The organism is Kaistella pullorum, assembly GCF_014837035.1.
Taxonomy (GTDB): Bacteria; Bacteroidota; Bacteroidia; order Flavobacteriales; family Weeksellaceae; genus Kaistella; species Kaistella rhinocerotis.
Genome location: NZ_JACSPS010000003.1, coordinates 57,445 through 172,787, shown reverse-complemented (window position 1 = coordinate 172,787; position 115,343 = coordinate 57,445). Strand labels below are relative to the sequence as shown.

Here is a 115,343-nt window from a genome sequence, read left to right as displayed (position 1 = left end):
CTGGAATGGATGCGTCGCCAGCCAAAAGCGCGTACCACCAAGTCGAAATCGCGTATCGGAGATTTCTATGAGACAGAAAAAGTAGCGAAACAAGACACCCGCAAGCAAAGTCTGGAACTGGATTTTGAGATGAAGCGTCTCGGAAAAAAAATCCTGGAGCTTAAGCATATCGATAAAAGTTTTGGTTCAAAGGTTTTGCTTAAAGATTTCAGCTACCAGTTTCAGCGCGGCGAGAAAGTGGGCATCATCGGCCAGAACGGTACCGGAAAATCTACACTTTTAAATATCATCCAAGGGCTTGAACCCTACGATAATGGCGAAATAGAAACCGGAGAAACCATTAAATTCGGTTATTTCTCGCAGAAAGGCCTTACGTATAAAGAAGATGAGCGTGTGATTGATTTCATTAAAGAAATCGGTGAGAATTTCCCGCTGGCGAACGGACGCACAATTTCGGCGTCGCAGTTTTTGCGCTTGTTTTTATTTGATGACCAAACACAATATTCGCCGATCTCGAAACTTTCCGGTGGCGAAAAGCGGCGTTTGCATCTGATGTACGTGCTGTATCAGAATCCGAATTTCCTCATTTTCGATGAACCGACAAACGACCTCGATCTTCCGACGCTCACAGTACTCGAGAATTTCCTGCTGCAGTTTCAGGGCTCGCTGATCATCGTATCGCATGACCGTTATTTTATGGACAGAATTGTGGATCACGTCCTGGCATTTGAGGGTGAAGGAAAAGTCCGCGGTTTCGTAGGCAATTTCTCCGAATATCGCGAAGTACGAAGTCAGGAACTCAGCAAAAAAAGTCCGGCGGTGGAAGCTAAACCGAAAGTTGAGACACCAACGCCAAAAACGGAAGTCGAAAAACCACCGCAGCGGAAATTGAGTTTCAAAGAGCAGCGTGAACTTGAAATGATCGATAAGGAAATGCCAAACCTCGAAAAACTTCGGGCAGAAATCCTTGAAAAACTGAATAACGAAACCGATTACGACAAAATTTCCACGCTGTCTGCAGAACTTCAGAAGTTGGGAGACGAGCTTGAAAATCTCGAACTTCGCTGGCTTGAACTTCAGGAATAACGCATCGTTATATTCTTAAAATGTAATTCAAATTTTATGGAGAAAAACCAGCAGCTCGAGGCCAAATACGGCCTGTTCACCGCAATTTCGATGGTGATCGGCCAGGTCATTGGTTCAGGAATATTCTTTAAAGTTGACGATGTTTTGGTCGCTACACAGGGCAATGTCCTCGCGGGACTGTTAGGTTTTGTAATTGTCGGGATCAGTGTGGTTTTCGGTGCCATTTCGATGTCGAATTATGCCGAAGTGTTGCCGAAAGATGGTGGCGTGCTCAATTATGTAAATTTCCGCTTCGGTGAGACAGCGAGCTATTTCGTCGGCTGGATGTACATGAGTCTGTTCTATCCGTTGCTCACTGCGGTTCTCTTTACCGTTTCGGGCATCTATATTGCGTATTTCTGCGCTGAATTCATGAGTTTTTCGCCGGGAAATCTTCATTTTTTGCTGATTGGCTTAGTAAATGTTTTGATTTTTTTTGTCTTTAATATTTTCCGGCCCAGAAGCAGTGGGATTTTCCAGCAGTTCACAATGGTGCTGAAGATTCTTCCGCTTATTCTGATTGCTTCCATCGGTATTTTAAGTTTGATGAAGGGCGACGTGGAGGAAACCAATACTTTTGCTTTTGCAGTGAAAAATACCAGCAGTTCACCGTCATTTATTCTTTTAGTAGCGGCGAGTTTTGTTCCGATTTCGTTTGCGTTCGACGGATGGTACATCGCGACACAGATTTCCGGTGAGATAAAAAATTCCCGAAAAAACCTACCGAAAGCTTTGATCATTGGGACAATTGCGGTGATGGTAATTTACGTTTCTTATTATTCGGGAATCGTACTGCGGATGAGTGGTGACGAAATCATTGCTTTGAAAGACACCTATATCACGGAGTTTTCGCGCAAGGTTGCTTCAAACACAGGCGCGCTGGTGATGCAGCTTTTCATCATTATCTCTGTATTGGGCGCTGCAAACGGTCTTTTACTGGCAACCATCCGTGTACCGTTTCAGTTTTCAAATTTGCCTAAAGCAAAGAAGTTTCTGAATATCGATGTTATCGATCCCAAGACGAAAATGCCCGTGAACAGTGCATTGCTGGGTCTTGCGATCATTATTATGTATATGCTCATCTATTTTGTGAGCAACACAGCGCCGGTATTCACAGAGAGAGGATTCGATATTTCGGCAATCCCGATTGTCTTCATATATATGGTAAACGGCGCGCTCTTCATCGGTCTTTTCCGTCTTTTCCGCAAAGATGTCTTTACCGGAAATAAAATTTTAAAAAAAATCATGGCGGTGACAGCCATATTTGGAATCGTAGTCGTGCTGCTTGGAACTGCCACGGCACCCAACGGAATCACGTATATGCTCATCAGTTTGGTCTTTTTAGTCTTCGGATTTTTGTTGAAAAAGTCCTAAACTGACATTTATCATATTTATAAATTACTTCATCATCAGCCCGTTAGCTTTCAAGAGGGAATTTTATTTAGAATTATTACAAATAAGTTTGGTCCAAAGGCTTTGCTTTTTTACATTTGCATCGTTATTTTAAATCATTCTAAATAAAAACTATTAATGAAAAAGCAGATTGTTGCCGTAGGATTACTTTTTATAAGCGTTTCGGCTACCGCGCAGATGAGTTTCAACCCAGAAAACGACACGTTGCGCGTACAGCAGATTGAAGATATCAACCTTCACAAAACCGGAAACCCGAATACTGCAAAAACGTTCACCACGAAATCTAATCTCACGGTGATGGAGAATCCGCAGCCTATCGCTATCGTGACGCACGAGATCATCGAGCAACAGCAGGCAAAACAGTTGAGTGACGTCTTACAGAATGTGAATGGACTTTATATCACATCATCCCGCGGAAATTCGCAGGACAGCTTTGGTGGACGTGGCTTCAATTTCGGAAATGACAATATTTTTAAGAATGGTTCGCGGGTAAACAGCGGTGTTTTTCCTGAAACTTCGGGTCTGGAGCGGGTAGAAGTGCTGAAGGGAGGCAACGCAATGCTTTATGGTAACGTGGCTGCAGGCGGCGTGGTGAATCTTGTAACCAAGAAACCCAGGTTTAATTTCGGTGGAAGCGCCGGTCTGAATGTCGGAAGCTGGAACACTTACAAGCCTACTGTTGATTTTTATGGACCGCTGAGCAAGAAAGTTGCATTTCGTGTGAACGGTACCTATGAAACCGCTGAAAGTTTCCGTGATGTGGTAGAATCTCAAAAATATTATTTCAATCCTTCTTTGCTTTTCAATATCGGTGAAAAATCTCAGCTGATCGTTGAGGCTGATTATCTTAGAAATGATTTCACGCCTGATTTCGGAATTGGTGCCATAGAGAACCGTGACAAATCTTATTCACTCAACACTTTTCTGCCACGTAACTCCTTTTTGGGAGCTGACTGGCAATATCAGAATACGCAGCAAGCCACGGCTGGAATCACATTTAATCATCAGTTCAATGATTTGTGGACACTTAATACCGTTGCTTCTTACCAAAATTACACGAAAGATTATTTCTCAACTGAAAGGGTTACCTGGACCTACGATAATGCAGACCGCCTGAAATGGAACCGTCCGGTGAACAAGACGTATAACGAGCAGAATTATACTTCTTTACAACTAAATTTAAACGGTGAATTCAACACCGGGAAATTAAATCACAAGATCCTCATCGGAACAGATGGTGATTACGGCACCGCGGATGCGTACGCTTTTGATCTGTCGCAAACAGTTTATGGAACGGGCGGCAACGCGACCAACGGTTTAGTATATCTTGACGACCCTTCTTCCTGGGCCAGCGGTGCAATGCCCACTTCAACCAAAAGAGACAGAACGCGGATCCCAACGCAGCGTTTTGGAATTTATGCACAGGATTTCATCAGTATTACCGAACAGTTTAAAGTATTGGCTGGCTTGAGATGGTCTTATATTGAAAATAAAGATACTGAGAAGAAGTCTTTCGCTTCCAACCAGACAGGACTGACCGCAGGAACTGTGGACAGGGCCTTTTCACCCAAAGCAGGTTTGGTGTATATGCCGAATGACAATCTTTCTGTTTTTGCCACGTATACCAATTCGTTTTCTGCAAATACCGGTCGCGATATCTACGAAAACTCACTCACACCTTCCATCATCGATCAGTTCGAGTTGGGTATGAAAAAGAATTTCTGGAACAATACGGTAGCTTTGAACCTTTCGCTTTACCAGATTGAAAACCGAAACTTTTACCAAATGGCGGAATTTAATGCTCAGGGTCAGGTTAATAACGATTCCACCATTAAAGAATTTGCCGGAAAGATGCGCAGCCGCGGTGTAGAACTCGATATTACCGGTAATCCGTTGCCAAACCTTTCGATAATTGCGGGTGCATCTTACAACCATTCAGTTTACCTTGATACGCCAGTGGATTTTGGTTATGTGGAAAATCAGCGACTTGTGCGAACGCCGGCTACTACTGCGAACGCATCTGTTTTTTACACATTTACCCAATATGTTGAAGGTTTGAGACTTGGTGCCAGCGTTTATTTTGTGGGTGACAGAATCGCGGGTTGGAATGATACCAAAGAAACCATCGATACGCGAAACGGCGTTTCAAGACTGTTGCCGATTGATGATTATGCCACTGTTGCATTGTCGGCAGGGTACGACTGGAAGAAATTTGGCGTGATGGCCAAAGTAGGAAACCTGTTCGACACGGTGAATTACAACTATCACGAAAACTATTCGGTGAACCCGATCACGCCGAGGAATTTTTATCTCACATTTACTTACAAGCTTTAAGAAAAAACAAATATCAAATTAAATTCAGCGATAAATAGTGGAAATTCAGGTTTCCACTTTTATCATTAAAAGTCAAATTAAACATTAAAAAACTATGGAATCTAAAAAGAAAAAACAGAATGTGAAGGCTACGATGCGCATCCTGCACCGTTATTTAGGCTATTTTACGGCCGGGATCATGGCGGTTTACGCGATCAGCGGTGTTTTACTCATTTACCGCGACACCAATTTCCTTAAAAAAGAGAACAAGTATGAAGTGGTTCTGAGACCAAGCCTTACCGAAAAGGAACTCGCAAAGGAAATCAAAATGCGAAACGTAGAATTCAAAGGCAGTGAAGGCGATCTAAGAAAATTTGAGCAGGGAACATACAACGTAAAGACCGGCGAGGCAAAATATTCTAAAATGCAGCTTCCGTACGTGCTCGAAAAGTTCAATGAACTGCACAAATCCACCTCCAAACACCGCTATGCCTCACTCAATACGCTTTTCGGGCTGGTGCTGTTCTTTTTCGTGATTTCATCCTTTTGGATGTTTAATTTCAAATCAAAAGCGTTCCGCCGTGGGATGATCTATGCGGGCATCGGCTTTGTGCTGTCGCTCATCATGGTGTTCTTCCAGTAGGCTGCGGCTGTGTGATTCAGTTTAATTTAAATAAAAATCAGCGCTGCCGGTTCCGATAAATTAATTATCTTTGCACACTTAATAATAAAACAGGGACGAGTTCCCACAAAATCAAACATTTATGTCAGTAAAAATCAGATTACAAAGACACGGTAAAAAAGGAAAACCTTTTTTCCACATCGTAGTTGCAGATGCAAGAGCAAAAAGAGATGGTAAATTCATCGAGAAATTGGGTACTTACAACCCAGTTACAAACCCTGCAATCATCGAGCTGAACGTAGACTCAGCAGTAAAATGGCTTAACAACGGTGCACAGCCTACCGATACTGCAAGAGCGATTCTTTCTTACAAAGGCGTACTTTACAAAAAACACCTTTTAGGTGGTGTTGCTAAAGGTGCATTTGACGAAGCTGAAGCAGAAAAGAGATTCAACACATGGTTGGAAGGCAAGGAGCAGCAGGTTCTTGGTAAAAAAGACGGACTGAAGAAGGCTAAAGAAGATGCTAAAAAAGCAGCTTTTGAAGCTGAAGCTAAAGTAAACCAGGCAAGACTTGACGCAGCAGCGAAAATCGAAGCTGACGCAAAAGCTGAGGCTGACGCAAAATTAGCTGAAGAGAAAGCCGCGGCAGACGCTAAAGCAGCAGAAGAAGTAGCAGCTAACGCACCTGCAGAAGAAACCGCTACCGAAGAGAAATCAGTAGTAGATACAGTTGCTGAAGCAGTTGGTAACGCAGCAGCTGCAGTAGAAGGAGTAGTAGACGCAGTGAAAGAAACAGTAGCAGATGTTACTGAAAAAATTGCTGACGCTGTAGCGCCTAAAACTGAAGGTGACGACGAAGCAAAAGCTTAGTAATTTCTTTCAAAATACATTCAGAGACGCCTTTTGCAGGCGTCTTTGTTATTTTAAAACCATTTATATTTGCAACTGCTGAGAGGTTTCTTACTCCTTCAGTTTTTTAGATTAAATAAGAATATGAAAAAAGAAGACTGCTATTTTTTAGGCAAAATCACCCGCCGACATGGCCTGCAGGGAAACGTCTTTCTGAAACTTGATACAGACCAGCCCGAAATGTACAGCAAACTCGATTCGGTTTTCGTAGACATCAACGGCATGCTGGTGCCATTTTTCGTGGCAAAACAGTCTTGGGGAAAAGCCGATACGCTGATCATTTCGTTCAAGAATTCTACGGAGGCGCTTGTGGACCAGTCACTTGGTAAAGATGTCTATCTACCGCTTTCTACGCTGCCGAACCTTACCGGCAACAAGTTTTACTATCATGAGGTAATCGGTTATGAAATCCGGGAAGAAGACGGCAAAAGCTGCGGAACCATCGTATCGGTAAACGACCAGACCGCGCAGCATTATTTCATGCTCGATTTTGCGGGCAAGCAAATCATCATTCCGATCATCAAAGACTGGATCCTGGAACTAAACCGTGAAGAAAAATTCCTGAAAATGGCTTTACCGGAAGGTTTGATGGATGTGTTCCTGGTGCCGTCAAAGAAAGACGAGTAGATTTTTCAGGGCGATTTTTCCGCCTTCCACTCCCGCTTTTTTGCTTCGCTGCGCTTCGCAAAAAGAGCTCCGTTCAAGTCGGATCGCGGGTTTGGGAAGCAAAAAAAAACGGGTTGCCAATATTTCGGCACCCGCAAATTCTTCTTTCCTGCATCAAAAATTACGCCGCTTTTCAGTACATTTGTAGGAAACACCGGTGTTGTATTCAGTCGGCCGTTTCAGATAAAAACATTATTGATTTAAACTAATGAGAACCACGATCAACGAACTACTTACAGATTATAAAAAACTTTTACATCACGATATCACTGTGCAGGGCTGGGTGCGCGCTTTCCGCAGCAACCGTTTCATCGCACTGAATGACGGCTCTACGATCAATAACCTTCAGGTTGTGGTAGATTTCGAGAAGTTTGATGAAAATATCATTAAGAATATCAGCACTGCCGCCTCACTTAAGATTGTAGGTGAACTGATTGAAAGTCAGGGTGCGGGCCAAACGATTGAGATCATCGCGAAGAAAATCATCATCCTGGGCGATAATTTCACCGAAGAGCGTGATAAAACCATTCTTCAGCCCAAAAAACATTCGCTTGAGGTTTTGCGCGAGCAGGCGCATCTGCGGTTTCGAACCAATCTTTTCGGTTCAGTTTTCCGTGTAAGAAGCGCGGTAAGCTTTGCCATCCATCAGTTCTTCAACAAAAATCAGTTTTTCTATATGCACACGCCTGTGATCACGGGTGCAGATGCGGAAGGTGCGGGTGAAATGTTCAGTGTAACGAATTTTGACCTCGATCAAATTCCGAGGGATGAAAACAACGCGATCGATTATAGCCAGGATTTCTTCGGAAAAAAGACAAATCTCACCGTTTCGGGTCAGCTGAATGTGGAAACTGCGATGATGGGACTTGGCCGCGTGTACACCTTCGGGCCGACTTTCCGAGCAGAGAACTCAAATACTACACGCCACCTCGCAGAATTTTGGATGGTGGAGCCGGAAGTGGCCTTCAACAACCTGGAAGACAACATCGATTTAGCCGAAGATTTCCTCAAATATGTCATTGGATATGTGCTTGAAAACTGCAAGGATGACCTCGATTTCCTCGATAAAAGATTCGCGGAAGAACAAAAGCAGAAACCCGAAAAAGACAGAGCTTATGAAGGCCTGATCGAAAAATTGCAGAATGTCATCCAGAAAAGATTCAAGCGCGTTTCGTACACCGAAGCGATTGATATCTTAAAGAATTCAAAAGAAAACAAGAAGGGCAAATTCCAGTTTCCGATAGAAGAGTGGGGCGCAGACCTGCAGAGTGAGCATGAGCGTTACTTGGTTGAAAAACATTTTGAAAGCCCGGTGGTGCTCTTCGATTATCCGAAAGAGATCAAAGCATTCTATATGAAACTGAATGAGGATGGCAAAACCGTAGCAGCCATGGATGTGCTGTTCCCGGGAATTGGAGAGATAATCGGAGGTTCTCAGCGTGAGGAAAAATTGGCTGTACTTCAGGAGAAAATGAAAACCATGAATGTTGACGAACACGAGTTGTGGTGGTATCTGGATACAAGAAAATTCGGGTCGGTTCCGCACGCTGGCTTTGGGCTTGGGCTTGAAAGACTGGTGCTTTTCGTAACGGGAATGACCAATATCCGCGACGTGATACCGTTCCCGCGAACGCCGCACAACGCTGAATTCTAAAAAATTCAGTACTTTTAGCCATATTAAGTGAAATAAGAAAACAGCAATATTGCTATAAAAACGCACAAATCACATTAGTGAGACCAGATAAGGAATGTTAAAACAAAACTTACAAATGCGCCTCGGCCAGAAATTAGCGCCGCAGCAAATACAGCTCATGAAGCTTATCCAGCTACACACGCTCGAGTTCGAGGAAGAGCTGGAGCGCGAACTGGAAGAAAACCCGGCGCTGGAAAAAGTACAGGAAGATGCTTCAACAGAAGAATTCCCGTCCGCCGAAGAGACTTATGAAGAAGAAGGCACAGACAGCATCGATACAGATTTTGATGTGAATGATTATATTTTCGATGATGAACCTGCATACAAAACCGCATCGAGCAATTATTCTGCCGATGACGAGGAATTTGACAGCGGTTCTTTGCTCACCGAGGGACAGTCGCTTTACGATTATCTTTTAGAGCAGATAAGGCTCGCAAACATCGAGGGTGAAGACCTCAAAATCGCCGAATACATCATCGGAAACCTCGATAACGATGGGTATTTGCGTCGTGAGATCAAGCAGCTTGTTGACGATCTTGCATTCGCGCAGGGCATCTATACGACGCAGGAAAACGTAGTGGACGTTCTTGAAAATTACGTACAGAAACTTGATCCGCCCGGTGTTGGCGCCCGAAACCTACAAGAATGTCTGTTGCTTCAGATTGAGAAGAAGGTGAGCGCTGACAAAGCGGTAAGTTTAGCGGCAAGCATCCTTAAAAATCAATTTGATGCGCTTACGAACAAGCATTACAACAAGATCATCCAGAAATACGATATTGAAGAAGAGGACCTGAAAGATGCGCTGGAAGTAATTTCAAGACTTTCACCGCGTGTAGGTGGAAACTTTGATACACAAACCATCACGATCAACCAAGAAATCATCCCCGATTTTGTAATTCAAATAAAAGAAGGTAAGAATGGGCAGACGGACGTTATTCCGTTACTGAACAGCAAAAATGCGCCTACCCTTCGGGTTTCAGACGAATACAAGGAGATCCTTACCACGTATTCTCACGATAAGAAATCGCCGGACCATAAGCAGGCTGCGCTTTTTATCAAGCAAAAGCTGGATGCCGCAAAATGGTATATTGATGCGATCAATCAAAGACAGAATACTTTGCTGCAAACCATTTCAGCAATTGTAAAACTGCAGAAAAACTACTTTATCACGGGTGATGAGAAATCATTGAAGCCAATGATTCTGAAAGATGTCGCAGATATCACCGGTTTTGATATTTCAACGATTTCACGTGTAGTGAAAAGTAAATATGCGGACACGCCGAACGGCATCGTTTATCTGAAAAGCCTTTTCTCGGATTCACTCATCAACGATGACGGTGAAGAAGTATCGACTAAAGAGATCAAAAATCATCTGCAGGAAGTCATCAGCAAAGAAAACAAGCGCAAGCCGCTTACCGATGACGCGCTCGTAGGTCTTTTGAAAGAAAAGGGTTACAATATCGCCCGCCGGACCATTGCGAAATACCGCGAACAGCTTAATATTCCGGTGGCAAGGCTTCGGAAAGAGTTATAAAGATTAAAATTAAAAAGGTCAGCAAGCGCTGACCTTTTTTTATAGTTCCTGGTTGTCGATTCTTTGAAGTTCAGTGAGATTTTTGCCGAGTCTTTTAAGTATGATGCCGTACACAATTCGGTAATAAACCCAAATCAGCAACACGCTGATAAGCGTCATCACCACCAAGCCCACTATAAAGCCGATTAAAGTTGGATGATTCAGGTGGATTGACTGTTGCGCTAAAGCAATGAAACTGAAAACGGTAAGTACCACAGTGAAAGCCAATAGCAACAGAATGTTGATCAAAATGAACAGGTTCACGGTTTTTTTGAACCGGATGATCTGCAGGATCAGCTTTTTCAGGTTAGATTCTACATGAATCTTGCGGTAGTTTTGGTAAAAACGGATGACGAAAAATGCGGTGACCAGCAGGCTGATAATTTTCAGTACAAAATAGAGATGTGCGAAATCTGCCTGCAGTTTCAAGGTGTTGTGCACGCCCAGTTTTTCGAGCATCTTTATGAAAGATCCGGCATCATCGCTTGAAAATGTATAGTAAATATTAAGGCAAAGAATCACTAAAAATTCTGCGATACTTATCCAGAGGATATATTTCACGTAGTTTCGCGATGATTTGTTCAGCATCGCCTCTATTTCGGTGTTGCTGTATTTTGGCTCTACTTTATGCTCCTGCCAGGTTTTTTTTAAATTATCTAAATCAAATTCAGGCATGTTTTTCCATTAGTTGTTTCAGGGTTTTCTTCAGCCGGTTCATCTTCACACGCGCGTTCACTTCGGTGATACCAAGGTTTTCGGCGATATCGCGGTACGGCAAATCATCCAGATACATCATCACGATCGCCCTTTCCACCTGTGGCAGCATTTTCACTACTTTGTAAAGAAGCGAAATCTGCTGCTGCTTTTCGTCATCATCTTCCAGATAGCTGCTGGCGTGAAAATCCATCAGTTCATCGGTCTGCGGCGATTTTGTCTTCTTGCGGAAAAGTGTGATTGCTGTATTCAGGGCCACGCGGTACATCCACGTCGAAATTTTAGATTGGCCTTTGAATGTGTCGTAAGAACGCCAGAGTTGTAACACGATTTCCTGAAAAAGGTCCTGCTCATCCTCCAGTGAGTTTGTGTACAGACGCGAAACTTTAATAATCAAACCCTGATTATCTTTGATGAGTTTCGCAAATTCCTTTTCCTTTACACTCAAAACGCCTAAAAATAATAGCAGCGAATATAAGTTTTTTTAGCCTTGTTTTGTTAAATTTTTTCTAATGGTGCCGTGCGGATTTCAATGATGCCTGATGATTACACTTCCCTTCGCATCACTGCTTACGCGCGCTCGGCATGCTTTTTCTTATATTTGCCGTATGATTCTACGCGGAGAAAATTTAATAAAGGAATACGGACCGAAAAAAGTAGTGAAAGGCGTCTCAGTAGAGGTTTCGCAGGGCGAAATTGTCGGGCTGCTGGGGCCGAACGGTGCCGGGAAAACCACCAGTTTTTATATGATCGTTGGTTTGGTAAAACCTACATCCGGAAAGATTTTCCTTGATGATAAAGAGATTACCAACGATGCGATGTACCGCCGGGCCCAGAAAGGGATTGGCTATCTGGCGCAGGAAGCCTCGGTTTTCCGAAAATTATCTGTGGAAGACAATATCCTCGGCGTTCTGCAACTCACCAAACTTTCGAAGCGTGAACAGCAGATGAAAGTAGATGAACTGATTGAGGAATTTTCACTTCAGCACGTGCGAAAAAACCGTGGGGACCTGCTTTCTGGTGGTGAAAGACGGCGGACGGAAATTGCGCGCTGTTTGGCGACCAACCCCAGTTTTATTCTTTTGGATGAACCATTTGCAGGGGTAGATCCAATCGCGGTAGAAGATATCCAAAAGATTGTAAGAAGTCTTGTCGACAAAAATATCGGCATCCTGATTACGGATCATAACGTACAGCAAACCCTCGCAATCACGCATAAGACCTACATCATGTTCGAAGGCAGAATCCTTAAAGAAGGTTTGCCGCAGGATTTAGCCAATGATCCGATGGTCAGGGAAGCATATCTAGGTGAGAATTTCGTGTATCAGGATATTCTTAATAAACCTAAAAAGAAAACCTATGTCTATAATATTTGGGCCGGAAATTTTGATTCGAAAGCACAGTTACAGGATTTTGTTGAAGAAAATTTCGCCGGAATCGGTGACTTGAGACTGATGTACGGCTTCGAAGATGTAAGTTTTGCGTCTCTGTCTAACTCGGAAATCGAACATATTTTTAATCAGGTGGTTGACAAAAACGCCAATAACTCATTCGTTTTTCAGAAAAAACTCATTGGTGAAGCGCTGTCTAAAGAAGAGGCAGAATCCGCAGCAAAAAAATTAAGTACAGCCGAACTGCACTATCTCACGAGTTTCCCGTTTGAGAACTGATCTATTTAAATAAAATCGCTCATCACCAACACGCTAAGCCAAAATTAGCCAATGCCGAAACCGTTTAACAGGACAATCAACCTTCTACAGATTTACAGGCAGCTCCGCCCGTTCATCAGGCCGTACCGCAAGATGATTATCGGCACGCTGCTCCTCACTTTTGTAGGTGCGTTGCTGGCGCAGGTAAATCCGCTTGTGCTGAAATATACGGTTGACGAAGTGACGCAGCTCACGCAGCTGCCACATCCGATGAGTGAAGGAATCCACGTGCTGGTTGTCATCTCCGCTGTACTTTTAGGCAAGGAACTGCTGAATATCTTTATACAGTTTGGGCAGAAATTCTATGGTGAAAAAATAAGAATAAGCACGAGTTCTGTCCTGGCTCAATCGGTGATTGACAAGATTTTGCTTTACCGTGTCTCTTATTTTAATGATGAAAACCACGAGTCTGGCAAGCTGCAGGTGCGCATAGACCGCGGAATAGAAAGCTTGACCAAGCTCGTCCAGAACTTCTTTATCGATATCTTGCCTTTGTTTTCAAATGCAATCATTGCTTTGGTAATCATGTACATGCAGAATGTATATGTTGGTCTGGTCTCCACCGTAGTTGTTCCCATTTACTTTTACGTGAGTGCGCTTCAGGCCAAAAAACTGGCCGGTGTACGCAGAACTTTGCGGAACCAACGTGAGCGCAAGACTTCAGGGTTGCTGAATCTGATCAACTCAATCATGGTGATTAAAAGTTTCGTGCGCGAGAGATTTGAAGGTGAAAAACAGTATGATCTGCAGATGAAACTGATGGACAGCCAACTCTTTACGCGCCGCACGAACTTTATCTATGATGGCCTGAAGACTTTCATCGAACAGTTTGGTGTAGTACTGATCATTTTGCTTACCGTGTTTTTGGTACTCGACCAGCAGATGACCATTGGTGCGATCATGCTGCACATCCTGCTTTTCAACAATGTTTCCGCACCGATTCGTCAACTGCATCGGATTTATGACGATATGAACGATGCAATGATCTACGCTGAAGGTTTCTTTGACATCCTGGAAGCCGACGACCAGACGGAGCCAAACGGTACTTTTGAAGCACTTGAGCTGCAAGGAAAATTTGAACTGAAAAATGTAAATTTTACTTATCCTAACGGCATGGCGGCGCTGAAAGATGTCTCAATGCTCATCGAAAACGGCAAGACTACGGCGCTGGTCGGACTTAGCGGTGCGGGTAAATCGACGGTCATCAATCTTCTGTGTAAATTTTATCTTCCTACCTCCGGCGAGATTTTGCTTGATGATACGCCGCTAAACGATTTTGAAAATGCCGCATTGCGTGATGACATCGGTTTAGTGTTGCAAAAAAACCATATTTTTCAGGGCAGTATCGAGGACAATATCCGTTACGGAAACATGGACGCCACCTTTGAAGAAATTGTTCAGGCGGCGAAAAAAGCTTATCTGCACGACCAGATTTTAGATCTTCCGGAGCAATACCGCCACGATGCGACCCAGCTATCCGGTGGGCAACAGCAGAGAATCGCGATTGCGCGGCTGTTTCTGAAAGATCCACCAATCATATTTCTGGATGAACCTACAGCAAGCCTCGATGCGATTGCTACGGAACAGATCAAAAACTCGCTTGATGCGATAAAACAGGGCCGAACCGTTGTGATCATTTCGCATTCGCTGTCGCAAATTCTGGATGCAGACCGAATTTACGTGATGAAAAAAGGCGAAGTGGCGGAAAATGGCACTCATGACGAGCTGATGGCGATGAACGGCGTTTACCGCGAGATTTTTGACGCTTCCGCCCGCAGCCTTAACCTGGATAAACTTGTAAGTTCGTTCCGCGAAAATTAAAATATTTAAAAATGAAAAGTTTAGATACAATGAAAATAAACTGGATAGTAGGCCTGATGCTTTTTGGCGTCATCTCCTGCAACAAAATTGAGGAAACGGTCTCGCAAACCGTCACTACTGCGAAAGAAAAAGCGCAGCAGAAAACCAATGAACTCGTGCAGGAAACTATTTCGCAGCAAGTCGGGAGAATGGTGGGCGCCGAAAACATCGCTTTCACTGAAGTTTTTCCGAACAGTACGCTCACCCTTGAAAACGAAGTAGGTAAAAAAATGGCTTTCCCGAACGGAACACCTTTTTATTTATTTAAATATAAAACCCAGGACAAAGATTTACTGCTAAAAACGCTGGTAGAACAACCTACAACGGATGAATCACAATCGAAAACCGAATATGAAAAGGTAGACGGATCGGGAATCATCGAAAAGATCACATTTTTCGAAAAGTTTTTGCCCGCGAACAGCATTGACCTCAGTTTTATAAACGAAATCAAGACAGACCGCGGGATGCAGTATTATAAGATAAAGCGTTTCCCGAACGCCAGCACCTTGATTTACAGTCCGAAAACCAACCAGGTTTACCACTTTGTGGAAGTGAAAAAGTAGGTTTATGGCGCAGCAGCTTATCAGTAAGACATGTGATTTCGTAAAGCACAAACTGGATGGGGCAGAAGCGGGACATGATTGGTTTCATGTAGAACGCGTCTGGAAAATTACAAAGATCATCGCACAGCACGAGGTTTGCGACACTTTGGTGGTAGAGCTTTCAGCATTGCTGCACGATATCGCTGACCCAAAATTCCACGCGGGTGACGAAACATTGGCTTTAAAGATTTCATCTGAATTTTTGGAAAGAGAAGGTGTGGATCCTGCAACAATTGAGAAGGTATTATTTATCATTAAAAATATTTCGTTCAAAAACAGGGGCGAACTCCCGGCGGATCTGCCGATCGAACTGAAAATAGTGCAGGACGCGGACCGTCTTGATGCGATAGGCGCCATAGGTATCGCGCGGACGTTTAATTTTGGAGGCTTTAAAAATAATTTAATGTATCATCCCGATATTCCGCCCAAACTGAATATGTCTAAGGACGAATACAAGAAAAATTCGGGCACGACGATCAATCATTTTTACGAAAAATTGCTTTTGCTAAAGGATTTGATGCACACCGCCAAGGCTAGGGAACTCGCCAGTGAGCGCCATGTTTTCATGGAAAATTTTCTCCAGCAGTTTTACCGCGAATGGCGCGTCGACCAATAAGAATACACAAAAATTTAGATTTATAATTTAATTTTACAGGATGGTTTATCTCTTCCTTCTTTTATTCGTAATGCTTTCTGCGGCGCTGATGTCAACGGTTCTGAAGACCGGAAGGCTGAGATTTTGGGGCCGGATGTTCCGCCTTTTTGTGGTTTTGTTTTCTACGGGCGTTTTTGCTTACTATTTTATCAGCCGTAGTCTTCCGCATTTTCGTGAAGATGCGCTAACGGTGCAAATCATCAATAAATTACCTTTTCCGCTCGACTTTTATGTGGTAAGGGTCGATAGCATTGATGGTTCCAAATCCTTTGAAACACTGCATCCCGGCGACATCCGAAGTGAGTTTTACCGCATTGAGTATCTCGACATGAAGAATTCTGATGAATTTTGGGTGGCAGGTTTTTTGGGTCCGAAGAATATGGTCTATTTCTCGCAGCATCCCATTCCAAATAAAAACGAAGACCAGATCGTTGAAATACAGAATTACACGAACGACAATCCTAGTCTCTCTGCAGCGGCAGCTAAATTGGTAGAGACGCTGAAATTTCAGAACATGAAAACCGCCATTTGGATTACGCTGGACCTGCTTCTGCTTTTCCTTAATTTTACACTTCTGGTACGAAGGTCAAAAAAAAATCCCGAATGAAATCGGGATTTTTTTTATTTGTTTTTCTTTTCTTTCAGTGCTTCCTTGTCTTTGTCCGAAGGGTTCCAGACTTTCACTTCACTGTCTTTCGTAATGCCCGAAAGTATCTGAACATTGATGCCGTCGCTTGCGCCCAGCTTCACTTTCACTTTTTTAAACTTGCCGTCCGGCTGTTTCACTTCTACAAACGGGCTGTCTTTGCCGTTCACTTTTTCGTACTGGATCAGTGATTCATCGAGCAGCAACGCATTCTTCTGTGAACTCAGGATGATTTCGCCGTTGGCCGAAAAACCTGCACGGATGTATTCGTTGGTTTTATTAAAAACATCACCTTCCACAGGGAATTTAATGGTTCCGTTCTCGTCTTTACCTTTTGGCGCGATCATGGTGACGCGGCCCGGGAAAGATTTATTCTGTAGTGCGCCGATCACCACGTTCATTTCCATGCCTTCTTTCAGTTTTCCGGCCTGCGCTTCATCTATTGTCCCCTGAAAGATCAATGAATTAAGATTAGCGATGGAGGCGATGGTGGTTCCGGCATTGAAGGAGTTGGCTTCAATCACCTGGCTCCCCACTTTCACCGGAACTTCAAGTACGGTACCGTTGGCTTTTGAGCGGATTTGGGTGGTGGCGAGGCCTGCCAGTTCAGGTGTAGCACCGGTACGGGCAATCTGAAGGCTTTTCTGCGCGGTCTGCAACTGTTGCTGCGCGTTTCTCAACTGCTGCTGCGTACTTACAAGCTGTTGCTGCGCCGTGATGTATTCCTGTTTTGAAATAACGCCCTGCGCATACAGTTTCTGCTGCATCGCAAATTGCTGCTGCTGGTTATTCACCGTCATGCGTGCATTGCTGATCTGCAGATTGGCATTATTTATTTCCTGTTGTGCGGCATTTACATTCTGCACACTTGGCACAATGCGCAAGGTAGCGATGAGCTGACCGGCGGTTACCTGATCACCTTCGTCGACCAGAATCTTGTCGATGATGCCGGACATGTTTGGTTTGATCTCAATCTCTTCACGCGGCACGATTTCGCCCGTGGCCATTACTTTATCATCCATATCGCGTACTTCCGGCTTCTTCGTAAGGAAAGTTTCGCTTTCCGCAGAATTTGATTTAACCAGATACCCAATTCCGGCAAACAGCGCTACCGCAAGCAGCAGACCTAAGAAGATGTAAATTCCTTTTTTTAAAGTGAATTTCTTTTTCATATCAATAGTTTATTTTTTTTAATATTTAAATATTGTTCAAGATGTTCAATAATAATATAATTGTTCAAATTGTTTAAAGGTTCAAATCGTTCAATTTGTTCAAATTGTTTAAGTGGTTCAATTTGTTCAAGATTTCTATTTTTCCATTTTTGTTTTAATGTTCACCCATAGAAATCTTAAATCAGTACCAACCATTAATCAAAAACTCAAATACTTTCAACTCATCCACTTTACCACTCAAAAACTCTCCAACTCCCAAACTCTACTCAGACCTCAGCGCCTCAATCGGCCGAATCCGCACCGCCCGCTGCGCCGGAATCATTCCGATAATCAAACCGAGCAAAACCATCACCGACATTGCCGCGAAAACCTCACCGTAATTGACGGTCGGGTTATAGAATGGAAACGAATCCTGGTCTTTTGTAAAGAAACTCACGATCATCAGCAGTAATATCCCGAAGATGAATCCGAGCAATCCCGAGGAGAGCGTTATCACGACGCTTTCAAGCAAAATCTGGTTCCGGACTTCTGCCGGCTTCGCGCCCAGTGCACGGCGGATCCCGATTTCCTTCGTCCGTTCTTTTACGGTGATCAAAAGGATGTTTGAAATCGCGATGACACCCGCGAGAATCGTCAAAGTGCCCACGATTATCGTCAAAAGCTGCATTCCGGTCAAAAAACCGGTCAGTTTGCCAAATTCACGTCCCAGGTTGAAACTGCCGTACGCATTCGTGTCTTCAGGTGAAACTCTGTATTTATCTTTTAAGACGTTCTTGGCGCTTTCTTCCACTTTCGCCAAATCTGCATCGGGTTTACTTACGACTGCAAAAAAGCCTACTTTATCACCGTCGTTGTACATTTTGGTAAAAGTAGAAAGCGGAATAAAGACGGTTTTGTCATTGTTCATGCCGCCGCCACCGCCGCTTTGCTTTACACGAAAGACGCCGATGACGTTGAAGAAAATACCTTTGATGTTAAAAGATTTCCCAATCGGGTTCTCGTTTTTCTTCGCATCGAAAAAGTTCTTGTAAATCTCTTCGCCTATCACAGCCACATTTTTATTGGCTGAAACATCAGCATCGTTGATATACCGCCCAAAAATGAGTTTTTTCTCCGAGATTTTATTGCCGATTGGGTAGTCGCCTGTCAGCGTGTAGGAAGCAGTCTTGCCGTTTCGAGACATCTGCTCTGGCGGAGAACCGAAATTTCCGCGGGCATTCTGGGGCGAGATATAATCGATTTCGGGAATTTTCTTTTCAAGTAAGTCAATATCAGAGAGATGCAGATCCGTTTTCCGTCCCTTCGGAAAACCTTCGTACGGGATGCTCGTATTCTGCGCCCACATAAAGATTGAATTCGTCGCAAAACCTGAAAAGAGCTTGTTGAAGCCGTTTTCCATGCCTTTCGCCGCGCCCAGCAAACTTACGAACAGGAACATGCCCCAGCCAACACCGATCATGGTGAGAAAAGTGCGGAGCTTGTTATTCCTCAAAGAATGGTAAATCTCCTGCCAGGTGTCTGCTTTAAAGATGATGTTCATTGGTTCTTAGATTTGCGGTAAATCAGTCCGTTTCTTTTTATCTGAATTTTTCTTTTTTAAATTCTTTTATTCTGCCCTTAATGCTTCGATTGGTTTGATCCTACTCGCACGGTAAGCCGGCACAAAGCCCGCAATCAAACCCGAAAGTACAAGCGAAACAAATGCGGCGAGTATCAGGCCCCAGCCCACATTCGGGTCTTTGATGAAATATTTCTCCAGACTGTCACCGACTAACATTAAGGTCAAAACGCCAAGGCCCACGCCGATAAGGCCTGAAACTACTGTAATAACCATACTTTCCTGCATGATGAGCCCGACTATGCTCTTTGGTTTTGCCCCGATGGCTTTCCGTACTCCAATTTCCTGCGTCCTTTCTTTCACGATGTAAACCATGATATTGCTGATGCCGATGATTCCGGCGAGCAAAGTTCCGAGACCGATAAAACCAACAATCATCGTAATAACGAACAGAAACATAAATGAATCTTTCAGGCCTTCCGCGCGGTTATTTACATACACCGCATTTTCGTCGTCCGGCGACACATTTTTCTGGGCTTTAAGTTCTTTTTTGATCTGATCACCGTATTTAATGGCTTCTTCGGGCGTCAGATTTTCATTATAGGCGATAAAGACGGTGCTCACAGTGTCCGATCCTTTTTTCATCTGCTGAAGTGTGGTGATCGGGATGCTGATCATGCGCTCATCCCAGTCGCCGCCATCGTCAGAAAATACTCCGACCACCTTGAAAAAAGTACCGTTGATAATTAAATCTTTCCCGACAGGGTTGCCGTCTTTAATCAAATCCCTTTGCACCATACGGCCGATCACGGCTACATTTGCTTTTCGGTCTACATCGCCGGGTGAGATGGTTCGGCCATTCAAAATCTTGCGGTTTTCAATCCTTATTTCGTCTTCGTTCGCACCGCTGATCTGGTAATTGCCACTTTCTTTGCCGTATTTCACCATTAGATTGGTGGAATATCTCGGCGTGGAAAACTGTACTTTTTCGGGATCCGAATCGATGATCGCGTCATAATCCTGATTGGTAAGTGTAACCTGACGGTCCGACTGTAGACCGTCATACGCGATCGTGGTTTTTCCGGTTGATATGCTGATTAGGTTCTGGGCATCACGCGTGAAACCTTCAGAAAAAGCATTCTGCAAGCCTTTACCAATTCCGAATAAAACGATGAAAATATATAGGCCAAGCGCTACGGTAAAGCCCGAAAGCACCGTCCGAAGGATGTTACTCCGGATCGAACTGAATATTTCCTGCCAGCGGTCTAGATCAAACATTTTCTATGGGGAACATTGGTTTAGCAGTCCGCAGACTTCTTACCGTTAATTATTATATTTAAAAATATCACTTTTAGGCCAAAACGCGCTGCACGATCATCTCGTCACTTTCTATGATACCGTCTTTCAGGATCACATTTCTTTTTGTCTGTGCGGCAACGTCAGGTTCATGCGTTACCACGATGATGGTTTTGCCTTCGCTGTTTATCTCCTGCAGAAGCTTCATGATGTCATAAGTGGTCTTAGAATCGAGCGCGCCGGTAGGTTCATCTGCCAGGATTACTTTGGGATTCGTGATCAGTGCGCGCGCAATTGCGACACGTTGCTTCTGTCCACCCGAAAGTTCGTTCGGCAGGTGTGTTGCCCATTCGGCAAGACCTACTTTCGCAAGATATTCCAGGGCGAGTTTGTTGCGCTCTTTCCGCGAAACGTTCTGATAATAGAGTGGTAGCGCCACATTTTCAAGGGCGGTCTTGTAGCCAATCAGATTAAAGGACTGAAAGATAAAACCGAGAAACCGACTGCGGTATTCAGCGGCTTTTATTTCGGAAAGGTCCTCGATCGGAATTCCGTCCAGTTCATAAGTTCCCGAATCTTTTTCATCCAGGATACCGATGATGTTCAGCAGCGTAGATTTTCCAGAGCCCGAGCTACCCATGATGGAGACAAATTCACCTTCACCGATGGTCAGGTTGATGCCTTTCAGCACATGCAGTTTACTTTTGCCGGTATCGTATGATTTGTGTAAGTCCTTAATTAGTAACATTCAGCAGAAATCTTTCAAGATTGGTGTATTAAATTTTGTGTTTGTTACAATTTAGCTCAGTTTTATTGAATGGTTATTGAATTCGCGTAGTTGCGCATTACTCAGTGAGATTTCGCACGTCAGGACAGAATTTTTAAAGACTAAATGTAAATTTGAGTGCAGAAATTGTCTTTATAAAATTGCCGCTTTTCACGAACGCCGGAAACGCCGATGGCTAACGGATTCGCAGATTGTGGAAAACTTATATCGCTTACTGTCAATACATTAAATATTGCACCTTTTCTGCTGTGAACCAAATCTCTATTTTTGTGAACTGCCGGAAATGTGTATTTCACATCTGCTCACGTCCGGTCTCCATCACAACAAACCTTTAACTGCCTTTGGCAGCCTAATTTTGTAAAATATATCCGCTTTGCTATGGGAATTTTTGAAAAAAGAGTAAACTACAAACCATTCGAATATCCGGAGGTGCTGCAATTTGTAGAAGCCATCAATAAATCTTTTTGGGTTCATTCCGAGGTAGATTTTACCGCAGATGTGCAGGATTTTCAGTCGCAGCTGGAGCCTCACGAGAAAAATGCAGTGAAAAACGCTCTGCTGGCGATCGCGCAGATTGAAGTTTCGGTGAAAACGTTTTGGGGAAACCTTTACAACCATTTGCCGAAACCGGAACTCAACGGTTTGGGATCTACCTTTGCAGAGTGTGAGTTCCGCCATTCTGAAGCCTATTCGCGTTTGTTGGAAGTCTTGGGTTATAATGATGCGTTCAACCATGTAGTTGAAATTCCCGCGATCAAAAAAAGGATTGATTTCCTTTCAAATGTCCTCAAACACGCCAATTCCACCACGCCGAAAGAATATGTTTCGTCGCTTTTGCTGTTCAGCATTTTGATTGAAAACGTGTCGCTTTTCTCGCAGTTTGCGATCATCCTTTCTTTCACGCGCTTTAAAGGATACATGAAAAATGTGTCGAACATCATCGCCTGGACCTCTGTTGACGAGCAGATCCACGCCAATGCGGGCATTTACCTTATCAATAAGATCCGTGAGGAACAGCCGGAATTGCTCACCGATTCGGATATTGAAGATATTTACACACTTGTTGACCATTCAATTGAGCTCGAAGCTGAAATCCTCGACTGGATTTTCGAGATGGGCGAAATTGACAATGTTTCAAAAGAAAATCTGCTCAACTTCATGAAATACCGTGTGGACGACAGCCTCAAAAAGATCGGGATGGGAACACGTTACAATGTTTCGGCCGACGAGTACCGACCAATGGTATGGTTCGAGGAAGAGGTTTTTGCCAATTCAATGGACGATTTCTTCGCGAAACGACCGGTAGATTATACCAAACACGATAAGAGTATTACGGAGAACGATTTGTTTTAATTAAAATATGACACCAATGCGCACAAATGGATTTATAGAATTGACTTACAAAACAAGTGGAAAGAAGGTTTTAATTAATACAAAACAAATTATTAAAATCAAGACTAATGATTCTGGTAATTCTACACAAATAACTCTGACCACTGCAGAAAATTATATTATTAGCGTCGAAGAAAGTTACGACACAATAAAAGAATTGCTTTTTTCACAGAAATAAACTTACAACCAATTTGAAAGAAGGAGATAAAACTAATCTGCTTCTTAATATATCTCGACATAATTTAACAATTATACTATGGTTAAAATTAAAATCGAGAAATGGGGTGGTTTAAAAGGCCTTTCAATTTCAATTTCACAACAAGTATGTATTTTATTATTTGTTTTGATAGCAGTCATTTTGGGTCTTGCTAAACCATCATTTCTTACTAATTTTTTAACCCATTACCTTAAGTAAAATGGAAGAAAACACAAACATCTGGTGGCTCAACGAGGAGTCTGAGCAAATGCTGAACCGCGGCTACCTGCTGAAAGGCGAAACCGTGAAAGGCGCCATAGAAAGGATTACCACCGCAGCAGCCAAAAGACTCTACAAGCCCGAGCTACAGCCCGCTTTCGAGGAAATGATCACCAAAGGCTGGATCAGTTTTTCATCGCCTGTGTGGGCCAATATGGGTACGCAGCGCGGTTTGCCGATCTCATGTTTCAACGTTCATGTTCCCGATAATATTGAAGGAATCACGCATAAACTGGGTGAAGTGATCATGCAGACCAAGATCGGTGGCGGAACTTCGGGCTATTTCGGCGAGCTGAGAAACCGCGGGACAGCCGTGACCGACAACGGAAAATCATCGGGCGCAGTTTCGTTTATGAAACTTTACGATACCGCGATGGACGTGGTGTCGCAGGGCGGTGTTCGCCGCGGAGCTTTCGCGGCGTATCTGGATATTGATCACGGCGATATTGAGGAATTTCTGTCAATAAAGGATATTGGAAGTCCGATACAGAACCTGTTTACAGGAATCTGCGTGCCTGATTACTGGATGCAGGATATGATTGACGGCGATATTGAAAAACGTAAAATCTGGGCCCGCGTACTTGAAAGCCGCCAGCAGAAAGGTTTGCCATACATTCTGTTTTCCGATAATGTAAATCGTAACAAGCCGCAGGTTTATAAAGACCTGGGTATGACGATCAACGCGAGTAACCTTTGTTCTGAGATTATGCTGCCTTCTTCCGAGCAGGAGTCGTTTATCTGCTGTCTGTCTTCGATGAACCTTGAACTGTACGACGAGTGGAAAGACACCAACGCCGTGAAACTCGCGATTTATTTCCTCGATGCGGTACTTTCAGAATTCATCGAAAAAACGGAAGGAAACTACTATCTGACGGGTGCCAGAAACTTTGCACTGCGCCACCGTGCGCTTGGTCTGGGCGTTTTGGGATATCATTCCTACCTTCAGAAAAATATGATTCCGTTTGAAAGTTTCGAAGCTACACAGTTTAACGCGCGTGCTTTCAGACAGATAAAAGAACAGTCTTTAGCCGCGTCTCAGGAACTCGCTAACATCTACGGTGAACCTGAGTTGCTTAAAGGCTACGGAATGCGCAACACGACCACGATGGCCATTGCACCTACTACTTCCAGTTCGGCCATTTTAGGGCAGACTTCCCCGGGAATTGAACCTTTTGCTTCGAATTATTACAAAGCGGGTCTGGCGAAAGGAAACTTTATGCGCAAGAATAAATATTTGGCAAAACTCCTTCAGGAAAAAGGTATCGATAATGAGGAAACGTGGAGAACGATTATGTTGAACCACGGTTCTGTGCAGCATCTGGCAGAACTTACCGACGAAGAAAAAGCAGTTTTCAAAACCTTCAGAGAGATTTCACCAATGGAAATTATTTCTCAGGCCGCGCAGAGACAGCAGTATATCGATCAGGCACAGTCGCTGAATCTTCAGATTCCGTCTACAATGCCGGTGAAAGATGTGAATTACCTTTACATCGAAGCCTGGAAGAAAGGCGTGAAGACTTTATATTATCAAAGAAGTTCGTCCGTTTCAAAAGAAATGATGGTGAATTTTGTGACCTGTTCGAGTTGTGAAGCGTAGGTCATCACTTTTGATTATCTCAAATAAATTAAGCGTTGTCGGAATTTTCTGACAACGCTTTTTTCTGGCTATGCTTTAACACGCTGTGTAAAAAAAAGAGCAGAAACCTTGCAGTCTCCGCTACGTAATTTTTGAGGAATAAAGTTTTATCATTTACAGAAATTCTGCTTCACTTTTAATTTTTTTTTAAATAAAGTAAAATGTAATCAAATATAGTGGATTCTAATGGTTTTTTGCTAGTGCCTATGGGTGATGATTTTTAAACAGAATATCGTGATTTCACTGTTCACTGGTACGGACCAATTATTAATCAAGGGATTTGTCACTTATGATTTCTAAAGATTAATTTAAACAAATGATTTGGTGATATCCAAAATAGTATTATTTTTGAGTTACAAGCTTCAAAATATTATTATATAAAAAGAAAACGGCACAGCTTGCAAAAAAATCTGATTATGAATAGACAAACCGTTATTGCTGCGCTGTTTCTGGGGACTGCCTTCTTTGGAGTCCATCATGTTCAGGCACAAAGTGTTGAGCAGGCTACCACAACTGTAAACATTGTTTTGGCCGACGTTCTGTCAATTGATGAAGGCAGTGTGGCATCAGGCGGAGCTGTAGATTTTAGTTATTCGAATCCCGGTGATTACAGTTCTGCGAAAAATGTGACCGTTCCAAACAGTTTGGTAATCATTTCGTCGAAAAATTTCGACGTTAAAGTAAAATCCGACGGCGCTAATTTCGTCAGCGGCGCAAACCTTATTCCTGTAGATGTTTTAAAGATAGAAGCAGCGCCCAGCGGCAACCTTTCCGGAACGCTGAAGGAAGTTACGCTATCCGCCATCGATCAGGTTTTGGTAAGTAATGCTTCATTAGGATCAATGCAGTCTTTAAATATCAACTACTCAATCTCCGCAGAAAAAGCTTCACAGATACTATTGGGAAAACCCAAAGGTACATACATCCAGAAAGTAACTTATACCGCGACTGCATTATAGTATAACGCCGAAAAAAAATTAAACCCTCAGCACAGTGATGCTGAGGGTTTTTTTTATTCAGCGGTCCGTGTAGTTTTTTTACTACATCAAGTTCCATTTTGCACTACAAGTAAGCTCTTGGGGCCGCTGTAAATTTGCAGTGTTAAAAGGAAACAAAATAAATAAATAAATAAATAATACAAATAATAATCATTATGAAAAATTCACTGACAATCGCAGCATTAACTTTCGGAGCAATTGTACTAGGAACTTTCACAGCTCAGGCGCAGGAAAAAAACACAGCTACTACAACTGTAAACATCACCCTTAATGACGTAATCTCAATCGATACAGGAAGTACTGCAGGTGGCGGAACAATCGGTTTCAACTATGCTTCTGCCGCAGATTATAATTCTGCACAGACTGTAGCGCAGGCAAGCGCGCTGAAAGTAACATCCACAAAAAACTTTAACGTAAAAGTAAAAGCCGGTGGTTTGAATTTCGTGAACGGTACGAATCTTATTCCTGTTAATGTACTGACGATCAAAGCTGCGGCAGCTTCAGGAACTATGGGTGGTACGAAAAATACCGTTATTTTATCTGCGGAAGATCAAAATTTAGTTACAAATGCTCCACTGGGAAGTGCTTTGGTATTAAACCTTGATTACACCATCCCGGCAGCAAAATCTTCTTCACCTGATATCCTGGGTAAGCCAGCGGGAACGTATACACAGACAGTAACATACACTGCTACTGCTCTTTAAGAAACACATCTTTTATATATATACCCCGCCCTCAGCATTATTGAATGCTGAGGGTTTTTATTTTCTAAATAAGTACGCTGTGAATACTGTAGTTTTTTTACTACATCAACTTCCATTTTGCACTACAGAGAAACCTTTGGTGCCGTGGTAAATTTGCAGTGTTAAAAGACAACAAAATAATTAATAAATAATAAAAATCTTTATGAAAAATTCACTGACAATCGCAGCATTAACTTTCGGAGCAATTGTACTAGGAACTTTTACAGCTCAGGCTCAGGAAAAAACCACAGCTACCACAACTGTTAACATTACGCTTAACGACGTAATCTCAATTGATGCAGGAAGTATTGCTGGTGGTGGAACAATCGGTTTCAACTATTCTTCTGCTGCAGATTACAATTCAACTAAGTCTGTAGCACAGCTCAGCGCGCTGAAAGTTACATCCACAAAAAACTTTAACGTAAAGGTAAAAGCCGGTGGTTTGAATTTTGCGAACGGAACGAATCTTATTCCTGTGAATGTACTTACGATCAAGGCTGCAGCAGATGCAGGAACTATGGGCGGTACAAAAAGCCCCGTTGTTTTATCTGCGGAAGATCAGAATTTAGTTACAAATGCTCCGCTTGGTAGCGCACTTACATTGAACCTTGATTATACAATTCCTGCAAGTGAATCATCTTCTTCAAAAATCCTTGGTAAACCAGCCGGAACTTATACTCAAACAGTAACATACACTGCTACTGCTCTTTAATAAAAACACATCTTAATATACCCAACCCTCAGCATCTGAAAATGTTGAGGGTTTTCTTTTAAACGGGACGTGTAGTTATTTTACTACAAAGACTTCGTTTAAGAACTACACACAAAATGCAGCGTCCGCTGTAAATTTGCAGTGTTAAAAGAGACGGCAAAACAGAAAAAGCCAATTAAAGCGAACTCTGAAACACATTTTACAGAATTTTTATCAGTTTAAAAAGGTTCGTTAGTTTCGTTTTCAGTAGTTTCGGAAATCTTTTATTTTTTTTTAAAATCACATTATGCGCAAGTTTTTTCACATTTTCATTTTTCTCATCCTCACAGGAGCTTCCTCATTGCTGGCACAAAGTATTTCTATGTCGCCTACACGCTTGTTTTTCACAGGTAATCCGGGCGAGAAAGTGACGCAGACTGTAACACTTCACAACAGTTCTGATAAAGATTATGTTTTTAATCTTAATTATAAAGACTGGGTAAGGGAAGACGACGGAAACAAAATTTATTCTGATGCCGGAACTTCTAAAATCTCAAACGCTGCGTCGCTTTCTACACTGGAAAATACGGTAACAGTTCCGGCCAAAAGCACAAAAGAGATTGTAGTTACAATGCAAATTCCGACTAACGCATCAAAATCGGACGTTACGAACAGCATGTTGTTTTTTACGCAACTTCCGCAGCAGGCAGATAAGGCAAACGTTCAGAACGGGATTGGTATCATTACTTTATTCGAGGTGGGTCTTCACGTTTTCTACACACCGCCGGGAAACAATGTGAAAAGTCTTGATATCACCAACATTGCCGAAGTTTCTAATCCTGGAGTACCAGAGCGAAAAGTGGCAATAAGCATCCATAATGACGGCAATACCATCAACGATGCTACCGTAGAATTCGAACTGACGAATACAGACAGCGGAAAAGAGATTAAGCTGCCGGCAGTTTCGGTTTCCATGCTTCCGCAGACCAATCAGGTCGTTCAGTTTACATTGCCTGAAAATATTTCAGGAAACTTCCTCGGCGTGGCTATCGTAAAAATGGCCGGCTCCAATGATTTGCGCGTAGGCGAAAAGAACTTTAAATTTTAATATTCAGTTTGGCAGCACAAAATAGCATATCGATATCCATCCTGCGAAGAACATTACTGCTTTTGGCAGTGGTTTTTCTGCAACTTTCGTTTTCCTATGCGCAGGAGAGCAAGGATATCGCGGTATATTTTGAAAATGAAAGTGTTGCGGTAGAAAAAGGTTCAACTTTTACCAATTTTCTGGTAATTGAAAACAAAGGTTCTGCGGAGATTACCATTCAGAATATCACGCCTCAGGAGAAATATCCGGGGTTACTTTATTATTCTAAAGATGAATTTTCCCTGGGCGCAGGCGCATCCAAAAAACTTCCTGTAAAACTGATCGCTAATCTTGATTTCATGAAACTGAAATCTAACGAGATTAAATTTAATGTTTCTTACACCAGCTCACCTGCTTCAAAAACTGAAAGTGCGTCTTTTTTCGTCAAAAGGGAGGAAAACAATAACATCGCGATTTACACGGCGTCTTATGAGAACTTTATTAATCCTTCCGCGCCTGAATCTTCAATTGTCTTATGGGTAGAAAATCAAGGTTACAATAAAAAAACAGTAAAAATTGATCTGCAGTCGATTCCTGATGGTTTGGAAATGATGCCCAGACAGCAAACCCTCACGCTGGCCGGTTTAGAAAAACAGTCCGTAGAGATCAGAATTCTCGTAAGAAAGCAGAATACGCTTTTCCCCGAATTTAATATAACCGCAAGTGCCACAGATGTATTCAATAATGAAATTGTGGGTAGCAACACGCTTCATCTGGTTATTTTATCGAACAACAGACAGGTTGCACGTGGCTATGAATCGACGACGGAAAGCAATTTTGCTGAACTTGCCTATAACGCAAACAGTTCTGGTTTTAATTTTGCGCAGCTGAGAGGAAACTCCACCTTTCGTGTAAACGAAAATTTAACATCACGCTTCAATCTCGGCGCAGATTATTATCTTGAAGACGGGCGCTACAACATTTATGATACCTGGCTTGAACTGGAAGGAAGAAATACAGCTTTGCGCCTTGGAAATATCAACAGCAGTGATTACGATTATCCGGTTTTCGGAAGAGGCGCGAAAGTTTCGAGACAGTTCGGCGAAAAAAATCAATTTGAAATTCTTGCGTTAGAAAATAATTTTAATCTTTTCGGTACTTATTTTCAGCAGGCTGAAGGTTCCAAACTTATCGGTGCAAAATATGGTTTTGGGAACGGTAAATCTTTCATCGGGAAAGTGTCTTATTTATATGATCACGATCCGCGTTTTAATGTAGACACTCAGGTTGCGAACGCGACATCCTCAATTATCATTAATGAGAAACACACCATAAGCGCAGAAGTTGGCTTTAGCCACGAAAAAGGCCTTGCAAATCTTGACGAAAATGCCGGTGTTTTACTTGCTGCAAATTACGATGGGAAAATCGGGAAATGGCATTTCCAGTCATTGAATTCATTTTCAACCAAAAGTTATGCGGGCATCAAACGTGGGTCTTTTTTTTCAAATCAAAGAATTGGCTATCAGTTTTCGGCAACGCAGCGGGCATTTATTCAGTATCAGAATTCAGAAGTGATTCCGGAATTCCTGAGTTTTCAGAATGCGCCTGCCGAAGCGGGTGCAGCGGATCTTCGTTACTATTTCAACAGTACAGAAGCATTGTCATCAGGTTATCAGTTTTCTGCGAATAAGTGGAATTTCTTTTTTGCACCAAAAGTTGAAAGACAGAAAACTGCAAATTTTTACAACTCGCACGAGCTTTTTTCATACCGTTTCGAAACAAATATCGGTACAACATTGGGTGCGCACGGCTTAAACCTGATGGCTGAATATTCTTATTCAAAAGAAAATAATAAGGAAGAGTGGTTCAACAGTTTGAGGACTACCCTAAGTTACCGGTATAAATCTTTCTCGCTGAACGGCACAGCCCAATGGAATGCCAACAATGTTTTTGATCTGAATTCTTACTACGATGTTGACCGAAATTTTGCCAATTACAATCTTTTTGCTTCGTACAATTTCCAGACTCCCAACAACAGTCTGACGGGGTCATTATCGGCGGGAGCATCCTATTCTGAACTTTATAAAAACCTGAACAGCAATATATCCGGAAATATTGAGTATAAAATTTCACCATCCTGGTCTTCCACGGGTTATTTTAATATTTCAGGTTATAAAACTACTGCAGCATACGCTGCCAGTAGCGGCTATTATCAATTCCGGGTGGGCATTAAAAAATATTTTGCAGCAGCTACCGCGCTTGGGAATCACAAAGTGAGCTTCCAGTTATTTGAAGACAAAAACTCAAACGGACAGCTTGAAACCGGCGAGAAAGTGCTTGCAAATGAAATCGTGAAACTTGACAGCTTCGTTGCGATGACCGACAAAAACGGGAAAGTCGTTTTCCAGAATGTACCCGAAGGCGTGTATACGCTGAAAGTGAGCGAAAGTGCTGGCGCGCGGCTGATGATGGATCCTGTAATTACCGTGAACAGCAATATCAACCGCAAAGTAGGAATGGTAAAAAACATCAGAGTGAGTGGAAAATTAATTGAAATCAAGCAGGCTTACGATGTTTTGGAAACAGATGTGACCGGTATCGTGGTGTACGCAAGAGGCGAAGACGGCAAAATTTATACTGCTGTTGTTAATCAGAGTAATGAGTTTGAATTCTTCCTGAAAGACGGTAGATACACGATTTATATTGAAAACGACAAGTACAGCTACACACAGCCAGGCCAAACCGTTCAGGTAACGAAAGAGGGATATTCAGAAGTTTTAGTTTTTGAATATAAGAAGAAAAACACCACCATAAAGGTGAAAAAGTTTTAAATTTAGAAGTGTGAAAACGATGAGGCTTTTTTTATCAGGGATTTTTGCCGTTTGCGTAGGTTCAGTGACGGTGAAAGCGCAGGATGTATACCTGTCAATTCCTGAGGATAATATTTTTAACAGGTCTGAATTTACTTCATTGCCCACAACGGTAATGTACACCAACAGAACGAACTGGGATTATGCTTTTTTTGGATTAGGTCCCGTAAGTCCTACATTTACCTCCACGTCAGGTGCAAATTTTGTTCAGTCATCTTCCTCATTGACCTTACCCACTACTGTTCTTCTTTGGCAGCTGGAAAGTATGGGCGGGCAAATGCCATCTACCGGATATTTGGGTTATTTACCGGGGTTTCAGTCCTTTAGCACAGGGGCGGTAAGATGGTTTGAGCCGCCTTCATCGGTACTCGGCGGCGGATTTAACCGCGGAAATATTAATTTCACGTTCAAGATTCCTGCAGCTCAGTTTGCTGCGAACGCTTTTCAGGCGGGCAATTACTCCATGAATATCACTCAGAACTATGATTTTACGCCGCGTAATTTCAGAACTGTTTTAGTTGTACCGGCATCCGTCAGGTGGTTAACGACAACTCCTACAAAATATATTGAAATCTCCTCGCTGAATGACTACCGGATTACCGGCACGCGGGTTTTGGGTAATTTGGGTAATGCCGAAATCGGTCATACGGTTGATTTTAATGTATGGGCGAAAGCTGCAGCGAACCATATTCAGTTCATTTCCTCCAAAGGAACCCAGGGAACCAGAAATATAGCCAGCATTAAACTGGGCAGTAACGGATCGGCACTTACAACGAAAGCCTTATCGTCCACTTTTCAGAATTTTTCCGCTGCCAGTTTCGGTGTGATTCCGGGAAACAGAAACAGCTTCATGCCGGAACTTTATGTTTCTGCAGAAGATTTTAAAACTCAATTTTTTGAGGCCGGAACCTATACTTTTGAACTGAACCTTAGTGCAAGAAGTACAGATAATTCAATAAACAGCCTTCAAAATACGGCTGTGCAGTTGAAAGTGCTCCCGCGGTCTGAGATCACCATCCCAAGTTCCGGACAAAATGTAAATTTCAACTTTAATACCGCTGCCCATTACGCCAATGGGCAGTCGCAGACGATTCAAAAACAAATCAAATTGTCCAACAATGAGAGTTTCGAACTCTACGTAAAGTCAGACGAAAATTACTTTAAAAAAGGCGGCGTTCAGACCGCCATTAACTCCAATATTTTACAGATTGGGCTGGAGGGAAGTTCTGCAAACGTGCCCCTATCCAAAACCCCGCAAAAAATACTCACGAACGGAACCCCGGTATTGGACCGCGAACTCAATGTTAGATACACCATTCCACCCGCAGGTGCTCAAACTTTGGTCGGGAAGGAAAGCAGCACTTACTCTGTCAATGTCTACTACAGTTTTACAGCAATTTAAGTACACTTCCTAACAATATCTTCTCCTTATGGACAACCTCAATTCTACTAATCCGGACCAATCCGCGACTGATAAATTACATACGTTCGAGAAAAAATATGCCGATGTTTTTGAGTTTTTGGTTTTTTCGGCCGCTAAAATGACAAACATGGAGCATTGCAGTTTGAGTATTACCATAGAAGAGCAGGTTTATATTCTTGCTTCTACCGAGGCGTCTGTTACCAGAATTTATCCCGTCAATCCTCATTTTGAAATGAATGATGACGATTCTGTTTATCTGCCTGAAAATTCGGATCTTAAATTCCGTAGAAGTTATCCCATTTCGGGTCTTGATGGCCATATGATCGGTCATCTGAATTTATTTGCCAAGCAGGTGAAAGACTTTGATGACGAAGTTCAGCAGATCATTGAAAAGGTTGTGAGGCAGGCTTCAAAATGGTTTTTTTATAAAGAACAGGAACAGCGGCTCAACAGTTATGATGCACTTTTCGAAACCTCAAATGACTTACTAGGTGTTTTTTCTTTGGACGGTAAATTCGTAAAATTAAATCCTACCTTTTCGAAAATGCTTGGATGGAGCGACGATCAGTTTATGAGCAGAGTTTTTATCGAATTTGTTCATCCGGAAGACAGGCAAAGCACCACGCAGGCAATGGAAGTACTGGCACAGGGTAATTCTGTAGTCAATTTCACCAACAGATACATCATAAAATCCGGTGCGGTGAGATGGATAGAATGGACGTGTACTCCTGAACCGCAGTCCGGCCTGGTGTACACCATCGGAAGGGACGTTACAGAATTTACCACCAAACAAAAATTACTCGAAAGAAATGAACAGAAATACCGTGATCCTTTCGAAAAAAACCAGGGAATAATCAGTATACATGATGACGAAGGATATATTCTGGATGTAAATGAAGCCGGTATTAAGGCTTCCGGTTATGTAAAAGAAGAATTGAAGCACCTCAACCTTTACGATCTCGTCATTCCGGAAAAACATCAAAATGTAAAAGCGTACCTGACCCAGATCAAAACTTCGGGCCATGCCTCTGGTGAAATGACGGTACGCAAAAAAAACGGAGAAAAAGCGGTTTGGCACTTTATGAGTGCGATAGACGAAGATGTAGACGGTAAGGTACAGGTCATTGCCAATGCTGTGGATATCACCGAAAGAAAAAAAATGGAGGATGAAATTGTTGCTGCAAAAGAATTAGCCGAAAAAGCCTATCAATTGAAATCTGAGTTTGTGGCCAACATGAGTCATGAGATCAGAACGCCTTTAAATGGAATTATCGGCTTTACAGAACTCCTTCTGGAAACCAATCTGGACGATACACAGAGGCAGTATCTCGACATTATCAACCAGTCCGGCGTGTCGTTGTACAGCATCATCAATGATATTTTGGATTTTTCAAAATTAGAAAAGCAAAAACTTAAGCTCAACCTCGATAAAGTAGAAATAGAAGAACTCGTTTCAGAAGCCTTCAATATTGTTGCCTACAGTAACACTAAAAAACGGCTCGAAATGCTCATCGATATTGACGAAAACATTCCGAGATATGTCTGGACCGATGAAATGCGCCTAAAGCAGGTTTTCGTCAACCTTCTGAGCAATGCGCTAAAATTTACCGAGGAAGGTGAGATTGTATTATATGTGAAAGTACTGGCTGATTTAGCCGAAGGAAAAAAGAAATTCCGCTTCGGAGTGCGCGATACCGGTGTTGGAATAAACAAAGAAAAACAAGCGGTTATCTTCAGCGCCTTTTCACAGGAAGACGGCAGTATTACTAAAAAATATGGCGGAACGGGGCTTGGCCTCACGATTTCGAATCAGATCTTAGAACTTGCCGGCAGTGTTCTGCAGTTAGAAAGCGAGCAGGGGAAAGGCAGCGATTTTTTCTTTGATATTGAGTTCGATACCGTAGAAGAAGAGTATGACCTGAGCTTAACCGATATCAAGCGTGTGCTGATTGTAGACGATAATGATAATAACCGTAAAATCCTCAAGAGGATGCTCGAACGGAAGAACATCGAAGTAGTGGAATGCGACAGCGGCCTGAAAGCCTTGCTTTTAATAATGGATAAGTCCGAATTCGATGTGATTATTATGGATTATCACATGCCGGTTATGGATGGAATTGAAACCATCAGAAAAATGAAGGATATTACGCCTGATCCGTCCCATGTAGCACCGTATATCGTGCTGTACAGTTCGTCTGACGACGGTAATCTGCAGGATGCATGTGACGAGCTGGAGATAGAAAACAGGCTTGTGAAGCCAATCCGGATGAAACAGATGTATCAGGTTCTGTCTACATTAAAGAATTCTGAAAAGAAAAAACCGGAGCAGATAAAAAATGTCGCCAGTGAAGTAAGCAGTAATGAATTAAAAATCCTGATCGCGGAAGATAATGCGATCAATCTTCTTCTGACCAAAACCTATTTAAGCGATATTCTGCCCCACGCTTTAATCATCGATGCAAAAGATGGAAATGAAGCGATCGAGCAGTACCAGAAGGAAAGTCCGGATCTTATTCTGATGGATATCCAAATGCCAAACCTCAATGGAATTGAAGCCACTAAGAAAATCAGAACCATTGAAAAGGATATTGAGATCCCGATTATCGCGCTCACCGCAGGAAGTCTTCCGGGTGAAAAAGAAAAGTGCCTACAGGCCGGAATGTCAGATTTTCTAACCAAGCCCTTACTAAAACAGACACTTTCAGACATGATCAGAAAATATTTTGGCAAAGAAATGGATAAAGGCAAATCATAATTATGCTTTAAATAACATTGAAGTATTTTTGTTTCCTACTTTGTTATGAACGACCTAAACGACCTACAATCCAAGATCGAAAGCCTACAAAACGAAATCAATTTTAAGAACGGACTGATCTCCATTCTGGCGCACGACTCCAAATCACTTTTTGGAAATTTTGTGTGGCTGATAGAAGCCATCGAGCAAAAAACAATATCTGAACAGGATTTTTTCAGGCTGTTGCCCCAGGTGAAAAGCGATGCGCAGAAAAATCTGCAAACCGTGCAGGACAGTACCGCGTGGCTGAAAACGCAGTACGGCGATTACAAGATTAAACCTGAGAAAATCCCGGTGGTGGATCTTTTTCACGATCTGCAGGAAAAATACGTTGCGGATTTAAAACAAAAAAACCTTAACTTTTATTTTAAAGGTGATACCAAGGCTTTTGTTGAGACAGACCGGATACTGCTTCAGTATGTTCTCGACAAAATTGTTAATAACGCCGTGAAATACTCTTTGCCTGGCCAAGATATTTATTTACAGGAAGTTACAGAAGATCATCAGGTTGTAATTTCGGTAGTGGATTCCGGAACTGGCATGGACGAAAAGTTTTTATCGAACATCTACACGTATGAAAATCCGGTATTTCAGGGAACCGCCGGTGAAACAGGGGTAGGATTAAGTTTAAAAATCGTTAAAAATTTCATATCCTTGATGCAGGGAAGTATCAAAATCGTTTCATCTGAAAGTACAGGAACCAATGTTTCCCTTTTTTTACCTAAATTGAAAGAATGAAGGAGCTAAAAGCAAACGTTAGGATTATTGTTGCAGATGATCATGGTATTGTGCGTATGGGTCTTATTCAGACGGTTAAACGCCTGTTACCGGACGCCATCATTACTGAAGTAGAAGATTTTAAATCTTTATACAAAGTAATCTCAAAAGAAGAACTGGATCTGGCTATTATGGACGTAAATATGCCTAATGGCACCGTTCAGGAAGCGATAGATTATATTAAAAACCGTCAGCCCAACCTTAAAATCCTCATTTTTTCTTCTCAGGACGAAGATCTGTACGCCATGCGTTACCTGAAAATGGGTGCCGGCGGTTACCTGAGCAAGCAAAGTTCTTCCAGCGTAATTGAAACTGCTCTTACATCCATGCTCACCACTGGCCGTTATGCCAGTGAAGCCGTGAAGGAAGCGATGTTTTTTGAATCTGTAAGTGGTACCAAAAAAACTTCCCCTGTTGAAGTACTCTCAGACCGCGAATTGCAGATTGCCAACAAATTGGCCGAAGGTCTTCCGCTAAAAGAGATTTCCAATCAGTTGAATCTCCATTCATCCACGATCAGCACGTACAAAAACCGGCTGTTTGAGAAGCTTAAAATAAAGTCAATTCCTGAACTTGTTGAGATTCTCAGGCTGTATAAGCAATAAATATTCGTCGTTCTTACATAGAAATAACGTTCAAAAAATTTCCAGCCATTTCGGCTTGATTTATTTCTTAATATTTTATCCGAAGAATGATTAGTTTTGTTTAATGCGAAAATTCTTCATCTGCACGATCACATTGTTGCTCTGCCTCTCGGTTTCCGGACAGAGCAATTTTTCGCAATTGAAGAAAACCGTCGAAACTGAAGCGCTCTACGCAAATCACCGGGAAGCGTTGCGCCTGATAAATTCAAATCGCGCTAAACTTTCGATGGAGCAACAAACTGAGCTCGATGTCCTTAAACTGGAGTGTCTCAATGCTTTGGGTCTTCATGAGGAGTCATTTGCACTTTCACAAACCATCTTAGTCCGTCCCCGCCTAACACCGGAGCAGGAGGTACGTATCCGTATGCAGCGCGCGTTGGTTTACGAGACGGGCCTGAATCAGCTCAACTGTCGCCGGGAACTTCAGGACGCTGAAGAAATCTTCCTAAAAAATTCTGACCTCAAAACTTCTTTTTTTACGTATTTTCTGATGAGGAAAAGTTCGTACTTCCGGACTTTTGGCGATGATAAACTTGCGCTTAAGCTCGATATGCAGGCCGAACAATATGCTGAAAGCGTGACCGACCGAAAAAACGGTGCGGCACTTAACATGTTCCTGGGTTTTGAAAACTACAGCGACCCCGATACAGCTTTGCCTTATTTCCTGAAGGCGGTGCGGCTTTACAAATCTTACCGTCATCACAACGGTGTGGCGAATATGTATAATAAGCTAAGCAATTTTTATCTGAAAAGCGGCGAGATTTCCACCGCAAAGCAATACAATGACTCCGCTGTTGCACTGGGTTCTAAAGTGGAATCCTTTGATACCATGTCAGAAATATACCGTCTGAAAAGCCGCATAGAAGAGAAGCAGAAAAAGTACGGCGAATCGCTTCAAAGCTACAAGGTCGCTGCACTGTGGACTGACCGGGAAAACGAAGCGCAGCGGCTCACCAAGGTGCAGGAACGCGACCTGATGTACCACTATGAAACCAATCAGTTGCGTGCGCAAAAGCTTACAAGCAGCGTCCGCAATACGAGAAAATGGAACAGCTTTCTGGTTGTAGGAACTTTACTGCTTGTTTTTTCGATGCTTATCCTGCTTTATTTCTTCAAGCTTGTCTCAAAAAGCAAGGAGCGCATCCGGATTCAGAATGAAAGTATTTCGGATAAAAATGCCGCTTTGGAAAAGAACGTGCAGGAAAAGGAATTCCTGGTGCGGGAACTGAATCACCGCGTAAAAAATAATCTTTCGGTCATCCTGAGTTTAATAGATTTTGAGCGGGATGAATGCGAAAGTGAACAGTACAAACGAAAGTTCGAACATCTTCACACGCGCGTAAAAACGATTTCACTCGCGCACCATCTGTTTTCCTATAATATCAATAACTTTGATAATTCAACCATTGAAATCCGCGAATATTCCGGCAAAATCATTGAGCCACACAAAGCGGGCTGCAACTTTCCGCTCATAGTAGAAACAGATATGGATCCGTTTAACCTTCCGGTAGATCAGGCACTTTCATATGGTCTGTTGCTCAACGAATTGCTTACCAACTCCCTGAAACACGCCGTTCCATCCGAAGATCAAATCCTTAAAATTTCGCTCCAGGTAAAGATTCGAAATGGAATAGCGGACGTGGAATATCAGGACAATGGCCGGATATTCGGCAAAAAAGCACCGAATAAATCTTTAGGCCGCTTAATTATAGATGCAATGGTAGAACAGCTCGGTGGCAAGTGTGAGCGCCGGCATTCGCTGTACCGCGTGCAATTCTCAGTTGACGGAAAACCCCTTGGTTAAGTATATCTGAAGTTTAGGCTAAGAATTCTATTTCCTTGTCCTGGAAGTTTCCTTTATCGACAATCTTATTGATGGTTTTAAGCATCTTCCTGCGCAGTTTCGCCAGCTGGCGGATGTTTTTGTCCTCGCTGTAATCGAAAATATTGTCTTCAAAGGAGAAAGTATCGCCTTTTTTGAATGAAATGTTCTGTTCCTTCATTTCCTTTAGAAGCATCAGGTTCGTCATGCTTTCAAGCAGTACATATTCGGTGGAAGCCATTTCCTGTAAAGCTTTTAGTAACTGTTTCTTATATTTTTTCTTTGATTTCATCTTTCTTAAATTTAGCTACACAAACTACGGCTTTTTTAGGCAGAACTGCAATTGTTTTGACCTAAAGTAAGGCCGGGTTTATCAGCTTTAATTAATTGGTTAACTTTGTAAATATGAATGCCACAGACCTTTTGGCGCTGATTGCTCTTGCTAAAAATAAAAATCAGAAATCACAGACTCAGCTCATCAATCTTTTTTGGGTTGATGTTTTCAGTTTCGTGCTGAAAAAAGTGCAGGACGAAAATATTGCAGATGAAATCACGGTTTCCGTTTTTTCGAAAGTGCTGGCAAAACTCGATTTGTACGACCCGAATTTTCAGTTCAAAACCTGGATTCTTACCATCGCGCAAAATACCGTAATCGACTACTGGCGGAAGAAAAGCCGCGAAAATGAAGATACCACAGAGAATTTTGAAGGTTTCAGGAATCATTACGCGCGCTCACCGGAAGAACTTTTGATTTCCGAAGAAGACCAGCGCCAAATTCTTACCACCATTGAAAGTCTTGATACCAACTATCAGGAGATTATCAGACTTCGTTTTTTTGAGGAAAAAAGTATTAAAGAAATCGCAGACGAGCTTAATTTAACGGTAGCAAACACGAAAGTACGGATCATGCGGGCCAAAAAAGTATTGGCCGAACTGCTGAAATCCAACGATTTTTCCGACTGATCTTTATACGCCGCAATTCCCTAAATTTGTCAATTATTCTAGATAAAATGAACGATAGCTCAACAAGCACCCTAATACAAAAGCCAAAATGGATCCGCGTAAAACTTCCGACCGGAAAAAATTACCGTGAACTCCGCACTTTGGTGGATAAATACAAACTGAACACCATCTGCCAAAGCGGTAGTTGCCCGAATATGGGCGAATGCTGGGGCGAAGGCACGGCCACTTTCATGATTTTGGGAAATATCTGCACGCGAAGCTGCGGATTTTGCGGTGTAAAAACTGGTAAACCACTCGCCGTAAACTGGGACGAACCCGAAAAAGTGGCGCGTTCCATTAAATTAATGAAAATCAAACATGCGGTTCTCACTTCCGTAGACCGTGATGATTTAAAGGACATGGGCTCTATCTTGTGGGCTGAAACGGTAAATGCAGTGCGAAGAATATCGCCGGGAACCACGATGGAAACCTTGATCCCCGATTTTCAGGGCATCACAAAACACATCGACAGGCTTATCGAAGTAGCGCCTGAAGTCATTTCACATAACATGGAAACCGTGAAAAGGCTTACGCGTGAAGTTCGGATTCAGGCTAAGTACGAACGCAGCCTCGAAGTTTTGCGCTACATGAAAGAAGCCGGCCAAAACCGCACGAAAACCGGACTTATGCTTGGTTTGGGCGAGACTAAACGCGAGGTATTTCAGACCATCGAAGATATTCGCAAGGCGAATGTAGATGTGATCACCATAGGGCAGTATCTGCAGCCAACGCAGAAACATTTGGCGGTGCAGCGTTTTGTGGATCCGGAAGAGTTTGAGGAGTACAGGCTATTCGCGCAGTCGCTCGGTTTCCGTCATGTTGAAAGCTCGCCATTGGTAAGAAGTTCTTATCATGCAGAAAAACACATTCATTAAAAATATTGAGTTTAAACACCACCCGATGAAAAAATATCCAGTCGTATTAGCTTTCTCACTTTTTCTTACTGCGATTTCGTGCACAGGAAAAGACCAAAAGTCTTCAGACGCGCCAACCGAAAACGTAACTGCGGAAACTGCGGACGGAAAAATTAAAACTGAAGAAATTTCCTACGGGATAAATGGCGTAACTCATCGATCGTACGCGGCGTACAATCCTGATTTGCAGGGTGAACTTCCTGTTGTCTTCGTGCTGCCGGAATGGTGGGGACTTACAGATTACGTGAAAGGCCGCGTGAGGCAGCTTGCGAAACTGGGTTATTATGCGGTCGCCGTAGATTATTACGGTGAAGGCAAAGTCGTGGAAACGCCGGAAGAAGCGCAGAAACTGTCTTCACATTTTTATAATATCCCTATCGATGCAAGGCGCATGTTCGATGCTGTAAAGAATAAAATCATCATCACGCCTAATGCGAATTACAATAAAATGGCAATTATCGGCTATTGCTTCGGCGGCTCACAGGCGCTGAATATGGCAAGGCTTTCAGGCGATTTCAAAGGAGTCGTAAGTTTTCACGGGAATCTGAAAACCGGAATCCGTGCTAAAAATAATAAAGCAAAATACCTTGTTCTGAACGGTGCTGCAGATAAGATGGTTTCTAAGGAAGAGATTGAAGCATTCAAAAAAGAAATGGACAGCGCTAAAATCACTTACAAATTTGTAGATTATCCAAACGCACTTCACGCCTTTACAAATCCGGACGCTACCGAAACGGGTAAAAAATTTAACCTGCCAATTGCATATGACAGGCAGGCTGACGAACAGTCTTTCAATGAGATGAAGAGCTTTTTAGCAGACGTATTCAAATAAACAAAATATCCGGCCATTTTACAGCCGGATATTTTTTTAAGCAGAGCTTTAATATGCGTTTAAACGTTCAGTTTTCCTTCCACGCCATCGCTGTTATCTGTTTTGGTGCCTGAAACTGCGGCCGCCGCAAAACTGATCAGTGAAACCAGTTTTCCGGCTTTCGTGTCCCAGTAATAGGTGTCCTGAGGCGCGACACGGATGATAGAAACATTCGGATCTTCTTTGCCTTCCTCAAACCATGCGTTTGCGAGATTGCTCCATTTGTCCTCGATCGTGGCTCTGTCCTTATAGATAAAAGCCTGCCCGAAAACCGACAGATATTCAGAGTTGCTATTGTTCATGAAAAGTAGCTGTACACGGTTGTCTTCAGCGATCTGGAAATTCTTGTTACTCGCGTCGCTGCTGATAAACCAAAGGTTACCGTCCATGTCTGTTTCCTGTAGACTCATAGGCCGCACCGTGATCGGAATTGAGGTAAGATCTGTGCAGAACATGCAGATCCGCGCTTTTTCAGAGAGTTCTTTAAGTTTTTTTAAGGCTTCCGTATTGTTTAGATTTTCTGTTGACATAATAGTATTTTTTTAGAGAGAAGATTAATGATTATCTGTATTTCCACCCGCACACCAGGCGATGGCCTGTGACAGTTCATCTTTTCCGTATCCGCGGAATTCACCCGGAACCACAGCGCTGAAACCGTCTGTAAATTTCTGCACGGCCGTTTTATCGGTCACTATCGCGGCGCGGTTCCATTTGCTCAGGTTTTTCAACCCCAGGAAAGCATCCTGCATCCATGCACCCACCGTGAATTTATCGAGGTCTGTATCCAATAAAAGAAGGTAATTCAGTTCATCAAAAGTGTTCACTTTAGCCTTCACATGTGGCATCACAACACTTTCAAAATCATCTTTCGTAATCTCACCCGAGGCACGGAAAGCCGCTACATTTTCGGGAACGTCAGGAATCAGTGTGATCATAATAATATTTTTTTTGTTTGGTTTAGGAGCAACGGTTGATGTAACATTCCGGAGACTTTACCGGCTTTCCACTGTATCCCGCCGCGGCGGGGATGCCGTTTCAATCCGGGCTGAAACTTCTGTCGTTGCATTTACAATGTTGTTCTGACGGCAAACAAGAATTAAACCATCCATGGCTTTTTTTCAGAGTGGTAAGAAATTTTACAAAACTTTAAGATTTAGGATGATCGCTCTACATATTCAAATACTAACCACCATCAACCATCAACCGTCAACCACCTTCATCGGCGTAATATTTGTTGATCCCTTCTAAACTTACCTCGTTTGAAACTCATCGAATTCACCAACAAAGGCATTTACTGCATTCCCGGAAAATTTTATCTGGATCCCTGGCGGCCCGTAGATTTGGCTGTTATCTCCCACGGACATGGTGATCATGCTAAATGGGGCATGAAAAAATACCTTTGCCATGATTTCACTAAACCCATTTTGCAACACCGCATTTCGCCGGATATAGAAGTTCAGTCTTTGCCTTACGGTGAACAGATTAGCATCAATGGTGTAAAACTCTCATTTCATCCGGCCGGGCATATCGTAGGTTCAGCTCAGATAAGGTTGGAATACAAAGGTTATGTCAGCGTGTTTTCCGGAGATTATAAAGTGCAGGATGATGGCCTGTCAACGCCATTTGAAATCGTTCGCTGCAACGAATTTGTTACAGAAAGCACCTTCGGACTGCCCATTTACAACTGGCTGGAGCCGGAGCAATACGCGGAGCAAATGAAAAACTGGCACCTGATGAACAAAGAACAGGGCAAAACATCAGTTTTCATCGGCTATTCACTTGGTAAGGCACAGCGGATCATGAAAGCGGTGGAAGGGTGCGGTAAAATTTTTGTTCACAATTCCGTTGCAAAAATTAATGAAGCCATAGAATCCAGTGGTATCCAACTACCGGAATATAAACCGGTCTATTTTAATGAAGATTTAAAAAAAATAAACAACGAAATCGTGATCGTTCCGCCGGCACTCTTAGATTCAAATATGATCCGTAAAATCCCCAACCGCGCTACAGGTTTATGTTCCGGCTGGATGCAGGTTCGCGGTTCACGTCGCTGGCGCTCTGCCGATGCAGGCTTTGCAATTTCAGATCATGCAGACTGGACCGGACTTTTAGATACCGTAAAAGCAACAGGTGCTGAAAAAGTGCACGTTACGCACGGCCAAACTGCCGTTTTTTCTAAATATTTAAATGAATTGGGTATCGAAGCTTACGAAGTGAAAACACATTATGGCGATGAAGAGGAGGAAGAAAAAAATATGCTCGAAGCACCTAAAACCCCCGAAGAAAGTTAAGGCATGAAACATTTCGCAGAACTTATTTCATCGCTTGAAAGTACCAATAAAACCAACGCAAAAGTGGATGCGATGGTACAATATCTGCGTACCGCGCCCGAAAATGACAAACTGTGGTTTCTCGCACTTTTCACCGGAAAAAGACCGAAACGTCCGGTGAATACTAATTTTCTGAGACAATGGGCACTCGAGATCATTCAGCTGCCAGAGTGGCTTTTTCTTGAAAGCTATTCGTCAGTAGGTGACCTCGGAGAAACGATTTCGCTGATCCTTCCGCCACCACAGAACAACATTGAAAAATCACTTTCTCAATGGATGAGCGAGCTAGCCGAACTCGGAACAAAATCTGAAGCTGAAAAGAAAGAATACGTCACCGAATCCTGGAACGGCCTCGATTATACCGAGAGATTTATATTTAATAAACTGATTGGTGGCAGTTTCCGCATCGGCGTTTCGAAAAAACTGCTGATCACAGCGCTTTCCAAATATTCTGAGATAGACTCCAGTCAACTGATGCACAGCATCATGGGCAAATGGGAAATAAGTGAAGCTAATTTTGAAGAATTGATTTCGGGTGTCAACATCAATCCGGATAATTCCAAACCTTATCCGTTTTGTCTTGCCTATCCGCTTGAAAAAGAAACGAATGAACTCGGTGAGCCTGCCGACTGGCAAGCCGAGTATAAATGGGACGGCATTCGTGGACAGCTGATCCACCGTAACGGGGAAGTTTTCATTTGGTCGCGCGGTGAAGAACTCGTGACACCGCAATTTCCGGAAATTGCTGCCGAACTCGAAAAAATGGTTGGAAATTTCGTGATCGACGGTGAAATTCTCGCTGTGGTGGATGGTACAGTTTTAAATTTTAATGAACTTCAGAAACGCCTGAACCGCAAAACCATCACCTCAAAAATGCTGCGCGAAATTCCCGTACAGGTATTTACGTATGATATTCTGGAGCTAAATGACGAAGATCTGCGCGGCAAACCGCTTTCGCACCGGCGCAAAGTACTGGAAGAACTGATCGAAAAAAATTCACCTGAAAATATTTCCATCTCTAAAATCGTACAGTTCAAAGAATGGGATGAATTGATCGATGTCCGCGAAAACTCAAGATCAAACAACAGTGAAGGTCTTATGCTCAAACACCGCGATTCGCTTTATCATTCAGGTCGCAAGAAAGGCGATTGGTGGAAATGGAAAGTAGATCCGCTTACGATAGACGCGGTGCTTATTTATGCGCAGAAAGGTAGTGGCCGCCGCAGTGGTTACTATACAGATTACACATTTGCGGTAAAAAAAGAAGACCAACTCGTGACCGTAGCGAAAGCCTATTCCGGACTTACGGATAAGGAAATTATGGAAGTCAGCCGGTTTGTGACTAAAAACTCGCTGGAGAAATTCGGACCTGTTCGAACCGTTAAACCCGAGCTTGTATTTGAAATCGCATTTGAAGGAATTGGCTTGAGCAACCGGCATAAAAGTGGCGTCGCACTGCGTTTTCCACGAATCCTGCGTTGGCGCCGCGATAAGAAAGTAGACGATATCGATGATATCGAAGAAGTGAAAAAACTGATCAGATAATGGCGAAAAAATTTTTGGAGTCGGAAGGTTACGGCATTGTGCATCGCTGGCTCGGAGCAAAAGGTTTCGAGCCGTTTACTTTTCAGCGTGAGACGTGGGAGAAATTTGGCCGCGGTTACAGCGGAATGGTGGTTGCGCCGACGGGTTTTGGTAAGACGTATTCGGTTTTTCTTGCCGTCATTACCGATTTTTTAAACAATCCGGATCGCTATAATGGTACCTTACATCTCCTTTGGATCACGCCGCTGAGGGCGCTCGCAAAAGATATTGCCAAAGCCATGACCGAAGCGATCGATGAAATTGGTCTTGACTGGAAAGTTTCGGTCCGTAACGGTGATACACCACAGGCCGAACGCGCATCGCAGACTAAAAAAATGCCGGAGATCCTCATCATTACGCCGGAAAGTCTTCAGTTGTTATTGGCCCAAAAAAACAACCAGCGTTTCTTTAAAAATCTGAAATGTGTTGCCATCGATGAATGGCATGAACTTATCGGTTCCAAAAGAGGTGTTCTGGTAGAATTAGCGCTTTCACAGATCCTGAGCTATCGGAAAACAGTTAAAATTTGGGGAATCACGGCAACTATTGGAAACCTCGATGAAGCGATGGAGGTTCTGATTCCGTATGATCTTAAGAAAACCAAAGTTGTTGCGAAAGAAAACAAGAAAATAGACATCATCCCGATCTTTCCTGATGAGGTTGAAGTTCTGCCCTGGGCTGGCCACCTTGGTGCAAAACTGGTCGATAAAGTGGTTCCGGTCATCTTAAAAAGTCAGACCACGATACTTTTCACCAATACACGGAGCCAAGCGGAAATGTGGTATCAGCTTCTGCTTCGCGAATATCCGGACTTTGCCGGTCAAATCGCGATACATCACAGTTCCATTGACCGCGAACTTCGCATCTGGATTGAAGAAAACCTGAGTTCCGGCTATCTAAAAGCCGTCATTTCAACATCATCGCTTGATCTCGGTGTTGATTTCAAGCCGGTAGATACGGTCATTCAGGTAGGCTCGAGTAAAGGCGTCGCGCGCTTCCTGCAGCGCGCGGGTAGAAGCGGACATTCACCGTTTGAAACATCAAAAATATATTTTGTACCGACGCATTCACTAGAACTGATCGAGGTTTCAGCTTTAAAGGAAGCCGTAAAACAGAAAGTGATAGAACCGCGCACGCCGGTCGTGATGTCGTTTGATGTTCTTGTCCAGTTTCTTATGACGCTGGCAGTAGGTGACGGATTCGATGAAAAATCGCTGTACCCGCGGATAAAATCCACACATGCTTTTTCCGAAATCACAGACGCAGAATGGCAGAATCTTCTGCAGTTTATTACTGTCGGCGGCGGTGCGCTGAAAAATTATGAAGAGTATCACAAGGTCGTCATCGAAAATGGTTTGTATAAGGTCACGAGCCGTCGGATCGCGATGCTGCACCGCATGAACATAGGCGTCATCGTAAGCGATGCAATGCTGAAAGTGAAATTTTTAGGCGGCGGATATATCGGGATGATCGAAGAATACTTTATTACAAGACTCAAAAAAGAAGACCGCTTCATCCTTGCCGGCCGTGTGCTGGAGATCTCGCACATCAAAGAAATGACCGTTTTTGTCCGAAACTCAAAGGGAAAAGCGATGATCCCGAGCTATCTCGGCGGCCGACTTCCGCTCACCTCGCATTTAAGTCATTTTTTAAGACTGAAGCTCTCAGATTCACTTCAGGCAAAATCCTCGGAGAAGGAACTGAAGTTTCTGCATCCGCTTTTGGTGAGCCAGCAACGCAATTCTCATATCCCGAAAGATGATGAATTTTTAGTGGAAATGATTGAAACGCGCGATGGGCATCATTTGTTTATGTATCCGTTTGAGGGACGCTTAATCCACGAAGTGATGGCAGCACTTATCGCCTTCAGGATTTCAAAAATAACACCGATCTCATTCTCAATGGCAATGAACGATTATGGTTTTGAGCTTTTAAGTTCGCAGGAAATCCCGATTGATGAGGAAGTTTTAAAGCAGATTTTAAGCAGGGAAAATTTAATTCAGGACGTCCTTAGCAGCGTGAATGCAACCGAAATGGCGCGCAGAAAATTCCGCGATATCGCGGTGATATCCGGTATGGTGGTGCAAAATTATCCGGGTGTTCAGAAAAACAACAAAAGCCTGCAGGCAAGTTCTGGGCTTATTTTTAATGTTTTCGAAGACTACAATCCTGAAAACCTACTGTTCAAGCAGGCTTATGCCGAAGTTTTCAATCAGCAGATCGATGAGTTCCGGCTGATGAAGGCTTTCCAACGAATTGAAAAGTCCAAAATTATCCTCAAATTTGCAAACGCATTTACACCGCTCAGTTTCCCTATAAAAGTTGACAGCCTGCGGCAGAGTCTTACGAGTGAAGACCTGGATTCCCGCATCATGAGACTTCAAAAAGAAGCCATGAGAAAGATGATAGACAGCTAGCCGGCGAATTTGCATTTGTAACATGATTAAGAGTTTAGAAAAAAAAATAAAAGGTGAGACTTTGCTTTTCACCAACCGAAAAGCTGTTTTTTGGACGCGTGAAAAAACTTTGATAATCAGTGATTTGCATGTAGGTAAATCTGCGCATTTCCGTAAAAGTGGAATCGCGGTTTCATCCCAGATTCTGTACGATGACTTGAAAGTTTTAGAACAGTTAGTCCGTGAATTCAACGCAGCGCACATCCTGATCGTGGGTGATCTCTTCCACGCAGGCCACAACAGTGACCTTGATATTTTCTGTGAATGGCGCGAACGTTTTCCGGATCTCAAAATCACTTTGGTAAAAGGTAATCACGACCGAATTCAGAAAAAATTCTACGATGATCACTGCATTGATGTAGTAGAAAATTTACTTGAAATTTCACCGTTCACATTCGTGCACGAGCCGCAGTCGGCCGGCAGTTTTACGATTTCGGGGCACATTCATCCCGGCGTAGTGTTTCAGGGCCGCGCGCGGCAGGCGGTGAAGCTTCCGTGCTATGCGCTCTCTGACGAACAGCTCGTTTTGCCCGCCTTTAGCAAGTTTACCGGTCTTGATCTAAAGTCTTTGGATAAAGGTTTCAAGAAAATCGCGTTTTCAGAGGGCATCATATTTGATTATTAGGTGCAAAAATATTTTTATGAAACTATTAAAAAACGTTGTACTGCCCGTTTCAGCAGGAATTTTAGGATTGTTGATCTTTAATTCGTGCTCAGTTCGGATTCCTGAGGGAGCGACTGCCGTGAAAGATTTTGAGGCGGACAGATATCTTGGAAAATGGTACGAAATTGCCCGCATCGATTTTAAATTTGAGAAAAACCTGAACAACGTAACCGCCGAATATTCGAAAAAAGATAACGGCCATATCAAGGTTGATAACAAGGGGTTCGATTATGTAAAAAACAAATGGAAAGAGAGCATCGGCGAAGCCCGCTTTGTGGAGGATCCAAATACGGCGAGGCTGAAGGTTTCTTTTTTCAAACCTATCTGGTCCGGATACAATGTGATAGATCTCGATGAAAATTACAGATATGCGCTTGTTGCCGGCAGCAGCCTCGATAATTTGTGGATCCTGTCACGTGAAACTACAGTTCCCGAGGACATAAAACGGCGCTTCCTTAATACTGCAAAACGCGCCGGCTACGATACCGGAAGACTCATTTGGGTTGAACACAACAAATAGCAGAAAGCGGTCTTAGGCCGGTTTTGTTTTTTCAAACACAGGAGATTTTGCGTGTCACTTTTCATTAGGCTTTAAAATCATTACTTTTATAGTCTTAAAATTTTTAATGAAAGCAGTACTCATCACCATTGGCGACGAAATTCTGTCGGGGAATACCGTGGATACCAATTCCAACTTCATTGCGCAGCAGCTTAAAAGTATTGGGATTCCGGTGCTTAAAATTCTTACAGTGGCAGATGAGGTACAGACAATCAAGAAATCTCTGGCTGAAGGTTTTGAAATTGCTGATCTGATCATCACCACCGGCGGTCTCGGACCAACAAAAGACGACAGAACCAAGAAAGCTTTCGCTGAATATTTTGGCGATGAACTTAAAACTGATGACGCGACATTTCTGCACCTTAAAAATCTGATGATCAAAAGAAAGCGCGAACATCTGCTGGAGATCAACAAAGATCAGGCGGTTGTGCTTTCGAAAGCGCATGTTTTCCAGAATGAAAACGGTACTGCGCCGTGCCAGATGATTCAGCAGAACGGAAAAACCGCGGTTTGTCTTCCGGGCGTTCCTTACGAAGTGAAACCGCTGGTTAAGGATAAAATTATTCCGTTTCTGCAGCAGAAGTATGCTTTAAGTCACATCATCGCGCGAATTATTTCTGTAGTCGATTTTCCTGAGAGCTTGCTCGCGCTTACCATCGAGCAGTGGGAATTGGACTTACCTCCAAATATTTCGCTGTCCTATCTTCCTGTCGGGAACCGCATTAAACTGCGTCTTACCGCGGTGGGCAGTGATGCGGGAGACCTAAAAATTCAGCTTGATAATGAAGTTGAAAAACTCAGGCCTTTAATCGGCGACAAAGTAATTGCGTGGGATGGAAATGACATTCAGGAAATTCTGAAAGAGCTTTTACTTAAAAATAAACTCACGCTTTCAGTGGCGGAAAGCTGCACCGGAGGCGAACTTGCGCGGCTGATAACGTCGGTTTCCGGAAGTTCAGCGTATTTTACGGGCGGAATTATTCCTTATGATTTCAACCAAAAAATTGCGCTTTTAAATGTATCTGAAAAAACCATCCGGCAAAAAACAGTAGTTTCTGCCGAAGTGGCCGAAGAGATGAGTGTCGGTTGCCAACAGCTGTTCAAGACCGATATTTCGCTTTCTACAACTGGCGTTTCGGGGCCGCGAACGGATGAATTCAATAATACAGTCGGAACCGTATTTTATACCATTCGCATTAAAGATTCGGTGCAGACCAACAGCCTGTTTCTGCCGCATATGGAACGGAATGATTTTGCTGCATTCGTGTCTCAACGCGTTTTGCAGGATTTGGTTTCGATGATTTTAAAAATATTTAAATAAAAATAAAACGATCCTGAAACCGTTTATACAGGAGTTAAAATCAATTATAATGAAGAAAGTATTAGGAAGTTTTCTGTTAGTAGCCGCGCAGTTTGCGTGGGCACAGACTGCCCGAAATGTAGGCGAATTTTCGTCACTTAAGGTGTACGACAAAATTAAAGTAACACTCATCCAGTCTGATAACAGCAGGGTAGAGCTCGAAAATGATAATGCGGATGTGGAAACCGTGAACAAAAACGGTGAGCTTAAAATCCGGATGGCGCCGGCTAAAATCCTGCAGGGAAGCAATACCGTGGTAAAAGTTTATTACGAAAACCTGAACGATATTCAGGCCAGTCAGGGTTCTGCGGTTTCGGCAGAAAACGAGTTGCAGTCGCGAATGCTGACGCTTGTTGCCAACGAAGGTTCAATGATTGAGTTTCCGGTGAAGACATCTAAACTCAATATCAAAACCAATTCCGCGGGCGAAATTAAACTTACAGGCATAGCGGATAATCAGGATGTTGTAGTAAATTCAGGTGGTAAATATTTCGGTGAAACCGTAGAATCTGAGAACACAACCGTCACTGCAAATGCAGGAGGAATGGCCACCGTTACAGCCACCGGATCCGTTAATGCCACCACGCGTGCGGGTGGAATCATCGATATCTATGGTGATCCAGAAGACCGCAAAGTGCGGAATGTAATTGGCGGAAAGATCAGTTTCAAATAAACTTCGGGAACGAAAACGGTTCATATCGGGAAAACAGTTAACTTGGCCAGATGATCAGAAACTGGTTTTTCCTGTATTTTCTCTGCATTTGCCTCAGCGGTTTTGCGCAGAAAGCCGATTCTCTGGTTTTTTCTAATGAGCGTTTAAGTTTTAAACCCAAAAAAATCTATGTTCCGGCGGTTCTGATGACTGCCGGAATTTTATTTGATGCCGAACGTGGTAAAATTTCACCAAATGAAAACGACAAAGGCTCCGATCTTCTTGGGTTTGGAAATCATCTTGATGATTACGCCCAGTTCGCGCCCATGTTTGCGGTTTACGGTTTCGGACTTGCCGGCATGACGGCGAAAACCGACTGGCAGAACAGAACCGCAGTTTTAATCAAAGGTCAGGCGCTGAACCTGGGGCTGGTTTACGTTTTAAAGAAAACTCTTAAAAAACCACGGCCAGACGGCACTGCCTATTCATTTCCGTCCGGTCACACTGCCAATGCCTTCGCGGGCGCGACGATGCTTTCGATTGAATATGGCGAAAACCACCGCTGGGTTCCGTATGTTTCGTACGGACTTGCAACAGGCGTCGGCGTGATGCGGATGGCCAATGACAAACACTATATTTCCGATGTACTTTTCGGTGCCGGGCTTGGAATTCTTTCGATGAAAGTTGCATACTGGACGCATAAGTACCAATGGAATACGACGCGGACTTCAGTGGATCCGTTTACGGATATCTATCAAATGCCAAACTAAACCAAACCGAGAACTTAAAGCTTAAGGCTGCATTAATGAGGGATTTAGAATGCATTTAGGGAATCATTGATTAACTTTTTCTTAACATTTGCCTTTAAAATTCGTATTTTTAAGGCCTTAAATTATTTTAATGAAATTCTCAAAACTACCTTTTTTAGTTCTTGGTTTAGGGAGCTTAGTGTTTGCTCAAAACCAAAAATATACAATGGCCGAATCGGTGAACGGTTTGCGCAGTAATCTCGCGATAAAATCGATTCCGCAATTTTCGTGGACACCTGATGCGAAGGCGTACATCTACGGTACGCGCAATGGCTATCTGGTAACGGAAATGCAGGGAATGAAGCAGGACACGCTTGTTTCTCTGTATCAGATCAATAAGAATCTTGCCGCCGAACAGAGATTAAAAGCGTTGCCACCGGTAAAGTTTACCGACCGCTCAAAAGGATATTTCGTGCAGGATGGTAAGTACTACCGCATCACAAAATCGGGCAATGACTGGAAAACCACGGAGTGGACCAGTTTAAATGAAGGCGCTGCCAATGCAGAAATTTTAGCCGACAACAAATCGATTGTTTATACCGTAAAAAATAATCTTTACCTGAACAGAAACGGTAAAAACATCGCAATTACAACTGATGAAAACGAACATATTGTGAATGGCCAAGCCGTTCACCGCAGTGAGTTCGGGATCCGTGGCGGAATTTTTGCCGCTCCCGATGCCGCGAAGATCGCATTCTACAGAATGGATGAAACGATGGTTACAGATTATCCGGTAATCGACTGGTCTGTAACGCCCGCAAAGAACACCAACATCAAATATCCGATGGCCGGTGGTACTTCTCATCAGGTGACTTTGGGTGTTTATGATATAAATTCCCAGAAGACCACTTTCCTTAAAACTGAAGGTGACAAAGAACAGTATCTTACAGCCGTGACGTGGAGCCCCGATTCGAAATATATTTTCGTAGGTGTGCTGAACCGCGACCAGAATCATTTAAAAATGAATCAGTACGACGCAGTTACAGGTTCATTTATTAAAACTTTGTTCGAAGAACAATCTGACAAATATGTGGAGCCGCAGAATCCGCTTTTATTTTTCCCGAATTCGAATACTGATTTCATTTGGCAAAGCCAACGCACAGGTTACAACCATCTGTTCCACTACCATTTAGAAAAAGGTCTTGTAGCGCAGATTACCAAAGGTGATTGGCTTGTGACCGATGTTTTGGGTTTCAATGAAAAGAAAAAGGAAATTTTTTACACTTCCACACAGGAAAGTCCGCTCGAAAGACATCTGTATAAGATTAACTGGAACAGTTTCCGTACGCAGAAACTCACGTCTGCACCCGGCATGCACACCGGAATTCTGAGCAAAGACGGTTCCCAGCTGTACGATATTTACAGCAATGCAACCACACCACGCAGTGTAAACCTTATCAACACGGCCAACGGACAGTCTAAAAACATTCTTACGTCAGAAAATCCTTTAAAGAACTACAACAGACCTGAGATTAAAAATGTAAACCTCAAAGCCGACGATGGAACTCCGCTTTACGGCAAGATTATCCTGCCAACGGATTTTGACGCTACGAGGAAATATCCTGTGATTGTGTATTTGTACAACGGTCCGCACCTGCAGTTGATCACCAACAGTTTTCCGGCGTCGGGCAACCTTTGGTACGAATACATGGCGCAGAACGGCTACATTGTTTTCACGATGGATGGCCGCGGATCTTCGAACCGTGGGATGAAGTTCGAGCAGGCGGTTTTCAGAAATATGGGTGAAACTGAGATGAATGACCAGCTGAAAGGTGTAGAATATCTTAAATCTTTACCTTACGCTGACACCGATAATATGGGCATTCATGGCTGGAGCTACGGAGGTTTTATGACGACCAGTTTCATGCTGAAACACCCCGAAGTTTTCAAAGCAGGGGTTGCAGGAGGCCCGGTGATCGATTGGAATATGTATGAAATAATGTACACAGAGCGATATATGGATTCACCTCAGAACAATCCGGAAGGCTACGCGAAAGCAAACCTTTTGGATAAAGTACAGAATCTGAAAGGCAAGCTTTTGATGATTCACGGTGCGCAGGATGATGTGGTTGTTTGGCAACATTCGGTGAAGTTTCTTAAAGCGGCCGTAGACAACGGTGTGCAGCTCGATTACTTCGTTTATCCGGGTCATGAGCACAATGTGATGGGCAAAGACCGCGTGCATCTGATGCAAAAGGTCACTGATTATTTTGACGCCCACCTCAAAAAATAGTAAACAGAAAATCCGGAAAATGCTTCCGGATTTTTTTGTTTTGTACTTTTAATAAAAAATTAATCATGAAAAATACATCATCAGACATCGAAGAATATCTTGTGAATGTTCCCGAAGAAAGGAAAGAAGCTTTCAAAAAGCTTATTGAGACCATTTCAGAAAATCTTCCTTCAGGATTTGAGCAGGGCAAGAGTTCCGGGATGATCGCATGGCAGGTGCCTTTGGAGACGTATCCCGACGGTTATCACTGCACGCCGGGCTCGCCGCTGCCTTTTTTGAATTTGGCTTCACAAAAGAACTTCATAGCGCTCTACCACATGGGGATTTACGCTGATCCGGAGCTTCTGGATTGGTTTGTGAGCGAATTCCCAAAACATTCGAGCAGAAAACTCGATATGGGAAAATCATGCATCCGCTTTAAAAAAGTGGACGATATCCCGTATGAACTTATTGGCGAACTTGTGCAAAAAGTGTCGCCGCAACAGTGGATCTCGCTGTACGAGAAACTGTATAAAAAATAAAAAATTACTCTCTCAGCACTTTCACGCGGCCATCCATCCACATGCGGATGACGGATGAACCGGAATATTCTGAGATTTTGTCATGGTTTTCTTCGGCCACGGCATCTACCGAACTAAGGATTTCGCGCGAAATATCCGCGAACTTCATTGGCGACTTTTGTCCGCTGAGATTTGCTGAAGTGGATACCAACGGTTTATTCAGTTTCCCGATCAGTTTTTTCAGATAATCATCTTTAATCAACCTGATGCCGATGCTACCGTCTTCTGCCAACAGTTCCTGCGGCAAACCTTGCGGGTTGTCGTAAATGATTGTCACCGGTTTTTCGGAGAGATCCATGATTTCCCAGGCCATTTCAGGCACTTCCACCAAATCCTGCAGTCTTTTCACCGATTCCACTAAAATAATCATCGATTTTGAAGGCTCGCGTTTTTTGATTTCAAATATTTTCTGAATGGCTTCCACGTTAGTCGCATCACAGCCAATTCCCCAAATAGTATCGGTTGGGTAAAGAATGGTGCCGCCGGATTTTAATGTATCGATGAGGTTTTGCATAATAGTATCGCTGCTTTTTGGCAAAATTAAAACAATTGTCCGAAGAGCGTTTTTATTGTTCTTAAAACTATTGGCTAAATTTACCAAATGGAAGAAAAATCGAAAGATCCCTTGCACGGAAAACGCCTTGACGCAATTTTGGAAGAGCTTCTGGAATATTACGGAGGCTTCGCACAGCTCGGTGAACAAATTAATATCCGATGTTTCACCGATAATCCGAGCGTTAATTCGTCTTTAAAGTTTCTCCGCAAAACAGACTGGGCAAGAACCAAGGTTGAAAGTCTTTATCTCTATGTGCTGCGCCAGAAAAAGAAAGCCCAGAGAAATGAGGATTCAGTCTAAAAATTTACCCGAAACATAATACCACCGCCCGCCGAGCTTTCGGAACAGGGAAAGTTCATGGTGAAATTGCGGTTGTCCGTCTTCATCAGTATAAAAAGCTTGGAATTCCACCTGGTCTTCGCTGGGTTTCTGCACAATCTCCAGTTTTGTCCACGTGTTTATTTCGCCCCATTCCTGAAGATCATCGGTATTGTGGAATTTCCTTTTCTTGGGCAGCGTGGTTTCCATTAAATATTCACCATTCGGTACCGCAAACGCTGAAAACCGCGATCGCATCAGCGCTTCCGCGGTAGGCGCGTGTTTTTCACGGTTGTGATAAGGTTGGCAGCAGTTTAGATAAAGTTCGCCAGAGCAGCACGGACAGTTCATAGGTTTTCGAAATGTGGTAAATAACGTTCTTTCACCACGTTCATGTGATGGATGTTGTGCCCGACAATCAGTTTGCCTAAAGTTTCGACGGAAATTTCGTTGCCGTTTGCGATACCGGTTTGTGCGCGTTGTTCAGCATTCAGAAACTGAAAAAACAGCAGTGAAGATTTCCGTACAGCCATGTATTCTTCTGCGATGCTGGCAACAGGCCGTTCGGACAAATCATAGGTTTTGCCGTACGCTTCTTCATCCCAGCCGGGCAGAACGGTTTTATCTTGCCTGGAAAAACGCAAGGCGCGGTATGCGAAGATTTTTTCGGCATCGATGAGGTGTTGCAACACTTCTTTTAAAGTCCATTTTCCGGGTGCGTACGCGAAATTAGCCTGTTCGGGCATAAGCTGACTGAAAAAGAGATGCGTTTCCTCGCCGCTGTTCACCATTTCTTCAAGCCACTTTCCGGACGGAATGAGATTGAGGTAACGCTCAATATATTTTTGGAAATCTGTCATTGCAGAAAAGTTTAAAAAAGCGGACAAATTAATGTCCGCTTTTATTTTTTTTAATTTTTAAATGCTGCCTCAAGGTCAGCGATAAGGTCGTCTGCATCTTCGATTCCTACACTTAAACGCACCAAATCGTCGGTAATGCCGAGTTCTGCACGTTTGTCTTCGGGTATGGAAGCGTGCGTCATCAAAGTCGGGTGATTTGCGAGCGATTCTACGCCGCCCAAAGATTCCGCAAGAGTGAATACGCGCAGGTTTTCGAGAAATTTCACGGCATCTTCTTTCTTACCGGATTTGAATGTGAATGAAACCATTCCGCCAAATGCAGTCATCTGGCGTTTTGCCAGCTCGTGTTGCGGATGAGATTCCAGTCCGGGATAGATTACGCGTTCCACGCCAGGATGACTTTCAAGGTATCTAGCCACAGCCAACCCGTTTTCAGAGTGACGCTGAACTCTCAATGCAAGTGTTTTAATACCGCGCAGGACAAGATAGGAATCGTGCGGACCTAAAATTCCGCCGCTCGCAAACTGAATGAAATGGAGTTTTTCGCCCAGTTCTTCCGTGTTTGCAACCAAGGCTCCGGCAATGACGTCCGAATGTCCGCCGAGATATTTTGTCGCCGAATGCATCACGATATCTGCACCCAAATCGATAGGACGCTGCAGATAAGGTGTCGCAAAAGTATTATCCACCGCAACCACAATATCTTTTCCTTTTACCAAATCCGTTACGGCCTTGATATCCACCAGTTTCATCAGCGGATTGGTCGGTGTTTCGATCCAGATCAGTTTTGTTTTATCACTGATCAGATCCGCAATATTGGAAGCATCATCAAAATTGACGAAGGTAAATTTAAGCTGATATTTTTCAAAAAGTCGCGTAAACATGCGGTAAGTTCCGCCGTACAGATCATCTACGGCAATCACTTCATCGCCGGGATTCAATAATTTAAGTACGCAGTCGATCGCGGCAAGTCCGGAACCGAATGCGAGACCGCGTGCACCGTTTTCGATACTTGCGAGACTGTCTTCCAGCGCCTGTCTGGTTGGGTTTGCTGCCCGTGAATATTCGTATCCTGAATGGACGCCCGGCGATTTTTGCGCAAATGTGGACGTTAAAAATACCGGAACATTCACAGATCCTGTCGCCGGTTCGTGGTGCTGGCCACCGTGTATTACTTTTGTGTTGAAATTCATGTTTTTATTGCTTTACGCTTTAAGTTTTAGGCGCTGTGCTGCCTTCACTTAAAAGTTAGATATAAAATAGCTTAATGCTTATCGCATACAGCTTATGGCTTTTTACATTTTTATCGCGGATTTCTGCGCAAATTCCTCGGCTATCTGCTCCATCCACGCGGCCACATCTTCTTCGCCCGTCGCGCGATGATAGGTGTTGCCTAAAGATACTAGGGTCTGGTGAAAGAACATTTTCATCTGATCTACGGGCATATCTTTCGTCCAAAGGTCAATTCGCAAAGCTTCCATTGCCTTGTCGTCCCAAACCGAAATCATCGTAGCTTTCGTTTCCTGTGAATCTATGCCGCCGTCCTGTGCGTTCCAAAGCATTCTCTCCGGGATATGGTTTTCATCGAGTTCTACATCGATTGTAATCTGTGTCTTTCTCATATTTTGTAATTGATACTTTTTAGGGAATATTTAAACATAGCTTTAGATTAATTTTTTGGTTTGTAATTGCTTTCGTTAAAGATTGTCTGGCTATCCATTTCCAGGAAATCGGTGAGCTTGGTTTCGGGTTTCGCTTCGAAAAATTTCCGTGCGATCTGCCAACCTGTAAATATTCCGATTTGCGGTGAGGAATCATTATCCACTTCGGTATAAAATTTCGAAAACGGACCGGGATTAATGAACCGTTCGCGGAGTCTGCTGTCATCACTGAAAACCAGATTGTTTTCTACGAAATAATTCCACACGTTCGCTTCGTTGGCGAGAGCCCACTCATACTGTTTCTGGTCATAGTTCATTTTCAGATAATCTGGGAAACCGGGCAGAAAAGCATCCTGCAGCGTCATGATCTTGCCCTGATAAATCAGCTCATCCAAAAATTTTTGATGCTCGAAACTTTCCTTTAGGAAAAAGCCGGCGAAAACGCGTGATACTTTGGGAATAATGTTTTGGGGATTCATCGAGACTTGCCAGTACTGCTCGAGACCTTTATAATTTGGATTATTCTGTCCTAAAAACGCGGAGATATCAATGAAGAGCATATTTTCGGCATCGTGATAGAAAATGGGTTCCATTATTCCCTGCAAAGCCGATGAATAGAGGAATACTTTTGGTTGTTTGAATTCGGGGAAATAATGTTTGATGTGCGAAAACAGGGTTGTAAGTTCATTGTTCAGTTTTTGCGTGCCGATTTTGTCAACGGCTTCTTTATAGATTGCAATCTCGGTTTTATCAAGTCTTCTTTTTCCAAAATCTTCATCGCTTACGGTCCCCTGAAACCACGGATATTTCTGCTGAAACTGGGCCAAAGGAACACCAGCATTATAAAATTCTGCCGAAAGATCCTGAACTTCCACTTTCTGTGCCGGATTTTTAATCTCGATTTGCCAAAGGTTTTCCGGCTTATTATCGCAGGAAACCGGAACGAGTACAAAAGCGGTGGCTAAAAGAAAATAATTAAAAAACTTCATTATTTTTACACAGAATTAAACGCAAAAATAGCGAAAATTTAAGCAATGGCAGCCTTTAACAAAACACCCAACACCTAATGCAAACGCAAAAAATAACAGACAAAATAGTAAACTGGCTGAAAGGTTACGCAGAGAACGCCGGTGCCAAAGGCTACGTTATCGGCATTTCCGGTGGCGTAGACTCCGGTGTGGTTTCTACGCTTTGTGCGATGACAGGCCTGAAACTGCTCGCGATAGAAATGCCGATCCGCCAGAAAGAAGACCAGATCAACCGTGCTCAGGAGCACATCAGGTTCCTAGAAACTAAATTCCCGAACGTGCAGGGCATGACGGTAAACCTCAACGAACCTTTTGAAGCTCTGTACAGCACTTTCGAGGTGGATGAAGCGCATTTTCCCGACCAGAAGCTGGCTTTTGCGAACACGCGTGCGCGCCTCAGAATGCTGACGCTGTATTATTACGGACAGATAAATGGTCTGCTGGTTTGCGGCACCGGAAATAAAGTGGAAGATTTCGGAATCGGATTTTATACCAAATATGGCGATGGCGGCGTGGATGTTTCCCCTATTGCCGATCTTTATAAAACTGAAGTTTACGAACTGGCACGCTCCCTTGATTTGCCGGAATCCATTAAAAATGCCATTCCGACCGACGGCTTGTGGGATGCGGAAAGAACCGATGAACAGCAGATTGGCGCCACGTATCCGGAGCTTGAGAAAATCCAGAAAGAATGGGGAACAAAAACAGAAGCCGATTATTCCGGGCGTGATCTTGAGGTTTTCCGGATTTTTTCAAAGATGAACCGCGCGGCACAGCACAAGATTCAACCTATTCCGGTGTGTGATATTCCTGAAGAGTGGAGATCGTAATATTAAGTCAAAATAATAAATGAAACATAGCATAAAACTGGTTCTGTTTTTCATCATTGGGATGCTGTCGGCGTTTCTGGTGATGTATCTCATCGATAATTATCTCATTGAGAAGAAAGGGAATACAGAAAAGGTTTATACAAACGGAAATTCTACCGGAAATAACAATGAGAAATTTTCCGAAACATTTAGCCCGGAAAAAAATAATTCTGAAAATTCCGCCTCAAAGTCTTCTGGCAACAACTCAGAAATTGACGAATTAACCGCCGAAAAACTCGTGGTTGACTTTGTTCAGACCCATAAAAAACTCCCGGAATATTACCTCACAAAAGGCGAGGCGCGCAACAAAGGTTGGGTGGCTTCAAAAGGTAATTTATGCGATGTTTTGCCGGGCAGGGCGATTGGCGGAGATAAATTCAGCAACAGGGAAAAAACTTTGCCTACAGGCGCGCAATATTTTGAGGCAGACGTGAATTACACTTGTGGTCGCCGAAATGCAGACCGCATCGTTTTCACTGAAAACGGGGATGTGTGGCTGACTCACGATCATTACAAAACTTTCCAAAAGCAATAAGACTTTAAATAAACTATGAAAACCATTTACATCGACTTTACCGAAATCGGGGATTATGAAGATTTTTACACACAACTTAAAGAAAAAACCGCGCTGCCTGAATTTTTTGGTGATAATCTGGATGCGTTAAGTGATTACGTGAGTGGATTTGCGGAATTGCCGCTGCATATCGAGTTCGTAAATATGAGCGTTGACCAGCTTGAAACGTTCGAGGATTTGCTTTTGGCGCTTGAAGACGCAGAAGACGAAATCGAGGAATTTTCTTTTGCTTATTATCTGGAACAATACGAAGACGAAGAATAACTCTTTCTGTTTAAATTAAAAACCACCGCAGCGCGGTGGTTTCTGTTTGATATGAAGAATGAAAATTATTTAAGTTTTGCCAAAAGGTCAACGCCGTTAACCGTAGCCCAGTTTCCGGGTGTAAGCGTTACTTTTTTTACGCCGGCATCACTTGTGAAAGTTTTCGGCACGGCCGGGACGTAGCTGTAACCCCACATGTTCAGATTGCTTGAATTAAGATGGTTTACCGGCTGCACAATGATTTTACCTTTGTTCACCTGCTCAGCTTCGGTAGCAGCGTCCTGAATTAATACAGCGTACGCTTTTTTGCCGTCTGTGTCGTGATAACCGTCAATATATACATCAGTAAAGATGCCGTTTCCGTGTTTCTTGAACTGGATTGCGGAAACTTCAATTGAACCTGCTGTTTCCGGCTTCGTGTTGGCTTCGCGGATCAACGTAATCCCGTTTATTTTCGGCGCTGTGTTGTCAGCGTTTCCGGATGCTTCGATTTCCATTCCGAAGTTTCCAATCGTTGTTTGGTAAGCGTACCAACTGCTGTTGTTTTGTCCGCTCCATGCATCCTGCCAGTCGAAAGAATCGTCGTAGTTACCGTAAGACACGATGTTTTTAGCACTCACGGTTCCACCGAAAAATTCGAAACCATCATCAGTTCCCATATATGCCACAAGGTTTTCAAGCGTGGTTCCGGCACCGACGGAATAAAAAGTAAGCGAATTGGTCTCAGAAGTACCGTCACCGATTTTCTTTCCGCCATATTCAACCCTAACAAATTTTAAACTACCAGAATTATCATTTGGATTGTCGCCGCCATAGTATACGTTGTTTCCGTCTTCAGAAAGTGCTTTTGCTGCGCCGTTTATCGCCTTGATAGGTGCGTTTCCGTAGATCGTCAAACCGCCCCAGTCACCTGATTTCTTATTGTCTGAAGTAAACACGATCGGTTCAGCCGCTGTTCCCTCCGCATAAATTTTTCCGCCTTGGAGCACCACAAGACTACTGCTCACGGAAGTTTTTGCGGTGAAAGTTGCACCTGGCTCGATGGTCAAAGTAATTCCTTCCGGCACTTTTACCACACCCTCCAACGTGTAATTTCCTTTCTTCACGGTAGTGTTCTGTTTTAAAGTCCCCGAAAGTGATCCCGTTCCGCTTAGAACTGCGCCGGTTGCGGGATTCTGTGTGGTTCCGCCGCCATTGATGTCCGCATCTTCGCGGATTTCGACTGTACAAGAAGTCACCGCTAAAACTGCGGCCAGCGCCCAAAGATTTAAGATGTGTTTTTTCATAATATTAAATTAGTTTGATGTTGGTTTAGAATATATAGCCCGCCGAGAAGTTGAAAGTCATACCGCGCTTATAATCAGTATGTATGTTGGTTCTTACATCCAGAGGAATGTACCCTTCGTCACCCTGTTCCAATTTGTATATACTGTTCAGGATGTTCTGAACGCCGAGTTTTATATTCCAGTTTTTAGTCAGTTGTGCGTTGTACACAAAATCGAGTTGATGGAAAGGTCTTTCATAAATGTGATCAAGGCCGGAGGTTCCTACCGTGAATATTTTGGAACCAGAAACGTTATAAATCAATGACAACGTGTGGGGCAAGTTTTTGGCATTTTTAAATTCATACTTTAAATCTGCATTGGCTGTCCACGGTGCGGCACCCTGAAGTTGTCTGTCTTTTAGATTTCCGCTGAAGTTGGCTGGTTTTTCCTGTTCAAGTTCTTCGGCGCTGCGTTCAACCTTTGAATACATGAACGTCGCATTAGCACCAAGGCTCCAGTTTGACATCGATTCGAAAATTCTGGAAAGGTCTAAGATTCCTTCAAGTTCAGCTCCCGCCAGCACGGCGTTTTTAGCATTAAAGAATGTAATCGCCACACCATTTGAATTTCCGGAAGCGGTGTAACTTCTTTCAATTGCGTGATCGATTCTTTTAGCAAAAAGATTTACTGCGAAAAGCTCCTTGCTTGTTGGGAAGACCTCGTATTTAAGGTCAAGGTTGTAGTTTTCGCTGTTTTTCAGATTGATGTTACCGATGATGTTTTCGTTATCCGGATTGATGTACGTAATCGGCATGTACTCGATAAGAATTGGTCTTGTGATCGTCTTGCTTACCGCGAAACGGATGTTTGATTTCGGGTTTAAGGCCTTTTTCAAAGAGAATGAAGGCAGGATGAAATATTGGTTTCTCTGAAGATTATTGTATTCCTTATCGCTTTGTTCTTTGTAGCGGGTGATGTTCAAATTGTTTTCCACACGTCCGCCGACCAGGATATCCCAGGAATCATTAGGTTTGAAATTTAGGTTTACGTAACCAGCATTGATAAACTGGTACAGGTGCGAGCGGTAATCATTCTCATTGGTTTCTTCTTTAAAGTGAAATGCGCCGCGCATGATATAATCGTTGTAAGTCTGCTGCGGATTGTCAATATCTACAATCACGGTTCTAAGCTGTACATTGTCGATGTTCGAGGCGATGAATCGGTATGAATTGCTTCGTCTGTCAAAGAAACCGTTGTATCCAACTGCCACTTGCCACGGATAGCTTCTTCTGTCACCCTTTTCACCCAAGGACACGGAATATTCAGCAAAACCTGATAAATAATCTTTTCCGTTTACATCAAGATATTGCCGGATCAGGTTGTTTCCACCAAAAGTCATTTCCACTTGATTCGGAACGCCGGTTAAGAAACCTTCGGAAATTTTACGGTCCGGCTGCTGGAAATTATTTGTCACCCAGCTACCACCGGCTTTGATCACGTATCTGTCACCGATTTTCTGACTTGCCAACAATTGGATATCAGCAAATTTCGAAAGGTCCATTTGGTCTACGCGGAAAAAACGTCTGCCCGCATCCTGAACTTTTTGGTCTTTATAACCCACGAAATCCGAGATCATATTGGTAGAATTCTGCAGGAAAATCGCGTTTAAAGCGACATCCAGACCGCGGTCTTTATAGCCAAGTCCTAAAAGAGCCGATGATTCCAATTCGTAAGTGTATTCTTTTCGGTGAAGATCATTGTTCATCTTTCCTTCCGTCTGAAGGGAAATGAACTGGTTTTTATCACCTTCAAGCATTTCATATTTACTGCCCTGATTCAAGGAAAGCAAAAGTCCGAGTTTTCCTGAATCACTTATTCTGAAACTTTGCGCCGTCGTAAAGCCGATGCTTGTATTTGGAAGCGCTTTGATGTTATCTGCATTCCAGCCGTCTTTGAATGAGTTTACAGATTCATTTTGGGTGAAATTATAATTCGTCGGCACGTAACCTTTAACCTGAGAAGGCAACTGGCGGTCCTGTGAATTAAAACCTAAGTAACCTGCCGCGGTGTAAGCGTTAGGATTTACCTTAAAGTTTTTAAATGTCGTTTGTGTGTTATAGCCGAAGCCGAATTCAACTTTAGTGAAAGCTTTGTCCATCGTTAAAGTTTCGATATCGAAAGTTGCACCCGCGAAATCCGCGTAAAGGTTCGAATTGAAAGTTTTGTATATATTCAGTTTTCCTACAACGTCCGTCGGAAACTGCTTCAGCGCGATGATTTTCTGGAATGGGTTGTTTGATGGCGAAGCCAGTCCGTTAATCAACAATGTATTGTATCGCTCTTCCAGGCCTCTTACGAAAAGTCCGCGGCCTTCTACAGCGGTGATTCCGGTTACTTTTGTCAATCCCTGTGCCACGTTCGAAATTCCTTTTCTGGTGATTTCTGCAGCACTGATTGCCTGTTTCTGGATGATGGCTTTCTTCTGTTCACCCAGAATTGCCGTTTCCGTCTTTTTGTTTCCTGATGCCTGAATAACGACGCCTTCGATATTTTTCTCTTTTTGAACCGTATCGTTTTTTGCCTGCTGTGCGTAAACGAAAGTAAATGGTGTAGAAAGGAAAACAACTGCAATACTCAGTTTGCTGATCTTCATTTTTAAAAGTTTTATCACGGCAAAGGTCTGTCGTCTGGTGGCGAAACGCGTTGCGGTGATTTTAAATAACTTTTAAATATTTATTAAAAAAATCAGCGTCATATTAATTTATTGTGAAGATTTTTCTGGGCGTTTTATCGCCTCTAAAATTGACTAACTTTGAAAGGTTAAAGTCTTAAAATGAATCAGAAAAAAATACTGTTAATAGATGATGAGCAGGATATTCTCGAAATCCTGTCTTACAATCTCGAAAAAGCGGGATATGATGTTTACACAGCCCAAAACGGCAATGAAGGCATCGGAAAAGCCAAAGAAATCGTCCCCGATATGATCCTGCTTGATGTGATGATGCCTGAAAAAGACGGAATAGAAACCTGCCAGGATTTGCGGAGAATCCCTGAACTTCAGAAGACACTTATCGTATTTCTTTCCGCGCGAAGCGAGGAGTTTTCTCAGCTCGCAGGTTTTCAGGCTGGCGCTAATGATTACATTGTGAAAATCATTAAACCAAAAATTCTTATTTCAAAAGTAAATGCGCTGCTTGAACTTACCTCAAATGTGTATGAAGCCAAACAAACTGTGACCGCCGGCGATCTAAGCATCGATAAAGACAACTTCCGCGTCTCAAAGGCAGGGCAGCAGTTTCTTTTACCGAAGAAAGAGTTTGATCTGCTTTATCTTCTGGCCTCGAACACCAATAAAGTATTTAAACGTGAGGAAATCCTCGAAAAAGTGTGGGGAAATGATGTGATCGTGGGCGAACGCACCATCGACGTGCATATTCGCCGCCTGCGTGAGAAACTTGGCATTGGCACCATTCAGACGCTGAAAGGTATTGGCTATAAATTAGTGGTTTAAAAGTTTTTGATGAAGTTTCACAGACTTACGCTCCTTGCTTCGCTGTATCTTACGGTTGCCATGTCGCTGGTAGCCGTGCTTTTCGATTATTCTCACAGTACGGCGGTCCGCGATCTGCAGGGTTTCTATCTTGCTCTGGCGGCTTGTATTGTGGTTATTTTCGTGCTGAATTATGTGATCCTTGATTTTCTTTTCAATGTATACGGGAAGAAACAGATCCGCGAAATTTCGACAATTTTACCCGAAGATATCGTGCCGGAGAGTGAGAACCTGAATCTGCACGATTTGCAGCAGCGCTTTACCGAGCTAAGCCAAAAGAACGCGACCGAGATCGACACCATGAAGGAGATGGAAACTTACCGGAAAGAATATGTCGGCAATGTTTCCCATGAGCTGAAAACGCCGCTATTTTCCATTCAGGGATATGTGGAGACGCTGGTAGACGGTGGCGTAGAAAATCTGGCCATACGTGACAAATACCTCGAAAGAATACAGAAATCTGTGGAGCGGCTTCTGAACATCGTGCAGGATCTTGAAATGATCAATCAGTATGAATATGGGGAGATTTCGCTGCAGATTTCGCGGTTTGAAATCAACGGACTTATAAAAGAGATCATCGATCTGCTCGACCTTGAAGCCGAGCGCAAAGATGCCCTGGTTCAGTTACAGACGTCAAATGCGCAAATCTTCGTAAATGCCGATAAACAAAAGATCTCCCAGGTTTTGATCAACCTTATTTCAAATGCAATTTATTACGCAAACCGTGACAAAGCGCAAATCATCATCAGCACGCACATCCTGAAGAATAAAGTGCTCGTAAAAGTGGAAGATAACGGTATGGGCATAAAACCCGAAGTCTTGCCGCGAATTTTCGAGCGTTTTTACCGCGTGGAAACCAGCCGTAACCGAAAGGAGGGCGGATCAGGTCTTGGATTGGCAATTGTGAAGCATATTCTGGAGGCGCACGGCGAGAATATTACCGTAGAAAGCGTCTTCCTCGAAGGAACGAAATTTGCCTTCTTTCTTGAACGCAGCGCACAGTAGCGGTGGAAAATTTAAGTAATTTTTTTTTAATAAAAGGTTGGGCAATTTTTTTTGACGGCACCCAATTGTTTTATATTTGCAACCTAACAATTACCCAAATTAAAAGCAAAAATGGTTTATAAAATCCGCATAATTTTAGACACCAAAGACGATATCTTCAGGGATATTGAAATCAAGGATAAACAAACACTCTGGAATTTACATCTCGGCATAAAAAGCGCTTTCACGCTGATGGGCGAAGACCTGTCGCTTTTTAATATTCTGGATGAAGAAGGCATGGTGATGAAGACCGTGCCGCTGGAGGATATGAGTGACGACGGTGACGGCGAGATCATGTCTGATGTGTATGTCAAGGAAGCTTTCGAAAAAGTAGGCGACAAAGTGCACTTCCAGTACGGTTTCATGGATCTGTGGGAGTTTTTTCTGGAACTGGTAGAAATCATTGATGAAAAGCCGGCTGTTAATTATCCTATTACCGTTTTCCGTTTCGGAAATATGCCACTGAAAGCACCAAGTAAATCGGGCGCGAAAAGATCTAAAAACTCGGCCATGCCTTTGATGGATGATGAGTTTGGAAGTTTCGAAGAGGAGTTCGCGGCTACAGGTTTTCCGGATGAGGATGATGACAGTTTCGATGACGACGAAGACGATTTCGATGATGATACATTCGATGATGATGATTCAGATGAGATCTAAAATACAGACCCCGTTTTTTCGGGGTTTTTTTATGCAGGAGCCCACTTTTAATAGCTTCCCGGCACAAACCATTAAGTTTAAAAATGATAAATTTGCCTAAAACCCTTTCAGTAATGAAAAAGATACTTTTCTCCATTTTCCTGGGTGCTGCCCTTATTTCCTGCTCTACACAAAAAACCTCCAACATGACAGATCATCCGAATGAATGGAAACATTCCACCAATATCTATGAAGTAAACGTTCGTCAGTACACACAAGAAGGAACTTTCCGTGCTTTTGAGAAGGAACTTCCACGCCTGAAAGATATGGGAGTGAAGACGCTGTGGTTCATGCCGATTACGCCGATTGCCCAAAAAAACAAGAAAGGCCCGCTCGGCAGCCAGTACGCAGCGCAGGATTATACTTCGATAAATCCTGAATTCGGTACGATGGAAGATTTCAAGCATCTGGTGGATGAAGCGCACAAAATGGGTTTCAAGGTAATAATTGATTGGGTGGCGAACCACACCGGTTGGGATCACGTGTGGACCAAGACAAATCCTGATTTTTATCTAATAGATCCAAAGACGAATGATTTCCAGATCGCTTCCGGCATGGATGATATCATCGAGCTCGATTACAGCAACCCGAAAATGCGTGAAGCCATGATCGATGCGATGAAATTTTGGGTGCGCGAGACCAATATCGATGGTTTCCGGTGCGACCTTGCGGCCTGGGTAGAAGTAGATTTCTGGCAGCAGGCGCGTCCTGAAGCGGAAAAAGTAAAACCGCTTTTCTGGTTAGGCGAATTTGATGAACTCGACAATCCTGATTACGGTAAAGTTTTCGACGCGAGCTATATTTGGAACTGGATGCATAAAACCAAAGATTTCAACGAGGGCAAAACGACTTTCGATGACCTTAAAACATTGCTTTCAAGATATACCGCCATCGGTGATTCATCGATGCGTGCCTGGTTTACCTCAAATCATGACGAAAATACCTGGAACGGAACTGAGTATGAGAAATATGGCGTTTTTGCTCAACCTTTAGCCGTGTTCTCAATCACCTGGAATGGTGTTCCGCTCATTTACAACGGCCAGGAACTGCCTTTAAAAACAAAACGTCTTGAGTTTTTCGAGAAAGACCCGATTCCCTGGAACGGGATTTATGAACTTCACGATTTCTATAAAACAATGTTGAATTTAAAGTCAACAAATACCGCGCTGAGAGGTGGTGATCCTGCTGCGACAAGTACGGTTTTGAAGACATCCGCAGACGATAAAGTGCTGGCTTACGTAAGAAAGAATGGAAATGATGAGGTTTTGGTGGTGCTGAATTTTTCGAAGGAAAATGTTCCGTTCACCATTGATGATTCAAATGTTTCCGGCGTCTTTAAAAACGTATTCAGCGGTCCTGTGAAGGATTTTGCGAAAGACAAAAATTTCTATTTGCCGGTTGGCGGTTATGCCGTGATGCAAAAATAATGGCTGATGAACAAAGCCGAAATCTTAAAATCCGTTCACGATAAACTTTCAGAAAAGGCTGTTTATCTCGAAAAACTGATCGACGAGACCCGTGCCGCGAACAACGAAACCAAAAGTTCGATGGGCGACAAGTACGAAACCTCGCGTGAAATGGTGCAGCAGGAGATCAACAACCTGCAGGTTCAGCTGAATGATGTCTTAAAAAAACTCGAATCGCTGCGTACAATTTCAGATAAACCCTCGCAGAAAGTTGAAAGAGGTGCGTTGATACAGACTGAAAACGGATTTTTTTACATCTCGGTTTCGGCGGGTGAAATAGTGCGCGGTGGTAAAAAGATTTTTATCATTTCACCTGAAAGTCCGCTGGCACAGGCTATGAAAGGCTTAGAGCCGAAACAGAGTTTCGTGTTGAACGGAAAGCAAAATCTTATCGAAAACATTTGGTAATTTAAAGGCCGGATTTAATTTTATTTAAATATATAAATGCAGAACTATCTAGATTTACTCCAACATATTCACCTCAACGGAACTGATAAGACTGACAGGACAGGAACAGGCACGCGCAGTGTTTTCGGTTATCAGCTTCGTTATGATTTGGCTAAAGGTTTCCCGCTCGTGACGACTAAGAAAGTGCATTTGAAATCCATTATCTATGAATTGCTTTGGTTTTTGAAAGGAGACACCAATATCAAATATCTTACGGATAACGGCGTCTCGATCTGGAATGAGTGGGCGGATGAAAATGGTGATCTGGGGCCGGTTTATGGCGCGCAATGGAGAAGTTGGGCTGGCGCTGACGGTAAAATTGTGGATCAGATTTCTGAAGTCATTGACCAGATAAAAAAGAATCCAGATTCCCGCCGGCTGATTGTTTCTGCCTGGAACGTAACGGAAATCCCGAATATGGCTTTGGCGCCTTGCCACGCACTTTTTCAGTTTTATGTAGCTGACGGTAAACTGTCGCTGCAGCTTTATCAGCGCAGTGCTGATGTTTTTCTGGGTGTACCGTTTAACATTGCGAGTTATGCCTTGCTGCTGATGATGGTGGCGCAGGTTTGCGATCTGGAAGTAGGTGAGTACGTACACACTTTCGGTGACGTTCATATTTACAACAACCATTTTGAGCAGGTTCAAAAGCAACTTTCGCGCACGCCGAAACCTTTGCCGCAAATGAAAATCAATCCTGAGATAAAAGACATTTTCGATTTTGATTTTGAAGATTTCCAGTTGGAAAATTACGATTCGTATCCGGGCATCAAGGCGCCTGTGGCGATTTAAAAACCTGTTTATCTGCGCGTAACTAATCGGTTTTTTTTGCTACCCATTAAGCAAAACCGATCATGAAAACCAAATTATTTACAGTTGCACTATCCGGATTGATGAGTCTCTGCTTTGCACAGCAAGGCAACCGCGAAAAACTTTCCGCGTATCTGGATTCACTTGCCGCTCATCACAAAGCAATGGGAAGTTACGCGCTCGCCACAAACGGGAAACCCGATTTTGTAAAAGTTACCGGCTTTGCAGACGCCGAAACCCAGCAGAAAGCGAATATGAAGACCCAATACCGAATCGGCTCGGTATCAAAGATTTTCACCGCTGTGCTCGTGATGCAGGCGGTAGAAAAGAAAAAACTTACACTTCAGACCAAACTTTCAGAATTTTATCCTTCAGTGCCGAACGCTGCGCAAATCACCGTGGAGCAGATGCTGCAGCACCGCACCGGCATCCATAATCTCACCGACGAAAAGGAATATTGGGATTATCACCAAAAGCCGCAGAGTGAAAAGCAAATGGTGGACATCATCGCGAAATACAAAAGCGATTTCGTACCGGGCGAAAAACATGCTTACAGCAATTCGAACTATATTCTGCTTGGATATATTCTTGAAAAAATCTATAAAAAACCTTACGCAGATTTAATACAAGACAAAATTGCAAAACCTTTAAAACTGAATTTAACGCGTGTCGGTGGCAAAATAAACGCTTCCGAAAATCAGGCAAATTCTTATTTCTTTAATAATGGCCAGTTCCAGAAAAATGCCGAAACCGACATGAGCGTTCCTGTGGGCGCCGGAAATCTGATATCAACGCCTACGGAGCTTCTAAAATTTATCATCGCATTGGAAGAAGGTAAACTCATTTCTAAAGCAAGCCTCGCTCAGATGAAGGATTTCCGGGATAATTATGGTTTTGGCTTGGCCAAAATACCTTTTATCAACAAGTATGGTTATGGCCACAGCGGGCGGATAGAGGAGTTCCGCTCTGTGGTGTTTTATTTTCCGGAAGATAAAGCAGGCATCAGTTTCATTACCAATCAGTCGGATTATGATGTGAATCAGATCTCGATCAATATGCTGAAAACCGCGATGAATATGGACTTTGAAATGCCCGATTTTAAAGTAAAAAGTGTGGACTTATCTATTCTGAAAACTTATGATGGCACTTATAAAGCACCAAATTTTCCGCTGGATATTAAAATATTCGTAGAGAATAATAAATTGATGGCTCAGGCAACGGGTCAGGGCGCGTTTGCGCTGGAAGTGATTTCCGATACTGAATTCCAGTTTTTGCCGGCGGGAATTAAAATACAATTCAACCCCGGAAAAAACACGTTTGATTTTAAACAGGGTGCAAACGAGCTCGTATTTACAAAGCAATAGTTGGTTTTATAAACTTTACATTTGATATATTTAAACATCAAAAAGAACAAATCTTAAACAGATATACATGAAGAAACTGATCATTTCCATTAGCCTTTTGGGAATCCTCTTTTCCGGAAACGTCTTTGCACAAACAGAAACCTCCGGAAGAACCGAAATTTACCGCGCTACGCACACTAAATCTACTGAACTCAAGCATACAAAACTGAAAGTAAATTTCGATTATGCGAAAGAGCAGATGAACGGCGAAGCCTGGCTCACCGCAAGTCCGCACTTTTACCCGTCAGATTCTTTGGTGCTCGATGCCAAAGCTATGCTGATCCGCGAAGTGGCTTTAGATAAAAACGGATCGAAAACGCCATTAAAATTTCAGTACAAAGATGATTTCCTGAAAATCAGTCTCGATAAAACCTATAGCCGAAATCAGGATTACACGGTTTACATTAAATATACCGCGCGTCCGAACGAGCTAAAAACCAAAGGCAGTGCCGCGATCACCGATGCTAAAGGGCTTTATTTTGTAAATGCCCAGGGTAAAGACGCCGATAAACCCACACAGATCTGGACGCAGGGTGAAACGGAAGCAAGTTCGGCCTGGTTCCCAACAATCGATAAACCCAACCAGAAAACCACGCAGGAAATCTACATGACGGTGCCCGATAAATACGTGACTTTATCGAACGGTTTGATGAAATCTTCGGTTAAAGAAGCCAACGGATTACGTACCGATCACTGGGTGATGGACAAAAAACACGCGCCATACCTTTTCTTCATGGGTGTGGGCGATTATGCGGTAGTTAAAGACAAATGGCGCAATATTCCGGTAGATTATTATGTAGAAAAAGAATATGAGCCTTATGCAAAACAGATTTTCGGGAACACACCGGAAATGCTTGAATTCTTTTCAAAGAAACTGAACTACGATTATCCGTGGTCCAAATACGCGCAGATCACCGCAAGAGATTACGTTTCGGGCGCGATGGAAAACACCACCGCCGTGCTTCACCAGGAATCAGCGCAGCAGAAACCCGGAGACCTGATTGATGAAAACCGTTGGGAAGACGTTATTTCACACGAACTTTTCCACCACTGGTTTGGCGATTTGGTTACCACCGAAAGCTGGAGTAACCTTACGGTTAACGAATCTTTCGCCAATTATTCGGAATATCTTTGGAATGAGCACAAGTACGGAAAAGATTTCGCAGATTATACTTTAATGAAAGCGGCGGAAGGTTATTTCCGTGATCCGTCAAACGTTACCAAAGATTTGGTGCGTTTCAATTATCACAACAAAGAAGACATGTTCGATGGAGTTTCCTACAACAAAGGAGGTTCTATCCTGCACATGCTCCGAAATTATCTCGGCGACGATGCGTTCTGGGCGGGCATGAACGATTATCTTAAAACCAATGAATACGGTACCGGCGAGGCGCATCAGTTCAGGCTTTCGCTTGAGAAAGTTTCGGGCAAGGATTTAAACTGGTTTTTCAATCAGTGGTTTTTTGGCAGTGGGCACCCAAAGATTTCGTACACCACTACTTTTGAACCGGTAAAGAAGCAGGTGCAGATCACTGTGAATCAAACGCAGTTGGGTGGGAATTTTGAGTTTCCACTGGCACTGGATGTGTATGAAAACGGAAAACCTACGCGCAAAAACGTTTGGGTAAGTGCGAAAGACAAAAACGATTTTTATTTTGCGGTTTCAAAAAATCCGGATTTCATCAACATCAATGCAGACGGTGTTTTGCTGGCAGAAATTACAGAAAATAAAACTCCGGAGCAGTACTTCACGCAGTATTCTACATCCCAAGATTTCCTGAGCCGGTATAAAGCTGTAGAAAACGCCAGCGAAAACGCGGTTAAAAATGCGTCTACTCTTAAAACACTCGTAGCTGCACTTAAAGATTCGAATTTCAGGATCCGTATGAAAGCGCTTAGTGGACTTGATTTGTCTAAGGGTGACCAGGCGAAAGCCGCGATTTCGGAAGTGGAGAAAATGGCCGCAAACGACCCGAAAACTTTGGTTCAGGCTGCGGCAATTTCAGCGCTTGCAAAGACCAAAGACAAAAAATATCTTCCGCTTTTCGAAAAAGGAATCAGCGCGTTGTCAAATTCGGTGAAAGCGAGTTCCCTGGCGGGAATTGCGGCCGCTGATCCGGCACGTGTAGCATCATTTGCCGATAAGATCGATCTTGAGGGTGCCAGTGATGATCTGATTGGTGAATTACTTCCCATCATCGTGAAGAACAAAATGGAAAAACACATGCCTGCTATTGCTTCTACGGTGGCGTTTTATCCATTTTTAAAATTCCAGAACCCAGAATTGGGGACTGTAGCTGAAGAAGGTTACAACTGGATAATGAGTTCAGACAACCTGAAGGCGACGGAAAACATTACCAAAATCCTGACGCAGGTTAAAGGTCAGATTGGTGATAATCCGCAGGCTAAAATGATGATCGTTCAGATCCTTCGCGACGGTCTTGCAAAGAAGATGGCGGTTTTGAAGGCAAATCCGTCGAGTACTACAATCAATCAGCAGGTAGATGCCATTAACAAAGCAATTCAGGCTTACCAGTAATTTTAATTCAAATTAAATTCATTAAAGCTGTTCCTTTTATGGAGCAGCTTTTTTTTATCTGAATTTTAGTGAAATTTTAAGAATTTTCAGAACAGATATGAAATGTTACGGCATCGCTTTTGGTTCAAATGCTGAAAATCAGTACTATGGAACAGAGTAAAGACAACAAGATTATTCCAATGACTTCCGTTGACAGCGGGAAACTCCGCGAGGTAGCGCCCGATGTGGCTTATTACACCAACCAGATCGTCAATCTGGTGATGATTGGAAATCCCGGTGGCGACTGGGTTTTGGTAGATGCGGGCATGCCAAAATCAGGGAAAGAAATCGTTAAGGTTGCAGAATCGCGCTTCGGGGAGAACAATCCGCCAAAAGCAATCATCCTTACGCATGGACATTTCGATCATGTCGGCAGCATCGTGCATCTCGTAGAAGAATGGAATGTACCTGTTTACGCGCATCCGCTGGAATCTACATTTCTGACCGGAATGGAAAGTTACCCAGAGCCGGACACGTCCGTAGAAGGTGGTGTTCTCGCGAAGATCTCATCCGTGTATCCGAACGAACCGGTGAACATCAGTGAGGTTTTGCAGCAATTGTCGGATGATGGAACCGTACCCTTCTTTGATGATTGGAAGTGGATTCATGTTCCGGGACATTCACCAGGCCAAATCGCGCTGTACCGCGAACGTGACGGGATTCTGATCTCAGCTGATGCCCTGATTACCGTTAAACAGGATTCATTGTATAAAGTATTAATTCAAAAAGAAGAAGTTTGCGGCCCGCCGGTATATTTGACCACGAACTGGAGCGAGGCAAAAGCATCGGTTGAAAAGTTGGCGGCACTAGATCCGCAGATTTTAGTGCCCGGCCATGGAACCGCGATGAGTGGAACTGAACTCAAAACAGGCATTGATACTCTGCTTGCAGATTGGGACAATGTAGCAGTTCCCGATCACGGCCGCTGGGTCTGGACTAAGGATATTTGAAAAAACAAGCTGTTCTCCGGAACGGCTTTTTTTAGTTTAAAGAAAAACATCAATAGCATGTGCGAAGCCATTTTACATAATATTTAAATCCTTAGGCTAAATATTTAGGTGTTCATCTTCCGCCAAAAACTTCTCCCCTGTAATACGAGTGACGAACATTGCCGCCACCGTATCACCCGTAGAATTGAGAACTGTAGCCAACGGGTCAACCAGTGTCCCAAGAATCATTACTGCCGGAATTGCTTCTACCGGAAGATTGTAAACTGAAATCATCAGCATTTCGCCGATGTAGCCGCCGTTCGGAATACCACCCGCCACGATGCTCACAAAAACCGTGATGCCGAGGGCTAAAAGCAAATTGATCGGATCAAAAAAATCTTCACCTATTATCAAAAATGCCACGTAGATCTTAATGATGGAAGACATTGAGGAGCCTTGCTTGTGAAGTGTACTGCCAATCGGGATCACAATGTTCGCAATTGCAGCCGGAACACCGATTTTCGCCGCTGCCTGCAGGTTCGCAGGCATAGTCGCAAAACTGCTGCACGTAGAAAGCGCCGTAAGTGATGGGTAAATGTTGTTTCTCCAAAAGGATTTCACACCCGAATTTGATCGGGCAATCCAGGCATAAAGCGAGAAAAATATAACGAAATATACCGCGCCGGCCACATAGTAAAGTCCGAGCGGTTTTGCGTAAAACCCGAAAAGTTCGGGACCCATTGTGGCTACCTGGTATGCGAAGTAGGCTCCCAAACCTACGGGGGCGCCCTTCATCACCATAAGTAAAAGTTCTTTCATCACTTCAAATCCCGAGGCGAGGAACTTTTTAAACACAAGACCCGCCTCTCCGGCCTTTCTTACAGCTGTTCCTGTTAAGAATGCGAAAATAAGCAGGGCAAGCATGTTTTTTCTGGAAAAAAGTTCAGTAAATTCGCCTACAGTAAAGAAACTTACCAAACGGTCATTCCACGATGTTGAATTTCCGCTCTCGGGAATTTCGCCGCCGGTGCTTGGCAAAGCCTCGGTAGGGAAGAGGTAAACCGCGATGATGGTGAAGACTGCTGAAATAATGATGAACAGAAGGAAAGTCGCGATCATCGAAATAACGATCCGCCCAAATTTAGACTGCTGTTCAAGTGAAGCTATAGAATTGGCCACCGCGAAAAAGACGAGTGGCACTACACTTACAAACAGCAGATTAAGGAAGATATCGCCGAGTGGTTTAAGGTAAATAACCGCCTGCGGGGCGAAGATTCCGATAAGGCTTCCCACGAGAATTCCCGCTAAAAGAAGGAATATAGCGGAATAGTTATTGATGAGTTTTTTCATGAAAATTAAGTGTTAGGTATACAAATGTAATTTTTTACACCGAGACAGGGGGCTGTTGATCCGTTGAATATTACTAACTAAAATTAAGCTGATGAGAAAGATCTTATTCTTTTTTTCAGTACTTGTGTCTACTTTTTCCGGCATCTTATTTTCCCAAACCTGCACGCCATTCACGGCAACAGACACTCTGGGCAATGATGAGGTATTAATTGACTGCAGCTACCCGCTAAAAAATTCTCAGTGCCTTTCACTTCAGGCATCCGCGCCTTCAGTGCGCGAGGCCACATCGTATAAAGCTGAGGCAATCGCATACTCGCCATATATTCCTTTCAATGAAGGTACACCGCTAAATGCAAATTATGACGACCTGTATGCAGAAGTAATCGATATCCCCTTTCGGTTCTGTTTTTTTGGAAATAATTATAACAAACTTGTAATCGGGTCGAACGGCCTTGTAAGTTTTGATACCTCATTGCTCGGCAAACTCAGTTATCCTAATATCGAAAAGACCAATCCCGATCCATTGTTACCTCATAATGCTATTTTTGGTGTGTTCCAGGATTTGGTTTTTTCTTCGGCAGACGTTTCGGAGATTTATTATTCCGTAATTCAGAGTGGTGCGTGCAGGAAGTTGGTAATTAATTTTTACCGCGGGCGCGTGGTGGGCTGTCAGGAAAGATCCTCCACCCAAATTGTGTTGACGGAGTTTACGAATGAAATTGAAATATTCATTGAAAATAAAGAACTGCCTTGCCCGACAGCCCGTTTTTCGAACGCGCTTTTAGGAATAATAAACAGCAACGGCACCGTTGGGTATTCGCCCGCTGGCCGCAACACCGGTATTTGGTCAGCACTGGAAGAGGCCTGGCGCTTTTCTCCGGATGGAAACGTAATTACACCTGTCATTTCATGGTTTAATGCGGCAGGTACCGCGCTTGGATCGGGCAGTAGCATTGATGTTTGTCCGTCACAGAACACTTCTTACACGGTGAAAGCTACCTATCAAATGTGTGGTTCTCCATTTGTGCTTACAGATTCCATTGACGTAAAATTTGCGCCAGATTTTCCGCTCGTGCGCAACTACACGAAAGTATTCTGCACTCCTCCAGGTGGCAGTGAATCGATTAACCTTGATGATTTCCAGCAGTTTCTCACGCCGCAGGATCCTGCGCTGTTTACTTTTACTTACCATAACACACTGGCGGACGCTAATGCCAATACGAACAGCGTATCCACATCAGTGAATGTCAATTCCGAACAGGTTATCTACGTCCGGGTACAAAACAAAGCGGATGCAAACTGCTACCGTGTTGCCATGTTGCGGTTTCAGTTTATCAACAGTGTGATACTTTCAAATACGGCTTCGATATGTGATACAAATAATGACGGTACTGAAGCGGCATATAATTTATCGGGATTAAATCCTCAGCTTTTTGCGCCGGAAATTTCGGGTTCAATTTCGTATTTCCTTTCACAGGCCGATGCGCAAAACAATACGAATGCGGTAACTTCGGCCACGCTGACAAACGGAACGCAGCTTTGGATCCGGTTGACTACAGCCCAATGTTCACAGGTAATCGGTCCGGTTACAGTAAATTTCACACCCGGACCTGCAGTAAATTCGCCTTTAGACCTAAACCTTACTATTTGCGATGTTAATGATAATAACACCGAACCTTATGATTTTGCCGCGAATGTTTCATCCTTGGTTACGACCGCCACAGGCGTTATAATTTCCTATTATGAGACTTATCAGCAGGCTTATCAGGGAGTTGGCAGTCAGGTAACGACGGTGAAAGAAGGAGTATATTCTGTTTATGTGCGGGTGGAGGAACCTGGAGGCTGTTTTTCAGTTGCGGAAGTCCGGCTGAATGTTGATTTCAATGAGGTGGTAGCTACAAATGAAGTCGCTCAGCTGTGTTTCGATGGTTCTGAAGATGTCTCGGTGAATTTAGCCACTTTATCGAGTAGCATGCTGCAAAGTCCGCTCACTGGTGTTACCACAACTTTTCACGCCAATGCAGCTGACGCCGAAGAAGGTTTAGATCCCATTTCGCCTACACAGGTGATTACCGATAATGGAAATTCCGTGACGGTTCGATATTTCGTGCGCTTTGAAGAATCGCCTACATGTTACACAGTGCGCACAATCACGGTAGTATTAACGCATCCGGTGGCGGTAAGGAATAATTTTACCGTGTGTGATTTTAATAATGACAATACAGAAACATTTAACCTGAACCAATATACAAGTCAAATTGCCGGTGCGCAGCCTGCCACGATACGGTATTTTGCTTCGGTGCAAGAGGCACAGGACAACTCGAACGCGCTTACAAGTTTTACGTTGACCGGCCCTACCCAGCTTTTTGTGCGGATCGAAGTTAACAGCTGTTCGGAAGTTTATCCAATCAATCTTCAGCTGGTTCCGACACCAGTGGTAACGCCGGAAATTGCGGTAAACCGAAAAAGCTACTGTGACAATAACAATGATGGTGGCGAGGCTTACGACCTTACGCAGCATCAGGCGCAACTTTACACAGGTGGGCCGGCGGTAGATTTCACTTATTATACCGGTTACAACAGTTCCAGTCAAACCTTCAGCGGCCTTATTCCGGATCCGAAAAGATTCGCGGCAATAGGCGAGAACACAGTTTATGTGCGTGTGCGAAACACTTCCACCGGATGTTTTTCTGTGAGCGTGATCAAGCTTAAGATCGATTTTGTAGCGGCGCCGCGAATTAAAGAAGCTACTCTCCGGATCTGTGATGAACAGTTTAATTTCAATGAAAGTTTTAATCTGAATTCGGCGCTTCCGCAAATGTATGATGCTGCTGAAAACGGTGTGCCGCTAAGTGGGATGACGGTTACATACTACCGCACTGCAGCCGACGCAAACGCCGGCATTCCGACTACCGCAATCAGTTCTGCTCAGGTTACAATGCAGTCACTAGTGACGGTTTACGCGCGTTTTGAGTCGAAAACCAGTGGATGCTATTCGGTAAAACCGATTCATCTTCGCACTTATTTTCCGCCAAAAGCCATTAATTCTACAATCAATAACATTTGCGACAGTAATCTTGACGGACTCTATGAACTGAACTTACTGCAATACACTACTCAGGTAATTGACCTTAACGATCCTGACAATACTTTTACCTTCTACCGAACGCTACCCGATGCTCAAAATGGGGTGAATGCTATTGCTGATCCGGAAAATTTCAGAGTAAATCCTTTGCCTGCGCAAATATTTGTAAAAATTGCAAATATTCCGGGATGTGATGATATCTCCGCAATCAACCTAAATCCAGGTACAAAATTACCACTCATCAATTCCGGTCCATTTGCGCTGGCACAGTGCGATACACTGAATGACGGGCAGGAAACCATAGATCTCACGCAGTATCAGAATGAAATATATCCGGGTGCACAGTTCGAATATTATCCTTCTCTTGCCGATATGAACAATGCGGTAAACCAAATTGTGAACCCTCAAACCTTTAGCTTTAATAAAAACAGTCAAAACTCCGCGATTTATGTAAAGGTTTCATTTGCCGGGTTCTGTCCAGTGTATGCGGTGATCAATGTTAATCTGAAGAAAACGCCTCAGTTTACCTTGCCAACCTACTATTTCTGCCCATATAATAATGATTCGGTGGACATCACACCAGATTTTACAGGTCAGGATATTGTTTCGTTTAGCTGGAAGGATCCTGTGGGAACCACCGTTTCTACAAGCAACCAGCTGCGCGGAGTGAATAAGACCGGGACCTATACCTTAGATGTGGTGGCTTCAAACGGATGTACATTCAGCACAAGTTTCGAAGTACGTCATTATGAAGTTCCCGTGATCACACAACTCGTTGCAAACGGAAATAATTACACGGTAATTGCGACCGGCAGCAAAACGATTCTGTATTCCATTGACGGTATGAGCTGGCAAACGGGTAATATTTTCTATAATCTGCCTGTGGGACAGACCACTTTCTATGTGAAATTTTCGGGTGAAGAATGTATCGGTCTGCCTAAAAAAGGCGTGATTTTGAACATTCCAAACGCCTTCACACCGAATGAAGACGGCATTAACGATGTTTGGGAAGTTTCCGGTCTTGACGTTTTTGACGGAGCCAATTCCACCATACAGATTTTTGACCGACAGCAGGTGCTGGTTCATCAGGAAGAAGGCCCGGACAGACTTTCCTGGAATGGCCGCTGGATGGGAAGACCGGTTCCGACAGATACTTATTGGTACGTGCTGAGACTGCCGGACGGACGGATTTTCTACGGCTGGATTTTCCTTAAAAATAGAAATTAAACAGTCCACTGGTCGTTGACGATCGCGACCAGATAATATTTGTTTTCCACTTTTTCAAAAACAAGTCGCAGGGAATTCCAGTCCATAAAGGAATATTGCTCGGTTCCGGGAATATAGTTTTCCGTAAAAACAGCTTGCGGATACACTTTGCTGATGTTGACGAGGGTATTTCCTCTGCCTTTTATTTCATTTTCAAAATATTCGCCTGCGCTGAAATCACGTTTATAGACCCAATCAGAAAGATAATTCTGAAGGGACGTCTGATAAATGTCGCCGCTTCCATCCTTATGTCCCCACGTGAATTTAATCTGGCTATTGATATATTTCAAGAAATCCTCACGCGTAAAAACTTTATCTTCTTTTGGGTCAACATACGAGTACATTGAGAACAGCACACCTTTTTGCGGATGAATGAAATGTGCAAGTGCGCGGTAATTTTTTTGTTTTAATATTTGCAGTATTTCACGATTGATGTCTTTTAGATTTTGTGTTTGAACATCAGAATGTGGCGGTGTAGGGGAAAACGCAACCGCTGTATCCGTATTATTTTCGATCATTGTGGGTAGCTTTTCGTTTTTCGAGCAGCTTAAAATTGCCGCAGCCTGAACAAGAAGAATGATCTTTTTCATCTTATTTGATTTTAAAAGTAATGCCCAGCAGATAGTTGCGCGTTGCTGCCGGATTATAATATCTGTTGCCAAAAGCATTGATGTCATAACCCAAACTGTATAAGGAATTGTAGATGTTTTGCACGCGCGCAGAGACGTGTATATCAAATTTTTCTGCTGCAATGGGCATGCCCAATCCTATATTTCCAACAAGCGCGGCCTCTGAGAATACCGTATTGGCGTCATTGAGCGGCATCTTTGAAGTGTAAAAGTGTGTGATGTCTGCCTTAATGATTTTAAGGATATCAAAACTAACAATACCCTGTACCGACGTCCCAGGAACACCCGTGAGCTCGTTGCCCGAGTAATCTGTTTCGTTTTTCTCATAGTTTTTGAATTTAAAATCGAACAGATTACCTGAAAAATACAATTTCAAACCGTTTAAAACTGAGTTATTCAGATTTAATTTGCCGGTTTCTACGGTAAATTCGATACCTTTTTGTACGGTTTCGCCCGCATTCACGAAAAATTCCTGTGCCGATGCGTTCTCACGCCGCACGATTGCGTTTTTCAACCTAAAATCGAATACATTCAACTCGGTATAAAGAAATTTTCCCCACTGTTTACGTAATCCGACTTCCTTATTCCAACCGCTTTCTGCGAACAGGTCGGTATTGATTTGTTGTGCTGAAGAGCGTATTTCTTCCGTCGTCGGCGCCGAATTTCCTTTACTGAGTTTACCGCGAATGGACAATCCCGGCGAGACCGTATAACTTACACCAAAATTTGGCAGCAGTTCGTTATCAAATTTTTTCACGCCGTTTTCAGCGTTTGGAAAGAGGCTTTCCCATTCATACTTCATCAAATTCAAGCTTAAAGATGCGTCAATAAACAGTTTTTGTTTTAATACAGCTTTTTGGCTTAAGAAAAAGAAGCCACTGCGCGTGAAAATATTGTCAAAGTTTTGAGCACCGGCAGGCTGTCCTGCATTATTATCGAAGTTCCTGATTACAGCGTGGCCGGTTGCGCCTTCAAAGCCAATCCGCGACTGCGAAAAAATATTTTCAAAGTTATTTTCGAAGTTGAAATGCGTGCGCACGCCGGCGCCCACTTCAAAACGCTTTTCATAATTGGTGATAAACGGATTCCGGAAATCGGTATAGCTGCCGTGTACCGCGATGAAATGGCTTAATTTTTCGTCGAACTGCAGGACATTTGAAAGTCCTGCCATCACAGTTTTGTTGTAAATAGCGGCCTGCTGCTCTTTGGCACCTCCCACGGCCTGCGTTTTTGGTCGCGCCTGCCGCGGGTCTTGCATCATCTGATCAAAGGTGAGTCCGCCCGGTGTTTGATAGGCAAGATCGGAATATATCAGCATGCCTTTAACCTCGTTGTTTTCGGAGTAATTTCTGCCCGCATTCAGGAAGAAAAACTTTCGTTCGAGCGCCGACTGTTCACGGTATGAATCCATCATTTGATAGCTGCTGAACATGCGTAAAAATGATTTTTCACCCCTGCCGGAATAATCGACTTTTCCTTTGAAATTATTAAAACTGCCAGCGCTGACGCCAAATTCTGCAATGGACGGCGAGGAAGTTTTCAGTAGTACGGTGCCACCCGTCGCGGAACCGAAATCCCCGCCTTCCGGACCTTTGTAAACTTCGATGCTCCGAAACAGTTCAGGATCGAGAAGATTCAGGTAGCTGTTGCCCGACGCGTCTGAAAGCACGAAATCATCGAGATAAATTTTCACATTGCGGATGCCAAATGGCGAGCGCAGCGTACTGCCACGAATCGAAATGCGGTAGCTGCCGGGCGAGCGTTCTTCCATTTTTACGCCAGAGAGCAAATTTAGGGATTCTACTAACCTGTCCGGAGCGTTTTGGCGAAGTACATGACTTGATGTAACCGCCACGGACTGTGTAGCTGTCATCAGCTTGGCCGGTTTTCGGTAACCATCTATTACAACTTCAGAGATCAGGCTTGTAGAATCAACTGTCTGTGCCGTAATGCAAAAGCCCAAAAACATTAAAAATGTGGAAAATTTTAATTTCATTAAGATAAATATACGGTAAATGCGCCCGATGTGTGCGGCAAAAATGAAGATTCAACTGGTATATTTTAATTGATAATTTTCTTAAATTTGAGTAAAAGGTTGCAATAATGGCATACATAGATTATTATAAGATTTTGGGAATCAGCAAAAACGCAACGACCGACGATGTGAAAAAAGCGTACCGGAAACTTGCGCGAAAATACCATCCTGATGTGAATCCTGGTGATAAGGAGGCAGAGAAAAAATTTAAAGAAATAAATGAGGCGAACGAGGTGCTGAGTAATGCCGAAAATCGTGAGAAGTACGACAAATATGGTGAAAACTGGAAGCATGGCGAAGAATTCGAAAAAGCGCGTCAGCAGCAGCGCCAACAAAGTTCCGCAGGCGGTTTTGGACAGTTCGGCGGCGCAGATTTTGGCGACGGAGATGATTTTTCAGACTTTTTCCAAAGTATGTTTGGCGGTGGCGGCAGTTTCCGGCAAAGAGGCAGCGCTTCAGGGAAATTCAAAGGGCAGGATGTAAACGCCGAACTTACATTAAGCCTCAAAGATGTTGCCGCTACACATCAGCAAACCTTCTCGATAAATGGCAAAAAAGTCCGCATTACCATTCCGGCAGGTATTGCAGACGGCCAGAAAATTAAACTCAGTGGACATGGGAATCCCGGGCACAATGGCGGACCTAATGGTGATTTGTACATCACTTTTAACATTGCTGAGGACAATAAGTTCAGACGTGACGGCAATAACCTGAGTGTTGATGTGGAAATTGACCTTTACACTGCGGTCTTGGGTGGTGAACTAAACATTGAGACGCTTTCAGGCCCGATAAAACTTAAAGTGGCGCCGGAAACCCAAAACGGTACGAAAGTGCGCCTCAGAAACAAAGGTTTGCCAGTCTATAAAAAGGAAAATGAATTTGGCGACCTATACGCAACGTATCGGGTACAAATACCCACAGGCCTAAGTGATAAAGAGAAGGAATTGTTTCAACAGCTTAAAAATCTTACAAAATGAGCAACAGGATATCCCGCGAGGAACTCGTGAAAATATACAAGATCGAAGTGAGTTTTTTTGATTCGCTACAAAATTCGGGACTGCTGAACACGGAAACCGAAGATGAGGTGACTTACCTGCTTTATGAAGAGTTGCCGGCTTTCGAAAAATATGCAACCTGGCACTATGATCTGGAAGTGAATATTCCGGGAATTGAAATCATCAGTCATCTGCTTTCAAAAATGGAGGCGCTGCGATCGGAAAATTTGAAATTAAGGCAAAATCTCAGATAGACCGCAAAAACACGCAGAAAATTCATTAGGAAATTACTAAGATTTGTTTAAAATCGATAAATATTAATGAATAAATTTGAGCTTATTAAAAATAAATGTTTAGTTTTGGCTACGTTTAACAATTTAGCTCTATTTATGAAAAAACTTTTATTATCGTGCTTTTTGGCACTTGGAATTGGTGCCAATGCTCAATTTTCAGAAAATTTTGATAGCGGAACCACTTTACCTGCAGGATGGTCTGTTATCAATGGAGGAGGACCTTCAACATTTATAATTACTGCAGGTGCGCCGGGCTCTGTGATTTCAGCGCCAAATGCTGCGCAAATCAACTATGATGATGTGGCACATGATGACTACCTTGTTACTCCGGCAATTACGGTTACTGCTGGTTTAAATGACAGGATTACCTACTTTGTGAAAAATCAGGATCCCGCGTATGTTGAGGAATATGATGTGAAAATTTCTACTACAACTGCTACAGCAGCTGCTTTTACCACAGTTATCAAGGCAAATGCACCCGCTCCAAGTACTTGGTCGCAGGTGATCTTAGATCTGACGCCATATGTTGGACAGACAATTTATGTGGGCTTTCATGCAACTTCCGCGGACAAATTCAGATTGTTGTTTGACAATATCGTGAATGATACTGCGCCTAGTGTAGCTCCTGACTGCCCAACTCCGGCAACTCCGGCAAACAATACAGTAGATGTGGATGCCACTGATACAACGCTTACTTGGACAGCGCCTACCACCGGTGGTCCTGTGTCTTACTATGAGCTGTACATGGATACAAACCCAAATCCTACTACCAAGATTGGTAATTATACAAACCCTACCGCTACATTCAGCACTGCAACAAGCAATCCTCTGCTATCAGGTACACAATATTACTGGAAAGTTGTTGCTGTAAACTCTGCAGGAAGTGCTGTAAACTGTAATACAGTATATACATTCACCACTAAAACCTTTGTTGCAACAGGTTGTACTACATCGCCGAACGGCCTTTACGGTACACTTACACCATCAAACTGCAACGGAACTACTTCTGTTACCAGAACTACGGCTTGGGCTGGTGAATATTCTGCAGTAAATGTTGTAAGCGGAAATACCTATAGATTCGAAGTTTTACTTAAACCAGGTTACTATATCACCATCGCGACCAATGCCACAACTCCTGTAGTATTGCAGCACGGTGTAGGACCGCTATTGTATAAAGCTACTTCAACGGGTACTGTTAGATTCTACGTTCATACCGATGCTACGTGTACAGGAGCTACAAACTCATCTACCTCGCATACGAGAAGTGTTACATGTCTGGGCGTATTGGCTGCGTCAGAAAACGTGAAAGCAGACCTTTCTGTATATCCAAACCCTTTCACTGACGTTCTTAATATTTCTGATGTGAAAAACGTGAAATCTGTTTCCGTAAGCGACGTTGCCGGAAGACAGGTAAAATCTATGAAAGCTGCAGCTCAAGTTGACCTTTCAGAACTTAAGGCAGGTTTGTATATCATTACGCTGAAAATGGAAGACGGTACATCTAAATCTTTCAAAGCCATTAAAAAGTAATATTAATATTATTCTTTAATAATAGAATCCGCTTCAGCACTGAGGCGGATTTTTTTATCTCTAATGGTTTTACAACAAAAGGAACATAATGGTAAAAGTGTTAATTGGGCACTTCGCAATGGTTTGTTTAAATGTTTATTTTTTTCAAAATATTTTTTGTATTTATCTGATAATAATTTATTAGTTTTGGTAAGATTAACTAAAATACTTTTTTATGAAAAAAATTCTACTCGGGTGCTTTCTTGCACTTGGAATTGGGACCAGCGCACAGTATTCGTACGTTGGTAACTTTGAAGATCCAGGGTACACCACTACAGTTTACAAGCAGTTCGGCGGCGGAACCCGTACCACAGCTGCGGCATGCAATGGTACCTATGGTGGACAGTTGGCAATAAGTGCCAGCGCTACACAGACGGGCTACATGGTAGACCTCAGCACGATTGGTCAAACAGGAAATGGCCAGAAGCTTGATGTTTCGGCAAACTACAAAAAAGCCGCAACTGTTGCGGGTAACATTAGTCTGGCGTATTTTACGCTGGATCCGGTAGCGAACACTTGGTCAATCAACACATTTGGTCCTACGGTTGCGCTTACGGCCACTGCAATCACAACATGTACAGCACTGACGGGCACTATTCCGGCAGGAGCAATACAGCCAGGCCAGACTTATGGTGTGGGTGTATGGTTTGTAAGAAGCGGAACTACTACAGGTAACATCTTTGTAGATGATATTACATTTACTCAGGAAGTGGTTTCAACGCCGCCTGCATGTACTACCATTACTTATCCTACAAGCGGATCTACCATTTCAGCAGGTACGGCCAAACTTACGTGGGATGCTGCACCAACAGCGGTAAACTACAAAGTACAGATCGGTACTACTTCCGGCGGTACAGACGTCTTTAATTCCACAGTTGCCGGAAACAGTCTTAATGTTACACTTCCGAAAAGCACTACATTATATCTGAAAGTAACGCCAACCAACCTTGCGGGCGATGCAACGGGCTGTACAGAAATTAGTTTCACTACAAACAGCACCATAGGTTATTGCGGAGGTATCACGGCTTCGGCACTTGTATATCCGATTTCTTCGGTGACGCTGAATGGAGTGACAAATACCTCAGCTGCAACAACAGGTGCACCGGTATATGAAGACTTTACATCTACGACGATGAATGTCGTACAGGGATTAACATATCCGATCAACGTAGTGGCTACAGGAGCTGGAACCAACAGGTTTGGAATGACAGTATTCATTGACTGGAACCAGGATGGTGATTTCAACGATGTCAGCGAAAGTTATTTTACCACTGCACCATTTTTAGGTAGTGCGGCAGCAACCAACAACCTTAGCGGAAACATCACCGTACCTGAAACTGCACTAAGTGGTACTACCAGAATGAGAATTAAGTACAACTTCAACAGTTCTACTACATCGATAATTTCCGCATTGAGCGACCCATGCGGTAATATGGGTAATGGTCAGGTTGAAGATTATACGATCAGTGTCACTGCACCTACGGCAGCACCTGGTTGTACATCGATCACCGTACCAGTGGCCGGAGCTACAGATTTCCCACTCAACGGTACCATGACATGGGCTGCTGAACCAGCTGCTGCCGGTTACAAAATCTATATCGGTACTACACCTGGTGGTTCAGACGTAGTGAACGGCGCTGTGGTAAACGGAACTTCTTACAAAGTAGCACTTACTGCAAACGTAACGTACTACGCTCGCGTAGTACCGTATAACTCAGTGGGCGACGCGGTAGGATGTACTGAAATTTCATTCACAACCACCGGTCCACTTTATTGCGGTCCGCTGACCTACTCAACCGTTGAACCAACTACACGTGTGGAGTTTGCAGGAATCCAGAATATAAATCAGCCAAGTGGGGTAGGCGCAACTCCGGCACATGAGTTCTTCCTCAATCAAACGGCTCAGGTTACAACGGGTAGCCCATATACCATCACGCTGGATGCTAATACAGACGGCACTACTTTCAGACATTTCTTTGCGGTATTCATTGACTGGAACCAGGATGGAGACTTTGATGACGCGGATGAGAAATTCTTCACCACACCGGAATCATTTATCTTCGTTTTAGGCTCCAACGGCTCAAGCGCAACACCAGCTGTAGGAACTATTAATGTACCTGCAACAGCAAAAGCAGGTGTTACAAGAATGAGAGTAAAATCAGCATTCTATGGTGCTACAGGTCCAAATACAGAACCGAACTTAAGTAACTTTGCCAATGCATGTGTTACTACAGGTTCTTCGTTCGGTCAGGTAGAAGATTATACAGTAAATGTTACACTTGCTACAGCAGGAACGTCAACTGTGGATAAAAACAAGTTGATGGTTTATCCTAATCCGTTCAAAGATGTTGTGAGAATCTCTGATATTTCTAATGTGAAATCCGTTTCAATCAGTGATTTGACTGGTAGATTGGTACGCACCGTGAAAGCTTCGTCAGAGATCAATCTTGGTGACCTTAATGCAGGTATGTACCTGATCATCCTTCACAAAAATGATGGCAGCACGCAAACTGTAAAAGCAATCAAGAAATAAGGATTAACCTTAGTAATTGGCCGGTCTGCAGCAATGCAGACCGGCTTTTTTTGGTTGAATTTTGACCATGATAACATTACGTAAACGATGTTAATGGTGTAAAAAGCATATTCAAAAAGTTTGTGAACAATTAATTTCGCTTAAAACAATTATTTAAACCAAATATTTTAAAATATTTTTTTAGCAGCCGAAGTGTCTTCACCAGGGCGCTTCAAATGATTTAAGATAATAATTACTGAATATTTTTAAAATAAAATTACTACTTTGTATTGCATAATACTAAATTAATTATATATCTTTGCATTGTAAGATTGAAAGTGAATTGTTCATTTTCAAATCTTCAGACTCAGATCACCAATTAAAATCTCAAATAATATGAACACAGAAAACACCAAAGCGCAGATGCGAAAAGGTATTCTGGAATTCTGCATTTTGAGTTTGATCGATCGGCGCGAGATGTATGTTTCAGACCTGATTGACGAACTGAAAAAAGGAAAACTGGATGTGGTGGAAGGCACCCTTTACCCACTACTTACAAGATTGAAAAACGGAGAATTTCTCTCCTACCGCTGGGAAGAATCTACAGGCGGACCACCACGAAAGTACTATCAGATTACTGAAAAAGGAAAACTCTTCCTCGCAGAACTTTCGAACACCTGGGAGGAACTTACAGACTCCGTGAACCAAATTACTAAAGACATTAACCCTGCGAACGCTCCTCAAAATACGTTCGAACCAAATTCTTAAAACTATGAACAAGACACTCTCAATAGGACTTGCAGGTTTCTCTTTCACGATAGAGGAGCACGCATACATAAAACTCAGCGATTACCTCGCGGCCCTGCGCAGTTCGCTGGATGCCAATGAAGCTGATGAAGTGATGCACGACATCGAGATCAGAACGGTAGAAATCTTCAAAGACTCACTCGGGAAACGTGAAGTGATCAATGATTCTGATGTGGAGAAAGTGATTTCACAAATCGGTAAACCAGAATTGATCAACGAGCAGGAAGAAGCCTATTTTTCCGAAAAAGCCAGCCGCAAAGAGGAAAAAACCACCGCTTCGGCGGGGAATAAGCAACTCTTCCGCGATCCGGAAAAACAAAAGATTGCCGGTGTATGTGCAGGTTTGGCGCATTATGTAGGGATGGATGTAAGCGCGATGCGTGCCATATGGCTTGGTATCGCCATCCTGGGTGTTTTCACCGCCGCAATTTCCACTTCACTTATCGTTTTGATTTATGTGATTCTGTGGATCGTATTGCCTCGGGCTGAAACCGCGACTGATTTTCTAAAGATGAAAGGTAAGCCGATGAATTTTGATAACCTTAAGAATGAATCAAACAAACTGGTACAGTTCGCTAATGAATCGAGCCAACGCGTGGGCGAGATCTATACGGAGAACAAACCTTACATCCGCACAGCAGGCAGCGGTATCTGGAACGTAATCCGATATTTCTTAGGCGCAATTTTTGGCCTGATGGCACTTGGCTCAATTATCGGGACTTTTGCGATATTCGGCTTGTTCGGAGGTTCAGATTTCCCACCATTGCAGGAGTTTAATTTCCTCTTCGATGATGACGGAATGAGCACCGTGCTTTATGCGATGATGGTTATCGGTACACTGATTCCCGCGATACTTTTCAGCTTGATCTCCATCAAACTCATCTCGCCAAAAACGCAGCTTCGCAACGTAGGCTATGTAGTGGGCGCGCTTTTCCTGATCCTGTTGGCTTTCGGAACTTATTTCGGTGTGAACATGGCAAAAAAAGAGATGATCTACAAAGGACATAAGGAGGACGTAGAGAATGTAGCGATCAACACTGCCAGCGACAGCCTTTATCTTGATGTGAAGCAAATCACCATTCCACAGAACTTCACTGCTTACGATGATGATATATTCTCGGACAAGAAAATGGTATATGAAGAAGACTATCCGTATATTCAGGTAACCCGTAAAGCAGATGTGCAGGCACCTTACCTGATTATCAAAAAAGATGGGAAAGGCTACAACATCCCTGTTCAGCTTACGGCTCCGGTTGAGATACAGAACAACAGGATATATTTGCCAAATTTTGTGAAATATCCGTATCAGGACCGCTTCCGCGACTATAATGTGACGTATGAGTTGGTCGTTCCAATGGCGACACAAGTCTTCAAAGTAAAAGAAAATGCACTGAACGTGGATGGCGACCTGAACGCAGACGGAATAGATGATGACGAGGATGATGACCGCAGTATTGTAATCAGCAACAACCAGATGAAGATCAATGGTTCTACGATACAGTACAACTCTGACGAGAAAGACAGCGTAATCATCAATGGTACGAAGATGCCAAAAGCGGCTGCAGACAAAATTATGGATTCTATGAAGACCAACCTGAAGAACCTGCAAAATGTGGACATTTCCATAAAAGACGGTAAAAAAGAAATCATCATTAAGACCAAATAATGAGAGTGGACAGGCCGGGGCGGTAACTTTTCACTAAAAAAGTTTCGCTCTACGCTTGTTCCCTATTAAACTTTAATTAAAAATTAACATAGGAAATTGTGAATCTGTCATTTATTTATTAATTTCGTAACGTTAATTTATCAATTCAGTTAACAATAACTAAAAACAACAGCCATGGTACAGTTCGTCTTTCAAATCGCTATTAAAATTGTTGATTTCGTCAGCAGTCTTTTTTAGAATTAATATTCAATATATTTGTAAAAGTGTAACCATATTTATGGTTATGCTTTTTTGTTTTAAAGGAACATCGAAAGAACAACTATGAAGAAACTTATCGGTAAGCTTATACTCAAATTGATCGGCTGGAAGATTGTGCTCGAAGGTGACGTGAAAAACCTCGAACGTTGCGTACTTGTGGTGGCGCCGCACACTTCAAACCAGGAATATCTGCTGGGAAACCTGGCGTATTGGGCATTAGATAAACCATTGAAAATAATCATTAAAGATCAGCACACCAAAGCGTGGTACGGCTCCGTAGTGAAGGCCCTGGGTGGAATCGGGATAGACCGTTCACAAAAAAATGACCTGGTAAAATTCGTTGTAGAACAGTTTGAGAAGGAAAATTTCAGTCTTGTGATCACGCCCGAAGGTACTCGCAGCCGCGTAGCAAAGTGGCGCAAAGGTTTTTACCACATGGCAATCGCCGCAAAAGTCCCGATTGTGGTCGCCGCCGGAGATTTCCGCACAAAACAGATTCACCTCGGCTACGAAATTTCGGTGAAGGACCTTGAAACAAGAAGTTTTGAGAGCATCATGGACGAAATGGAGAATTATTATAAGAAGATCACGCCGAAATATCCGGAAAAGTGGAACCCAAAAATTTACTAAAATAGATATGGAAGACAGTAAACGTTCTGAAATTCTTGCAAAACTTAACAGTTGGGGCGGCGAAAACCTGGCAAAAACCCTTGGGATTTTATTTACCGATGTTTCCGACGAAACCCTCACCGCGACGATGCCGGTAGAACCGAAAGTTCATCAGCCATACGGCATTCTTCATGGGGGTGCAAGCTGTGTCTTGGCGGAAACGCTGGGCTCATGTCTCTCCGTTTTGCATGTAGATATTGAAAAGTATGCGCCTGTAGGCACCAATATCAATTCAAACCATCTTCGCAGCAAGAAAAACGGAATGGTAACCGGAACGGCTAGATTTATCCGCAAAGGCAACACGATGCATGTTTCGGAGATTGAAATCCGGGATGAAAAAGGCGAGCTCATCAATCATACCACGATGACTAACAACATTATACCGCGCTAAGAAATCGGGCTATGCTTTTCTTTAAATTACCTTTTGATGACCAAATCTTCACCTGTGACGCGTCTGCGGATAAGGTGGCAGTCTCATTCCATCCGTTCGCGGAAGGGAAAGAATTGATTTTCAACGGGAATATTAAAAAAGTTTCAAAGGCGGAATTTTTAAATTTAAATATAGATTTAAGTTCACTCTCAGAATTGCCGCTTCAAGCAGATGAGAATGAAGCAGAATACTGCGCGAAAATTTCGGAGGTTATCTCATTTGTCCGCGAAAAAAAGCTGCCGAAACTTGTGGTATCGCGGCGGAAAACAGTTCCGTTCGTCAATCAAAAGATTAGCTTTCCTCAGACATTTCTGAACTTAGCCAAAACATACCCAAACGCGCTGGTTTATTTTTTCATTAAAGATGGCCAGGGCTGGATTGGAGCTTTTTCCGAAATTTTGGGAAGTTTTGACAAGAGTTCATCGGTTTTCAAAACAATGGCTTTGGCCGGCACGCTTCCGAAAGACGAAGAATGGTCTTCAAAAGAGGTTGGTGAACAGAAACCTGTCGCCGATTATATTTGCGATATCTTAGAAAAATATGCAGTAAAGGTCGAAAAAAGCGCTACTACAGATCATATTTCGGGCAATATCAAGCATTTGCGCACAGATTTCAGTTTGACGATTGATGCACACAATCTGGAAAATATTATTTCAGAACTTCATCCTACGCCGGCCGTGTGCGGTATCCCAAAAGAGGTGTGCATACCGGCGATCGAAGTATTTGAAGACCAGCCACGAAACCTTTATGCAGGATATATCGAGCTGAATCTGGAAAATTCGGTGCAGTATTTTGTTAATCTGCGCTGTGCTGAGGTTTTCCGCGGTGGCTTATTGGTCTATGTTGGCGGTGGGATTACCGCAGCCAGTTCGCCGCAAAAAGAATGGCGCGAAACTGAACTGAAGTCGGAAGCGATAATAAAGAATTTACATTTCACTAAATATTAAAAATGAAGCTGTTTTATTTAAATCTGGGCGCAACGCCTGCCGGCCGAAACATCGAACAGCATGATGTCTTTTTCGGCATCGCGGAGTCACTGCGGGATTTGGTGCCACAGATTAAAGACTTTTGGCCCGAAGCCAATGGAGAAATCCATATAGACGCTTGGCAGCAGGTAAATGCCGTGGACGGTTTTACGGTGAATGTCGTTCCAAAAACCGAGATTTCACCAGAGCTGCATTTGTTTTTCCTTAATCTAGGCGGCTACAAACCGGGGCTTTTCGCGGAGCTGCACGAGCAGCACCTGATGGTCGGAACCTCCATGCCAGAAATAATAAAGCGTGTAAAACACACAGAATTCTATAAAACGATGGGTTTCAAAAACGCGGAGAGCCACATCGATGATAAGTACGGCGTTGACATAGACGATATTTTCAGGGTGGAAGATATATTACCGGCGGAGATGAAGGAAAAATATTCACTCGTGCTTGAAAAAACAGACGCAACCCTGAGTGCAAATCCGATGAAAGTGGGTTATTTTAAGCTGAGTAAGCTTTAGGGAATGTCTTCGCGGTTATCGGAAACTTCCTTTTTACCTTCCTCAATCAGTTCTTCCACCTCAGCTTCTTCGCCTTTCTCCAGCGTTTTCACATCTTCGGCCTGGGCGGTATTGTGTGGATTCAAATAAAATTCGCAGAGAATCGGGAAATGATCCGAACCGATATCTTCTAGTGTCTCTAATTTTTCAATGTGAATCTCAGGGCTGTGAAACAGCAGGTCGAGCGGCACGCGGAAGAACCAGTATTTTGCGTGGAATGTTGCTAAAATCCCGCGTCCAACCCTCGCATCGAGCAGTTCACTGGTTTTTCGGAATAAAATAGACGTATCCGACCACGCCACTGTATTGAAATCCCCGATTACGAGTGTGTTTTTATTCTTTTTCTTGATTCTTTTGGCCAGCGCCAGCAGGTCACCATCGCGTTCTTTTGAAGTGCGTTCTTCCGTGGGGCTCGGCGGCGGAGGATGAACGCCATACAGTACAAAATTTCCTTCGCGCGTTTTCAGGTGCACTTCTACACTCGGTACATCTTCCGCCACAAAAAAGTGAAACTGCGCTTTCTCGAATGGAATTTTCGAATACAGATGCATGCCGTAGGTATTCTCCAGCGTCATCTTTTGGGTATGCGGATAATCGCTTTCGAGTATTTGATTGGCTTTTTCCCAGTCTGCATTGCTCTCCATGGTGATGAATATGTCCGGCCTGTACTTCCTGATCAGCTCATGAAACCTCGAATATTCTTTATTAAACTGAAAAACATTAGTAGAAATCACGCGAATGATCTGCTCACTGCCTTTCCGTAACGGATTGCGGTCCTTTCTATAAATAGTGGTGTATCGGATCAGTATGTAAAGATGATAGATAATGAGCGCGAACTGTATTACATTAATCAGCCAAAACCAGCCGTCCTTCGGTAAAAAGGCGATATTCAGGCCCAGAAAAAGTATCTGCAGGAATAATAGCTGAATCTTTATGAATTCGGCTACGCGAAAGATCCAGTGCTGGTTTTTCACGAACGGCAGCAAGCTCAGTACGATAAGAAAAACCGAAATTGAATAGAGTGCGAAAGTCATAGTTTATTATTACAAAGAAACCAAAAAAAAATTCAGTTTGAAGAATTAAGTTAAATATTCATTTGATTTTTCGGAAGGCACCGGATTGCTTTTGTATTTTTGTTATGTTTTAAATTTCTTGAAGTAAAAAAACAATCATCCATAATGAAAATCGGAATACTTGGCGGAGGCCAGCTTGGTAGAATGCTCATTCAGGAAGCACTGAAATATGATGACGAATGGTTTACTCTCGATCCGGCCCCGGACGCACCGTGTGCTAAGATTTCAGATCAAACCTTGGGCGATTTTGCGGATTATGACGCTGTGCTGAATTTTGGCCAAGACAAAGACGTGGTTTCTGTGGAAATTGAGCATGTAAACGTAGCTGCGCTTTATGAACTGCGGAATTCCGGCGTGAAAGTTATTCCTTCACCGGAAATCATTGAAACCATTCAGCAAAAGATTCTGCAGAAGCAGTTTTACCTTCAAAATGATATTCCAAGTCCTGACTTTCAGATTATTCAATCGAAATCCGAAGTTAATTTTCCGCTGCCTTTTGTACAGAAGGCAAACACCGGCGGTTACGACGGAAAAGGTGTGCAGGTGATAAAAACGGATGCTGAACTTGAAAACCTTTGGGATGTTCCTTCGGTGCTTGAAACCTTGGTAGACATAGACAAAGAACTTTCAGTGATCATCGCAATCAATGAAAATGGTGATACGGCGCACTTTCCGGTGACTGAAATGGTGGCGGATACTCAGCTTAACCTCCTTGATTTTAATATCTGTCCGGCACAAATTAACAATTCAACACAACAGCAGATCGAGGTAATTGTACAGAAATTCATCGAAGCTGCGAAGTCGGCGGGTTTGTTTGCCATCGAACTGTTTCTGGACAAAAACGGAAAAGTTTGGGTAAATGAAACCGCGCCGCGACTTCACAATTCCGGTCACCAAAGCCAGGAAGGAAACGCCAATTCACAGTTCGAACAGTTTTACCGTATTTTGAAAAACCTTCCGCTCGCAAATACAGATTCCCGTGGTTTTTCAGGAATGCTCAATCTTGTCGGCGAAGCCGGTTACTCTGGAAAAGTGGTGTATGATGGCCTTGAAGAAGTACTCAAACTGCCGCAGACTTACGTTCACCTTTACGGCAAAACCGAAACAAAACCGGGACGTAAAATGGGTCACATCAATGTTTTGGCGGATACACGCGAAGAACTATTGACAAAACTTGCTCACGTGAAATCTTTGGTGCACGTAATCAACTGATTGACTGATAATAAAGCGCGGAACTTGTCCCGTTTAAGTAAATTTGCGTCTATTCTTAGTATTTAAATTTAAATATAAAAACGATGAGAATTTCAGCACAAGTTTCAAACTCATTCCGGAAAAACAATATTACACTCCGTACAGAAGATGATCAAAAAAGCCTGGTTATACCGCCAAAAGCCGATGGTTACGGACTGTCTGTGAATGGTGGTGAGTTGCTTTTTCTGTCACTGGCAACGTGTTTTTGCAATGATCTTTATCGCGAGGCAAAGCGAAGTAAATTGGAGATTTCTAATGTGCATGTGGAGGTTTTCGGAGATTTTGGTACTGAAGGTGAGCCTGCCCAGAATATCACGTATAAAGTATCGCTCCACGCGCCCAATCTGTCGCAGGAAGAAATAGCAGCCCTTATAAAAAAGGTCGATGAAGTGGCCGAAATTCACAAGACTTTGCGCAACGGAATCGAAATTAATTTGCGCTAAAATACAGTCCTTTAAGATTTTTTTTAATTGAAATCCGGGTTTCGTCTTTGATATTTGTCAGGCCGCGTACGTAAATAAATTCCGTATTTTTGCAGCATGAACAGATCGCTCATCGATAAATACAATATTCCCGGGCCGCGCTACACATCGTACCCTACAGTACCTTTTTGGGACGATGCCGCTTTTACCGCGGAGCAATGGCAACAGTCGGTAGTTACTTCATTTAATGAGTCCAATGATGCCGAGGGAATTTCCATCTATATTCACCTTCCTTTTTGTGAACAACTTTGCACGTTTTGTGCCTGCCATAAGCGGATTACGAAACAACATTCGGTAGAAACACCTTATCTTGAAAGCGTGCTGAAAGAGTGGGACCTTTATCTCGGTTTACTTCAAAGTAACGCATTGAACCCGAATGTGAAGCCCAAGATTAAAGAGCTTCATTTGGGTGGTGGTACACCAACGTTTTTTTCGCCGCAAAATCTCCGCACACTGCTCGAAGGTATTTTTGCCAAAGCAGATATCGCGGACGAACCGGAATTTTCATTCGAAGGCCATCCAAATAATACCACGCGCGAGCATCTTCAAACCCTTTATGATCTGGGTTTTCGCAGATGCAGCTTCGGTGTACAGGATTATGATCCTCAGGTTCAGAAAGCCATCAACCGCATCCAGCCTTTTGAAAACGTACAGAAGGTAACCAATTGGGCCCGCGAGATCGGCTACAAAGGTGTTTCGCATGATCTTGTGTTCGGGCTTCCGTTCCATACGTGGGAAAAAATGGAATTTACAATCCGCAAAACCCTTGAGCTGAAACCAGACAGGCTTGCCTTTTATTCTTACGCACACGTGCCGTGGATTAAAGGTGTTGGCCAGAGAGGTTTTGATGAAAATGACCTGCCAAGTGGTGAGGAAAAACGCAAACTGTATGAAAACGGGAAGCGTCTCCTCGAAGAACTCGGGTACATAGAAGTAGGGATGGACCACTTTGCACTTCCGCATGATGATCTTTATCAATCAATGATTTCAGGAGATATCCACAGAAACTTCATGGGCTATTCTTCAAGCAAAACGCAACTGATGATTGGTCTTGGTATGAGCGCGATCTCGGATTCGTGGTATGCATTCGGGCAAAATGAAAAAACCGTGGAAGGCTATCAGAAAATGGTTGAAGAAGGAAAAATTCCTGTTGTGAAAGGCCATATTTTGAACGCCGAAGACCTTAATATCCGTAAGCATATCCTTAATCTGATGTGCCGTCTTGAAACTTCCTGGGATTGGCAAACAAGTTTCCCGGAACTTCCGGAAGCGCTTGAGTCATTAAAGGAAATGGAACGCGACGGATTGGTAGAACTCACCGATAATTCAATTAAAATTACTGAAGCCGGCCGTGCATTCACTCGGAATGTCGCGATGACATTTGACCTGAGAATGATGCGGAACAAACCCGAAACACGAATTTTCTCGATGACAATTTAATATCCAAGGATTTTCATTAAATATAAAAAGCATCAAAACTTTATCTAAACTGTTTTGATGCTTTTTTTTATTTAAATATTTAAAACTGTAATTAAGCTCGATGGATTTATTTAATGATCAGTTTCTGCGTGTAAGCTTTTACGGAATTATATTTAATGGTTACGAAATAGATACCCGCACTTAATGCAGAGACATCTACACTGCCGTCCGGTTTGTTTTTGGTGTTTAAGACCAGTCGGCCTTCCGCATTCAGGATCTCTACTGAATAGTCATCCGAAGTTGGGCCCTGAACCAAAATTCGGTCTGATGCAGGGTTTGGTACAATCTTAAAGTTGTTTTTATCATTAGCGTCAGCCGCGAGCGTTGTGGTGCTCACTTTGTAAATGGTACCGTTGTTTATGGCTGCTACATACAGTTCTTTATTAAAATCTTCACCAAAAGTCGCAAAATTATTACCCGCAAACGCGGTGCTCCACGAGATAGAACCTTCCGGACTCATCACCCCGATCTGCCGTGAACAGTAATCTGCGAAAATATATTTGCCGAAGAGCGCCGGATAAAGACTTCCGTGATATACATAACCTCCCGTAATGGAGCACTTTCCACCCGCGTGATCATACACTGCAACAGGAAACGTCATGGTGGACACAGCCGCGCAGCCGGTTGTGTTGTATGCGGTATTGCCCTCGTAGCATCGCCATCCGTAGTTGATTCCCGCCTGTGTGATTGGCATTCGGTTGATCTCTTCGTAAACTCCCTGACCTACATCTGCCAACATTACATTGCCGGCCGTGAGATCAAATGAGAATTTCCAGGCATTGCGTATACCGTAAGACCAAATTTCATCAGCACCATCTGTTCCTACGAATGGGTTTCCGGCCGGAATATTATAAGTTCCGGCCGAATTTACATCGATTCTCAGCATCTTGCCAAGCAATGAGTTCTTATTCTGAGCGTTGTTATTCGGGTCGCCGCCGCTGCCTCCGTCTCCGGTTGAGATCCAAAGATACCCGTCGGGTGCGAAATGCATGCTGCCTCCGTTGTGGTTGTCGAACGGTTTCGGGATGCTGAGCAGGATCTTCTCTGTAGAAGCATTTGCCACATCGGGATTCGAGCTTACCGTGTATCTTGCAACCGTGATATTTCCCGCTGTGTTATTATAAAAGACGTAGAAAAAACCATTGGTGGCATAATCAGGATGGAAGGCGAGACCCAGCAGACCGCGTTCGCCGCCAAAAAGTATTTTTGTACTGATATTCAGGAAGTTTGCCGAATTCACGCTTCCGTCCTGCCTCAAAATTTTGATGATTCCGTTTTGCTGTACTACGAACAGCCTGCTGTCTTTAGCGTTCACAATCTCAACGGGAGAAGTGAAGCCTGTGGCGAAACTCGTAAGCACCATATTTTGGGCTTGAAACAGGGGCGCACTCAGCATTGCGAGCGCAAAAAGTAGATTTTTCATAAGTGTGAGTGTTTTGGTATCGTGAAGTTACTTCATTTTCATAAATCGCTGATTTCTAATTATAAATATCTTAGTTCACTCTGCGATTATTGTATTCTCAATGATATTTTTATCCATCGTTACAGGCTTTAAAAAAAATTGTTAAAGATTCTTAATTCTACTGAAAATCATTATATTTGCCGACTATAATTTTAATGCTGTAAACTATTCACAATGCAAGGAAAAGGACTGATTACGCTGGTTGCGGTGATTCTGGGACTTATATGTCTTAATGAATTACTACCCACCTGGTATGCAAGTAAAATCGAAAAACAGGCCACCGAGCTTGCCGGGAACAATCCTGAAAAATATCAGAGAGAAATCGCCAGACTGTCAAAAGACACGCTGAACCTGGGTTTCACTGAGCTGTACTATTCGAAGTCCAAAGAGAAGGAAATGAAATTGGGTCTTGACCTTAAAGGCGGCATCAACGTTCTTCTTGAAATCAACCAACGTGACCTTGTAAACAACCTGACCAACTATTCTACCAATCCGGTTCTTATCGAAGCGCTGGACAGGACAGACCAGATGCAGAAGAACTCTACGAATACTTATATCAAAGATTTCTTCACTCAGTTTGACCTGGTAAATAAGGAGAAGAATGCAAACCTGAAACTTGCTGATCCTGAAATTTTCGGTAACACGAATCTTTCTGAGATCAAATTCAATACGCCGGATGACCAGGTAAAAAGAATTATAGAAAACAGGATCGAACTTTCAACGGGAACTGCGTATGAAGTGATCCGTACACGTATCGATAAGATGGGTGTTACGCAGCCAAATGTGCAGCGCGTACCAAGAACAGGACGTATCTCTGTGGAAATGCCGGGCGTAAAAGATATCGACCGTGTGAAGAAAATGCTTCAGACTTCCGCAAAACTTCAGTTCTGGGAAGTACAGCAAGTACAGGAAGTCCTGCCTTACTTTGAGCAGCTTAGCGCAGTAGTAGCGGCTAAAGGCGACTCATTAGGTGTGGCTAAAAATACCAATTTCACCAACCTTCTGCAGCTTAATACTTTAAAAAGCAACGGTGTAGCGAATGTAAAACTTTCGGATACTGCCGCAGTAAACAAGATTCTGAACAGCAAGATCGCGAAAGACCTAAGACCACAAAATATTAAATATACCCAGTTCATGTGGGGCTACAAGCCTGAAGTGAACGATGCAAATAACCTCGTGCTTTACGCAGTTCGCGGGAATATCAGCCAGAAAGCGCCGGTAGACGGTGCTGTAGAATCTGCGCGGATTAACTATGATGACCTTGGCAGAATCGTGGTAGACATGCAGATGGATTCCAAAGGTTCGAAAGACTGGAAAACACTTACAGGTAAGAACATTAACAAGCCGGTAGCTGTAACTTTAGATAATGTGGTGTATACCGCGCCAAATGTGGTAAACGAAATTCCGAACGGTAGAACGCAGATCTCAGGAAGTTTCTCTCAGGAGGAAGCACAGGATCTTGTAAATGTACTGGGTGCGGGTAAACTTCCGGCAGGTGCGAAGATCGTGCAGGCTGAAGTGGTAGGGCCGTCATTGGGTGCTGAATCTGTAGATGCGGGGATGTATTCATTCATTATCGCCTTTGTGATCATCATCCTTTATATGTTGTTCTATTACGGTGGAGCAGGGATTTACGCAATCATTGCGATTACATTCAACCTGTTCTATCTGATGGGAATCATGGATTCCGTAGATGCTACACTTACGCTTCCAGGTATTGCGGGTATCGTGCTTTCGATGGCGATGTCTATTGATGCGAACGTAATTGTATATGAAAGGACCAAAGAAGAATTATTTGCCGGAAAGAATATCCGTGAAGCATATAACGAAGGTTTCAACTTCTCACTTTCGGCGATTATTGATGGTAACATTACCTCATTACTTACAGCCGTAGTACTTTATATTTTCGGAACCGGGCCTATTCAGGGCTTCGCTGTAACATTGGGTATCGGTATTATCCTTTCGATGTTTACGTGTGTACTTCTTACCAGAGTTCTCATCTTCAGCCGACTAGAAAAAGGCAAAGGCCTGTCTGTTTGGACAAAATTAAGTAAGAACATCTTCAGAAATACATGGATTGATTTCATTGGAAAAAGAAAATATGCTTACATCCTCTCCGGGATTATTACCCTTGTTTGTCTGATTTCTATTGCGACACAAGGCTTTAAATATGGTGTTGACTTCAAAGGTGGCCGCAGCTATGTGGTTCGTTTCGCCGATCCTGTTGTGGCTAATGAGGCCGCGAACAGCCTGGAGAAGCAGTTCATCAACAAAGAAGGACAGCAGAATGCGGTGGATGTGAAAACATTCGGAAGCAGCAACCAGCTGAAAATTACTACAGATTACCGTGTAGATGAAGAAAGCCTTGAAGCTGATCAGGACGTTGAAAGCAAACTATTCGCAGGTCTGAAGCCTTATCTTCCGGCTGATGCGCAATTAAGCAACTTTAAAGATTCCGGCGCCAATAATTATGGTGTGGTAAGTTCTGTGAAAGTAGGACCTACGGTTGCAGACGATATCAAATCCGGCGGTTTCATTGCGATGATCGTGGCACTTGCAGGTATCTTCCTTTATATCCTGATCCGTTTCAAAAGATGGCAGTTCTCTACAGGCGCTATTGCATCGCTTGTACATGACGCGATCGTGATTTTGGGTGTATATTCACTCCTTAAAAATGTGATGCCGTTCAATATGGAGATCAACCAGGATTTCATTGCGGCGATCCTTACCGTATTGGGTTATTCAATTAATGATACCGTAATCATCTTCGACCGTATCCGTGAGTATCTGAATGAGAAAAAATCCCTCACGCTTGAAGGTTTGTTCAATGATTCTATTTCCAGCACGCTGGGCCGAACATTTAACACCGCATTCATGACCTTCCTCGTGATACTTGCGATCTTCATTTTCGGTGGTGAAAACCTTCGTGGCTTTATGTTCGCGTTACTTATTGGGGTTGGTTTCGGTACCTATTCTACATGGTTTATCGCGTCAGCGGTTTCTTATGACCTACTGAAGAAGAAGGGAGTAGAAGGCGCCAAAAAAAGCCTTGTCACAGAAAAACCTGAACCTACACCTGAGGTTTAGTATTTTTCTTAAATAATTAAAGTCCTTCGCAAGAAGGACTTTTTTTGATTTTAACTAAAAATTTCTCTACAAGAACTATCTTTGCACCTCTGATGAAGAAAAAGCAAAAATCTGCCGCGGTCGGCTTCATATTTATTACGCTGCTGATCGATATCACCGGCTGGGGCATTGTTATTCCGGTGGTACCCAAGCTTATACAGGAACTTATACATAATCCGGATCTCAGCGTAGCCTCGCAATACGGTGGCTGGTTGAGTTTTGCTTATGCCGGCATGCAGTTCATATTTGCGTCCGTTCTTGGCGGATTAAGCGACAGATACGGCCGAAGACCGATCATACTGTTCTCGCTGCTTGGCTTTTCCTTTAATTTTTTAATTCAGGCATTAGCACCTACCATTTTCTGGCTTTTTGTCGGTCGTATTTTCTCCGGGGTCACCGGAGCCAGCATCACCACGGCAAGTGCTTATATCGCTGATGTTTCCACGGATGAAGACCGCGCCAAAAATTTTGGAATGATCGGTGCCGCATTCGGTTTGGGGTTTATCATTGGTCCGGTAATCGGTGGAGTTTTAGGTCAATATGGTTCCAGAGTGCCCTTTTATGCTGCATCCATCTTATGTTTGGTCAACTTTCTCTATGGCTGGTTTGTGCTTCCGGAAAGTCTCGATAAAGAAAGCCGGCGTCCTTTCAATTGGCGGCGCGCAAATCCTGTGGGTTCGCTTCTACAGCTGCGGCGCTATCCGCAGATTCTGGGGCTTATCGCTGCACTGGTTTTCGTTTACATTGCGGGACATGCGGTACAGACCAACTGGACTTTTTACACCATGTATAAATTTAACTGGACGGAAACCCTGGTCGGGATTTCGCTTGGAGTGTCAGGTTTTATGGCAGCTTTGGTACAGGGTTATCTGATTCGTTTTATACAGCCAAAAATCGGGAATGAAAAAAGTATCTTCTATGGACTTACGCTGTATGCTTTAGGCATGATTCTCTTTGCATTTGCAAGTGAAAGCTGGATGATGTTTGCATTTCTGATTCCTTATGGACTTGGTGGAATCGCGGGTCCCGCGCTGCAATCAGTGATCTCAGCAGAAGTTCCGCGCAATGAGCAGGGCGAGCTTCAGGGTGCGCTCGCGAGTTTGGTAAGCCTTACGGCAATTGTGGGTCCGCCGCTGATGACCAATATTTTTTACTATTTCACGCATGATCAGGCGCCGTTCATATTTCCGGGTGCGCCCTTCTTTCTGGGATTTCTGTTGATGGCGGTGAGTGCTGTAATTGTATATTATGTCTTTAAAAATAAAAAGCGCGTTTAAACCATATTTAAATGTTAGTAAAGATGCTTGGAATGTCTGCTTTAAGAAACTTTTGTAATTTTACCGAATGGAATTGAGTATAGGCGAAATGCTTTTGATTGCGGTGGCCATTGTGGTGCTCTTCGGACCCGACAAATTACCGCAGATTGCGCGTGACCTTGGCCAGGGAGTTCGCAAGATGCGCGGCGCGATGGAGGATGTGAAAACCGAAATCTTAAAGGAAACAGATAATCCTGTTGCCGAAATAAAGCGCGAGATCGATAAGGTGAAACAAGCCGCCAAAGACTACAATCCAATGGCTGATATGGAGCGCGATGCCTACACGCAGGCTGCGCCGCCACCTCAGATAAAACCCGTTGACGACCCGGAGCACGAAGGTCCTGTAAGCCGATAATATGCAAGAGATTATTCAGCAAGACCGCGAGGTTTTCCTTTATCTAAACAATCTGGGAAGCAGTGTTTTCGATCAGTTCTGGATCATGGTTTCAGCTACCTGGATCTGGGTGCCGCTTTATGTGATTTTCCTGTATCTACTGTTCAAACGGTTCGGACTTCGGAACGTCTTATTTATCCTTGTTTTCATCGCGCTTGGCGTTACAGTGTCGGATCAGTTGGCCGGGATCTTTAAATCCGGTGTTGGAAGATTAAGACCATGTCATGACCCAACTTTAGATAATCTTGTGCGTGAAGTGAAATGTGGCGGGAAATTCGGCTTTTATTCAAGCCACGCCTCGAATACTTTTTTCATCGCAACGCTGATGAGTATGTTGCTCCGAAAGACCCACCGGTATTTGCCGCATCTGCTCTTTTTCTGGGCTGCAGTTGTTTCTTACAGCCGCATATACCTTGGCGTTCACTTCCCGTTGGACATACTGATGGGCGCGGCCATGGGCTTTCTGCTCGGCGGATTTTTTGCAACGCTCTGTTGGAAAGTGATCCGTGAACCTGAAGTTTCTGCCGAATAGCTTTAAAGTTTTAAAACCAACCCCTTCTGAAATAATCGGTGACTGCACCGAAATTCAGCACCAGCGTAAAGCGGATCCGCTGCGCATAATCTTTAAATGAAGGTTCGAATCCTAATGAACTTTGCATGGGAAAATAAACTTCCAGAAAGTCCGGAATTACCTTTACCTTGATGCCCGAATCCCAGATGAATTCAGGGGTTTGATGTTTGTTTTTGTAAACGCCCGCGTCGGCATATACATTGAACCACCTCCAGACATGGGTATCGACATTCACAGCGCCAATCCATTGGTTTGCGGTATTCCCCACATAAGATTTAAAACCGCCTTCGGCTAAGATATACTGCTGCGCCAGCACACCGGAAGTAGCACTCTGTCCCAAAAGCCCGTAAGAAAAGGCATAATTCGAAACGCGTGAGATACCATAATCAAATAGATTGTTTTTGGTTTTGTTGCTGAGGAAATAGCCACCGAAGAAACGCAAGCTGATTTTTTGGTCATCAGCAAACTCGAATCGATACAGCGCTTCCGCAGAAATTTTCTGGAAATCTTCCATCCATTGCACATTTGCGCCAAGATACTTTTCATGGATCACGCGGCGGTCTGAATAGCCATAACCTACGTTCCAAAGATTATATTTTTCGTATTCATTGTTAGCCAGCATCATCGGATTCAGGTCTTTTTCGAAATAGTTATAGGAAAAACCAAGGCTGCGCCCAATGTCACTTCGTGGATTTTTAGAGAAATTAAAGCCTGCTTCCGCTGAAATCTTTCGGTAAGTCAAGTCATAATCATAGTGAAAATGCGAGGCTGAAACTCCGAAAGTAAGTGACCGGTAAAAGCTTTCGGCCGGCTGAAAAGTATAGCTAACGCCGCCCGAACCGGTGAGCTTACCTGTTCCCGAACTGAAATACGGCGTCACCGAATACCTGAATTTACGCTGAAAAAAGGAAGTGTTCTGAAAATTGAGTCCCGCCAAAACCTTATCATAAGCATTAAAAGTAACCCGCGGATTCAGGTAAATTTCATTGTATTCAGGATTCGGAATATCTTTAAAAAATTTGAATCTGATCTTTTTGGTATTGGCAAAAAACCCTTTTGTGTACCGATAATTGTCGCGGAAGTTCGTCTCCGGGAAAATATAGTCACTGTTCAGAACGATCTTGCTCGCATCAGCCTGCGGAATGCGGTAGATATCAGTCTTTGTGAGATTGTCTGTATCAAACCAAAATGTTTCCACTGCATTGTCTTCGGTTACTGTTTCTATTTTAAAAGGTACCGGAAGCGTGGTGTTTTTCTTGATTTTTACCAAAAACTCGTCCTCCTTTTTAGAATACCTTTTCAGATTGAAATTCACGCGGTTTTTATGCTGCACGAACGGTTCCAGAAAATCGGCAGAGTAGGCCGAAGCGACTGATAACTTATCAAGAAAATCCTTTTTAAGTGGTCTTGAGTTGCGGTTTTCCGCAAAATAACTGCGCAGAAACTGGCTGAAATTTTCCTCACCCATTTTTTCAGCGATGAAGGCGAGCAGGCTGCCACTTTCAAAATGACTGATAGCCAATGCGTTGAAATTGCTCAATTCATTGAACGGAATGTCAATCGCCTGGTCCAGGTTCTGCGTCATCATATATTGGTACGCCAGCCCATACCGCTCGGAAAGTTTCAGCTTCGATGCATGGAAAATTTTAAGTGGTTTCAACCCGAAAATCTTTGCGTCCTCCGGTAAGTCTCCAAGCAGTTTCTTGTCTTGATAAAAACTGTCAATGTAGCGGATCTCCAGATACGTTTTCAGGCCGTTCACCATCCAGTGATCTTCATTTTTCTCGTAAACCGCCGACTGTTCCACCACTTTTTTGCTGATCGCACTAAAGTATTTCAGGTCGGTCTGTTCTTCGGGAGTAAAAAGGCGGAAATGAAATTTCCAGAACTTGATGTCATCAATACCGATAAAACCTTCATCGCGACGGAATTTATCGGAAATGAAAATCTTAGCCGGCAGAAATCCTGTTTTATTTTTAATGAATGCGAGCTGGCGCGGCAGCAAAATCTCCAGATTTGCTCTTTCCGCTCCGGTAAGCTGGTAACCGAAATCCACCAGGACAGTCTGGTTATCCACCGTGCTTTCAATGGAACTGAGACGGCTCGAACCGATGAAAAATTCCGGGTCTATATTCAGTTTGCCTTCAAAATGGTTAGGCTGTACTTCCGCCAGGTTGCTTTTTGAATAGTAAGTGGCGGGCAGATTAAGATTTACTGTCCAGTAGGTGCCGGGATTTTGGTTTTCGTCAATATCAAGATAAAATCGTTCGCTTTGCGCCTCACTTTCAAAACCATCGGGAACAATGAAAAAATATTTCAAAAGCATCTGCCCGTGCTCATCAGTTCCGTATCCGGTAAACTTACTCAGTGGAAGACGCAGTTTGTAAATCAGTGAAATTTTGGTGCTTTTACCAGCTTCAAGTGGTTCTGGTAAAGGGATGTAAATGTTTTCATCCGCGCCATTGTATTGCAGCAAAGGGTTGTTACGTGTGGCGATCTGCAGTTCATATGTTTCGCCAAGTTCAGCTTTGTCTGCGAAATGCAGGGTGGTCTTTCGGTCTTCAAGTTTGCGGTACGCAAGTGGCGTACGGTCTTTTTTGTAGGCTGCAAGCCAGTTGAGCAGCTTGATTTTACTTAATGGCGTGCCGGTTTTATTTGTAAAAACGATTTCCTGGTCCACGGTTAGTACTCGGGTTTCGGGTTGTATCGTCGCTTTTATATATACACTGTCGCGCTGCGCCTGCAAGGCTGCAAAATTCGCGAACAACATGAATCCCCAGAGAAATCTTTTCATTTTTATTAAACCTATCAAATATAATGATGTTTTTTCGGAATTTGGTGCCTGCGTTCTTATATCAAAATATTAAGTACTTTTGAGCAAACTAAAGGCGTTGGCAAGGCTTCTACTTCTTTTTTTTCTGTCGGTTTTGGGTACCTGCAATACTTTTGGGCAGGTAGTGGAAACCACGGAAGCGATAATCAGCGATCCGAAAAAATCAAAAATAATCAGCCGCTTCACACCACCTAAAGGTTTTGCTTGGCTAAGGCCGCCAAAAGGAAGTTTCAGCGAATATCTCGTACATTTTCCGCTGCTCCCGCCGGGTTTCCCTATTCGCGATTATCGTGCCATTCCGGTTGAAAATCAGGATTTCCATATGGCAGTTTTGAAAATTGATGTCGGGGACAAAGACCTGCAGCAGTGCGCCGATGCGTGGATGCGTCTTTATGCCGAATATCTCTGGGTCAACAAACGCTTCGATGAGATTGGCTTTGAGTTTACGAGCGGGCAGTATTTCGCCTGGAAAGATTACAGTCGCGGCGTGCGCACACGCGAGCACCGCAAGCGGGTGACGTTTGTTGAAACGGGCCTTCACGATGATTCGTATTTTGCCTTCCGTCAATATTTAAATATAATTTTTCGCTACGCCGGCACCATTTCACTCGACAGAGAATCCCGCGAAGTCACCAGTAATGCCGACATCCAGCCCGGAGATTTCATCATTAAACCCGGCAGCCCGGGACATTCGGTGATCGTGGTGGGTGTTGCCGAAAATGTGCAGAAAAAAAGGCTGTACCTGCTGGCCGAAAGTTTCATGCCCGCGCAGGATGTGCATATCCTGAAAAATCCGGAGAATGCCGATATCTCACCGTGGTATGAACTTGACGTTGCCGCGCACAAAACGGTCACTGCAAAGTATTCTTTCGAGCCCACTTCGATAAAGCGGTTTCACGCAATTCCATAAAAAAAGCGAAACGCAGTTTCCCGCATTTCGCTTCATACAAAAACAATATTTCTTATTGTGCTGCCATCTCAAAATCGCCTTTTATTCTTACAAGGTCGCTGATCACTGCTTCCGGGAAGTTCGGGCCTACGTTGAAATCTGATCTTTTGATAGTTCCCAGAACCTGATATCCGTGCGTAGTTTTCTTATTCTTTGCATTAACGTGAGATCCACGGTAGACAAGGTTAAGTGTCACCGGTTTTGTAACGCCATGCATTGTCAGGTTACCTTTCAGTGTGTAATAGTTATTTCTGGTTTTCTTTAATGATGTACTGGTGAACGTCATCGTTGGGAACTGTTCTGCATCGAAGAAATCTGCATTTTTAAGGTGTTTGTCGCGCGCATCGATATGCGTGTTGATAGAGTTTACGTCTACTGTGAAATTTACTTGAGAATTCACGAAGTTTTTTTCGTCAGCATTGATCGTTAACGTTGATTTGTCAAAATTTCCCGTGATGTCGTTAATTCCTAAGTGGATTACAGAAAACTGGATTCGCGAGTGTGCCGGATCGCTTGTAAGTGTGATCTGAGCGAATGACAACGCAGAAAACAATACCGCTGCGAATAATGAGAATAATTTTTTCATAATAATTTTTACTTATTGAGGTTAATATTAATGCAAATTTACGCTTCTCCGAATGCCGCCGCATTGATCTACGTTAAATAATTATTATTTCTTCAAGTCATTTTGCAAATATTTGACAGACAGAATTTCGAAAACATTGGTTCTTTCTCCTAATTGCAGTTTCGCCTTGTCACCTACCTTCTTTTTGATCAATGTTTTGGCTAACGGCGTTGTAAAAGCCAGTTTGCCTTTACCGATGTTCGCTTCATCTACGCCCACCAGCTGGAAAGTCTGCTTCAGGTCAGTTTCTACATTTTTGAATTGTACCGTAGCACCAAAGTGCACCTCGTCCTGAGGCAAGCGTGTAGAATCAACGATTTTCGCTGAAGCGATGCGCGCGTTGAGCAGTTGTAGTTTGGCATTTATATAGTTGAAGGCAATGCGGTACTCCCTTTCATGCGAAGAATCGAGCTGTTCCTGCTCCTGCAGCAATTCTTCACGTTCATCCTGCAGTGCCTGTATTCCGGCGGGAGTTACAAGATTTTCGGCACCGGCCGGCAGATCCGCTCGGGGCGGAACCAACGGAACCTCTTCCTGATCATCTTCTTTTACAAATCCACGACTCATTTTATCTTTGTTTTATTTAATTAGCGGCAGCAATTTCCAGTCCGAATAACCTGTCAGAAACTGCCGCGATCAATATTCACATTAGTTGCAGTTGCCATCTGCGTCGCAACTTTCGCCGGAACTGATGATCTGTAAGCCTTTGTCTCCCGCTGAAAATTCCTCGTAAGATTTTGTAAGAACCTCAAGGAAATGCTCGGGTTGCTGCGCGCCCGAAACGCCGTATTTGTCATTAAACACAAAAAATGGCACTGCATTGATGCCCAGTTGTCTTGCCATCAAACCATCCTGAGCCACAGCGTGAGAAAGTTCATCAGAATTGAATGCCTTTTTCGCATCTTCTTCGGTAATGCCCATTGACGTTGCGACTTTTAGCAGTGTAGATTCATCATCAATATTCTCGGCATCGATGAACTGCGCTTTGAAAAGTGCTTCTTCCATGGCATCAGCTACACCTTTTTGTTTGGCTAACTGAATGAGTAAGTGTGCTTTATAAGAATTTGCAATCTTTGAATTATCAAAATTAAACTCGATTCCGGCTTCGCGGCCTGCGTTTTTGGCATGTTCATGCATGGCTTTTGCCTGTTCTGTGGAGATCCCTTTTATTTCCGAAAAGAATTCATACGGGTCCCGGTCTGGCTGCGTCTCCAGGTCGGGATCGAGCTGGAAACTGTGCCACACGACCTCAATATTCTCTGCCTGGGGAAAATTTTCAAGCGCTTTTTCGAATTTTTTCTTTCCGACGTAGCAAAATGGGCAGCGTACGTCGCTCCAGATATTTACTTTCATAATTGTACTGTTGATATCATTCCAAAATTAATGTTTTAAAAATTTAAAAGCATTGACCTAAGTTAAGCATTACCCCATTCGGCTTCCCCTAAGTCGGGTTCGCAATAAAGATTTAAATATTTTTGGGTGTTTACGCACTTGTTTAGTATTTCAAAGTCACTTCCATCATGCTTAATTTAAATTTTTGAATTTCAATGATTTGCTTGACTTTAGCTTTATGCACATTTTTTAAGCTAAGACTTTATATATCTGGCCGGCAGAATAGAATGGCACAAAATTCCGTATTTTTGCAAACTCTTAAAATATAGATTTTAAGACACCAAAAAATGAAAGATTCAAAAGAATATATAGAAATTTATGGCGCGCGCGAGCACAACCTGAAAAACATTACGCTGAAGATTCCGCGCAATGAGCTGGTGGTGATCACCGGGCTTTCGGGCAGTGGAAAATCTTCGCTGGCCTTTGATACAATCTTCGCTGAAGGGCAGCGCCGCTATATCGAAACATTCTCCGCTTACGCGCGTCAGTTTCTGGGCGGACTTGAACGACCGGACGTCGATAAAATTGATGGACTTTCGCCCGTAATCGCGATCGAGCAGAAAACCACGAATAAAAATCCGCGCTCAACTGTGGGCACGGTAACTGAGTTGTATGATTACCTGCGTCTGCTTTTTGCGCGGGTTTCAGATGCATATTCCCTGAACAGCGGAAAAAAACTTGTGAGTTATACCGAGGAGCAGATCCTTGAAACCATCCAGGAAAATTATGATGGCCAAAAGTTGCTGCTTCTGGCTCCTGTAGTCACCTCACGAAAAGGTCACTATCACGAACTCTTCGTGCAGATGGCCAAAAAAGGGTACAGCCAGGCCCGAATTGACGGTGAGCTGCAGGATATAGAATACGACCTCAAACTTGACCGTTATAAAACCCACGACATTGATATTGTGATTGACCGCTGGATCATTGGCGAAAGCGCGTCGGAAGCACGTATGGCAAAATCTTTACGAACCGCGATGCAGATGGGCGAGGGTACCATAGGAATTCAGCTGCTTGGAAGTACAGACATCGAATATTTCTCCAAAAACCTGATGGACGCAGAATCGGGTCACTCGCTTGCATTGCCGGAACCCAATACATTTTCATTCAACTCGCCCAAAGGCAGTTGCCCGCAGTGCAAAGGCCTTGGTACGGTGCAAAAAGTGAACACCAAATATTTCGTTGAAAATTCTAAATTATCGGTTAATCAGGGCGCGTTATTACCGTTGGAGGACATAAAATCGAACAAATGGGTGCTCGGACAGATCAAGAATATTCTAGAGATTTTCGGTTTGACGCTCGCAACACCATTTAAGGATATACCGGAAGAAGCAATCGACTATATTTACCATGGCTGCCACCGAGAATTCAACAAAGATCTGAAGTATGCCGGTATCACAAAAAAGATTAAAGTAAGTTTTGACGGACTTGTAAGCATCGTAAATGAACTTATCGAAGACAAAGAAAGTTATGATGCGGTTTTGCTTGAGCGGCATTTCACCACCGAAGAAATCTGTTCCGAATGTAAGGGTGCGAGGCTGCAGCAATCTAGCTTAAGTTTTAAAATAGACGGCAAAAATATCGCTGAGGTCAGCGCGTTTTCGCTGCTGGACCTTATGGATTGGCTCAATGACATTGAAGGAAAATTCAGCGAAAAAAACCATGTGATTGCGCATGAAATTCTGAAAGAGATCAAAACACGTTTGCAGTTTTTGCTCGATGTGGGCCTCGATTATTTAAGTCTAAGCCGTAGTTCACGTACACTTTCCGGCGGCGAATCTCAGCGGATACGGCTCGCAACCCAAATTGGTTCCCAATTGGTGAATGTGCTTTACATTCTCGATGAACCTTCGATTGGTCTTCACCAGCGAGATAATGAAAGGCTTATCAATTCGCTTAAAAATCTGCGCGACATCGGTAACTCGGTGATTGTTGTGGAACATGATAAGGACATGATTTTGGAAGCAGATGAAGTGCTGGATATCGGTCCGCGCGCCGGCAAATTTGGTGGTGAAGTTCTGTGGCAGGGGAAGCCGGATGAATTGCTGAAAGCCGACACGCTTACCGCAGATTACATGACGGGCCGCCGAAACATTCCGGTGCCGGCAGAAAGACGGGCGGGTAACGGAAAATCTTTAGTTTTAAAAGGTGCGAGCGGAAATAATCTTAAGAATGTAAATATTGAGATTCCACTCGGGAAATTGGTTGTGGTAACCGGAATTTCCGGCAGCGGTAAATCTTCGCTGATCAATGGTACGCTTTATCCGATTCTGAACCGGCATTTTTACCGTGCGGTGCAGGAGCCGTTGCCGTATAAAAAGTTTGAAGGAATCGAGAATATCGACAAAATTGTAGATGTTGATCAAGCCCCGATTGGGCGTACCCCGCGCTCAAATCCGGCAACATATACCGGCATGTTCACCGATATCCGAAATCTTTTTGCGGAACTTCCGGAATCTAAAATCCGCGGTTACAAAGCGGGACGTTTCAGTTTCAACGTAAAAGGCGGCCGTTGCGAGACTTGCCAGGGAGGTGGTCTGAAGGTGATTGAGATGAATTTCCTGCCAGACGTTTATGTTCATTGCGAAACCTGCCACGGCAAACGTTTCAACCGTGAAACACTGGAGGTTCGCTACAAAGGCAAATCGATTTCAGATGTGCTGGAAATGACGATTGAGGAGGCTACTGAATTCTTTAAACCTTTGCCTAGGATATTCGCGAAAGTGAAAACCCTGCAGGATGTGGGCCTCGGATATATCACGCTCGGTCAGCAGTCTACCACGCTTTCGGGCGGTGAGGCGCAAAGAATCAAACTTGCGACCGAACTTTCGAAAAAACAGACGGGTAACACGCTCTATATTTTAGATGAGCCCACCACCGGCTTGCACTTTGAGGACGTGAAAGTACTGATGGAAGCCATCAACAAGCTGGTGGACCTGGGGAATTCTTTTGTAATAATAGAACATAACCTGGATGTCATCAAACTCGCAGACCACATTATCGATGTGGGTATGGAAGGCGGCAGCAAAGGCGGTGAAATAGTTGCCAAGGGCACGCCCGAAGAAGTAGCGCGGTCTAAGAAATCGCTCACTGCACGTTTTCTGAAAAAAGAACTCCAGTAAAATATTTAAAAATAAAACCGCGCGATTTGTGCGGTTTTTTTAAATTTAAAACTGAAAAAATTTAAACCAAATGACTTTCAAACTGCGCACGATGAGGGACCAGGATGGCCCGGAAGTACTGGCGATTTACGGCGAAGGAATTGCCGGCGGAAACGCAACATATGATAGAAACGTGCCGAGTTGGGAATCGTGGGATACTAAATTTCTTCAATGTTGCCGTCTCGTGGCTGAAGATGAAAATCAAAAAGTGTTGGGTTGGGCCGCCATACAGTCGGTTAGTAAGCGTGAGTGCTTCTCGGGCGTGGCGGAAGTGAGCATTTATTTAAGCTTCGCAGCCCACGGTTTCGGAATTGGCCGTGCGTTACTAAGTGAGCTGATTAAAGCAAGTGAAGAAAACGGCTACTGGACGCTTCAATCGGGTATTTTTCCCGAGAATGAGGCAAGTCTTGCGATTCATTTCAAATTGGGATTCCGCGAAGTGGGCCGCCGCGAGAAGTTCGGGCAGATGAACGGCGTTTGGCGGGATGTGGTTATTCTTGAAAGGCGAAGTACGATTGTCGGGTAAAAACCGTTCTGTAAGTAAGCTTTAAATTTTTTGGCATCATCATTGGAATAGGGTTGCCGAATATTAATTTTATACAAATGAAAAACTTACTTAAAATAGCAGCTGTGGCCGGATTGGCTTTCACGATGGAATCTTGCGGAACTGCGAACGATGCTTACGGCAATAATTATCCGAACCGTTATCCGGCAGGAAATGGCGGCGTTTTCCGCACGCCAGATGGTGGAACGTACAGAACCGGTGAAATTTACCGTGACCGAAACGGCAATGTGTACGAAAACGGTCGCGTGGTAAGAACGGGTGATGTTTACGGACGCCCGGGCATCCTGGGACGCGACAATACGGTTTATAATCCGAACAATAATGCCCGCAGACTTCCGCCGGGACAGGCTAAAAAAATCTATGGCGGATCTGCCAAAGATTATGCACCGGGACAGCTAAAAAAACGTCAGGTGCAACGCGCGGAGGTATATTCAAACTATAAAAAGGGGAAACATGACCCCCGAAAAGCCGCTGGCAAATACAAACACAGCAAGAACGGCAAAGGTTATGGCAAGCATAAATAAAAAAAGAAGCGGGAAATTTTTCCCGCTTTTTTTTATTATTAATTGCTGTTTTATCTGTCAATTG

Annotated in this window: 99 protein-coding genes and 2 pseudogenes (2 of these 101 only partly in view); 74 read left to right on the top strand and 27 right to left on the bottom strand. The window is 43.3% G+C overall.

From position 1 onward, the window contains the following. From H9628_RS09340 to rpoN, 8 genes and pseudogenes are all read left to right on the top strand, one after another. Window positions 1-1,086 carry the 3' portion of an ABC-F family ATP-binding cassette domain-containing protein gene (locus tag H9628_RS09340; protein ID WP_251833881.1) on the top strand. The gene continues 795 nt to the left of window position 1, outside the view, so 1,086 of the gene's 1,881 nt are visible here — the last part of the coding sequence; the start codon falls outside the window, past its left edge; its stop codon occupies window positions 1,084-1,086. Window positions 1,087-1,122: 36 nt separating this feature from the next. Beyond that, complete coding sequence (locus tag H9628_RS09335) at window positions 1,123-2,499, top strand: APC family permease (protein ID WP_251833880.1); 1,377 nt, start codon at window positions 1,123-1,125, stop codon at window positions 2,497-2,499. A gap of 156 nt (window positions 2,500-2,655) precedes the next feature. Next, the gene (locus tag H9628_RS09330) at window positions 2,656-4,872 is read left to right on the top strand and encodes a TonB-dependent siderophore receptor (RefSeq protein WP_251833879.1); all 2,217 of its coding nucleotides are present in this window, start codon (window positions 2,656-2,658) and stop codon (window positions 4,870-4,872) included. Window positions 4,873-4,966: 94 nt separating this feature from the next. Continuing rightward, complete coding sequence (locus tag H9628_RS09325; RefSeq protein ID WP_251833878.1) at window positions 4,967-5,494, top strand: hypothetical protein; 528 nt, start codon at window positions 4,967-4,969, stop codon at window positions 5,492-5,494. 121 nt (window positions 5,495-5,615) lie between these two features. Continuing rightward, a pseudogene (locus H9628_RS09320) lies at window positions 5,616-6,176 on the top strand (30S ribosomal protein S16); the annotation flags it as partial. Window positions 6,177-6,467: 291 nt separating this feature from the next. Then, the gene (gene rimM / locus H9628_RS09315; RefSeq protein WP_251833876.1) at window positions 6,468-7,010 is read left to right on the top strand and encodes a ribosome maturation factor RimM; all 543 of its coding nucleotides are present in this window, start codon (window positions 6,468-6,470) and stop codon (window positions 7,008-7,010) included. A gap of 247 nt (window positions 7,011-7,257) precedes the next feature. After that, complete coding sequence (gene asnS, locus H9628_RS09310; RefSeq protein ID WP_251833875.1) at window positions 7,258-8,703, top strand: asparagine--tRNA ligase; 1,446 nt, start codon at window positions 7,258-7,260, stop codon at window positions 8,701-8,703. 94 nt (window positions 8,704-8,797) lie between these two features. Beyond that, window positions 8,798-10,276, top strand: a complete 1,479-nt coding sequence (gene rpoN, locus H9628_RS09305) for an RNA polymerase factor sigma-54 (RefSeq protein WP_251833874.1) — start codon at window positions 8,798-8,800, stop codon at window positions 10,274-10,276. A gap of 39 nt (window positions 10,277-10,315) precedes the next feature. Here rpoN and H9628_RS09300 read toward each other — a convergent pair whose 3' ends face one another. Both H9628_RS09300 and H9628_RS09295 read right to left on the bottom strand, forming a co-directional pair. Then, window positions 10,316-10,990, bottom strand: coding sequence for a beta-carotene 15,15'-monooxygenase (locus H9628_RS09300; RefSeq protein WP_251833873.1), 675 nt, complete (start codon window positions 10,988-10,990; stop codon window positions 10,316-10,318). Further along, window positions 10,983-11,477: an RNA polymerase sigma factor gene (locus H9628_RS09295; protein WP_251833872.1), complete on the bottom strand. Its 495-nt coding sequence runs from the start codon at window positions 11,475-11,477 to the stop codon at window positions 10,983-10,985. The genes H9628_RS09300 and H9628_RS09295 overlap by 8 nt, the downstream gene beginning before the upstream one ends. Before the next feature lie 160 nt (window positions 11,478-11,637). Between H9628_RS09295 and lptB the strand changes: the two are divergent. From lptB to H9628_RS09270, 5 genes and pseudogenes are all read left to right on the top strand, one after another. After that, window positions 11,638-12,363: pseudogene (gene lptB / locus H9628_RS11955) on the top strand (LPS export ABC transporter ATP-binding protein); the annotation flags it as partial. Between the two features lie 468 nt (window positions 12,364-12,831). Further along, window positions 12,832-14,559 (top strand): ABC transporter ATP-binding protein, encoded by a 1,728-nt coding sequence (locus tag H9628_RS09285; RefSeq protein ID WP_251834077.1) that lies wholly within the window; start codon window positions 12,832-12,834, stop codon window positions 14,557-14,559. An 11-nt stretch (window positions 14,560-14,570) separates the two neighbouring features. Then, window positions 14,571-15,161 carry a hypothetical protein gene (locus tag H9628_RS09280; RefSeq protein ID WP_251833870.1) on the top strand — a complete coding sequence of 197 codons (591 nt, stop codon included), beginning with the start codon at window positions 14,571-14,573 and terminating at the stop codon, window positions 15,159-15,161. 4 nt (window positions 15,162-15,165) lie between these two features. Continuing rightward, a complete protein-coding gene (locus H9628_RS09275) occupies window positions 15,166-15,816 on the top strand; it encodes an HD domain-containing protein (protein ID WP_251833869.1) in 651 nt (216 codons plus the stop codon). A 40-nt stretch (window positions 15,817-15,856) separates the two neighbouring features. Then, on the top strand, window positions 15,857-16,462 hold the full coding sequence (locus tag H9628_RS09270) for a hypothetical protein (protein WP_251833868.1): 606 nt from the start codon (window positions 15,857-15,859) through the stop codon (window positions 16,460-16,462). Window positions 16,463-16,476: 14 nt separating this feature from the next. Here the strand turns inward: H9628_RS09270 and H9628_RS09265 are convergent, their stop codons facing one another. The 4 genes from H9628_RS09265 to H9628_RS09250 all read right to left on the bottom strand — a co-directional run bounded on the left by H9628_RS09265 (window position 16,477) and on the right by H9628_RS09250 (window position 21,275). Continuing rightward, complete coding sequence (locus tag H9628_RS09265) at window positions 16,477-17,673, bottom strand: efflux RND transporter periplasmic adaptor subunit (protein WP_251833867.1); 1,197 nt, start codon at window positions 17,671-17,673, stop codon at window positions 16,477-16,479. Window positions 17,674-17,935: 262 nt separating this feature from the next. Further along, a complete protein-coding gene (locus H9628_RS09260; protein WP_251833866.1) occupies window positions 17,936-19,213 on the bottom strand; it encodes an ABC transporter permease in 1,278 nt (425 codons plus the stop codon). Window positions 19,214-19,279: 66 nt separating this feature from the next. Beyond that, window positions 19,280-20,509: an ABC transporter permease gene (locus tag H9628_RS09255; RefSeq protein WP_251833865.1), complete on the bottom strand. Its 1,230-nt coding sequence runs from the start codon at window positions 20,507-20,509 to the stop codon at window positions 19,280-19,282. A gap of 73 nt (window positions 20,510-20,582) precedes the next feature. Further along, on the bottom strand, window positions 20,583-21,275 hold the full coding sequence (locus H9628_RS09250; protein ID WP_251833864.1) for an ABC transporter ATP-binding protein: 693 nt from the start codon (window positions 21,273-21,275) through the stop codon (window positions 20,583-20,585). A gap of 417 nt (window positions 21,276-21,692) precedes the next feature. Between H9628_RS09250 and H9628_RS09245 the strand changes: the two genes are divergently transcribed. The 13 genes from H9628_RS09245 to H9628_RS09185 all read left to right on the top strand — a co-directional run bounded on the left by H9628_RS09245 (window position 21,693) and on the right by H9628_RS09185 (window position 38,648). Continuing rightward, complete coding sequence (locus H9628_RS09245) at window positions 21,693-22,667, top strand: ribonucleotide-diphosphate reductase subunit beta (RefSeq protein WP_251833863.1); 975 nt, start codon at window positions 21,693-21,695, stop codon at window positions 22,665-22,667. Between the two features lie 16 nt (window positions 22,668-22,683). Continuing rightward, window positions 22,684-22,884: a hypothetical protein gene (locus tag H9628_RS09240; RefSeq protein WP_251833862.1), complete on the top strand. Its 201-nt coding sequence runs from the start codon at window positions 22,684-22,686 to the stop codon at window positions 22,882-22,884. A 238-nt stretch (window positions 22,885-23,122) separates the two neighbouring features. After that, window positions 23,123-24,778, top strand: coding sequence for a ribonucleoside-diphosphate reductase subunit alpha (locus H9628_RS09235; protein WP_251833861.1), 1,656 nt, complete (start codon window positions 23,123-23,125; stop codon window positions 24,776-24,778). Between the two features lie 455 nt (window positions 24,779-25,233). Then, window positions 25,234-25,776 (top strand): peptidoglycan-binding protein LysM, encoded by a 543-nt coding sequence (locus tag H9628_RS09230; protein ID WP_251833860.1) that lies wholly within the window; start codon window positions 25,234-25,236, stop codon window positions 25,774-25,776. A 194-nt stretch (window positions 25,777-25,970) separates the two neighbouring features. Continuing rightward, window positions 25,971-26,519 (top strand): peptidoglycan-binding protein LysM, encoded by a 549-nt coding sequence (locus tag H9628_RS09225; RefSeq protein ID WP_251833859.1) that lies wholly within the window; start codon window positions 25,971-25,973, stop codon window positions 26,517-26,519. 202 nt (window positions 26,520-26,721) lie between these two features. Beyond that, on the top strand, window positions 26,722-27,270 hold the full coding sequence (locus H9628_RS09220; protein ID WP_251833858.1) for a peptidoglycan-binding protein LysM: 549 nt from the start codon (window positions 26,722-26,724) through the stop codon (window positions 27,268-27,270). Between the two features lie 286 nt (window positions 27,271-27,556). After that, window positions 27,557-28,357 carry a WxL protein peptidoglycan domain-containing protein gene (locus tag H9628_RS09215; RefSeq protein WP_251833857.1) on the top strand — a complete coding sequence of 267 codons (801 nt, stop codon included), beginning with the start codon at window positions 27,557-27,559 and terminating at the stop codon, window positions 28,355-28,357. Window positions 28,358-28,365: 8 nt separating this feature from the next. Next, a complete protein-coding gene (locus H9628_RS09210; RefSeq protein ID WP_251833856.1) occupies window positions 28,366-31,167 on the top strand; it encodes a hypothetical protein in 2,802 nt (933 codons plus the stop codon). A gap of 19 nt (window positions 31,168-31,186) precedes the next feature. Then, window positions 31,187-32,608 carry a hypothetical protein gene (locus tag H9628_RS09205; RefSeq protein WP_251833855.1) on the top strand — a complete coding sequence of 474 codons (1,422 nt, stop codon included), beginning with the start codon at window positions 31,187-31,189 and terminating at the stop codon, window positions 32,606-32,608. Between the two features lie 28 nt (window positions 32,609-32,636). Beyond that, window positions 32,637-35,384: a PAS domain-containing hybrid sensor histidine kinase/response regulator gene (locus tag H9628_RS09200; RefSeq protein ID WP_251833854.1), complete on the top strand. Its 2,748-nt coding sequence runs from the start codon at window positions 32,637-32,639 to the stop codon at window positions 35,382-35,384. A gap of 45 nt (window positions 35,385-35,429) precedes the next feature. Then, complete coding sequence (locus H9628_RS09195; protein WP_251833853.1) at window positions 35,430-36,161, top strand: sensor histidine kinase; 732 nt, start codon at window positions 35,430-35,432, stop codon at window positions 36,159-36,161. Then, window positions 36,158-36,805: a response regulator gene (locus H9628_RS09190; protein ID WP_251833852.1), complete on the top strand. Its 648-nt coding sequence runs from the start codon at window positions 36,158-36,160 to the stop codon at window positions 36,803-36,805. Before H9628_RS09195 ends, H9628_RS09190 begins: the two co-directional genes overlap by 4 nt. A 103-nt stretch (window positions 36,806-36,908) precedes the next feature. Further along, window positions 36,909-38,648 (top strand): sensor histidine kinase, encoded by a 1,740-nt coding sequence (locus tag H9628_RS09185; RefSeq protein WP_251833851.1) that lies wholly within the window; start codon window positions 36,909-36,911, stop codon window positions 38,646-38,648. A 13-nt stretch (window positions 38,649-38,661) separates the two neighbouring features. Here the strand turns inward: H9628_RS09185 and H9628_RS09180 are convergent, their stop codons facing one another. Next, window positions 38,662-38,958 carry a hypothetical protein gene (locus H9628_RS09180; protein ID WP_251833850.1) on the bottom strand — a complete coding sequence of 99 codons (297 nt, stop codon included), beginning with the start codon at window positions 38,956-38,958 and terminating at the stop codon, window positions 38,662-38,664. A gap of 113 nt (window positions 38,959-39,071) precedes the next feature. Here H9628_RS09180 and H9628_RS09175 point away from each other — a divergent pair, with 113 nt between their 5' ends. From H9628_RS09175 to H9628_RS09165, 3 genes are read left to right on the top strand one after another with little or no spacing between them, the layout of a single operon-like run. After that, a complete protein-coding gene (locus tag H9628_RS09175) occupies window positions 39,072-39,629 on the top strand; it encodes an RNA polymerase sigma factor (RefSeq protein ID WP_251833849.1) in 558 nt (185 codons plus the stop codon). A gap of 47 nt (window positions 39,630-39,676) precedes the next feature. Next, entirely contained in the window at window positions 39,677-40,543 is an 867-nt protein-coding gene (gene lipA / locus H9628_RS09170; protein ID WP_251833848.1) for a lipoyl synthase, read from the top strand. A gap of 25 nt (window positions 40,544-40,568) precedes the next feature. Beyond that, window positions 40,569-41,414 carry a dienelactone hydrolase family protein gene (locus H9628_RS09165; RefSeq protein WP_251833847.1) on the top strand — a complete coding sequence of 282 codons (846 nt, stop codon included), beginning with the start codon at window positions 40,569-40,571 and terminating at the stop codon, window positions 41,412-41,414. Window positions 41,415-41,473: 59 nt separating this feature from the next. Here the strand turns inward: H9628_RS09165 and H9628_RS09160 are convergent, their stop codons facing one another. Then, window positions 41,474-41,983, bottom strand: coding sequence for a pyridoxamine 5'-phosphate oxidase family protein (locus H9628_RS09160; protein WP_251833846.1), 510 nt, complete (start codon window positions 41,981-41,983; stop codon window positions 41,474-41,476). A 24-nt stretch (window positions 41,984-42,007) separates the two neighbouring features. Further along, window positions 42,008-42,388: a SpoIIAA family protein gene (locus tag H9628_RS09155; RefSeq protein ID WP_251833845.1), complete on the bottom strand. Its 381-nt coding sequence runs from the start codon at window positions 42,386-42,388 to the stop codon at window positions 42,008-42,010. Between the two features lie 324 nt (window positions 42,389-42,712). On the opposite strand from H9628_RS09155, the gene H9628_RS09150 reads away from it, so the two are divergent. The 10 genes from H9628_RS09150 (at window position 42,713) to H9628_RS09105 (ending at window position 54,621) form a co-directional block, all read left to right on the top strand. After that, window positions 42,713-43,744 (top strand): ligase-associated DNA damage response exonuclease, encoded by a 1,032-nt coding sequence (locus H9628_RS09150; RefSeq protein WP_251833844.1) that lies wholly within the window; start codon window positions 42,713-42,715, stop codon window positions 43,742-43,744. Between the two features lie 3 nt (window positions 43,745-43,747). After that, entirely contained in the window at window positions 43,748-45,328 is a 1,581-nt protein-coding gene (locus tag H9628_RS09145; protein WP_251833843.1) for an ATP-dependent DNA ligase, read from the top strand. Beyond that, complete coding sequence (locus tag H9628_RS09140) at window positions 45,328-47,784, top strand: ligase-associated DNA damage response DEXH box helicase (RefSeq protein ID WP_251833842.1); 2,457 nt, start codon at window positions 45,328-45,330, stop codon at window positions 47,782-47,784. Before H9628_RS09145 ends, H9628_RS09140 begins: the two co-directional genes overlap by 1 nt. Window positions 47,785-47,806: 22 nt before the next feature. Beyond that, window positions 47,807-48,448 (top strand): ligase-associated DNA damage response endonuclease PdeM, encoded by a 642-nt coding sequence (pdeM, locus tag H9628_RS09135; RefSeq protein WP_251833841.1) that lies wholly within the window; start codon window positions 47,807-47,809, stop codon window positions 48,446-48,448. Window positions 48,449-48,464: 16 nt separating this feature from the next. Continuing rightward, window positions 48,465-49,007, top strand: a complete 543-nt coding sequence (locus tag H9628_RS09130; protein ID WP_251833840.1) for a lipocalin family protein — start codon at window positions 48,465-48,467, stop codon at window positions 49,005-49,007. A 106-nt stretch (window positions 49,008-49,113) separates the two neighbouring features. Then, window positions 49,114-50,367, top strand: a complete 1,254-nt coding sequence (locus tag H9628_RS09125) for a CinA family nicotinamide mononucleotide deamidase-related protein (protein ID WP_251833839.1) — start codon at window positions 49,114-49,116, stop codon at window positions 50,365-50,367. 49 nt (window positions 50,368-50,416) lie between these two features. Beyond that, window positions 50,417-51,079, top strand: coding sequence for a head GIN domain-containing protein (locus tag H9628_RS09120; protein ID WP_251833838.1), 663 nt, complete (start codon window positions 50,417-50,419; stop codon window positions 51,077-51,079). Window positions 51,080-51,129: 50 nt separating this feature from the next. Further along, window positions 51,130-51,828 (top strand): phosphatase PAP2 family protein, encoded by a 699-nt coding sequence (locus tag H9628_RS09115; RefSeq protein ID WP_251833837.1) that lies wholly within the window; start codon window positions 51,130-51,132, stop codon window positions 51,826-51,828. A gap of 130 nt (window positions 51,829-51,958) precedes the next feature. Then, window positions 51,959-54,100, top strand: coding sequence for a S9 family peptidase (locus H9628_RS09110; protein ID WP_251833836.1), 2,142 nt, complete (start codon window positions 51,959-51,961; stop codon window positions 54,098-54,100). 65 nt (window positions 54,101-54,165) lie between these two features. Beyond that, on the top strand, window positions 54,166-54,621 hold the full coding sequence (locus H9628_RS09105) for a DUF1801 domain-containing protein (protein WP_251833835.1): 456 nt from the start codon (window positions 54,166-54,168) through the stop codon (window positions 54,619-54,621). Between the two features lie 4 nt (window positions 54,622-54,625). Here H9628_RS09105 and H9628_RS09100 read toward each other — a convergent pair whose 3' ends face one another. Next, the gene (locus H9628_RS09100) at window positions 54,626-55,174 is read right to left on the bottom strand and encodes an L-threonylcarbamoyladenylate synthase (protein ID WP_251833834.1); all 549 of its coding nucleotides are present in this window, start codon (window positions 55,172-55,174) and stop codon (window positions 54,626-54,628) included. An 87-nt stretch (window positions 55,175-55,261) separates the two neighbouring features. Between H9628_RS09100 and H9628_RS09095 the strand changes: the two genes are divergently transcribed. Further along, window positions 55,262-55,516 carry a VF530 family protein gene (locus tag H9628_RS09095; RefSeq protein ID WP_251833833.1) on the top strand — a complete coding sequence of 85 codons (255 nt, stop codon included), beginning with the start codon at window positions 55,262-55,264 and terminating at the stop codon, window positions 55,514-55,516. Here the strand turns inward: H9628_RS09095 and H9628_RS09090 are convergent. The 5 genes from H9628_RS09090 to gldB all read right to left on the bottom strand — a co-directional run bounded on the left by H9628_RS09090 (window position 55,508) and on the right by gldB (window position 59,044). Further along, window positions 55,508-55,885, bottom strand: a complete 378-nt coding sequence (locus H9628_RS09090; RefSeq protein WP_251833832.1) for a YchJ family protein — start codon at window positions 55,883-55,885, stop codon at window positions 55,508-55,510. The two genes, H9628_RS09095 and H9628_RS09090, sit on opposite strands and share 9 nt — an antisense overlap. Further along, window positions 55,882-56,394, bottom strand: a complete 513-nt coding sequence (locus H9628_RS09085) for a DinB family protein (RefSeq protein WP_251833831.1) — start codon at window positions 56,392-56,394, stop codon at window positions 55,882-55,884. Before H9628_RS09085 ends, H9628_RS09090 begins: the two co-directional genes overlap by 4 nt. Before the next feature lie 50 nt (window positions 56,395-56,444). Then, window positions 56,445-57,587, bottom strand: a complete 1,143-nt coding sequence (locus H9628_RS09080) for a cystathionine gamma-synthase (RefSeq protein ID WP_251833830.1) — start codon at window positions 57,585-57,587, stop codon at window positions 56,445-56,447. A gap of 102 nt (window positions 57,588-57,689) precedes the next feature. Further along, window positions 57,690-58,016, bottom strand: a complete 327-nt coding sequence (gldC, locus tag H9628_RS09075; protein WP_251833829.1) for a gliding motility protein GldC — start codon at window positions 58,014-58,016, stop codon at window positions 57,690-57,692. Between the two features lie 47 nt (window positions 58,017-58,063). Further along, entirely contained in the window at window positions 58,064-59,044 is a 981-nt protein-coding gene (gldB, locus tag H9628_RS09070; RefSeq protein ID WP_251833828.1) for a gliding motility lipoprotein GldB, read from the bottom strand. 77 nt (window positions 59,045-59,121) lie between these two features. On the opposite strand from gldB, the gene nadE reads away from it, so the two are divergent. From nadE to H9628_RS09055, 3 genes are read left to right on the top strand one after another with little or no spacing between them, the layout of a single operon-like run. Then, the gene (nadE, locus tag H9628_RS09065; protein ID WP_251833827.1) at window positions 59,122-59,913 is read left to right on the top strand and encodes an NAD(+) synthase; all 792 of its coding nucleotides are present in this window, start codon (window positions 59,122-59,124) and stop codon (window positions 59,911-59,913) included. Window positions 59,914-59,932: 19 nt separating this feature from the next. Continuing rightward, on the top strand, window positions 59,933-60,487 hold the full coding sequence (locus tag H9628_RS09060; protein WP_251833826.1) for a ribonuclease domain-containing protein: 555 nt from the start codon (window positions 59,933-59,935) through the stop codon (window positions 60,485-60,487). Between the two features lie 15 nt (window positions 60,488-60,502). Then, on the top strand, window positions 60,503-60,790 hold the full coding sequence (locus H9628_RS09055) for a barstar family protein (RefSeq protein ID WP_251833825.1): 288 nt from the start codon (window positions 60,503-60,505) through the stop codon (window positions 60,788-60,790). A 65-nt stretch (window positions 60,791-60,855) separates the two neighbouring features. On the opposite strand, the gene H9628_RS09050 is transcribed toward H9628_RS09055, so the two are convergent. Both H9628_RS09050 and H9628_RS09045 read right to left on the bottom strand, forming a co-directional pair. Continuing rightward, window positions 60,856-62,076: a hypothetical protein gene (locus H9628_RS09050; protein WP_251833824.1), complete on the bottom strand. Its 1,221-nt coding sequence runs from the start codon at window positions 62,074-62,076 to the stop codon at window positions 60,856-60,858. Window positions 62,077-62,101: 25 nt separating this feature from the next. Further along, a complete protein-coding gene (locus H9628_RS09045) occupies window positions 62,102-64,708 on the bottom strand; it encodes a TonB-dependent receptor plug domain-containing protein (protein WP_251833823.1) in 2,607 nt (868 codons plus the stop codon). A 180-nt stretch (window positions 64,709-64,888) separates the two neighbouring features. On the opposite strand from H9628_RS09045, the gene H9628_RS09040 reads away from it, so the two are divergent. The 9 genes from H9628_RS09040 (at window position 64,889) to H9628_RS09000 (ending at window position 74,999) form a co-directional block, all read left to right on the top strand. Then, window positions 64,889-65,566 carry a response regulator transcription factor gene (locus H9628_RS09040; RefSeq protein WP_251833822.1) on the top strand — a complete coding sequence of 226 codons (678 nt, stop codon included), beginning with the start codon at window positions 64,889-64,891 and terminating at the stop codon, window positions 65,564-65,566. Window positions 65,567-65,575: 9 nt separating this feature from the next. Then, on the top strand, window positions 65,576-66,610 hold the full coding sequence (locus H9628_RS09035) for a sensor histidine kinase (protein ID WP_251833821.1): 1,035 nt from the start codon (window positions 65,576-65,578) through the stop codon (window positions 66,608-66,610). Window positions 66,611-66,721: 111 nt separating this feature from the next. Further along, window positions 66,722-67,306: a plasmid pRiA4b ORF-3 family protein gene (locus H9628_RS09030; RefSeq protein ID WP_251833820.1), complete on the top strand. Its 585-nt coding sequence runs from the start codon at window positions 66,722-66,724 to the stop codon at window positions 67,304-67,306. A gap of 113 nt (window positions 67,307-67,419) precedes the next feature. Further along, window positions 67,420-68,772: an alpha-amylase family glycosyl hydrolase gene (locus tag H9628_RS09025; RefSeq protein WP_251833819.1), complete on the top strand. Its 1,353-nt coding sequence runs from the start codon at window positions 67,420-67,422 to the stop codon at window positions 68,770-68,772. Window positions 68,773-68,778: 6 nt separating this feature from the next. Continuing rightward, the gene (locus H9628_RS09020; protein ID WP_251833818.1) at window positions 68,779-69,219 is read left to right on the top strand and encodes a hypothetical protein; all 441 of its coding nucleotides are present in this window, start codon (window positions 68,779-68,781) and stop codon (window positions 69,217-69,219) included. 36 nt (window positions 69,220-69,255) lie between these two features. Beyond that, window positions 69,256-70,050 carry a thymidylate synthase gene (locus tag H9628_RS09015; RefSeq protein WP_251833817.1) on the top strand — a complete coding sequence of 265 codons (795 nt, stop codon included), beginning with the start codon at window positions 69,256-69,258 and terminating at the stop codon, window positions 70,048-70,050. Window positions 70,051-70,112: 62 nt separating this feature from the next. After that, window positions 70,113-71,432, top strand: a complete 1,320-nt coding sequence (locus tag H9628_RS09010) for a serine hydrolase domain-containing protein (protein WP_251833816.1) — start codon at window positions 70,113-70,115, stop codon at window positions 71,430-71,432. A gap of 67 nt (window positions 71,433-71,499) precedes the next feature. After that, on the top strand, window positions 71,500-74,010 hold the full coding sequence (locus tag H9628_RS09005) for a M1 family metallopeptidase (protein WP_251833815.1): 2,511 nt from the start codon (window positions 71,500-71,502) through the stop codon (window positions 74,008-74,010). A 146-nt stretch (window positions 74,011-74,156) separates the two neighbouring features. Further along, window positions 74,157-74,999, top strand: coding sequence for an MBL fold metallo-hydrolase (locus H9628_RS09000; protein WP_251833814.1), 843 nt, complete (start codon window positions 74,157-74,159; stop codon window positions 74,997-74,999). A 96-nt stretch (window positions 75,000-75,095) separates the two neighbouring features. Here the strand turns inward: H9628_RS09000 and H9628_RS08995 are convergent, their stop codons facing one another. Further along, complete coding sequence (locus tag H9628_RS08995; RefSeq protein ID WP_251833813.1) at window positions 75,096-76,328, bottom strand: dicarboxylate/amino acid:cation symporter; 1,233 nt, start codon at window positions 76,326-76,328, stop codon at window positions 75,096-75,098. A gap of 91 nt (window positions 76,329-76,419) precedes the next feature. On the opposite strand from H9628_RS08995, the gene H9628_RS08990 reads away from it, so the two are divergent. Continuing rightward, the gene (locus H9628_RS08990) at window positions 76,420-80,640 is read left to right on the top strand and encodes a T9SS type B sorting domain-containing protein (RefSeq protein WP_251833812.1); all 4,221 of its coding nucleotides are present in this window, start codon (window positions 76,420-76,422) and stop codon (window positions 80,638-80,640) included. Here the strand turns inward: H9628_RS08990 and H9628_RS08985 are convergent. Beyond that, window positions 80,637-81,269, bottom strand: coding sequence for a hypothetical protein (locus H9628_RS08985; RefSeq protein WP_251833811.1), 633 nt, complete (start codon window positions 81,267-81,269; stop codon window positions 80,637-80,639). The genes H9628_RS08990 and H9628_RS08985 overlap by 4 nt on opposite strands. A gap of 1 nt (window position 81,270) precedes the next feature. Continuing rightward, complete coding sequence (locus H9628_RS08980; RefSeq protein WP_251833810.1) at window positions 81,271-83,304, bottom strand: TonB-dependent receptor; 2,034 nt, start codon at window positions 83,302-83,304, stop codon at window positions 81,271-81,273. Between the two features lie 107 nt (window positions 83,305-83,411). Here H9628_RS08980 and H9628_RS08975 point away from each other — a divergent pair, with 107 nt between their 5' ends. The 10 genes from H9628_RS08975 (at window position 83,412) to H9628_RS08930 (ending at window position 94,040) form a co-directional block, all read left to right on the top strand. Then, the gene (locus tag H9628_RS08975) at window positions 83,412-84,320 is read left to right on the top strand and encodes a DnaJ C-terminal domain-containing protein (protein WP_251833809.1); all 909 of its coding nucleotides are present in this window, start codon (window positions 83,412-83,414) and stop codon (window positions 84,318-84,320) included. Next, window positions 84,317-84,592, top strand: a complete 276-nt coding sequence (locus tag H9628_RS08970; RefSeq protein ID WP_251833808.1) for a chaperone modulator CbpM — start codon at window positions 84,317-84,319, stop codon at window positions 84,590-84,592. Before H9628_RS08975 ends, H9628_RS08970 begins: the two co-directional genes overlap by 4 nt. 135 nt (window positions 84,593-84,727) lie before the next feature. Beyond that, on the top strand, window positions 84,728-86,161 hold the full coding sequence (locus H9628_RS08965; protein ID WP_251833807.1) for a T9SS-dependent choice-of-anchor J family protein: 1,434 nt from the start codon (window positions 84,728-84,730) through the stop codon (window positions 86,159-86,161). 214 nt (window positions 86,162-86,375) lie between these two features. Next, on the top strand, window positions 86,376-88,733 hold the full coding sequence (locus tag H9628_RS08960; protein WP_251833806.1) for a GEVED domain-containing protein: 2,358 nt from the start codon (window positions 86,376-86,378) through the stop codon (window positions 88,731-88,733). A 375-nt stretch (window positions 88,734-89,108) separates the two neighbouring features. Then, the gene (locus tag H9628_RS08955; RefSeq protein WP_251833805.1) at window positions 89,109-89,480 is read left to right on the top strand and encodes a PadR family transcriptional regulator; all 372 of its coding nucleotides are present in this window, start codon (window positions 89,109-89,111) and stop codon (window positions 89,478-89,480) included. A gap of 4 nt (window positions 89,481-89,484) precedes the next feature. Continuing rightward, on the top strand, window positions 89,485-91,185 hold the full coding sequence (locus H9628_RS08950) for a PspC domain-containing protein (protein ID WP_251833804.1): 1,701 nt from the start codon (window positions 89,485-89,487) through the stop codon (window positions 91,183-91,185). A gap of 321 nt (window positions 91,186-91,506) precedes the next feature. Further along, window positions 91,507-92,073: a 1-acyl-sn-glycerol-3-phosphate acyltransferase gene (locus H9628_RS08945; RefSeq protein ID WP_251833803.1), complete on the top strand. Its 567-nt coding sequence runs from the start codon at window positions 91,507-91,509 to the stop codon at window positions 92,071-92,073. A gap of 7 nt (window positions 92,074-92,080) precedes the next feature. Next, on the top strand, window positions 92,081-92,503 hold the full coding sequence (locus H9628_RS08940) for a PaaI family thioesterase (protein WP_251833802.1): 423 nt from the start codon (window positions 92,081-92,083) through the stop codon (window positions 92,501-92,503). A gap of 11 nt (window positions 92,504-92,514) precedes the next feature. Further along, window positions 92,515-93,489 carry a chorismate-binding protein gene (locus H9628_RS08935; RefSeq protein ID WP_251833801.1) on the top strand — a complete coding sequence of 325 codons (975 nt, stop codon included), beginning with the start codon at window positions 92,515-92,517 and terminating at the stop codon, window positions 93,487-93,489. A 2-nt stretch (window positions 93,490-93,491) separates the two neighbouring features. Continuing rightward, complete coding sequence (locus H9628_RS08930; RefSeq protein WP_251833800.1) at window positions 93,492-94,040, top strand: DUF1543 domain-containing protein; 549 nt, start codon at window positions 93,492-93,494, stop codon at window positions 94,038-94,040. Here H9628_RS08930 and H9628_RS08925 read toward each other — a convergent pair. Next, window positions 94,037-95,113, bottom strand: coding sequence for an endonuclease/exonuclease/phosphatase family protein (locus tag H9628_RS08925; protein WP_251833799.1), 1,077 nt, complete (start codon window positions 95,111-95,113; stop codon window positions 94,037-94,039). The genes H9628_RS08930 and H9628_RS08925 overlap by 4 nt on opposite strands. A gap of 144 nt (window positions 95,114-95,257) precedes the next feature. On the opposite strand from H9628_RS08925, the gene H9628_RS08920 reads away from it, so the two are divergent. From H9628_RS08920 to hemN, 3 genes are all read left to right on the top strand, one after another. Continuing rightward, window positions 95,258-96,364: a 5-(carboxyamino)imidazole ribonucleotide synthase gene (locus tag H9628_RS08920; RefSeq protein WP_251833798.1), complete on the top strand. Its 1,107-nt coding sequence runs from the start codon at window positions 95,258-95,260 to the stop codon at window positions 96,362-96,364. Between the two features lie 83 nt (window positions 96,365-96,447). Next, window positions 96,448-96,846, top strand: coding sequence for an OsmC family protein (locus H9628_RS08915; protein ID WP_251833797.1), 399 nt, complete (start codon window positions 96,448-96,450; stop codon window positions 96,844-96,846). Between the two features lie 96 nt (window positions 96,847-96,942). Then, window positions 96,943-98,325: an oxygen-independent coproporphyrinogen III oxidase gene (hemN, locus tag H9628_RS08910; RefSeq protein ID WP_251833796.1), complete on the top strand. Its 1,383-nt coding sequence runs from the start codon at window positions 96,943-96,945 to the stop codon at window positions 98,323-98,325. Between the two features lie 106 nt (window positions 98,326-98,431). Here hemN and H9628_RS08905 read toward each other — a convergent pair whose 3' ends face one another. After that, window positions 98,432-99,787 (bottom strand): PQQ-dependent sugar dehydrogenase, encoded by a 1,356-nt coding sequence (locus H9628_RS08905; RefSeq protein WP_251833795.1) that lies wholly within the window; start codon window positions 99,785-99,787, stop codon window positions 98,432-98,434. 213 nt (window positions 99,788-100,000) lie between these two features. Here H9628_RS08905 and secD point away from each other — a divergent pair, with 213 nt between their 5' ends. From secD to H9628_RS08885, 4 genes are all read left to right on the top strand, one after another. Beyond that, window positions 100,001-102,913, top strand: a complete 2,913-nt coding sequence (gene secD / locus H9628_RS08900; RefSeq protein WP_251833794.1) for a protein translocase subunit SecD — start codon at window positions 100,001-100,003, stop codon at window positions 102,911-102,913. A 92-nt stretch (window positions 102,914-103,005) separates the two neighbouring features. Then, the gene (locus H9628_RS08895) at window positions 103,006-104,229 is read left to right on the top strand and encodes a TCR/Tet family MFS transporter (RefSeq protein WP_251833793.1); all 1,224 of its coding nucleotides are present in this window, start codon (window positions 103,006-103,008) and stop codon (window positions 104,227-104,229) included. 67 nt (window positions 104,230-104,296) lie between these two features. Further along, a complete protein-coding gene (locus tag H9628_RS08890; protein WP_251833792.1) occupies window positions 104,297-104,623 on the top strand; it encodes a Sec-independent protein translocase subunit TatA/TatB in 327 nt (108 codons plus the stop codon). 1 nt (window position 104,624) lies between these two features. Then, window positions 104,625-105,194, top strand: coding sequence for a phosphatase PAP2 family protein (locus H9628_RS08885; protein WP_251833791.1), 570 nt, complete (start codon window positions 104,625-104,627; stop codon window positions 105,192-105,194). 10 nt (window positions 105,195-105,204) lie between these two features. Here H9628_RS08885 and H9628_RS08880 read toward each other — a convergent pair whose 3' ends face one another. Beyond that, a complete protein-coding gene (locus H9628_RS08880; protein WP_251833790.1) occupies window positions 105,205-108,027 on the bottom strand; it encodes a gluzincin family metallopeptidase in 2,823 nt (940 codons plus the stop codon). Between the two features lie 79 nt (window positions 108,028-108,106). Between H9628_RS08880 and H9628_RS08875 the strand changes: the two genes are divergently transcribed. Further along, window positions 108,107-108,976, top strand: a complete 870-nt coding sequence (locus tag H9628_RS08875) for a DUF4846 domain-containing protein (RefSeq protein ID WP_251833789.1) — start codon at window positions 108,107-108,109, stop codon at window positions 108,974-108,976. A 52-nt stretch (window positions 108,977-109,028) separates the two neighbouring features. Here H9628_RS08875 and H9628_RS08870 read toward each other — a convergent pair whose 3' ends face one another. From H9628_RS08870 to H9628_RS08860, 3 genes are all read right to left on the bottom strand, one after another. Continuing rightward, window positions 109,029-109,601, bottom strand: a complete 573-nt coding sequence (locus tag H9628_RS08870) for a YceI family protein (RefSeq protein ID WP_251833788.1) — start codon at window positions 109,599-109,601, stop codon at window positions 109,029-109,031. A gap of 84 nt (window positions 109,602-109,685) precedes the next feature. Further along, entirely contained in the window at window positions 109,686-110,207 is a 522-nt protein-coding gene (locus H9628_RS08865; RefSeq protein WP_251833787.1) for a GreA/GreB family elongation factor, read from the bottom strand. An 81-nt stretch (window positions 110,208-110,288) separates the two neighbouring features. Next, a complete protein-coding gene (locus H9628_RS08860; protein WP_251833786.1) occupies window positions 110,289-110,993 on the bottom strand; it encodes a DsbA family oxidoreductase in 705 nt (234 codons plus the stop codon). Between the two features lie 326 nt (window positions 110,994-111,319). Between H9628_RS08860 and uvrA the strand changes: the two genes are divergently transcribed. From uvrA to H9628_RS11985, 3 genes are all read left to right on the top strand, one after another. Further along, entirely contained in the window at window positions 111,320-114,151 is a 2,832-nt protein-coding gene (uvrA, locus tag H9628_RS08855) for an excinuclease ABC subunit UvrA (RefSeq protein WP_251833785.1), read from the top strand. Between the two features lie 70 nt (window positions 114,152-114,221). After that, window positions 114,222-114,716 carry a GNAT family N-acetyltransferase gene (locus H9628_RS08850; protein ID WP_251833784.1) on the top strand — a complete coding sequence of 165 codons (495 nt, stop codon included), beginning with the start codon at window positions 114,222-114,224 and terminating at the stop codon, window positions 114,714-114,716. Between the two features lie 77 nt (window positions 114,717-114,793). Beyond that, entirely contained in the window at window positions 114,794-115,279 is a 486-nt protein-coding gene (locus tag H9628_RS11985) for a hypothetical protein (RefSeq protein ID WP_251833783.1), read from the top strand. Between the two features lie 50 nt (window positions 115,280-115,329). Here H9628_RS11985 and H9628_RS08840 read toward each other — a convergent pair whose 3' ends face one another. Further along, window positions 115,330-115,343: the 3' end of a DUF6952 family protein gene (locus H9628_RS08840; protein WP_251833782.1), read on the bottom strand. It continues 235 nt past the right edge of the window; 14 of the gene's 249 nt are visible here — the last part of the coding sequence; its start codon lies off the right edge, out of view — the gene reads right to left on this strand; the stop codon is at window positions 115,330-115,332.

What these genes read in the sequence shown, in the direction of transcription:
- gldB (WP_251833828.1), bottom strand. Translation starts at nt 59,044, where the DNA reads ATGAAGTTTTTTAATTATTTTCTTTTAGCCACCGCTTTTGTACTCGTT.
- H9628_RS08925 (WP_251833799.1), bottom strand. Translation starts at nt 95,113, where the DNA reads ATGACTTTCGCACTCTATTCAATTTCGGTTTTTCTTATCGTACTGAGC.
- H9628_RS09265 (WP_251833867.1), bottom strand. Translation starts at nt 17,673, where the DNA reads ATGAAAAAGAAATTCACTTTAAAAAAAGGAATTTACATCTTCTTAGGT.
- H9628_RS08935 (WP_251833801.1), top strand. Translation starts at nt 92,515, where the DNA reads ATGCTTTTCTTTAAATTACCTTTTGATGACCAAATCTTCACCTGTGAC.
- H9628_RS09330 (WP_251833879.1), top strand. Translation starts at nt 2,656, where the DNA reads ATGAAAAAGCAGATTGTTGCCGTAGGATTACTTTTTATAAGCGTTTCG.
- secD (WP_251833794.1), top strand. Translation starts at nt 100,001, where the DNA reads ATGCAAGGAAAAGGACTGATTACGCTGGTTGCGGTGATTCTGGGACTT.
- H9628_RS09250 (WP_251833864.1), bottom strand. Translation starts at nt 21,275, where the DNA reads ATGTTACTAATTAAGGACTTACACAAATCATACGATACCGGCAAAAGT.
- H9628_RS09255 (WP_251833865.1), bottom strand. Translation starts at nt 20,509, where the DNA reads ATGTTTGATCTAGACCGCTGGCAGGAAATATTCAGTTCGATCCGGAGT.
- H9628_RS09230 (WP_251833860.1), top strand. Translation starts at nt 25,234, where the DNA reads ATGAATAGACAAACCGTTATTGCTGCGCTGTTTCTGGGGACTGCCTTC.
- H9628_RS08850 (WP_251833784.1), top strand. Translation starts at nt 114,222, where the DNA reads ATGACTTTCAAACTGCGCACGATGAGGGACCAGGATGGCCCGGAAGTA.
- H9628_RS08860 (WP_251833786.1), bottom strand. Translation starts at nt 110,993, where the DNA reads ATGAAAGTAAATATCTGGAGCGACGTACGCTGCCCATTTTGCTACGTC.
- H9628_RS09285 (WP_251834077.1), top strand. Translation starts at nt 12,832, where the DNA reads ATGATTATCGGCACGCTGCTCCTCACTTTTGTAGGTGCGTTGCTGGCG.
- H9628_RS09095 (WP_251833833.1), top strand. Translation starts at nt 55,262, where the DNA reads ATGGAAGAAAAATCGAAAGATCCCTTGCACGGAAAACGCCTTGACGCA.
- rpoN (WP_251833874.1), top strand. Translation starts at nt 8,798, where the DNA reads ATGTTAAAACAAAACTTACAAATGCGCCTCGGCCAGAAATTAGCGCCG.
- H9628_RS09110 (WP_251833836.1), top strand. Translation starts at nt 51,959, where the DNA reads ATGAAATTCTCAAAACTACCTTTTTTAGTTCTTGGTTTAGGGAGCTTA.
- H9628_RS08975 (WP_251833809.1), top strand. Translation starts at nt 83,412, where the DNA reads ATGGCATACATAGATTATTATAAGATTTTGGGAATCAGCAAAAACGCA.
- lipA (WP_251833848.1), top strand. Translation starts at nt 39,677, where the DNA reads ATGAACGATAGCTCAACAAGCACCCTAATACAAAAGCCAAAATGGATC.
- hemN (WP_251833796.1), top strand. Translation starts at nt 96,943, where the DNA reads ATGAACAGATCGCTCATCGATAAATACAATATTCCCGGGCCGCGCTAC.
- H9628_RS09050 (WP_251833824.1), bottom strand. Translation starts at nt 62,076, where the DNA reads ATGAAAAAACACATCTTAAATCTTTGGGCGCTGGCCGCAGTTTTAGCG.
- H9628_RS09145 (WP_251833843.1), top strand. Translation starts at nt 43,748, where the DNA reads ATGAAACATTTCGCAGAACTTATTTCATCGCTTGAAAGTACCAATAAA.
- H9628_RS09300 (WP_251833873.1), bottom strand. Translation starts at nt 10,990, where the DNA reads ATGCCTGAATTTGATTTAGATAATTTAAAAAAAACCTGGCAGGAGCAT.
- nadE (WP_251833827.1), top strand. Translation starts at nt 59,122, where the DNA reads ATGCAAACGCAAAAAATAACAGACAAAATAGTAAACTGGCTGAAAGGT.
- H9628_RS08920 (WP_251833798.1), top strand. Translation starts at nt 95,258, where the DNA reads ATGAAAATCGGAATACTTGGCGGAGGCCAGCTTGGTAGAATGCTCATT.
- H9628_RS08955 (WP_251833805.1), top strand. Translation starts at nt 89,109, where the DNA reads ATGAACACAGAAAACACCAAAGCGCAGATGCGAAAAGGTATTCTGGAA.
- uvrA (WP_251833785.1), top strand. Translation starts at nt 111,320, where the DNA reads ATGAAAGATTCAAAAGAATATATAGAAATTTATGGCGCGCGCGAGCAC.
- H9628_RS08950 (WP_251833804.1), top strand. Translation starts at nt 89,485, where the DNA reads ATGAACAAGACACTCTCAATAGGACTTGCAGGTTTCTCTTTCACGATA.
- H9628_RS09130 (WP_251833840.1), top strand. Translation starts at nt 48,465, where the DNA reads ATGAAACTATTAAAAAACGTTGTACTGCCCGTTTCAGCAGGAATTTTA.
- H9628_RS09155 (WP_251833845.1), bottom strand. Translation starts at nt 42,388, where the DNA reads ATGATCACACTGATTCCTGACGTTCCCGAAAATGTAGCGGCTTTCCGT.
- H9628_RS09060 (WP_251833826.1), top strand. Translation starts at nt 59,933, where the DNA reads ATGAAACATAGCATAAAACTGGTTCTGTTTTTCATCATTGGGATGCTG.
- H9628_RS09085 (WP_251833831.1), bottom strand. Translation starts at nt 56,394, where the DNA reads ATGACAGATTTCCAAAAATATATTGAGCGTTACCTCAATCTCATTCCG.
- H9628_RS09325 (WP_251833878.1), top strand. Translation starts at nt 4,967, where the DNA reads ATGGAATCTAAAAAGAAAAAACAGAATGTGAAGGCTACGATGCGCATC.
- H9628_RS08905 (WP_251833795.1), bottom strand. Translation starts at nt 99,787, where the DNA reads ATGAAAAATCTACTTTTTGCGCTCGCAATGCTGAGTGCGCCCCTGTTT.
- H9628_RS09225 (WP_251833859.1), top strand. Translation starts at nt 25,971, where the DNA reads ATGAAAAATTCACTGACAATCGCAGCATTAACTTTCGGAGCAATTGTA.
- gldC (WP_251833829.1), bottom strand. Translation starts at nt 58,016, where the DNA reads ATGAGAAAGACACAGATTACAATCGATGTAGAACTCGATGAAAACCAT.
- H9628_RS11985 (WP_251833783.1), top strand. Translation starts at nt 114,794, where the DNA reads ATGAAAAACTTACTTAAAATAGCAGCTGTGGCCGGATTGGCTTTCACG.
- H9628_RS09090 (WP_251833832.1), bottom strand. Translation starts at nt 55,885, where the DNA reads ATGAACTGTCCGTGCTGCTCTGGCGAACTTTATCTAAACTGCTGCCAA.
- H9628_RS09180 (WP_251833850.1), bottom strand. Translation starts at nt 38,958, where the DNA reads ATGAAATCAAAGAAAAAATATAAGAAACAGTTACTAAAAGCTTTACAG.
- H9628_RS09005 (WP_251833815.1), top strand. Translation starts at nt 71,500, where the DNA reads ATGAAGAAACTGATCATTTCCATTAGCCTTTTGGGAATCCTCTTTTCC.
- H9628_RS09040 (WP_251833822.1), top strand. Translation starts at nt 64,889, where the DNA reads ATGAATCAGAAAAAAATACTGTTAATAGATGATGAGCAGGATATTCTC.
- H9628_RS08880 (WP_251833790.1), bottom strand. Translation starts at nt 108,027, where the DNA reads ATGAAAAGATTTCTCTGGGGATTCATGTTGTTCGCGAATTTTGCAGCC.
- H9628_RS09120 (WP_251833838.1), top strand. Translation starts at nt 50,417, where the DNA reads ATGAAGAAAGTATTAGGAAGTTTTCTGTTAGTAGCCGCGCAGTTTGCG.
- H9628_RS09140 (WP_251833842.1), top strand. Translation starts at nt 45,328, where the DNA reads ATGGCGAAAAAATTTTTGGAGTCGGAAGGTTACGGCATTGTGCATCGC.
- H9628_RS09115 (WP_251833837.1), top strand. Translation starts at nt 51,130, where the DNA reads ATGATCAGAAACTGGTTTTTCCTGTATTTTCTCTGCATTTGCCTCAGC.
- H9628_RS08985 (WP_251833811.1), bottom strand. Translation starts at nt 81,269, where the DNA reads ATGAAAAAGATCATTCTTCTTGTTCAGGCTGCGGCAATTTTAAGCTGC.
- H9628_RS09010 (WP_251833816.1), top strand. Translation starts at nt 70,113, where the DNA reads ATGAAAACCAAATTATTTACAGTTGCACTATCCGGATTGATGAGTCTC.
- H9628_RS08970 (WP_251833808.1), top strand. Translation starts at nt 84,317, where the DNA reads ATGAGCAACAGGATATCCCGCGAGGAACTCGTGAAAATATACAAGATC.
- H9628_RS09035 (WP_251833821.1), top strand. Translation starts at nt 65,576, where the DNA reads ATGAAGTTTCACAGACTTACGCTCCTTGCTTCGCTGTATCTTACGGTT.
- H9628_RS09240 (WP_251833862.1), top strand. Translation starts at nt 22,684, where the DNA reads ATGCGCACAAATGGATTTATAGAATTGACTTACAAAACAAGTGGAAAG.
- H9628_RS08885 (WP_251833791.1), top strand. Translation starts at nt 104,625, where the DNA reads ATGCAAGAGATTATTCAGCAAGACCGCGAGGTTTTCCTTTATCTAAAC.
- H9628_RS09025 (WP_251833819.1), top strand. Translation starts at nt 67,420, where the DNA reads ATGAAAAAGATACTTTTCTCCATTTTCCTGGGTGCTGCCCTTATTTCC.
- H9628_RS09030 (WP_251833820.1), top strand. Translation starts at nt 66,722, where the DNA reads ATGGTTTATAAAATCCGCATAATTTTAGACACCAAAGACGATATCTTC.
- H9628_RS09260 (WP_251833866.1), bottom strand. Translation starts at nt 19,213, where the DNA reads ATGAACATCATCTTTAAAGCAGACACCTGGCAGGAGATTTACCATTCT.
- H9628_RS08870 (WP_251833788.1), bottom strand. Translation starts at nt 109,601, where the DNA reads ATGAAAAAATTATTCTCATTATTCGCAGCGGTATTGTTTTCTGCGTTG.
- asnS (WP_251833875.1), top strand. Translation starts at nt 7,258, where the DNA reads ATGAGAACCACGATCAACGAACTACTTACAGATTATAAAAAACTTTTA.
- H9628_RS08940 (WP_251833802.1), top strand. Translation starts at nt 92,081, where the DNA reads ATGGAAGACAGTAAACGTTCTGAAATTCTTGCAAAACTTAACAGTTGG.
- H9628_RS09045 (WP_251833823.1), bottom strand. Translation starts at nt 64,708, where the DNA reads ATGAAGATCAGCAAACTGAGTATTGCAGTTGTTTTCCTTTCTACACCA.
- H9628_RS08865 (WP_251833787.1), bottom strand. Translation starts at nt 110,207, where the DNA reads ATGAGTCGTGGATTTGTAAAAGAAGATGATCAGGAAGAGGTTCCGTTG.
- H9628_RS08945 (WP_251833803.1), top strand. Translation starts at nt 91,507, where the DNA reads ATGAAGAAACTTATCGGTAAGCTTATACTCAAATTGATCGGCTGGAAG.
- H9628_RS08960 (WP_251833806.1), top strand. Translation starts at nt 86,376, where the DNA reads ATGAAAAAAATTCTACTCGGGTGCTTTCTTGCACTTGGAATTGGGACC.
- pdeM (WP_251833841.1), top strand. Translation starts at nt 47,807, where the DNA reads ATGATTAAGAGTTTAGAAAAAAAAATAAAAGGTGAGACTTTGCTTTTC.
- H9628_RS08990 (WP_251833812.1), top strand. Translation starts at nt 76,420, where the DNA reads ATGAGAAAGATCTTATTCTTTTTTTCAGTACTTGTGTCTACTTTTTCC.
- H9628_RS09275 (WP_251833869.1), top strand. Translation starts at nt 15,166, where the DNA reads ATGGCGCAGCAGCTTATCAGTAAGACATGTGATTTCGTAAAGCACAAA.
- H9628_RS09100 (WP_251833834.1), bottom strand. Translation starts at nt 55,174, where the DNA reads ATGCAAAACCTCATCGATACATTAAAATCCGGCGGCACCATTCTTTAC.
- H9628_RS08930 (WP_251833800.1), top strand. Translation starts at nt 93,492, where the DNA reads ATGAAGCTGTTTTATTTAAATCTGGGCGCAACGCCTGCCGGCCGAAAC.
- rimM (WP_251833876.1), top strand. Translation starts at nt 6,468, where the DNA reads ATGAAAAAAGAAGACTGCTATTTTTTAGGCAAAATCACCCGCCGACAT.
- H9628_RS09160 (WP_251833846.1), bottom strand. Translation starts at nt 41,983, where the DNA reads ATGTCAACAGAAAATCTAAACAATACGGAAGCCTTAAAAAAACTTAAA.
- H9628_RS09185 (WP_251833851.1), top strand. Translation starts at nt 36,909, where the DNA reads ATGCGAAAATTCTTCATCTGCACGATCACATTGTTGCTCTGCCTCTCG.
- H9628_RS08915 (WP_251833797.1), top strand. Translation starts at nt 96,448, where the DNA reads ATGAGAATTTCAGCACAAGTTTCAAACTCATTCCGGAAAAACAATATT.
- H9628_RS08965 (WP_251833807.1), top strand. Translation starts at nt 84,728, where the DNA reads ATGAAAAAACTTTTATTATCGTGCTTTTTGGCACTTGGAATTGGTGCC.
- H9628_RS09000 (WP_251833814.1), top strand. Translation starts at nt 74,157, where the DNA reads ATGGAACAGAGTAAAGACAACAAGATTATTCCAATGACTTCCGTTGAC.
- H9628_RS08890 (WP_251833792.1), top strand. Translation starts at nt 104,297, where the DNA reads ATGGAATTGAGTATAGGCGAAATGCTTTTGATTGCGGTGGCCATTGTG.
- H9628_RS09055 (WP_251833825.1), top strand. Translation starts at nt 60,503, where the DNA reads ATGAAAACCATTTACATCGACTTTACCGAAATCGGGGATTATGAAGAT.
- H9628_RS09105 (WP_251833835.1), top strand. Translation starts at nt 54,166, where the DNA reads ATGAAAAATACATCATCAGACATCGAAGAATATCTTGTGAATGTTCCC.
- H9628_RS09205 (WP_251833855.1), top strand. Translation starts at nt 31,187, where the DNA reads ATGAGGCTTTTTTTATCAGGGATTTTTGCCGTTTGCGTAGGTTCAGTG.
- H9628_RS09280 (WP_251833870.1), top strand. Translation starts at nt 14,571, where the DNA reads ATGAAAAGTTTAGATACAATGAAAATAAACTGGATAGTAGGCCTGATG.
- H9628_RS09080 (WP_251833830.1), bottom strand. Translation starts at nt 57,587, where the DNA reads ATGAATTTCAACACAAAAGTAATACACGGTGGCCAGCACCACGAACCG.
- H9628_RS09195 (WP_251833853.1), top strand. Translation starts at nt 35,430, where the DNA reads ATGAACGACCTAAACGACCTACAATCCAAGATCGAAAGCCTACAAAAC.
- H9628_RS09270 (WP_251833868.1), top strand. Translation starts at nt 15,857, where the DNA reads ATGGTTTATCTCTTCCTTCTTTTATTCGTAATGCTTTCTGCGGCGCTG.
- H9628_RS09235 (WP_251833861.1), top strand. Translation starts at nt 23,123, where the DNA reads ATGGAAGAAAACACAAACATCTGGTGGCTCAACGAGGAGTCTGAGCAA.
- H9628_RS09165 (WP_251833847.1), top strand. Translation starts at nt 40,569, where the DNA reads ATGAAAAAATATCCAGTCGTATTAGCTTTCTCACTTTTTCTTACTGCG.
- H9628_RS09220 (WP_251833858.1), top strand. Translation starts at nt 26,722, where the DNA reads ATGAAAAATTCACTGACAATCGCAGCATTAACTTTCGGAGCAATTGTA.
- H9628_RS09190 (WP_251833852.1), top strand. Translation starts at nt 36,158, where the DNA reads ATGAAGGAGCTAAAAGCAAACGTTAGGATTATTGTTGCAGATGATCAT.
- H9628_RS09015 (WP_251833817.1), top strand. Translation starts at nt 69,256, where the DNA reads ATGCAGAACTATCTAGATTTACTCCAACATATTCACCTCAACGGAACT.
- H9628_RS08980 (WP_251833810.1), bottom strand. Translation starts at nt 83,304, where the DNA reads ATGAAATTAAAATTTTCCACATTTTTAATGTTTTTGGGCTTTTGCATT.
- H9628_RS09245 (WP_251833863.1), top strand. Translation starts at nt 21,693, where the DNA reads ATGGGAATTTTTGAAAAAAGAGTAAACTACAAACCATTCGAATATCCG.
- H9628_RS08895 (WP_251833793.1), top strand. Translation starts at nt 103,006, where the DNA reads ATGAAGAAAAAGCAAAAATCTGCCGCGGTCGGCTTCATATTTATTACG.
- H9628_RS08995 (WP_251833813.1), bottom strand. Translation starts at nt 76,328, where the DNA reads ATGAAAAAACTCATCAATAACTATTCCGCTATATTCCTTCTTTTAGCG.
- H9628_RS09200 (WP_251833854.1), top strand. Translation starts at nt 32,637, where the DNA reads ATGGACAACCTCAATTCTACTAATCCGGACCAATCCGCGACTGATAAA.
- H9628_RS09020 (WP_251833818.1), top strand. Translation starts at nt 68,779, where the DNA reads ATGAACAAAGCCGAAATCTTAAAATCCGTTCACGATAAACTTTCAGAA.
- H9628_RS09335 (WP_251833880.1), top strand. Translation starts at nt 1,123, where the DNA reads ATGGAGAAAAACCAGCAGCTCGAGGCCAAATACGGCCTGTTCACCGCA.
- H9628_RS09175 (WP_251833849.1), top strand. Translation starts at nt 39,072, where the DNA reads ATGAATGCCACAGACCTTTTGGCGCTGATTGCTCTTGCTAAAAATAAA.
- H9628_RS09215 (WP_251833857.1), top strand. Translation starts at nt 27,557, where the DNA reads ATGCGCAAGTTTTTTCACATTTTCATTTTTCTCATCCTCACAGGAGCT.
- H9628_RS09125 (WP_251833839.1), top strand. Translation starts at nt 49,114, where the DNA reads ATGAAAGCAGTACTCATCACCATTGGCGACGAAATTCTGTCGGGGAAT.